Source organism: Paenibacillus sp. HW567 (assembly GCF_000374185.1).
In the GTDB taxonomy this organism is placed as follows: Bacteria; Bacillota; Bacilli; order Paenibacillales; family Paenibacillaceae; genus Paenibacillus_AQ.
The window spans coordinates 4,333,702-4,449,044 of sequence record NZ_KB910518.1 but is presented as its reverse complement, the minus strand read 5'-3'; the positions used below and the strand labels follow the sequence as shown (position 1 = coordinate 4,449,044).

Here is a 115,343-nt window from a genome sequence, read left to right as displayed (position 1 = left end):
CCCGTTTATTTGAAATTTACAATGTCGGCCTATACTATACAGTACCAGAGCATATCAACATCAAGACAAGGGAGGACTGGCATGGGGATTCATCAATATTTCCGTTCTCTGAACGGGCTGGAGCGCATTATCCGTTGTCCGGGCAAATTCAAATTCGAGGAGCACAGCGTAGCGGCCCATTCCTGGAAAGTCGTGCAATATGCGAAGACTCTGGCGGACATTGAGGAGAAAAACGGCGCGGTGATCGACTGGAAGAAGCTCTATGAGATTACGAGCAGCCACGATTACGGTGAGATTTTTATCGGCGATATCAAAACTCCGGTCAAGCACTCTTCACTGCAGCTCCGCTCGCTGATCCAGCAGGTGGAAGAGGGAATGATCGACAATTTCATTAAGGAGCATATTCCCGAGGAGTTCAAAAGCATCTTCTACAACCAACTACGGGAGGGTAAGGATGATACCGTTGAAGGGCTGATTCTGGAGGTTGCCGACAAGATGGACCAGGTGTATGAGGCTTTTGCAGAGCTGCAAAGAGGGAATACGGAGAAGGAATTTGTGGTAATGTACCGCAATGCCCTGATCAAGATCAAGAACATTAAGTTAAAATGCGTCGAGTACTTTCTGGCGGAGATTCTGCCGGATATGGTGAATGAAGAAACCCTTTCTCCAATTGATCTCAGACAAATTACGGAAGAGGCGCTTGCTTTGTAGGAGCGGGAACTCTTCTTTTTTTGAAATATAAGCTTTATATGTTTTACGCCATAAATCATCCTTATATTTCTCGCTGAAACGGATACCGTTCTTTTAAGGACGGCGCAGCCGTTTCAACTTGGCATAAAATGCGGCTGAACCGTTAAAAGCGATATGAAGCGGAATGATGAGCATGACCGATTCCGTCGCTTGAGCGATCACCCCGAAGAAAATCCCCCCCAATAATACACGGAGAACCTAGTGTGCCGCGGGTTGATCAGCTTCACAGCAAGCGTATGGTTTCCTGATCGTACTGGCCATATTGTATTTTGTACTCGGCAAGCTGTACATGAGACCTGTGTACCACTTGTATGCCGATTCCTATCAAGCACACCGCAAAGGCAAAGATGAAGTTGAGATTATTGAAGGCTGACAATGTAGAGCGGAAATGCCCGTAAATCAAAGACTCCCAGACCGTCTGCCCGGCGGTTGGGAGTCTTTGTGCGGAGAAATTAAATCAGGTCAGACTTTTGCAGGAAGCGGTGAATCATTGCGGCAACCTCTGCCCGGGTTACGCTGGCTTTCGGTGCCAGAATGTCCTGGCTTCTGCCAGTGACAATCCCTGCCTTCAGAGAACCATTGACACTGGCGGCCGCCCAGGCGGACACCTGATCCGCATCTCTGAACGAGCTCAGCGAAACGTCTGTGCTTTGCGCAATGGCTGGAGTCAAGGCCATCGCCTTAGCGATCATGGTCATGGCCTGTTCCCGTGTAACCTTGTCCAGCGGACGGAAAGAGTGATCCTCGTAGCCCTGAACCAGGTTGTACTTGGCAGCGGTCAGAATCTCATCGTGATACCACGCAGAGGACTGTACATCCGTGAAGGAAGCAGCTCCGTCCTGCAGCTTGAGTCCAAGCGCTCTTACCAGAGTAGCGGCAAATTCGGCGCGTGTCATATCCTGATTAGGATAAAATGCGGTACCGTCAACTCCATTGATAACCATCCGTGAGCCAAGGTCATTGACCACATCCTGCGACCAGTGGTTTGCTACATCTGCGAAGGATACCGGATGGTAGACCACAGCATAGGTGCTGTTGGTGCGGCTGTTGATCTTCGCGTAAAGCACGCCGTTATTGTTCTCAATCTTCGTCGGAACATGGCGCACAGAACCGTCTGCTTCAATAACAAGCGCAGTGGTAATCTTGCTCGTATCCACGCCGCCTGCAAGCTGGATTGTTCTCTCAACATAGGAATTGAATGAATTCACTTCCACTGTCCGGTCTCCGCTTGTCGCATGGATGGTAAAATCCAGTGGAGCAGCAGCGATTGTAAAATTCCCTGCAGCAGCGGCATTATCAATGATCTTCATCTGATCCGGTGCAGGTGTGGAGATTTGAATCTGCACTTTGACGTTCTGTAGTTCTGCTGTTTGCCATAACTGATTCGCAATGTTGTCCATTTGGATCTGCTGTGCGGGCAAAGTATACGAAGCCTGTGGTGTTTGGATCTTGATTACAGCCTGGTGCTGCTCCAGATTTTTTACTATTCTGCCGTTCAGCTCACCAATGAGGATACCGGCAGTTTGCGTGAATGGAAACGTAATAACTGCTCCCGGACCGGCAGTGTTCAATTGCTCTTCAAGCTTGGCTTCGTTCACTGAGAGTATGGCGGCAGCTTGATTATTAATCTGCTTCAATGTGATTTGCCCGATACTCTGGATCTTTCCGTTAATCAGTACAGAGGCGCCTGGGTCTGCTGCGGCCGCTGTTGGAGCTGGCGCAGTGACTGGAGCTGCCGGTGTTACTGAATTGGAAGGAGCGGAATCAATGCTGCTGCCTACGGCGTTAATGGCTTTAACCGTGAACGTATAGACTGTTCCGTTCTGCAATCCCGTAATGGTGACCGGACTCATGACCGAGCTGGCCTTGAAGCCGCCAGCGGACGAGCTGACCTCAAATCCGGTAATCGGACTTCCGCCGTTGTCTGCAGGCGAGGCAAAGGTAATGGTGGCTTGTCCGTTTCCGGCGACTGCGCTAACTTCTGACGGCGCGCCCGGAACGGTGGCCGGTGTGGCGCTTGCCTGATTGGAGGCCAAGCTGTCTCCGGCTGAATTGACGGCCTTGACTACATAATAATAAGTGGTTCCGTTCGTGAGTCCGGTTGCATTATAGGTATATACGGAAGCTTGAACCGTATTCAGTTCTGTACCATACGTGTCGGAACTGACACTTTGGTATACCTTATATCCGGTTGAGCCTTCCACCGGACTCCAGGTCAATTGCACCTTGGCGTTGCCAGGCACGGCAGATTCAAGTACTGGTGCTCCAAGGACCTTTGGAGGTGTAGTATCGACGACTGTAATCACCAATGTCTGCACTGCACCCGCATTGAAAGTAAAGGTTAATTGCGTAGTGCCAACTGCCTGCTTCGCCAGATAGGCTTTGGAGATCGTGACCGTATCTCCATCGACGGTATAATCTGTGCCCGGCAGCAGCGGCTCATCGGCATTATGAATACTGGTCAAAGTGTTATCGTTAAGCGTCAATGTGGTGATGATATCGGCCTCGGCATCACCGCGTTTGTCAAAGCTTACCGCATCCGGGTTGATCGTGCTGTTCTTCGGGGCGGTAAGTGTATAGGTTTCGCTCATAACCTCGCTGTCTTGCATATTGTTCTTGACGGCAATAGCTTGAAGCGTCATCGCCTGCGTTACAATGATAGGGTTGCTATACACGGTACTGCTGACAGTAGGTATACTGCCATCCGTTGTATAGTAGATAGTTGCACCTGGCGTTGTTGAAGATAAGGAAATCCCGGTTCCGGCAGGAACTGCTCCCGAGGCAGGGGATGCCTCCGGTTTGGCTACCTGTGCTGGTATCGGGTTCGCGGCTGCAGCGGTGGAAACCATAAAAGTTCCGACCATAAACGGACCGCTGCTGAGTCCAGGGGAAGCAGTCACGGTCATGGTGTCTGTATCAATGACACTCATTGAATTGCTTCCATAGTTGATCGTATATACATTTTTACCGTCCGAGGATAATCCAATTACGTAAGGATTTGAGCCGACGGGAACAGTATTGATTACAGTGTGCGTAGCAGTATCAATAACAGATATATTGTTGGAAAAGGTGTTTGCTACATAAACACGGCTTCCGTCCCGGCTGACCTCTGTAGCGCTTGGGTTGTCGCCTACCGGAATCGACGCTTCGACGCTGCGGCTCGCAACATCAATAACTGATACCGAATTGCTGCCCTGATTGGCCGTATAGATTTTGGTACCTGCAGCATTGACGGAGAGCCCATAAGGTCTATTTCCAACGGTTATGTCGCCGACAAGCTCCTCATGGATAAGATCTACAATCTTGACCTGGCTGCCGCCCTGGGCAGTAACAAACAAGGTGTTGCCAATCACCACCATCGCCGTCGGACTTCCGGGAACAGGGATTGTGTTCGTTACCGTTAAGGACCCTGTATCAATGACAGAGATCGACCCGCCGCCTTGGTTGGCAACATAAGCTTTGCTGCCATCCGTATTAAAGGCCACACCGTGTGGGGCTAAGCCAACCGGGAGGGTGCTAATGACAGTATCCGTGGCCGGGTCGATGATCGAGACGCTGTTGCTTCCCCGGTTCGTAACAAAAATCTGCTTGCCCGTTGGATTGAACCCGGCACTATTGGGATTCGTACCCACGTGAATTTTCGCCTTTTCAACCGTGTTTGTGGTTAGGTCGACTACGTCTACTACACCGAAATTGAAGCTCGTGATATATGCTTTGTGAAGCAAATCCGGTTCGGCGGCTGCAGAGGCCGGGGACGTGATACCTGTCAGATTGACAAGCAGTGCAGCGATTAATGGAAGTACATAAAGCTTGGAGGAAATCTTGTTTTTTCTCAGTGTGGTCATCTCCTTGTAGGGTAATCATGAAGTATAAGGCACAAGCTTTAGAGAGATATATCGGAAGGTGGAATATAAAAGATTAGATTCTAAAATTTTATTTTAAAGTTTTCTGAATTCCGGGAAGGCAACGTCTTCAGCTATCTTTACTCGATTCACCTATAAAACACACTTGACTAGTTGGAATAATAGGATTATAGTATGAAAAAAGCTTGAACAGCAGAGAAGCAGGTCTAAAATAATCGTCTATTCAATCTATTACAATTTTAAATTAATAATTGTATACAATTATACAAATATTTTTAGTGGGTACCCCACAAATTGCCGATGAGGAGCAGTATAGGTATGGTGATACGGTCACGGAGATTGTCAAAGGATAATACATATGATGCGTTAAAGCAAAAAATTATTGATAGTGAACTAGCGCCTAATCAGGCGGTAAATGAAGAAAATTTAGCGGCATTGCTCGGGGTCAGCCGCACTCCGCTAAGAGAGGCTATTCAGAGGCTGGAGAATGAGGATTTTCTCGTTCGTCAGCCGAATGGAAGGTTGCGGGTAGCCTCAATAACGACCAAAGAGGTTGAAGAGGTTTTTCTGATTCGCAGCATGCTTGAAGGCTACATTGCGAGAAGTGCAGCTAAGAATGCTACAGAAAAAGATATTCACAAATTAACGACGATGATGGAAAAATTAAAACATTCCTTTCAGCTAGGCGACAAACAGGATTTTGTATCCTATGGTTTTGAGTTCCACGATTATTTATCTGAAATAAGTGAACTCACAACATTTGAGAAGGTTCTGAATCAATTAAGAGATCATTCGCTTCGCTACTGTCGCTATGTCTCGTTGCACGGGAATTGGAACACACAGGCGGATGAAGAACATAACTATATTCTGCAGATGATCGCTGACAAGAATGAAGACGGTGCCGAGAAAGCAATGCGGGATCATATTCTAAGCAGTCTATCTACTGCGCTTGAGCAAATCAAAGAGATTGAAGAACCATGACGAAAGGGGAGCATTTCAGCAATGAATCCACATGAGATTGATCAAGCTTTAGCTAGTCAATTAATAGAGGTTCGAAGAAACCTGCACCGGGAACCAGAGCTGGCATATGAAGAGTTCAGAACAACAGAGAAGCTGCGGGAATGGCTGACAACTGCCAATATACATATTCTGGACCTCCCTTTAGAAACCGGACTTATCGCAGAGATCGGTCAAGGTAACGGGCCTGTTGTGGCCATCCGCTGTGATATTGATGCACTTCCTATCGAAGAACAGACGGCATTGCCTTTTGCATCGGAGATTCCAGGGAAAATGCATGCATGTGGTCATGACTTTCATACCGCTGTCATTTTAGGTGCGGCACTCTTGTTGAAGACTCGTGAAAGTGAATTGCCGGGAAGGGTTAGAGTATTGTTCCAGCCGGCGGAGGAAACAGGACACGGAGCGGAAAGTGTATTGGCATCAGGAGGTCTCAAGGATGTAGCTGCCATATTTGGTTTGCATAATTCACCGGATTTGCCTACGGGAGCTTTTGGAACGAGAACGGGAGCTTTAACGGCAGGTGTAGACCGGTTTGAAATTACTGTAAAAGGTGTTGGCGCTCACGCTGCTACTCCGGAGAAGGGTGTGGATACCATTGTGGCTGCGGCGCAAATGATAACAATGCTGCAAACCATCGTAAGCCGTCAAAATAATGCATTAGAGCCGGTCGTGTTAAGTGTTACCAGAATTAATGGGGGCTTCACATGGAATGTATTGCCGGAAAAGGTTGAATTAGAAGGTACGGTTCGGACCTACAATGAAGAGATTCGCCGCCATATTCCCAACCAAATGACTAGAATCATCGAAGGGATTGCCGCAGGAGCCGGGGCAGAGGCGCAATTGCATTGGTATCCGGGCCCGCCGGCAACTATTAATCACGGAGAATGGACTGACTTTGCCAAAGAGGTCGCCAGCGATGCCGGATATGATGTGCAAGATATCCCGCCGCAAATGGGAGGCGAAGATTTCTCCTACTATCTACAGAAGATACCGGGTGCTTTTGTAAATATCGGATCAGGGCCGGCTTATGCTTTGCATCACCCTCGTTTCGACGTTGATGAGGCTGCCATACTGCCTGCCGCTAAATATTTTGCTTCATTGGCGGAACAAGCACTTGCGAAGCTGCAGGAGGGGAATGAACATGATTGAATTAAAGAATGTACATAAGACATTCACCCGGAAAGAGATGACCATAGAAGCTCTAAAAGGGATCAATTTAAAGGTTGAAAAAGGCGACATATTCGGGGTTATCGGTTATAGCGGTGCGGGGAAAAGCACATTAATCCGTTTAGTCAATTATTTGGAACGACCGACGCAGGGACAGGTTTTAGTAGCCGGGCGTGATTTAGGAACCTACAACGATAAAGAGCTGCGGGCGGCCAAGAAAAGTATAGGCATGATTTTTCAACATTTTAACCTGCTAGAATCTAAAAAAGTATTTGATAATGTTGCGATCCCTCTCGTTCTGCTGAAAAAGAATAAAAATGAAATCCGCAAGCGGGTACAGGAGCTGCTAGAGTTTGTTGGATTAAGTGATAAAGCTGGAAGCTACCCGAATGAATTATCTGGTGGACAGAAGCAGCGGGTCGGGATTGCCAGAGCGCTTGCCTCGAATCCGTCTATCCTTCTGTGTGACGAAGCGACATCCGCCTTAGATCCGCAGACAACACAATCAATTCTACAACTGTTGAAAAGAATCAATGCCGAATACAACATTACTGTGATGATCATTACACATGAAATGTCTGTCATTCAAGAGATTTGCAATAAGGTGGCTGTGATGGAGGAGGGGCGGATCATTGAGCAAGGAAGTGTTCTGGAGGTATTCGGCCATCCCCAGCATGCAACCACGCAAAATTTTGTGAAGACAGTTATTCAAAATAGCATGACCCCCAGCGTTCAAAAATCAATCAAGGATAAACATGGAAATCTGCTCTATAAACTAAATTTTGTTGGAGAAAATGCGTCTGAGCCCATTCTGTATGAGATGATTCGTTCTTGCGATATCAAATTCAATATTTTATTCGCAAATATGACGGAGATTCAAGAAACGACCCTGGGGACAATGATTATTCAAATTCACGGTGATAGGTCACAGGTTGATAAGGCTTTGGATTTGTTAAAAAGACATGAAGTCGGTGTAGAGGAGGTGGAGTCTTATGTTCTCGACATCAATAACAAGTGAGCAATTTCTCAAGGCAATCATAGAAACGATTCAAATGGTAGGAGTATCCCTTTTTGTGGGTTCTCTTATAGGAATCCCCTTGGGCATATTACTTGTAGTCACTCGTCCAGGTGGTGTTTTGGAGAATAAAGCAATTTATACCGTACTAAATCCGGTTATCAACATTATCCGTTCGCTTCCATTTATTATTTTACTGGTTTCTATTATTCCGGTAACAAGGGCAATTGTTCATACTTCAATTGGGACTAATGCAGCAATCGTTCCGCTGATTATCTATATCGCACCCTATATCGCACGTCTGGTAGAGAATTCTCTGCTTGAAGTGAACCCGGGAATTCTTGAAGCCGCTGAGTCGATGGGCGCTACGCCATTCCAGGTCATTTGGCATTTTTTATTGCCGGAAGCGGTCGGATCATTAATCCTGTCGTTGACCACTGCAACGATAGGGCTGATAGGTGCAACTGCAATGGCCGGAGTGGTAGGCGGCGGTGGAGTTGGAGATTTAGCCATAGTATATGGATACCAGCGGTTTGACACCGTAGTAGTCGTAGCCACCGTCATTATTCTTATTATTTTGGTGCAGGGCATTCAATCTTTAGGCAACACACTGGCGAGAAAAATTCGCCGCTACTAGTTATTACAGATACATGGAGGGAGCCGACAGATGAGTGAATGGAGTAAGCAGGACCGGTTCAGAGCCATATTATCCGGAGAACGGGCGGATCGTCCGATTGTCAGCGGATGGCGTCATTTTATTGACAAAGAACAAAATGCAGAAGATTTGGCGGCAACAACGATTTCTTTTACGAAAAAATATGATTGGGATTGGGTCAAAATTAATCCAAGAGCGACCTACTTAGCTGAGGCTTGGGGAAATCAGTATGACTTTAAGGATTATCAGACCGTATTTCCCAGACAGATGACGACGGTTATTCCTACGGCCGATCATCTGTGGGATCTCGAGGTGAAAAAGGCAACCCGGACACCATCCCTGCTGGAGCATTTAGAGGCGGTCAGAAAAATCCGTCAAGGGTTACCTGACACCCCGCTAATCCAAACGGTATTTTCGCCATTAACGGTGCTGCTGTTTATCGTAGGGCGTTCCGCTTATGTAACAAAAACTGTGTTTGGCATTGACCAGCCTGTTACTTTGGAATCATTGTTCAGAGAGCATCGGGCGGCAGCGCATCATGCATTACATGTTATTTCATTAACCTTAGCCGATTATGTGCAAGAGCTGCAGCAAGCGGGTTCCGATGGTTTGTTCTATGCGGTGACCGGTACAGCACATCCGGGATTATTTGATGAGGCGATGTTTGACGAGCTGTCCAGACCCTATGATTCTATTGTCCTGGAGGCCGCAAGCTATGGCAAAAACATCCTTCACACCTGCGGAGCCTGTTCCCAGCCTGAGAAATTCAACGATTATCGCATAGACGGGATTAGCTGGGATACGGTGGCTGAAGGAAATCCGGGACTAGAGGCAAATCTCAAGGCTACCAAGGTAGGCGGGGTTGATCATGAGTTGTTTGCAGTAAATGATATTGAACAAATTCAAAAGCAGGCAAAAGAAGCGTTGGCGTTAATGAAGAACGAGCCGTTTATTCTCTCGCCAAACTGTGCAATTCCGTTAAATGTAACCGATGAGGCGTTAGTGCAACTAAAAAACATAGTATTAGAATAGGAGATGAAGGTAATGAAAAAGTTATTGTTAGTGATGATGATAGGTGTTCTGGCGGTGCTCACGGCTTGCGGCAATAAGGAAGCGGAAAGCTCCGGAGACAAGAAAAAAATCACTGTTGGCTTCGGTGTCGGAACCTACGAGGAGCAATTCCGTCAATCCATTCTACCGATACTGGAGAAAAAAGGCTACACCGTTGAATTTAAAACCTTCTCGCAAAACATGCAGGTTAATCCGGCGATGAAGGAAGGCTCCATTGACGCGAGTATATTCCAAAGCACAGCTTACATGGAGGCAATTAATAAAGAAATCAATGCAGACATGGTTGGAATTGCTTATGTGCCGGGTGCCCCGCAAGGCCTTTATTCCGTAAATCATACTACGCTGGACGATGTCAAAGATGGTACAACCGTAGCTGTTCCCAACGATCCGGTTAACCAGGAGCGCGCACTTCGCATTCTGGAGGAATTGGGCTGGATCAAAATTAAAGAAGGCGCAGGTGTAGCTGACTTCAACATTAACAGCATGGAGCCGGATAAGTATAAAATTGATATTAAAATATTGGACCCGGCACAAATTCTGGTTTCACTTCAGGATGTTGATTATGGTGTAGTCAACGGCAATTACATTGCGAATTCTCCGGACAGAAAGATTACGGATGCACTCAAAATTGAAAATACGCCGATGCAGCACAGAATCATCGTATCGGTTAATAAAAAGGATGAAGATACCCAGTGGGCCAAAGACTTGAAGGCTGCGTATGAATCCAAAGAATTCGAAGAATACATCCTTGGACAAGAGAAATATGACGGCTTCATTCTGCCGGAAGCATGGAAGAATAATTAAGTAGGGAGTGAGCTTAAGTGACCAAGCAAAGGATTCATTTTATTGGCGGAGGACAGATGGCTGAAGCGATCATTCGTGCATCTATTGCTAATAATACTCTGTCTGCAGACCAAATCAGTGTGTCGGATATTAACGAAGCGCGTCTTCAGTTGTTGAATACAAAGTACAGTGTAGATACGGGGAGTTCGCAGGAGGAAGGCCTGTCTACAGCAGAGCTGATTGTAGTTGCAGTTCGTCCACAGGATGATTTGACTGCACTCGGACAAATTGTTAGACAATTCGCTTCACCTGCTGCCGCAGTCGTATCTATTGTGGCGGGTGTAACGATTGTGCAGCTTGGGAATTATTTTGGAGCTGAACGTCCTATTATCCGGGTAATTCCCAATACGTTGACCGATACGGGATATGGATATAGCGGTGTAGCCTTGAATGCATTTGCTGCCCGTGAGCAAGTGGAGAATTTCCTGCTCGGGTTCGGCAAAGTACAATATCTGGATGAGTCTTACATAGATATCTTCACTGGGTTCGGTGTGGCTGGACCTAACTATATCTATTATTTCATTGAATCTTTTGCGGATGCTGGTGTACTCGCCGGACTGCCGCGGGAACAGGCATGGAAGGTAGCGCTGGAGAATGTGATGGGAGCGGTTGTGATGCTGCAGCAAACAGGCCTGCATCCAAGACAATTGCTTGATATTAACAATTCACCGGGTGGTGTCGGCATTCACGGCTTGTATGAACTCAACAACAGTGATTTCGCGGCCGGACTGCAAAGAAGTGTTCTTGCAGCCGTAAAGCGGACTACTGAGCTGGGAGTGAAGAAATAATGGCAACTCTGAAGTGGGATCATTTAGTACATTATGTCAATGATCTGGATCAGCCGGTTGAAATCTTCGGAGAGTTTGGTTTGGTTGCTTTTAGAGGAGGATCTCATAAGGATTGGGGAACCTATAATGCCTTAAGTTACTTTGGGCTAACCTATCTTGAGTTCCTCGGCATTGAGAACCTGGAATTAGCGAGAGCAACTGAGCACAACGTCGTAGTGAGGGATGCAGTGACAGTTCTTCCAGAGCATGAAGTCTTAAGCAGAGTGGTGCTCCGGACGGATGATATTGAAGCAATTGAAGCTTCCTTGAAGGCAGCAGGTTTAGCACTATCTCCTATCATTGATGGCAGGCGCCTGGATAACGAGGGCAGATTAATAGAGTGGCGGATGATGACCATTGACGGCGGCTTTCAAGGACTGGTCTATCCGTTTATCATTCAATGGAACGGGACGGATGCGGAGAGATTGGAACGGTTGACGGCATCAGGAATCATTCAGCCCCATCCTGCGGGAACTGCTGAAATCGTGAGAGCGGTATTCCACGTCTCCGATCCTGCCGCCGCCGCCGGACATTGGGGAGAGCTGTTTGGACTTCCTGTTACAGAGTCAGGGGTCAATATCTTCACTCTTACGATTGGAGATAAGACCTTTGATTTCGTGCAAGGGGACGATAATCAGTTCAAGCAGGTCATTTTTGAGACGGATTCCGTAGCATTAAAGGGAAAGACGATTCATATTGGTGAAGGAGAATATGTTTTCGTATAAGGGAATGATCTTAATAAAACAAAGAGGAACATCCAAACCGCAGCTCATGAACGAACTGTGTTTGAATGTTCCTCTGTTATTTTTAGGCGTGATAGAATTGGAACCACTTGAAGTCAAACTGGCTGCCGGGCAGGAATAAGAAGGTTACCTGCTGCATGCCGCTGATGGGCGCGAGAATAAACTCCCGTTCCGTGTAGCTGTCGGAGCCTGCAAACTCCACTAGCTGCTTGGATTCGCCTTGCGGTCCGCTGAACAAGAGGGTAAGTGTGTTGTTCGCGAGTGGAGAACGTCCGCAGATGACCAGCCGTGAGCTTTCTTGTCCGCCGAAGTCCATCCCTTCAAAAACAAGCGAAACATTGTTGCCGATGCCTTCGATGGCCGTCTCCGCAAGAGAGAACGAATCGCCGTAAATCCGGCTGTTCTCCAGAGCGCCCAGGCGTTCATAAGCTTTGTACTTATAAACAAACTGAAGACCCTTCAAGTGAATCTTCCGCCGCAGGACGAAGGATAAGGAAGTGACTCCTGTCAGGCGTCTCGGCAGCTTGTAGGTTTCTTCCTGATACACATTCCATTGCGACGGTTTCTGGTAGGTGACAATGGATAGCAGCTCAGCGCCCGTGTCTCCGGGAATACCTTCCCATATTTCAATTGGAAACTCTTCATTATCCAGCGAGAAAATAGGCAGAATGATCTCATCCGCTCCATAGTCGCCGAAATCCAGACGTTCAAAGCTGATCAGGCTCTCGCCCTCCCGGGCCGTAGCGACTCCCCGTTCATTGCCGTTCGTCAGGTTCCGGCTGGCGCTGCCATGATAGCCGGCAGAGACGAATTCATAAGGATTCAGACAGGACTGACCGAGACCGCTGAGCCTGAACTCCATCTGGGAATATAGACGAATCCCATCCGCTCCGTTAGCAATACCGCATCGGATATAGACATCTCCATCCCCCAATCCCGTAATCACGGCCTCATGGCCCTTCACCTCAATGGAAGCTGTATTGGCATCAATCCCCGCCGCATTGGTTACCCGCCACTGTACATCCTGATAGGTGGCATTGCCCGGGTGGAGCTTGACGCGGACTGGAAGGGAAGGGTGATCCGGCGTTAGATGATTGCCTTCCGGGCAGATGATTTCCAGCTTGCGTACAGGGATTTCCAGTTCATCCGGGTTAGGCGTAGTTTCTCCATATGCAGGTTTCGCTTCCAGAGGAGAATCGGCATACAGAATCAGCTCATCTTCTGCGGAGCTGCCCGATTGGTGAGGGACGGCCTCCAGAATAAGTTTTCCTTCAGCGAGATCTGGTGAGGAGCAGCGCAGGGTGATCGGGCCAGCCTCATGGGTGCTTGCAATCACAGCCAGCAGCTTGCCGCTGAACAGCCGCCGGCTTGTTCCTTTGTATGGATCGTAATCGGTACTGTCCCCGTTATCGAGGCCAACCAGACGCCCTGGTCCCTCTACCGTCAGATGAACCCGGTTATTGGCGTTCTCGACCCGGTGTCCCTTCTGATCAGCCGTGGTGATGGTTACGAAGATCAAGTCGGAGCCGTCCGCGATAAATTCCTGCTTGTCGGGCGTGAGTACTAGAGATGAAGCATCTCCAAAAGAGGAGATACGGTCCGCCGCAATCACATTACCTTGTTCATCGTAGGCAACGGCACGAAGGCTGCCGTGCGAGTAAGGAATTTGCCATTCTCCAAGCAGTTTCTGGCCGTGGACATGATCAATGTCGAAGCTGCCTTGGGATACCTCATTCAAGAACAATTCAATCCGCGGCGCATTGGAGCAGACACGCACATCAATTAACTGCCCCTCTGAGAAGTCCCAGTAAGGAAAGATGTGAATCATGGGATGAGTCCGGTAATCCGTCCATTCGGCTTGATAAATGTAATAGGAGTCCTTGGGGAACCCTGCCGTATCCAATTGTCCGAAGTAAGAATTTTTGGTGAAATAAGGCGTCGGCTCGCCTATATAATCGAAGCCGGTCCATAGAAACTGTCCAAGGGAAAAGGCCGCATCCCGGTCTGAGATAATGCAGCGCTCTGTGCTTTTTGCTCCCCAGCTTGTGGAGCTGTTACCCAGCGCCGAGCACTGCTCATCATCGTCTGCCAGTACTGACTGGGCCAGCGGGAAATGATAGATGCCTCTGCTCTGCACCGTAGAGCAGGTTTCGCTGCCGTAGATGAACCAGTCGGGATGCTCCTGATGGTGTAGCTCATAGTATTTCTCTGCATAGTTGTAGCCGGCGACCTTAACAATGTCAGCGCATTTCTGCGCATTGTCCCAAGGCATGTAGTTGGAGCCAATCGTCACGAAGGCGTTGCCCCGGGGATCGTGGACCAAGACCTCCTCCTGAAGCTCCCTGGTGACCTCCTGGCCCCTGGCATCTGCGTGAGTATCATAAATTTCATTGCCGATGCTCCACATCAGCAGGCTGGGGTGGTTGCGGTCCCGTCTCACCCAACTGGCAACATCCTGCTTCCACCACTCGGGAAAGAAACGGGCGTAATCATAGGCAGTCTTGTGGCGCTCCCACATATCAAAGGCTTCCGAGACAATCAGCACGCCCATTTCATCCGCCAGCTCCATCAGTTCTACCGCAGGCATGTTATGGGCGGTGCGTATCGCATTTACCCCCATCTCCTGCAGCAGGACGAATTGTCTGCGCAGTGCTGCCTTGTTGACGGCAGCTCCCAGGCAGCCCAAATCATGATGCTGGCAGACTCCGTTCAGCTTGACATGCCGGCCGTTCAGGAAGAAACCCTTCTGACTGTCCAGCTCAAAGGTACGGAACCCGAAGGTCCGCAGCTCCTCGTCAATCACCTCATCCCCGGCCAGAAGCTCGGTCTTCAGCTTGTAGAGATGGGGGTGGCTGATATCCCAGAGCAATGGCCGTTCAACCGCCAGAGAAGTGCAGTCTTGTGCGGTCAAGTCGCTGTCCTTCAGCGGAGTAGCGGATTCCGCATGCGTGATTACCGTTCCGTCAGCATCCAGAATGCTGTGGCGCAGCTTCAGCCTGGAGGCTTCAGTATCTTGTCCGAGCCTCAGCTCCGTCTCTACATTCACCGACCAGGCGTCACCGGCAGTGTTCCGGGGGGCGATGTAAATGCCATCCGGGGCGATATGGGTGAGCGCAGAGGTGATCAGCCATACCGGGCGATAGATTCCTGCCCCCGAATACCAGCGGGAATTGGGCGACTCATGAATAACGCGCACATAGATGATATTGTCACCTGCCGTCAGGTACGGAGTAATGTCAAATTCAAAGGTGGAATATCCATATTTCCAGGTGCCGGCTGCATGTCCGTTAACGTACAGCGTGGAGTTCATATAGACTCCCTCGAAGCGGAGCGACAGGCGGCTTTGAGACGGGATTTCATCTAGCGTGAGGGTTTTACGATACCAGCCTTCACCATTCTGATAGAGATTATGAGTATCGTAAATCAGCCAATCATGGGGCAGGGTAACCGGCATCCAATCGTTACTGGCCGCTGCCTTCGCCAACTCGGTATGAAGCGGCTGCTTGCTGAACTGCCAGTCGCCGTTGAACTTTCTTTTGGTGCTCATGGATAAGCTTCCTTTCTGTTCCGGAGTATAGGCTGAAATGTTCTCAGCGGACGTACTTATTCAGGGTGGACCGTACGGCGTTCGGCCCGGCGAGCATTTCGGCGAACATATCTTCAATCTTGCCGCCCAGTCCAATGACATATAAATCAATGCCGAATATGGCTTCATCACTCAAAATGGATTGCACCGCTGCGGCCTTATTCCTGTCGCTCCCCAAGGAGACTCCCGCAAGGCGGGCTTGCAGCGATTCCAGCAACGGGTCAGGACTGGGGGAGAAGGATCTGCCTTCATCGTCCACCCCGAGCAGGTAACGGCACCAGACGGCGATGGCAAGCGGAATCGCAATGAGCTGCGCCGGATCGAGATCGTCCCGGCGGACATACGATTTGATCGTTTCACCGAAACGGATGCCGACCTTCTGCGAGGTATCCGTGGCGATCCGCTGCGGTGTGTCGGGGATGAACGGGTTGGCGAACCGTTCCTGCAGCACCTCATCCAGAAATTGCTTCGGACTCAGGATGCCGGGATTGACCACAACCGGCAGGCCTTCCGTATAGCCGATAATCTCTACGAATTTGCGCAGCAGCCCGTCCTTCATCTCATCGGCAATCAGAGTGTAGCCGAGCAGACAACCCGAAACTGCCAGCGCCGTATGCAGCGGATTAAGGCAGGTGGTGACCTTCATCGTCTCCACCTTATTGACCGTGTCGCGGTCAGTGAAGATGATGCCAGCCTCCTCAAGCGCCGGGCGGCCGTTCGTGAATTTGTCCTCAATAACCAGATATTCGCTGATTTCCGCATTTACGAATGGAGCGGTATAGGTGTTTTTGGAGGTGACGATAACATCCATCCCGCCAATCCCTTGTTCCAGCAGCGCCGCCTGCACCGTTTCGGACGGGCGCGGTGTAATTTTGTCGATCATGGTCAGCGGGAAGGTGATCTTGCCCTCATTTTCAAGATAGGCTACAAATCCATCTTCGGCTAAGCCTTTTCCAGCCCATTCTCTGGCGATGGTAAGGATGCCGTTCTTCAGCTTGTCGCCATTATGCGAGCAGTTGTCCATGCTGACAAAGGTCATTGGGTATTGGCCTTTCAGGTAACGGCGGTAGGCCAGCGAAGCGACGATGCTCATCGCATGAACAGGCCGCTCCGGTCCGTTCTCAATATCCTTCTCGACGATACCAAGATACTTGCCGTTTGGCCCTGTCAGGGAGTAGCCTTTTTCAGTAATGGTAAAGCTGGCCATCTGCAGGCTGGGATTCTCGAATACTTCAGTCAGACGAGTGTAGTCTGCCTCGCGGTTCTGATCTGCGGTTATTCCCTCTGTAATGCTGCTGATCACTTTCTTGATAAATTCGCCGCGCGCATTCATCAGCACAAGCAGGGTTAAGTTATCGTAAGGCTTGTATGCCTTGTCGATCATCTCGAAATCAAACGTTTCCGCTGCGATAATACCGGTATTCGCTTTGCCGCTGTCGAGCAGCTTCTGGTGGGCGTTCGCTACAAATCCTCTGAAGATATTCCCCGCGCCGAAATGAATCCACTCCGGATTCAGCCGTGTGTTCTCCGCCACCGCCTCAAAATCGAACTTGGGCAGCTCTACGCCCGCAATCTCCCAAGCTGATCTGTCGGCAATACTGCTTCTGCTCAAGTGCAGCATTTTAGTTCACCCCTTTGGCATTCTCCAGGCTGTCCCAGACGCCCAGAAGATACATGATGCCCATCGCTCTGTCGTACAGTCCGTAGCCCGGACGGCAATTCTTCTCTTCACCCCATAAATGTCTTCCGTGATCCGGGCGCACATAGCCGGTAAATCCATTCTCATGGTAGGCCTTGACCACCTCAGGCACATCTACACTTCCATCCCGGCCGCGGTGCGAAACCTCGATGAAATCGCCGTTCTCGAATACTTTTACATTGCGGATGTGGGCAAAATGAATACGGTCATGGAACTCGCGGATCATCGCCGGCAGGTCGTTATCAGGATTAGTGCCGAGCGAACCCGTACAGAAGGTCAGTCCGTTGTAGGGGCTGTCGACCATGTCCAGGAAACGGCGGATCGTATCGCGGCTGCGGATAATACGCGGAAGACCAAAGATCGGCCAGGCCGGATCGTCAGGGTGGATTGCCATTTTGATATCGACTTCTTCACACACCGGAATGATGCGCTCCAGAAAGTATTTCAGGTTCGCGAACAGCTTCTCTTCCGTTACATCGGCGTAGGCTGCGAACAGCTCATCCAGCTTGGCCAGCCGCTCCGGCTCCCAGCCCGGCATCGTGAATTCTCCGGCACCCTTCAGAATCCGGTCGACCATGTCGCGCGGGTTGTTGGTAATGGCAGCCTTTTCATAAAAGAGGGCGTTCGATCCGTCCGGCAGCTCCTTGTACAGCTCTGTGCGGGTCCAGTCGAAGACAGGCATAAAGTTGTAGCAGATGACCTTGACGCCGACTTTGGCCAGCTTGCGGATCGTGTCGATGTAGATGTCGATATACTTATCGCGGGAAGGCAGTCCGATTTTGATATCGTCATGAACGTTAACGCTTTCCACAACAGCGGTGCTGAAGCCCTTGCCCGTAATCTGGTCCGCGACCTTCTGAATCTCTTCCATTTCCCACACTTCGCCCGCCACCTTATGATGCAGCGACCATACGATCCCCATTACGCCCGGAATTTGCCGGATATGGTCAAGGGTAATATTATCGTTTCCTTCGCCATACCATCTCCACGTCATATTCATCGTCTGTTCCTCCTCTGGATAGATCATGTATACAAAATATACATCTCTGGATTACAATAAAGGTAGTGAAGACAGGTTTGTACACCCAAAGGTAATCAATAATTTGAAATCTTGTATACAAGATTAATTTCAGCTTGATCATAAGATACGGGGTTACCTTTGTCAATGCAAATCCGCGTGAAAAAAAGCACAGAAAGTGGGAAGCGTCTATGGCTTTCAAAAAAGAAATTATGAACCAGCTAAAGGATGAAATTCTATCCCTACAGCTCAAGCCGGGGACCATTATCAGCGAAACTGCGCTCTCCGAGCGTTTTCAGTTGTCCCGTACGCCAATTCGCGATATCCTCAAGCAGCTCTCACTGGAGGATTACATTCATATCTATCCCAAAAAAGGGAATGTCGTTTCCTATATTGACCTGGAGTCGGTGGAGCAAATCATATACCTGCGCTATACGCTGGAAAAAGAAATCATGAAGGAGCTGACGCGCGGCATCCCGCTTAAGGACCTCCATGAGCTGAATGAGCTTCTTCTCCGCCAGTTGCACTGCATAGATGAGCCGGAGAACACGGAAAGCTTCCTCAAGCTGGACGATGAATTCCATAAAACCTTGTTCGTTCTCGCGGGCCGGGAATTTCTCTGGGGGCTAATTCAGCAGTTCAACGTGCATTATATCCGCTACCGCAAGCTGCACATGCTCAGACAGGACAAGCTGAAGGAAATCCACCAAGAGCATCAGAGCCTGCTGAATTATATCGTTCAGGGACAAAAAGACAAAATAGAGGAGCTGCTGCACCACCACTTGCGCTCAGATATTAATTTGACTGATTTTCAGGAGCCGTTCGCGCAGTACATCAAACAGTGATATTACGGTATTCGCGCGGAGATTGCCCGTACCAGCGTTTAAACTGGCGGCTGAAATGGGCGATATCCCGGTATCCCAGAATGCTGGAAATATGGCTGATGGACAAGCGTAAATCATCGAGAAGGAGCTTGGCCTCATGAAGCATCTGCTCGGACAGAAAAACCCTGGGCGACATGCCGTACACCTGCCGGAACACTCTGTTGCAGTGGGATACGCTGATTCCCAGATCGGATGCGATATCATCCACACCATCACGTCTGTCGCTCGGGCTGTCCGGTTTGAAGCGCTGGTACACCAGCCCTTGCAGCCGGTTGTGGATCAGGTGCGCCAGTTCTACCTTCTCATAGGTGGACGACGGGAAATTCTCCTCTAGAGAGAAGGCTTCCCAGAGCTGTCCCAACAGATCGAACACTGCGGATTGCAAGCGCATGCGCAGCAGCATGCTCATATCCTCCGTAATCTTGGTAGTGATCTCCACCAGCTTGCCAAGAACAGGCCCGAGTTGCTGAGTGATTGCACTGCCGGACTCAAACAGCACATGATCCAGACGGCTTAACAAGGAGTTCATGATTTTATCGTCAATGTCAAAATGAATGCAGAAGTAGGTAAAAGGCTTGTTGCGGACACTTGTGCTGGAATGAAATTCACCGGGGCGCAGCAGCACCAGGTCTCCGGCCCGCTGCAAATACTGGCGGTGATTCACGGTGATCAGTTGCTCGCCTTCAAGCAGGTAGTTGAATTCGTATTGCGGGTGGGCATGAGTGGGGTAATCCCATTCTCCGCTCACTTTGCGGATATGCATGCCGAACAGATTAAGCGTTGTTTTGATATCGGGGATGATCGTTTCACTGATGCTCTGCGTGGCCGCAGGCGTGATAAAAGAAGAAACCATACTCTGACCTCCCAAGTGTTGTACAGGCTGGAGAAACAGGGATCTCTCTTTCCGTAGGGCGGAGAAGCCGTCTCACCTTGCAGTATATCAGGCTTCAGCCTGATTTGGGTAAATTTCTGCTGGATTTGGAAATGGGCTTCGCTGACTAAGGCATGCTAGGATGGTGTTGAGCTACTGGAATGCAAATCACAATGTGTTTGTGAAAGGAGTTATTATGACAAATAAAAATTTGTTTTATAATGTGCAGCACTCCCCGATAGGCGCTTTTGCCAGCTTCACTTTAGGATTTAAGGGAAAGAATGGCGGTCTGGGGCTGGAGCTGGGTAAACCGGCGGATCAGAATGTATACATTGGGTTTCAGTCCATAAACGGGGACGAATATGAAGCATTGCCGTTTTTCGAAGCGGTGGCGGATGCCAGCAACCGATATGATATCGAGAAGCTGGAGGAGACCGGCAATGAAATGGAGCAGGTGTTCCCGGCCTCGCCGAATGGAACAGACCGCGACAAGCCGAGCGGGTGGTATCAAGCCTCCCCGGTTGTTCTGAAAGCGTTTGATGAAACACAAATTACGAGAACATTAGAAGCGGCGACGGATACCTGGCAAGCGGGAGATTTGACGTTCCGTATTTATTCACCTGTCCGCTCTGTGCCAGATCCGGCGAAGGCAAATGCGGAGGAGCTGAAGTCCGCGATCATTCCCGCTGTTTTTGCCGAACTGACATTGGATAACCGTAAGGGTGTGCGTTCAAGAAAAGGCTTTTTCGGATATGAAGGCGGAGATCCATACAGCTCCATGCGCAGACTTGGCGATACAAGCGAAGGGAGGTTTAACGGTATTGGTCAAGGAAGACTGACCTCTATCGCCTGTAAGAATGAGGAGGTTCAAACGGCCCTCGGGTTCACGATGGAGAAAATCCTTGAAGAGAAGCTGGAGCATAATCTGGCCTTTGGACTAGGCGGAACCGGAGCTATCCTGATGGATGTCCCTCCAGGCGAGCAGCGCACCTACCGTTTTGCGGTCTGCTTCTACCGCGGCGGTCTGGTAACGACGGGAATTGATGCGTCCTACGCATACACCCGATTCTTTAATAATATTGATGCCGTAGCGGACTACGCCTTGACCAATATAGATAAGCTTATCGAGTCCTGCGTATCCGCAAGCCACTGGATTGAATCGGCTAAGCTGTCGGAGGATCAGTCCTTTATGCTCGCCCATGCGATTCACAGCTACTACGGCAGCACGCAGTATCTCGATGCCGATGGGAAGGATCTCTGGATCGTCAACGAGGGTGAATACCGGATGATGAATACCCTGGATTTGACCGTGGATCAGCTATTCTTCGAGCTGGCGATGAACCCGTGGACGGTGCGCAATGAACTGGAATTGTTCGTTAACCGTTACAGCTACGAGGATACGGTTGTTTTCCCTGGGGAAACGGAGGAGCATCCGGGAGGAATCACCTTTACCCATGATGTCGGCGTTGCCAATCACTTCTCGCGTCCGCAATACTCCGCTTACGAGAAGGCCGGACTGGATGACTGCTTCTCCTACATGAGCCATGAGGAATTGGTGAACTGGCTGTGTACCGCATTGGTGTATATTGAACAGACCCAAGACCGCGATTTCGTGGAGCGTATGCTGCCAACCCTTCTGGCTTGTTTTGAAAGTATGCTGAACCGTGATCATCCCGATTCCGGCAAGCGCAATGGTCTTATGGGTCTTGACAGTACACGTACCCAGGGCGGGGCAGAAATTAGTACTTATGACAGTCTGGACGCGTCGCTTGGCCAATCCCGCAACAATATTTATATGGCCGGCAAGTGCTGGGCGGCTTATGTGGCGCTGGAGAAATTCTTCAAGCAGGAAGGGTATGCAGAACAAGCTGCCGCCGCCGGGCTGCAGGCTGAGAAATGCGCCAATTCCATTACAGCTCATATGAACAGTGAGGGCTATATTCCGGCCATTATCAACGAGGGGAATCAATCCTGTATTATTCCGGCTATAGAAGGGCTGATCTTCCCGTTGTTCACAGGCTGTGAAGCTGCGCTGGATGCAGGAGGGCGGTTTGCGAATTATCTCCAGGCACTCCGCACCCATTTGACAACGGCTCTGGTTCCGGGAAAATGCCTGTTCGATGACGGCGGCTGGAAGCTGTCCTCCACCAGCAACAACTCATGGCTGAGCAAAATTTACTTATCGCAATTCATCGCCAGGGAAGTCCTGCAGCTACCTTGGGATGAAGCCGGAGCGGCTGCCGATGCGGCCCATGTAAGCTGGCTGCTGCATCCCGAGCTGTCTTACTGGTGCTGGAGCGATCAAATCCTGTCCGGTCTGATCGGCGGCAGCAAATATTATCCGCGGGGAGTAACTGCAATCTTATGGCTGTACGAAGGGACCGGCAACCGGTCACTGCTGAGATAAGACACCCTCAAGGCTGAGGCATAATCAATTATTGTGAAAGATGGAGGAGATTACAGCATGAAAAGCGGTTATGAGGCATGGCTAAGCTATCCCTTGCAGCCGGCTGCGCAAAGAGCCGGGGACCTGCAATGGTGCAAAACGCTATACGTTGCCGAAGAGAATGACACTATTCAGGCGGCGGCGCAGGAATTCAGACGCGGTGTTGCATCTATGCTGGGCATCGAGGTGGTGGCCGGCAGCGCTGGAGCGGCTGGACCCTGTGTTGCCATAGGGACCTTCCAAGGCGGGAATACGCTTGTTGATCAGGTATTTGATGAACAGACGGTCCGTTCTGTAGGACCGGAAGGTTATGCCATACGCACGAGTGCAGCACATCATTGCATTGCTATAGGGGCGGCTTCTCCCGCAGGGGTGCTGTACGGTGTATTCCATCTGCTTCGTCTGATCGGCACAGCTTCAGGCATCGAAGCGCTTGACGAGGCAGTAAATCCGGTTAACAAGCTCCGCATGATCAACCATTGGGATAACTTTGACGGAAGCGTTGAGCGGGGATACGCGGGCAAATCCTTCTTTTATAACAACAACCGGTTTGTGGACAACCTGGAGCGCATCCGTGATTATGCGGTACTGATGTCTTCGGTCGGCATCAATGCCATTGCGATCAACAACGTAAATGTGCATGAGCAGGAAACATTGTTCATTTCACCAGCCTATCTGCCCTATGTTTCAAGAATCGCCGATATTTTCAGAGTTTACGGTATCCGGCTGTTCCTCAGCATCAACTTTGCCAGCCCGCTTCAGACCGGAGAACTGGATACGGCTGATCCGCTGGCTCCTGAAGTGCGTGAATGGTGGCGCGGCAAAGCCGCTGAAATCTATGAAGCGATTCCCGATTTTGGCGGGTTTGTGGTCAAAGCCGATTCGGAGAACCGTCCGGGGCCGTTCACTTATGGACGCGATCATGCGGATGGCGCCAATATGCTGGCCGAAGCGCTTGAGCAGTTCGACGGACTTGTGATCTGGCGCTGCTTCGTCTACAACTGTAAGCAGGATTGGCGTGACCGCAAGACCGACCGGGCCAGAGCGGCCTACGATCATTTCAAGCCGCTGGACGGCAGATTTAAGGACAATGTGATTCTGCAGATCAAGAACGGCCCGATGGACTTCCAGGTCAGAGAGCCTGTATCGCCGCTCTTCGGGGCGCTTCAGCAGACGAATCATCTGATCGAATTTCAGATTGCCCAGGAATATACCGGACAGCAGCGCCATGTCTGTTACCTTGTGCCGCAGTGGAAGGAGGTTATGGAATTCAATACGTATGCCCAAGGAGAGCATGTCCCCGTTAAGCATGTAGTGGACGGCTCGCTCTGGGGGAACCTGCACAGCGGCATGGCTGCCGTCTCCAATGTCGGGGATGACTTGAACTGGACGGGGCACTTGCTGGCCCAGGCCAATCTCTACGGCTATGGACGGCTGGCCTGGAATCCGGAGCTTTCCTCTGAGGCAATCGCGGAGGAATGGGTCCGCCTTACCTTTGGCGGCGATCCCGCGGTGCTGGACACAGTTACCCGGATATTGCTAGATTCCTGGAGCATCTATGAGTCCTACACAGCGCCGCTGGGTGTAGGCTGGATGGTTAATCCTGATCATCACTACGGGCCGAATGTCGATGGTTACGAGTATTCGCCTTGGGGAACCTACCATTTTGCCGACAACCTGGGAATTGGCGTAGACCGGACTGTACGCACCGGAACGGGCTACAGCGCCCAATATATAGGTAAGAACGTCGAACGTTACGAGTCTCTTGCGGATTGTCCCGATGAGCTTCTGCTGTTCTTCCATCATGTTCCGTATACCCATGTGCTTCATTCCGGGTCAACCGTTATTCAGCACATTTACGATACTCATTTCGAAGGTGCGGAGCGTGCGGCTGAGCTGCTAACCTTGTGGACCCGTCTCAACGGGAAACTGGAAGAAGCTCTTTATACCCAGGTAGAGGAGCGGCTTAAGGAGCAGGCAGAGCATGCCAAGGAATGGAGAGACAAGATCAATACTTATTTCTATCGTAAGAGCGGTATTCAAGATAAACAGGAGCGGACAATTTACTGAAGAGGTGACTAGGCATGAGTCAAGGACAACAAGCTCTCTTGAACGAAGAGAAAATTCCTGCCTTCATGAAAACAGAGAGTATGACTGGATTTAGGAAAATTCGGCTTGAGCGGCTTCGGGTTTTCCAGGGCGGGGTGACGGCAAATGAGTAGCATTATGGGCATATCCTTCGGACAGATTATTGACGGCCTGACCGCCGGAATAGCAGCTCCCGACCATACAGTGGATAGGCTGGAGCCGGGAAAGGCAGACTTCGGGGTCAGCGGCATTGTGACTGCATTTTCCGCTTCACAATATGTGGTAGAGCAAGCGATTGATCTGGGGGCGAACCTGATCATCACGCATGAAGGCATCTACTTCAGCCATCAGGAGCAGTGGCCCTGGAGAGCGAACGATCCTGTATTTATGCAGAAGAACAGCCTGATCACTTCTTCGGGCATCGGCATTTACCGGTTCCATGACTATCTGCACCGCTTCAAGCCGGATGGGGTCATAGAAGGGCTGCTCCGGGAACTGGAATGGCTGGATTATGTTACTGAGCATCAGAGTGAAGGCTCGATCGTGACACTTCCGGTGATGGAGGTCGGAGAAATCGCCAGGTACGTGAAAAGAAAGCTGCAAATCCCTTATGTGCGTGTTGCAGGAGAGCTGCCCATGCCATGTGCTCGGGTGGGCATTCTAGTGGGCTACAGGGGAGGCGGAGGAGTAGCGATTCCGTTCTTCCAGGATGCCAATCTGGATCTCATTATCGCCGGGGAGGGACCGGAGTGGGAAACTCCGGAGTATGTGCGGGATGCGGTGCATCAAGGCCGGAGCAAGGCACTGATTATGCTCGGTCATGCCGAGAGTGAGGCTCCCGGGATGAAGTATTTGGCAGAGCAACTGGCGCTCCAGTATCCGGGTCTGCCCGTGCATTTTGTCGCCGAGCGCCCGGTATTTCAGATCGTGTGAATCACGCTATCAATCATTATTCAACTTTCGGAGAAACGGAAGCCGTCTCGATTGGGACGGCAATGCCGTTTCTTCTTAGCGTTCTATGAACTGGAGGCAACCCATGAAGCAGAAGTTTGTGTTCAGCAAGAGCATCGCGTTTAAATGGATGGTATCATACGCGGTAATTATGCTTATACCTCTAATTGTTAGCGCTATCATTTATCTGCAGACTAAACAAATTGTGGAGTATGAAATTCAGCGGGCCAGCGAAGCCATGCTCAAGCAGGTGAAATATATGGTCGACAGTGAGGTGAACCAGGCGGAGAAGCTGGCCATGCAACTGTCAATCAACAGCGATGTCAACAAATTTCTGAATATGTCGCCGCTGACGGAGAAGAAGGAATCCTTTCAAATCTACAAAATCCGCCAGGAGCTGGGAAAATATAAATCGACCAATGAATTTATCAAGGGAATCTATTTGTACTCCGGGAAGCTTGATATGGTGCTTACGGATGAGACCTACACGAATACAGAAACCTTCTATTCCATCAATCGCGCTATGTTTGCCGGCAGCTATCAGGACTGGCTCAGTATTGTAAAGAAAGCCCCGGCCGGTGTACAAAAGCCCATTTCTGCCATAAGATTTGAACGGTCAGGCGATACGGTTTTGTTAATCAAGTCCCTTGCGGAAATAAGCGAACAAAGTGCTTCAAGCAGCTCCTTGCTCATCCCGCTGAACAGTAATGCGGTACAAAAAATGCTGGATAATGTTGACTGGGTGAACAAGGGTGGAGTGTATATTCTGGATCAGGAGAATCATATTTTGTTTCGGAACAACAAGAATACAAGTGCCCCGGTCTTTTCCGGTACGGCTGGTGAGCCCGGTGAGCTTGGTACTTCCTTTTTAACGATTGACGGAGTAGAAAGTATGGTTTCTTACGTCACCTCGGACACTTCCGACTGGAGATATATCAGCGTGTTTCCTTCAAAAGTATTCTGGGAGAAAGCAAGAGAACTCCGCAATATGAATCTGCTGGGGCTTCTGGTCTGCTTCCTCATTGGCGGAGCCGTCATAATTTACTTTGCGCGCAGAAATTATAATCCGGTGCGTGAGCTGGTGAATGTTTTTTCCGGGAAAAGGGAGCACAGACTGGCCCTGGACGAATTCTCCTTCATCCGAGAAAATGCGCTGGCCGCGCTCAAGGAACGCGATGATATGAACAGCAGGCAGCATAAGCAGCTCCGTGTAATTCAGGCCTACTATTTATCCCGTATGCTCAAAGGGCAAGCGGAGGAAGGAGGCTCCGTTCAAGACGTCTCCAAATTGTATCATCTGAACTGGAAGTCTGACAGCTTTGCGGTACTGCTGTTTTTTATCCAGCCCCGTGAGGAGAACAGCCTTTCGGCCGACCTGTCCAATTTCATCGTATCCAATATTATTATGGACAATATCGGCGAGCTTCATTGTCTAAGCTTCACTGATATGGACGGCATGCTGACGGCAATCATCAATATCCATCCGGAGCGTGTGGAATTCTGGAAGGAGGATCTGGAGGAAGCGCTCGCCAAAACGGTGGAATTCATCGAACAGCGCTACCGGCTGCAGGTGGTCATGGCGGGCAGCGGCTGCCAGCTTGGGCTTGCCGGCATGCATCAGGCGTATTTGCAGGCTCTCGATGCCCAGGAATACAGACTTCTTCTGGAGGAGAATGTATCTATCTGGTATGAGGATATTGAGCCGATTGACGAGGATTATTCTTTTTCCATTAATAATGAGCTTGCGTTCATGAACGTGGTGAAGACCGGAGAGCTTGCGAAAGCGACCGAAATGATGGATGAAATTCTGGAATCGCTGTTCAGCAGCCAGTCTTCCATTGAGCTTCTGAAATATTCGATGATTGACCTGGCAAGCTCCATAATGAAATCAGCACCGGCAGCAACCAGACAAGAGCAGCAAGGGGAGAAGTGGCGTCCTTTGAAGCATCTGCTGGCCTGCACTACCAGAGCGGGGTTCCGCACAGAGCTTATGCTGATTCTGGAAACGGCCTGCAGCCGGATTAATGAGAAGAAATCGCTCTTATCAAGTCCCGGCATTGGAGAACAAGTCTCAGCTTATATAGAGCAGAACTATATGGATCTTAATCTGAGTGTGTCCATGATTGGTGCAGAATTCGGAATTAATGCGCAATATGTGTCCCGGCTGTTCAAAGAACAGAGGGGACAGGGATTGTATGATTTTATCAATCAGACCCGCATTTCCAAAGCCAAAATTCTTCTGGGTCAGGGTGTAAGTATTGAAGAAACCTCCATGAAATCCGGCTTCTCCAGCAGCAATGCGTTCATCCGCGTATTCAAGAAGTATGAGGGGCTGACACCTGGGAAATTCAAGAATATTCAATAACCGATATCAATCTTCAATTTGGGACAAGGAAGACCGGGGAAATTCAGGCCTGGCCTTCTTTTCTTTTATTGACGATGGATTCCTCTTATTGATGATTGTTATAGAGGAGAGAATGAATTACATTGTGAGGGCAAGCCTTAAGCATCATCATAAAAAACAAATTGGAGGTCGTTATTTTGAAAAAGTGGTTGCAGAGAAAAGGAATTCATAAGCCCGCCATTCTTCTACTGGGTCTGACTATGCTCGCTGCCGGCTGCAGCAGCAACTCAAGCAACGGCAATAATGAAAGCGCTTCTAGCACCAACGCCAATACCAGTAACAATACCAATGCGGCCAGCTCGGAATTTACCTATCCTATGCCGGGAAATGTTGAGCTTACGTTCATGAACGAGCAGTTAGGCGGAACCCCGGAGACCTTGCCTATTGATGAAGAATATGCAAAACGGACAGGAATCACGATTAAGCATCTCGGCGGAACCCCGATGACTGACCAGAAATTCAGCCTGCTGCTTGCTTCGGGCGAGCTGCCGGATATCTTTTTGAATACGTGGCTCCAATATCCGGGCGGACCGGACAGAGCGGTAGAGCAGGGATATATTCTGAAGCTCAATGATCTGATTGACAAGTATGCGCCTAACCTGAAGAAGACGCTCCAGGATAATCCCGATATCGACAAAATGATCAAAACAGACGATGGCACGTACTACGCCTTTCCGTTCATCCGTTCTGAAGCAGGCCGTGTATACGGAGGCCCGATCATCCGCAAGGATTGGCTTGATGAACTGAAGCTGAATATGCCTGAGACCATTGATGACTGGCATACGGTGCTGAAGGCTTTTAAAGAAAAGAAAAATGCCAGCTCGCCTGTAACCTTCCGGACGATGTTCCTGGGGGAACGGACCGGCGGATTTGCCGGAGCCTTTGGGGTAATGGGCAATTTCTATGTCAACGACGGCAAGGTAGTATACGGCTACATGGAGCCTAAATATAAAGACTATTTGAAAACGATGAGCCAGTGGTACAAGGAAGGCCTGATTGACAAGGATTTCGCTTCTATTGATTCGGCAACTGTAGATAAGAAAATGTCCTCCGGCGACAGTGGCGCAACGATAGGCTGGCAGTTCTACATTGAGAAGTACAATGCGGCCGCGCAGGAGACTGATCCTAAGGCCAATTTTGTTGCAGCGCCTTATCCGTCTGCGGCTAAAGGAACACTGCCGGAGTTCGGCCAGCTCGACAACGCCTATGCAGGCACCAGCTCTGCAGCGATCTCTGCCACTGCCAAAAATCCTGAAGCTGCGGTGCGCTGGCTGGACTACGCTTATTCCAAGGAAGGCAGCATGCTGAATACCTTTGGGATTGAAGGGATCACCTACAAGCTGGAAAATGACAAGCCGGTGTATACCGACCTCGTTGTCAACAACCCGGAAAAGCTGGGCAGCGACCAAGTCATGATGAAGTACTCTCACGGCACCAACTTCCCGATGATTCAGCAGGATAACAATTTGCCGTCCAAATATCCGCAGACTGCAGAAGCCCTTGGAGTGTGGAAAAAAACAAATCATGAAGCCCATCTGCTTCCGCCGATTACACCAACTGCCGAAGAAGCCGATGAGATGAGCAGCATTATGAATGATATCAATGCGCTGGTGAAGGAAGCAGAGCTGAAGATCATTCTGGGCACCGAATCAGCAGATAACTACGATAAATATGTTCAGCAAATGAAAGACCTGGGGATCGAAAGAGTGCTCGAAATCCAGCAGGCCGCCTACGAGCGTTATCTGAAACGTTAAGCTAGCGGCAGCATGGAGCCGTCCTAGAGAGGAAGAAACGGCGGCTCCTGATTTTTGAACAGGGACAAAAGGAGAGGAGAGACACTCATGCTCAAAACAAAGCTCGGGAAAGATCTGCTCCGCAACAAGTGGCTGTATCTAATGATTCTTCCTGTAATTATCTACTATGTTATGTTTCAATATGTGCCTATGTACGGGGCGATTATTGCCTTCAAGCAGTACATCCCGTCGAAGGGAATACTTGGAAGCGACTGGGTGGGACTCAAGCATTTTGAAGAGTTTTTCTCAAGCATTTATTTTTTTCGGGTGATCAAAAACACAATTCTGCTCAGCTTTTTTAATTTGTTATTCGGATTTCCGGCGCCGATTATATTAGCTCTGCTGTTAAACGAGCTGAAAAGCCCTTTGTTCCGGCGGCTTACCCAAACCATCACGTATATGCCCCATTTCATAACACTCGTTGTAGTGGCTGGGATTATCCGCTACTTTACACTGTCAGACGGTCTCTTTAATGATTTGGTGGCTTTTTTTGGCGGTACGCGCACCTCATTTCTTCAGCAGCCCGAGGCATTCCGGCCCATCTATATTATCAGTGAAATCTGGCAGCAAATTGGTTGGGGAACGATCATTTATCTGGCGGCCATCTCGGGGATTGACCAGCAGCAGTATGAAGCGGCCAAAATTGACGGTGCCAGCAAGCTGCAGCAGATCCGCCATATTACGCTGCCAGGCATATTGCCGACCATTATGATCATGCTGATTCTGGCTCTTGGCAACATCATGAATGTCGGGTTCGAGAAGATTATTCTGCTCTACAGCGCCAGTATTTACGAGACAGCCGATGTAATATCGACCTTCGTCTACCGCAAGGGGATTCTGGAGTTCAACTACGGCTACAGTGCGGCTGTTGGCTTGTTTAATTCAGTCATTAACTTTGGAATATTGCTCCTGGCCAATTATTTCAGTAAGCGGACGAGTAAAAATAGCCTTTGGTAAGGAGTTGAATATAATGATAAAAACCTCACTCAGCGAACGCATCTTTGATATTGTTAACAATCTGATTATGGTAGTGCTAATCATTCTGACGTTGTATCCGATGCTCTATATCTTGTTCTCCTCATTAAGTGAGGGGAACAGGCTGATTGCGCATAACGGCATTCTGTTATGGCCCCAAGGCTTTTCCCTGGAAGGGTACAAAGCGGTCTTGAACAACCCGGTCATATTGAATGGATTCAAGAATACCTTCTTCATTCTGATCGTAGGTCTAACCCTGAATATGACGCTGACTTCACTAGGGGCGTATTTTCTCTCACGGGAAGGCCTGCTGCTGCAGAAGCCGATAATGTTCTTTATCGTCTTTACGATGTTTTTTCAGGGCGGACTGGTTCCCTTCTTCCTGATCGTCAAATCCTATGGGTTGCTGGATTCGTTATGGTCGCTAATTCTGCCAACCGCCGTCAGTACGTTTAACCTGATTATTATGCGTACCTATTTCACGTCCATTCCGAAAGAGCTGGAAGAGTCGGCTTTCCTGGATGGGGCGGGCCACTTTACGATTCTGTTCCGCATATTTATCCCTCTGTCCATGCCGGTCGTAGCGGTCCTGATTCTGTACTATGGCGTAAGCCATTGGAATAGCTGGTTCAATGCGATGATCTTCCTGCGGGATCAGGATCTGTTCCCGATTCAATTAGTCGTCAGAAACATTATTCTGGAGAACGACAATGCGAATATGATTGGAACGACAACCTTGATTCAAAGCCGGGATGTCGCAGAAACCTTGAAGTACGCAGCCATCATTGTAACAACGGCGCCTATTTTATGCTTGTATCCTTTCTTGCAGAAATATTTTGTGAAGGGTGTTATGGTAGGGGCTTTGAAGGGGTAGAGGGCAAAACCCTCATTATGCCGGGTTACGGGGACGCTTATGAATGGACGTCCCGCGTACCTGGCATTTTGTCGTTCTGCGAGTTTACCGCGCCTTATTCTTCCGGTCTGCCCGTATCCTTCAGCCGCTCCTGAAAATACTTCCGGTTGAACAGCATGCTCGGATGATCCGGGCATAACGCAAGTGCGCGTTCGTTGCACTCATGGGCTTTTTGAATCTGTCCCAAACGGTCATAGCAGACACAGAGCTGAAGGTAGGGCAGCCAGGTCCAGCTAGCTTGATCGACTAACGCTCCCGACTTCGGGGGATCTCCCAGGCCCGCCGCAGCCTCGAACCAGTAAATGGCTTGATGGAAACGATCCTCTCCCATAAAAATCGCGCCCAAGTCGCAGCAGACCTCTGCTCTTGGAAGGTCTAATGTCATTGAACGGTATAAGGCCCCCAGGCTTTTGTCCCGCTGTTGCAATTGGGTATAACAGTCCGCGAGATTGCGGCACGCGGCAATCTGATCTTCAATCCAGCCGGCCCGGGTGTCCAGAAATCGTTCATACATAATGACAGCCTCCTCCGGCTTGGCATGGTCCCTTAACTCATTGGCATAGTAGTACAGGTCGCGCGGCGGGAATGCCTCTCCCTGTTTCTCGCGCGACCTGTAGATGCGCAGGTTCCGGTCGGTGTGCGCTTTGTTTTTCGCATGTGTGACGGCAATCTCGCTTTGTTCAATATGGCCGCTGACCTCCAGATATTCATGAACTGCCCCGATCCACCGGTATTGCTGAGTGCGCTTGACGAGACGATTTCGTTTCAGACGGGAGGTTGGGAGCCCCTTTTCATCCAGAACCAGGTTGTAATACATCATTACGCTGTCAACCTCCGGGAGCAGCTTTGCCTTTAATGAAATGAAGGCCAGGCGGTCCTCCTCCCGGAATTTATCGTCCGCGTCCAGCCACAGAATATAATCCTTGGTTGCTTTGCTGAATGCGAAATTCCGCGCAGCGGCAAAATCATCATTCCATTCGTAATCGTAAATAAGGTCTGTAAAAGCCCCTGCTGCTTCCTTAGTCCGGTCCGTGGAACCGGTATCGACAATAATTATCTCGTCGGCGATACCCTGCGCAGAGACCAGGCATTGGGGAAGCGCCTCCTCTTCGTCTCTTACAATCATGCATAAGCTGATCGTGATAGGCTTGGCCCCGCGGCTGCCCTGCACGGATTTCATGAAGGCGGCCGCTCCTTCCAAATCAGTTTCGCGGTAAATATGGTAGGCCGGATATCGGGTATCGACATGAAGCGGGATGCCCAGCGCTGCCGAGCGGATGCTGAAATGCCGGTCTTCTCCCCAGAAGGAGAGATTGGGCAGACGGTGAAAACGGACACCTTGTTCCATGGCATCTCGGCTGATCAGCGTACATGCACCTAGCCCGCCAACCTCATAGACACCCGGTGTACGCATTTGTTCAAGAAAAAGTGAGGTCTTTCGGGTGGCCTCCTCGTCATCATGACCGCGGTCTGTTTTCTGATAAAATAAATACTCGTCCATCATCCATACCTGAGGCAGTGGAGCCGTTCCCGGCTGCCAGCGGGTCCAGAAGATATTGGAGATGATCTCTTTCTTCTCACCCAGCAACCGCTGCAGCGTGTTGGGATGAAGCAGCAGGTCGGAGTCCACCAGAAATAGTGCTTCGTAGCTTTCTTTTAACGCATATTCAATGATGGCGTCCTTCATTCTCCCTACTTTTTCCGTCAGCCCGTGTGTCCAATAATGGGTGTTCTCATCCCGCCGGTAGGCCGATTCAGACGGATTGCGCCACAAGGTGACAGGCTGACTGCGCTGAAAGTCCTCCAGCAGCTTCCGCGGCTCTTCCTCCTCGTTGTCATCAACAAACAGAAAATCAACAAGCAATTGTGTCTTGTCCAGCAGGTTTAGCGACTCCAGAAAATAGCGTAAAATATCGGGCTTTTGATTAATTGGGCTGGCGATCAATATTCTCTTGTTCACGGATGAATAGCCATTCCTTTCCGGGCAGAGTGAGGATTCGACAGGCGTATAGCACTGGTCACAAGCTCTCCTCTCAACACACTATTCAAAAGAAATGGGTGGGGTAACCTTATTATTGTAAAAACATATGGGGGATGGGCCTTTTACTAACCTTCCACCTCGAAACGGCATACAATGATTTAAGAACTATCACTTTATAACAAATGGAGGTAAATGTCTGTGTCCCAACCTAATCTACCCAATATTACACCGTCGATTACAATAAGCCGTGATGATGCCGTCAACCTGATCCTCTCCTCCATCGCCATGGAAGAACTCGGTTTAAGCCATATTTTAAATGCGGAAGGCGAGAAGCTGCAGTATGTGCTTGGAACGATTCCCGGGGTTACAGGGCCGAATCCTACAATTAGTGAATTGCTGGAGGTCAACGAGAGCATCCGCTCCACAATGGACAGCGCCACACGTAATCAAATGTTTCTCCAATCCAAATTGGAGAGTGCTCTGCAGAGTCCTACATTGCTGGGGCCAACCGGCCCGACCGGGCCGACCGGACCTGCGGGGGGGCCTGCCGGCCCGACTGGTGCGACCGGTGCTACAGGTGCGGCCGGAGCTGGCCTCGGCGGGCTGGTAACCTTCAATCCGCTGCTTGCTCCCGGCTATCCGCTCAACCAGGTCGTATATTATAACGGCAGCACCTACATGGTCATATCGACACCTCCCACCGGCACGCCGAATACTTCGCCGTCCTACACGCTGTTGGCGGAAAGAGGAGCCACAGGCACGAGTGGTGCAGCCGGAACCACGGGAGCTACCGGGGTTACCGGTGCAACGGGTGCAACGGGACCTACAGGGGCTACCGGTGTGGGCTTAACGGGAATCGTTACCTACAACGTCGCCGTTGCTCCCACTTACCCTGTTGGTCAAATTGTTTCATACGACGGCAGCACCTATATGGTTAATAACGCGCCACCGGTTGGGCTTCCCGGCGTTTCTGCCGACTATACCCCGATTGCGGTAAGAGGGGCAACCGGGGCAACAGGGGCTACCGGAGCTACAGGAGCCACGGGTACCGTGGGCGGGACTGGTCCAACCGGAGCTACCGGCCTGCAAGGCCCAACAGGAAGTACCGGGGCGACTGGCACAAGTGTAACGGGCAACTTTGCTTTTGCCCAGAATGCTACAGGCACCATTGCTGTGCTGCTTGGAACTGGACTTATAGCAATGCCTGACAACCAAAATATACCGGCAGGCATAACAGTAAACGCAGGCAATGATACTTTTACAATCGCAAACGCGGGGAATTACTATATCAATTATAGAATCAATATGACCGCCTCTCTGCTTACTTCATCCCGCATTCTGCTTAATGGCACAGCGGTTCCGTCCACGGCCACAGCTTCTCTGACTACTACCATTCTCCAAGCGCAGACCATCATCTCCGTAACTGCCGGGGCGACCATTCAGCTTCAGATCAGTTCGACGGTTTCAATCGGCCTGCAGGCACCGGGCGCCAGCCTTAGTATCATTCGGCTAACCTGATCTGATCTCAAAGTGAAAGGCTGTACACTGACTCCCTAAATGAGAGTCTTAATGTACAGCCTTCACTTGATTTCAGTTCTAATGCCGCCCAAACACACCGTTTCGGATGAAAGGGGGAGAAGCTGGGCGCTTCTGTTCGTCAGCGGCTCTTGCGGAGCCGTTAATAAGGCATTCCAACTGAAACAGTGCTTCTCTCACCCTGAATCGCTGATCTTCGTATTGGATCAGGGACGGCATAATGGCGCGTTTCAGCCGGGACGACCATTCCTGCATCAGCCCATCGCTATAGACGGTGTCTTCCTTGCGGCGATGGTGATTTGCCCAAGCTGCTCCGGCAAGAAGCTCAGGCAAGGCACAAATTAAACCAGTGTGCTGAGCTGCCCGCAGCGCCGAACCCCATCCGCTCACTTCCCGAACTTCCCATTCGATAAACTTCACAATGGCATTGATCAGCTTCACTGCCGAATGAGAAAACTGGGGACAACCCGTGCGGTTGAGCGAAGGGGAATCGGGAGCCTGCTTCGACCACTCCATTGTTTCGTTCTCCCATTGCTCCAGCCGTGCCATATCATACATCCTTCTCCGCAGCATCCGGCGGATCACCGCAATGGAATCTATAAAGAAGAGCATTGAATTCAAAAATTCACCGATATCCTCTCTGGCTGGCCGGGTTTCGCCCAAATGAGGATTAAGAATGAAACAGCAGATCTGATCGGCTTTAGCTGCCAATAGAGCGTCAAGTGCCTCCTCTGCCTGAAGCACGGCTTCACTCATGCAGGAGAATGCCTGATCCGCTCTCATTTTCAGCCCTGTCTCAGCATTGGCATTCTTCCGTTCGGCCATGACCTTCCTCCTTCTCATCGGCGTTACTCCTCGCAATCCTCATCACAGTCAGTCCTGGACTGCTCCAGCTTCAGGATATCGCTGAATTTGAATTGCAGCAGAATTTGATTGGCCACGATCCCCCGCAAAATTCGTTCCACACTGTCGTTTATGCGCAGCACTTCCTCCGTAGTAGGGCAGCTCTGGCCGAGTATGAATTGAATTTTCTCTGCTTCGGCATTGAGAATATGAGAAAAGCTGATCTCCTCCATGGCAATAGAAGTCAACAGCAGATGAATAACATCCTGACGCTTCAGAATAATATCCGGTTTGATATCTGGAATACTCGGCATGGACACGTTTGGGATCACCTGATTTCTGAGGGTAGTTTAGCATTCGTCATGTCTTATCTTATGTGCCTGCGCCCAAAGTGTTCACAGCATTATGGCTGCATGCATATTATTAAGCCATATACATTCATTCCTGACTTAGAGGTGCCGTATCATGATGAAAGCTTCGCTGTCCTTGTGTATGATTGTGAAAAATGAAGCCGCCAGCCTCAAGCGTTGTCTTGAAAGCGCCGCCCCTTATGTGGATGAAATGATCATCGTCGATACAGGCTCTACTGACGGGACGCTCGATGTCGCGAGAATGTTTACAACCTCCGTCATATCCTGTCCGTGGAACGGAAGCTTCTCAGAGGCCCGCAATCAAGGGGTAGCCTTGGCTACCGGAGACTGGATTCTGTGGCTGGATGCCGACGAAGTACTGGAGTGTGACCAGGACCCGCGGCTTCTGAAAGAATTAACCGGCGGCCATGAGCTGCTGCTCTCCGTGAGAACCATCCATTATACAGGAAAAGAAGCGAATCCGGCTGAAGCCTATCAGCTTGCCCAGACCCGGCTGTTCCGTAATCATTCAGGGTTCAAATTTATATACAGCATTCATGAGATGCTTAATGCCGAAGAAATTATGGAGAGAAGCGGAAGGCTGATTTTGCCGCCAATTGTGCCGGTAAGTATTCATCATTACGGTTATATGGATAACGCAAGGAAAAATAAGGCGGGGCGCAATCTGCGGATGCTGGAGCAGGCGTATGCTTCAGAGGAGAAGCATCCCTGGTTGGAGTACCATTTGGCGAACGAATATTATTACAATGGAGAATATGACCAGGCTGTTAAGCAGGTGAATCAGTCAATTGTCCGATTTCTGCTGAGGGGACAAATTCCTCCCTCCATGTTATATCAGTTGAAATATGCCTCCGTGCTGGCTCTCGGCAATGAACAGGAGTTCCGTGCGTCGATAGACAAAGCCATCTTACTGTATCCCGATTATGTGGATTTGCATTTTTATAAAGGTGTGATTCTATATCGGAACGGCGACTTCGAAGAGGCGCTTGCCACCTTCAAGCATTGTCTTACGCTAGGCGACGATAACCTCAATCATCTTACCGAGTATGGACTGGGCAGTGTACAGGCTATGCAGTATATCAGGCTGTGCAAGGAGAAGCTGAACGAACTCTAGCCGGTAAGAACTGGGCTGTGGCAAACTTTACTGTGCCCAATTTCCACATTATAGTATAGTGAATTTTATGCAGTCAGCAAATACATAGAGTGATTTTGCGTAAGTCACTGGAAGACATGGGGTGTAATCGCTTGTTAAAAGCTTTGGCGAGTACTCTGACTATACTTATGTTATTAACGGGTTGCTTCAATAATGGAAATCTCCCGGCTGCCGGGAATGAAGCGGCTGCTGTTCTTAACGACACACAGGCCGAACAAGTAGAGCCAACAGAACAGATTAAAAAGATAGAACCAGCAGAAGAGACAGAAGCGCCGGCGGTGCGGCAGGAAATCAACATCAAAAGTGTGCTCTGCGGACGGCCTACCGGTCAATTGACGGTTCATGACCTGAAGCTAAAATATGAGCAGGAATCTACGGAAGTGCTGATGTCGCTGTACAATGTCAAACAGAATGAGAGCTTTACCTTCAGCTTCAAAGCGGATATGTCGGGAATACCCGCAGAAGATATCATCTCAGTACATACCGACCGGAAGGCGCTGACACATAGCCAGATTAAGGCGAATATCTATTTCCAGGATTCCGGAAGCACGGTGGTGGTGGAGCCATTCTTAGAACTCTTAGATCGGGATGGCGTATTTGATTCGATTTGGGGAAACGCATCTGCTTATTACATCCGTGTGAATTATGATTTGGAATCTCAGACTCCGCTAAAGCTGGCTAAGCCGGTCATTACTCCGTTTACAGTGAAATCGCAAGTCCCTGCCCCGGAACTGGATTATGTAATTGATGGATCAGGCAGCCTCAAATTGACCTGGAAACCGGTTAAGGGAGCCGACGGCTATAAAATCTATAGCGTTTATTCTGAGAGCATGCATAGCAAAATTAATGGGGCGGAAGAGGGCTATGAAGATGTTTTTCCTAGCCCGCAAGCTACTGTACAGACTACGGAATATGACCTTACTCATTCAAGTAATCAGAGACTGGATTCTCTCCAGAATCTCCTGAATCCTTTTGGTTATTATGTAACGGCTTATAAAGGAGATCAGGAATCCAATTTCGGCAATATGATCAGTATCGCGGAGCTGGCTGATAGGCTGCCTCTTGCTTTGGCAGATCCATATGGCAGCTACGATAAGCTGTCTGAACTGCCCAAGAAGATGTCCGTTCAATTTCTGGATGAGTCGGTAGCGGACCGGGATGTAATCTATAATATGGACAAGAACAAGATCATTAATGACAGCAAGGTAGAATACCGGATAAAAGGCACGGAGCTTAAGGGAAGCTTTTTGATTTTTGAGGTGACGGAAGCTGAATATAAGGCGTTCGTGACATCTCATTCCAGGAAAGACCCAAATACAGGAATGGCCAAGCCACAGAGCTCCAGGACATGGGTCGCCCCTCCAGAGGTCCCGACCATTATTGGCGGAGGCAAGGCGGGCGGTTCTTCAGGCGCGGGACTTGATCTGGTCAGCCGGCAAAGACTAAATACGAAGCAGCAGGCAGCAGAAGGTGACGAACAGCTTGTTCCTGAGCCGGAGATTCTAAGGAAAATCGGGCTGAATGTGAATTCGGCGGCAGAAGAGTACTTGGCCCGGAATATGGTGGAAGGCAAGAAGGAGTTTTCGCTATTGGCTTTTCCTGAACTGCAAAGCAAGGAGGTTCTGGTGGATTACTTAACCAAAGTGATCTATCAGAATCCGCAGATTCTCGGTGTGGCTACATACTATTACGATTATAATTCAGTCACCCTGCATCTCGAATATAATGATTCCAGCCATGAGCTCAAACGCAAGCAGAAGGAAATTTCGGCTGAAGCACAGCGTATTGTCCAGGCCATCATTCATAACGGAATGAGCGCCGCACAAAAAAACATGGCGATCTATGCATATTTAAAGGATAAGACCCTCTATGATGATGCCGCATCGGCAGCCGCCCAGGACAGCAAAGGGCCGTTCGATGCCGAAATAAATGACGCGTTTACTACCTACGGTATTATGGTCAAGAAAAAGGGAGTATGTATGAGTTACGCATCATCATATAAAATGCTCGCCGATCTGGCCGGACTTGAGACGATTGTGGTAACTGGAACGCTGGAAGGAACACCGCACGCCTGGATTAAGGTCAAAATCGGTTCAGAATGGCTCAATATTGATCCTACCAACGGCTTGACCAACACGGGAATTCCTTATTTGCTTTATAATGCCAATGATGACACTGCGGCCGGGCTGGAATACGTTCAGGATGACATGTTCTGGCTGGATAAAGAGCTGGGCTCATTTGAGGGAGTAACCGAAACCTATGACTATTATGTCAAAAACGGGCTGGAGGTCCATTCTGCCGCAGACTTCACAACCAAGCTGCAAAAGCTGCTGAAGCGGAACGAACCGGTAATTTCAGTTCGGGTCAAACCGGAGATAAACGAAGCGGAACTGAAACAGCTTACCGCACACATTCTGGGGAGCAGCTCAGGCACTGCCAATTATGGCTATGGGTACAATAACTATTTCGTTATCTGGCGCGCTCCTTAGTTGAAGATAAAAGAATGGAGTTCATTATATACGAAAACATACAACATCGTTGCAAACTACAATAGGGTGTCGCCGGGAACGGCGGCATCCTTTGTTTTTTTATACAGTAAAAAGGAATAATTATAGAGAATTCAGAGAATTTCTATATGACACTCAATGTTATATAAGCTATAATGAGGTCTAAAAAAGAAAACGGGGCGTGTTAAGAAAATGAATCAAACTAAAGGTGAAAAAAGCCTGCTCGCGGAGAAGAAGGAGCGTTTTTCCTCCAGCGGCTTTATTTTTGCGGCCATCGGCAGCTCTGTTGGTTTGGGAAATATGTGGAAGTTCCCTTACATTACAGGGGAAAATGGCGGTGCGGCTTTCTTCCTGCTCTTCATCGTCTGTCTGACCCTGATCGGCTTGCCGGTGCTATTGGCCGAGCTGGCGATTGGACGCAGCGGACGCGGAAGCGCGGCGACTTCGTTCATACGTGCCGGAGGTGGAAAAGGCTGGAAGGCAGCGGGAATACTGCAAGTAGTCGCGCCTTTTCTAATCCTCTCCTTTTATGTTATTGTTGCAGGCTGGACGCTAAATTACGCGATGATTGCCTTCAATGGCCAATTGTTCAGTTCAAGTGACTATGCAGGTGAATTTGGCTCCTTTATCTCAGGGGGGATGCCGATTGTCTGGCAGGGCGTAGCTATGCTGATTACGGCGGGCGTAGTCATTCTTGGGGTATCGGGCGGGATTGAGAAATTCAACAAAGTGTTGATACCCGGCCTGGTCGTTCTCCTCATTGTGCTCATGATTCGCGCGGTAACCTTGCCTGGTGCAAACGAAGGTGTCTCCTTCTTCCTCAAACCGGACTTCTCGGTGCTGACGGCGGAATCTGCGCTGGTCGCCTTGGGACATGCCTTTTTCTCGTTGTCGCTCGGGATGGGGATTCTGCTGACTTACGGCTCTTACGTGGATAAAAATCAGTCGCTGGGTACCGCCGCATTAGCGATTGGCGCCGGAGATTTGCTCTATGCGTTTATTGCCGGATTGATTATCTTCCCGACAACGTTCTCGTTTGGCATTGCCCCGGATCAGGGGCCTTCGCTAATTTTTGTCGCTCTGCCTGCGGCTTTCTCGGCTATGCCCTTCGGCGGGTTCTTCGGCGGTCTGTTCTTCATCCTGTTGGCGATTGCTGCCTTGACCTCAGCCGTATCCCTGCTTGAAGTGCCTGTATCCTTCGCGATGGAGCGCTGGAACTGGAGCCGTCAACGTTCGGTCTGGATCTTGTCTCTGGTCTGTTTCCTGCTCGGTGTTCCTTCCGCGATGTCGCTGGGAATGTTCCCTGAGCTTTCGTTTGGCGGCAAAGCCCTATTCGACTGGATGGATTTCATCACCTCCAACATTATGCTGCCGTTTGGCGGTCTGCTGATTACCATTTTCGCCGGATACTTCTGGAAGGGGGCAGCAGAAGCGGCTGGGCTGCAAGCTCGGTGGTTCCGCATCTGGTTGTTCATGCTCCGGTATGTCGCACCGATCCTGGTTTTCTTGGTACTGCTCCATACTTCGGGAATTCTTAAATTCTAGTTCAACAGCCATTCATCTGCAAAATGGACAATCAAGCTCTACAACCCTTGTGGCTGTAGAGTTTTTTTATTTTGAATAAAATATCTTGAATAATCAATATAGTATTTACCTCGCATTTATAGGTCTTGGAACGGCAAGGCAGAAGAAGGGTGACGGGAACTTGGTTAACGTATCAAGTAGAGGCCTGATCCGATCTGGTTACGGCCGCAGGCTTGCATAACGTACAATACGAATTATAACTACAAGCCCCCTTCAGGGGGTGGAAAAGAGACTGCCCTTCCGGCTTCTGATGAGAAGCGTAAGGGCAGTTTCTTTTCCCGGGTTAATCCCGTGCTCAAACCGAGGTCCAGCCTCCGTCCACATACAGTGTCTGGCCTGTTGTGTAGCTGGAAGCGTCCGAGGCAAAATAGATGGCGGCGCCATTCAATTCATCCGGATTGCCGGGCCGGCCGGCGGGACATTGCGCATTGTACAACTTGAGAAAGCTATCCTGATATAGAGCGCCTTCCGTCATTCCCGTGCGGAACAGGCTGGGACCGATAGCGTTAACCGTTATGCCATACGGAGCGAGTGAAGCCCCCATGCCTCTGGTCAAACTCACAACCGCGCCTTTGGAGGCATTGTAGGCATGGAGCGGCTCCGACTTGCTCCCGATCATGCCGCAGATGGAGGCCATATTGATAATTCTGCCGTAGCTTCTGTCTTTCATGTGCTTAATGACATGCTTTGACATGAGAAATATGCTCTTTAGGTTGGTATCAATCACCCGGTCCCATTCTCTTTCCTCCAGCGCCTCCACTGAACCGGCGGAGGCGACTCCTGCATTGTTCACCAGAATATCGACCTTGCCCCAGTGCTGGAGAATGGTTGCGACTGCAACCTCAATCTCTCCCTCACGGGTCACGTCACATTTCAGTGACAGAGCGCGGCGGCCTACGGATTCGATCTCCCTGGCGGGTGTTCTCAGCTCGTCCAATCTTAGATCCAGAAGGGCCAAATCCGCACCTTGCGCGGCGAACGCCTTGGCCAATTCTGCTCCGATTCCCCCAGATGCGCCGGTCACAACTGCCACCTTGCCGCTTAAATCAAACAGATCATTCATTATAGCCCTCCGTCTGCTCCCACCAGTCCCAGCGCAAATAGGAATACGGCAGGAAACTCACAGGATTCACTTTGGACAGTACACTGCCCCGCAGCAGTACGGTATTGCTGACTGTATAGATGCCGCCCAGCAGCTTGACCACCTCCAGTTCCGCCCAGGGGTCGTGCGGGGAGTCCGACAGAGTGATTTCAACCTCGGCAGCCGTCAGCACACTGACATCCATTGAGGTGTTTTGCTGAATCAGGAGCGGTGGCAGATCGAACCCGTTGCCGTCTGCAGATTTGGAATATTTAATATTGAAGACAGGCAGGCCGTTCCCATAATGCTCGTTGAGTATGGCCTGTCCGTCTTCCGCATTCATCCTTCCGCTTAATGTCGCATTGACCCGGAAAAATTCGATGCCCCGGCGGGAGACGCTGCCTTTGACCTGCTGATCCACTTTACTGAGACTGATGTCAGCCATCTTCTTGGGGAAACCGTAAAGCTCGCGGCCAAGCCCCATTGCGATATCATCGTTGATCGGCATAGACAGACAATAGCTTCCAAGCTGTCCGTTATACTCCGCGAGCACGAATATGGCGGCTTCACGGTAAGGGTCACAGAAGCTGGTGCGGGGATAGTCGGCTACGAAGGCTTGGACCAAAGGCTTTGGTCCTGGACCCAGCGGGGAGGGCAGAATCCGCCGGATAATCTCAGGGGAGGTCTCCCAGTAAACGGTAAGTGTCTCGGCATTATAGAACGTCGTAGGTATTGTGGTTCTTTTTACAATTTCGTCTACATCTTTGATAAAGCTGCTCATCTTTAATTCCTCCTCCTAATCACTGTCAGCTTCAATGTAACATAGCCCTATCAATGTTTATATATATGGAAAATATAAAAATAATTGGAATCTATGTGCGTGGCGCACTATAATTAATAAAGGGTGAGAGAGATGAGTATTAGCTTTGAACAACTGGCCGGACATTTTGGCAACAGAGCGGTCCACGTTCACCATAACAGCAAATTAAAGGCGGATTATATTGATGCAAAACTGATTACGAAGAGCCAAACCTGCTTCGCGCCCGAGTTTATCTATGTAGGCAAAAGCTCCATGCTGCCGGGCGATGCGGGGAATATAGAGAATGCCAGCTTCATGCTGATCAATGACGCAGTGCTGCCAGTTCGGGAGTATGCGGCGAGCAGTCCGAATAGGATTGAGTTTCAAGCGGGTGAGGATCTCTTCGAAATCTACAACCAGACCAGGGAGCTGTTCTTAGAGAATTTCGAAACGGAGCAGGCGAAGGCAGAACTGCTTAAAGCGTTTGTCGCCGGAAAAGGGATGGACCATATCGTATCAGTGGCGGCAGAGCTTTTGGGTAATCCAGTGATAATTATTGATTTAAGCTATAAAGTTCTGGCCTATTCGGACAGCGCAGAGATAACCGATCCGATCTGGAGAGATAATCTGCAGAAGGGCTACTGCTCTTATGATTTTATTGCCACTGTCAAAAAGATGAAAAGCGTACAAAACGGTGTAAAGTCTGTGGAGCCATATGAAGTGATCTGTAGTGGCAGTGCTGCCGTGAAGGTGGTGGCGAAGGTTAAAATCGGGAACAAGCTTGTCGGCAATGTTATTCTGCTGGGCTGCAGACGGGTTATCCATCCAAGGGATCATGACCTAGCCGCTTTTGTCAGCGAGATGGTGGCGGCAGAGCTGCAGAAGATCAGCTTTTACCGGAATTCTACTCATGCCGTGTATGAAGAAATGATCTACGATCTGCTGGAGAATGACCCCGGCGGCAAAGAGCTTACTGAGGAGAGACTCCGAAGCTGTAATATCAAGCTGAATGGCAAGCTGTCCGTGCTGGTGCTGGATATAACGCGGTATGATGCTACTGACAAATACAACGGGTATTTACGGGATCGGATCAGCACGTTTTTTAAGGCGGAACGCCTGATTTTTTATAATGAGCACATTGTCATAGTCAGAGACCGGGAGCTTAGGGGAGCAGCGAGAATGGAGTTCAGCTCCGATATGCACGAATTTCTAACCTCCAATCAGATCCGCCTGGGAATCAGCAGTGAATTCACCGATATTGCCGATTGCCGCAAATATTATCTGCAGGCGGTTAAAGCGCTTGAGATTGGTCTAATCACAATGCCCGCCGATCCGGTGGTCTTGTACCCCGATGTGCAGATGTATGACATGCTGTCTTTTTATACACAGAGTGACTACCGGGACGTATGCCATCCGGCGCTGCTTACATTGCGGGAGTATGATATGAAGCACCACACTGACCTTTATCACACGCTTTTTATCTATCTGAAGAACAACCGGCAGTTGCAAAAGACTGCGGCCCGGATGTTCATCCACCGCAACACCCTGCGGTACCGGCTGCAACAGATCAGTGAGTTGACTCATGCCGATTTAGACAATATTGATAACGTTCTCCGATTATATATGTCCTATAAAATGACCGCATACCTTGATAAAGTGAGAGAAGCTGGAGGAGGGACAAACAGATAGATTTCGTTTATTAATATTGACATCTCATCGGGAAGAAGCTTCAGGGTACAGAAGATGTCAGAGCCCGTACCCATTTCTCCCGTACAGGCACTTCTAGGCATTCACCCACATACAATAAAAGGACCATGAACCCGTAGTGCTCCTAACTGACCGGTTTCATTGTACATGTGCGGGAGGTGTCGCCAAGTTGCCAGGAATTATAAGCACAATTGCGCTGCTGATCAAAGAACTGACGCTGCTGGTATCGTACGTAAGGAACAATGCTTTTCCCCAGCCGCTCTCGGAGCAGGAGGAAAGCAAATACTTAGGGATGATGGCCGAGGGGGATGCCAAGGCCCGAAATTTGCTGATCGAACATAATCTGCGGCTTGTTGCGCATATCGTCAAGAAATTCGACAACACCGGCGAAGACATGGAGGACCTCATCTCCATCGGCACGATAGGTCTGATCAAGGCCATCGAGAGCTACCGCCCGAATAAAGGCACGAAGCTCGCAACATTCGCCGCTCGTTGTATAGAAAATGAAATTCTGATGCACCTTCGTTCGCTGAAGAAAACCCGCAAGGACGTATCTCTGCACGATCCTATCGGTACGGACAAGGAAGGAAATGAAATCACCCTCATAGATATCCTCGGCTCCGAAACCGACGATGTGATCAAGGAAGTCGATCTCAAGATCGAGAAGAGCAAGATATATCGTAATCTTGATATATTGGATGACCGGGAGAAAGAGGTGGTCGTCGGCCGCTTCGGCCTGGACACCGGCGGGGAGGAGCGGACGCAGCGGGAGATTGCGAAGGAGCTGGGTATCTCGCGGAGCTATGTGAGCAGGATTGAAAAGAGGGCGCTGATGAAGCTGTATCATGAGTTTTATAAGGCGAAAAGATAAGTTGGAACTTTATGATAATAGCCTGTAGAAATGAGATGTCAAATTCTCAATCTGCAGGCTATTTGTGAAGAGTCGGATCAGACTTAAGCTAATATAAAATGCGCTGTGCTGTGATATACTCGAGCTATAAGAAAAAAATGAGGTGTTAGTATAAATGATGAATCTTACGCAGGACCTTGCTAAATTGATTCGATTAACGGGTGAACGTGCGAAATTGGATGCTAAAGCAAATGGGACATATATTGTATATAAAACAGCCGAAGGGCAAATTGTTAAAGAATATAGCACAGGTAAGATTGAGAAAATGAACGAACAGGAACTTAACCATGAATGAAACAATTGCAACCATGTTTGTGTTCGCTGGTAATAATGGAAGTGGTAAGAGCACAATCCGTAACTTGATTGTTGACCGGCTTGGGGTAAGTGTAAATGTTGATCCTGATGCACTTGCCCGTAAAATTAATAATGAGCATCCTGAAAAAAGTAATATATCTGCTGGGAAAGAAGCCATAAAAATAGCCAGAGAATGTATCCGAAATAAGTGGGATTTCACTGTGGAAACCACTTTAGCGGGTGGTAACGTCATAAGGCAGATGAGAGTTGCAAAAGAACAAGGCTTCGAAATCATTATGTTTTATGTGGGACTAGGGGATGTTCGGCTTAATATTGAACGTGTTGCTTTGCGCGTTAAGAATGGTGGTCATCATATTGAAAGCGAGGATATTATTAGACGAAATGTAACAAGTATGAATAATCTGTTATCTCACTTAGAGCTTTTAGATCAATTAATTGTTATTGATAATAGTAAAGCAGATGGTGAAATTATTCTGGGAGCAGATAAAAGTGGAATAAAATATTATTCAAATGAATTGCCTGAATGGGCACAAGTAATCAATCGGAAATTACAGATTAAATATAAAACGCAAAAGTAAACCAATTCGTATAGGGAACGATCGTAATTGGTTTATTAAGCTTGTCTGCGGATGAGTTGCTAAATACATAGGAAAGAAAAACGTCCCTGGAATTTCGTCACCCGGTATAGTGATCTGTAAATAAAAATACTATAATTCCACTTTATGGTATACTCTTCTTGCAGTGAATGTTCGAAGGAATATCTTGAAGGGAGAACGTAATGACTAAATTAAGAGTGCAGTTAAAAAAAACTGTTGATGAATCGTACGATATAATAATTGGAAGAAAATTGACGGAAACTCTGATTAGGGATATTCACACTAACTTTGCAGATCGCATTTATAAGGTGGCTGTGTTGACGGACTCCAACGTAGAGGCTTTATATGGCAGGGAGTTTTTATGGGCGCTTCAGAACGTTGGTATACATTGTGATTTATTTACTTTTCCGAGCGGTGAAAAAAATAAAAGCAGAGAGATTAAAATTAGGGTTGAGGATGAAATGATTGCTTCAGGTTATGGAAGAGACAGCCTCATTATTGCACTTGGAGGGGGAATGGTGTCGGACTTGTCCGGTTTTATTGCCAGTACCTTTTGTCGTGGAATTCCTTATATCAATTATTCGACAACACTATTATCAGCGGCTGACGCAGCCATTGGCGGTAAAACTGCTGTTAACACCCCAGCCGCCACCAATCTGATCGGTTCATTCTATCAACCCTCAACGGTATATGCAGATTTGGAAACCTGGAATACGTTATCCGTGCGTGAATTCCGAAGCGGGCTTGCCGAGACGATTATCCATGCTTGTCTAGGAGATTTTCAATTTTTTGAGTACTTAGAACTCCATGCCCCAACATTATTCGATTCTAACAGTCTCTGTCTTCAGTGGGATATTTGTGAATATATTGTACGCCAAAATTGTGAAATTAAATACAAAGTAGTCATGAAGGATGAAAAAGAAGATAACTATAGGAAAGTTTTGAACTTAGGGCATACAATAGGACGCGCCTTAGAAGCTTCGGCGGAATATAAATATCTGCACGGGGAAGCTGTTGCCATCGGGCTGGTTGCCGAAGCAAGGCTTGCTAACCATTTGGGCTTTTTAAAGTCTGAAGATGTTGAGCGGATTATCCGGTTACTCGGCAGTGTAGGTCTTCCTACGGAATGTCCCAAGGATATAGACCCGCAATTATTGATTCGAAAAATGTATACCGATAAGAAGACACGTAATGGCAATATAAATTTAGTGTTAATGAACGGAATCGGAGAAATGAGGAAGTCCTCCGGCGGCTCTTACGCATTTCCTGTGGATGAGCAGAAGATTTTATCGGTGTTGTGCAGTTAGCAAATAAAAAGGGAAAGGCTTGAAATTGAATCTCCTTTAGAATAAAATAACCTTAATATCTAAACACTAGCGATTCTGTAAGATTTATCTTGCAGACTGACTGGAAATGGTTATCTGACAACTGGAATATAAGGTTTAATTGGACGGCGACATCACAGCAACCCGAATGAATCTATTGAAGCTTAGGCACTTTAGAGAAATGAGGGGGATATATGGTGGCAAAGATCAAGGTAGTGTATACTTCATAAGTTACACGAAATGGCGAAGCTTTGCCATTTTTTTCGAAATATATAAGACAATGGAATAATAGGGCTTGAGCGGTTATGGAGGGAGTAATGCATATGAAACCAAGTAGCTTCTATCCTTTAACTCATCCGCAACAAAGAATATGGGCCATCGAACAGATCTATCCCCAAACCCCGCTGCATAACATTGGAGGAACCATCCAAATCAAAGGACCTGTTCAGTTTTCGTTATTAGAAAAGGCTATTGCTCTCTTCATCCAAAGTCATGATGCATTAAGGCTGAGAATGGCTGTCCAGAACGGGGAGCCAAGGCAATACATTGATCATGATAATGATTTTCCAGTAGAATTTATAGATTTTTCCACATGCCGTGAGCCGGAACGGGAGTTTGCAGGCTGGGTGGAATCCATAGCGCAAAAGCCATTCGTCCTTGAGAACGAACGGCTTTTTTATTTTGCCATGTTTACAGTTTCTGATCGCCAAAATGGCTATTTGGCCAAGTTCCATCATATCGTGGCGGATGGCTGGTCCATTAATATTATGACCGAGCAGATCAGCGGGATATATACCCGGCTTTTGCATGGAGAGAAGATACAGGTTCAGGCTGCACCCTCCTATCTGGAGTACCGGGACCAGGAGCAAGCCTATCTTGCATCGGAGCGGTTTCAGACAAACCAGTCCTACTGGGTTGAGAAATATCGGGCACTTCCGGATTCATTTCTGAATGCCAGCTCGGATAGCTTGGCCGGAAACAGAAAAACGTACGAATGGGGTCCTGAGCTCTCTGCCCGGATCAAGCATTTGGCCTCAGCGCATAACTGTTCCCTGAATACCTTCTTTGTTACGGCGTATTTGCTGTATGCCCACAAGATTACGGGCCAAGACGATTTGGTCATCGGCACGCCAGTATTGAACAGATCTGGACGGCAGCAAAAAGGTACCTTTGGGATGTATACCAGTACAATGCCGTTTCGCTATGTTATTGACGATTGTAGTTCGGTACTGGATACGATGTGCCAGATCAACAGCGGGTTAAAGGCCTGCTATTTCCATCAAAGATATCCTTATGATCGGCTTATGCAAGAGCTTGAGCTTAAGAAGAAAGGCATGGATCAATTATTTAATGTCTGTGTCAATTATTACAATACCAGGCTGGATACAGAAATCAATGGATATGCGGTTGATAGTATAGAGTTCTACAGCGGGCAGCAGATATATTCCATGCAGCTCGTGCTTAAAGAGTGGACAGCATCCGGCAGCATTACGGCAAGCTTTGACTATAAGCAAAACGACTTCACGCAAGAGCAGATAGATGATATGTACGCCCATCTTACAAGGTTAATCATGACAATGGTGTCCGACCCGGAAGCGAGAATCAGGCAAATCAGCATCCTGTCCACGGAAGAGTGGACGGAACGGGTGGATGCTTTTAATGCGACTCAAGCCTCTTACCCGAATGACCGCACCATCTACCAGTTGTTTGAAGATCAGGTGGAAAAGATGCCTGAAGCAATCGCTGTTACCTACAGGAATGAGCACCTGACGTACAAGCAGCTCAATGAGAAGGCCAACCAGCTCGCAAGATTTCTTATGGAACAAGGGGTTGGTGCAAATACCATTGTCGGGGTGATGACCACTCATTCGCTGGAAACGGTAATTAGTGTTCTTGGTATTGGCAAAGCAGGCGCAGCCTTCCTGCCCATCGACCCCGGTAATCCGGCTGAACGGCTAGGTTATGTTCTGCAAGACGCCCGCGCGGAATTTCTGCTCACCAATCTGCCGGACTTGGATGAATGCGGCTTCGACGGTCAAATCCTCAATATGGGGGAAATTAAATACGATACCTACCAGACCTCCAATGTGAAAATGCTGAGCAAACCGGATGATTTGGTCTACGTGATCTACACATCCGGCTCTACAGGGAAACCCAAAGGCACCATGATTGAGCAGCGGGGATTGGTGAATTATATTTGCTGGGCCAAGAAGGTCTATGTGAAGCAGACTAAGGAAGTGTTTCCGCTCTATTCCTCACTTGCGTTCGATCTGACGATTACTTCTCTCTTCACGCCATTAATCAGCGGTGGGGCCATTCGTGTATACCGCGACGATGAAGATGAATATGTCCTGTACCGGATTCTGAAGGAGAATCAGGCCACCACCGTGAAGCTTACGCCTTCTCACCTATCCTTGTTGCTGGACCGGGGCAGCCTGGATTCCTCCGTCAAACGTTTTATCGTTGGAGGAGAAAATCTAAAAGTCAGTCTGGCGAAAAAAGTGTATGACAGCTTTGGAGGCAAGCTTGAGATTATCAATGAGTACGGGCCAACCGAAGCTGTGGTCGGATGCATGATCCATACTTATGTCCCGGATACAGACACAAGAGCAGCCGTGCCCATTGGAAGACCTGCCGATAATGTGCAAATCTATCTTTTGGATAAAACGCTGGCTCCGGTCCCTGTTCATGCTATAGGTGAAATCTATATTGCTGGCGACGGCGTGGCAAGAGGGTATTTGAACAACCCTGAGCTGACTGCAGAGAAATTTATAGACTGTCCGTTTGCTCCGGGGAAGAGGATGTATAAGACGGGGGATCAAGGGAGGTTCCTGCAGGATGGAACACTGGAATATATCGGCAGGATGGATAAGCAAATCAAGATCAGAGGATATCGCGTAGAGCTGGAGGAGATTGAGAAGCATCTGCTCAATCATACCGGGATAACAGAGGCGGTCGTTCTGAACCGCCAAGATAAAGGGCATAATGCTTTTCTTTGCGCCTATATTGTTTCAAAACGGAAAATTGCAGCCCATGAGCTAAAAGAGTTCCTGATGAAGCAGTTGCCTGACTACCTCATCCCGTTACATTTTATTGAAGTGCAGGAAATTCCCTTAACCGTAAACGGTAAGGTAGACAAAGCGGTATTGGAGGAGATGGCTCTTCCGGCAAGAGGAGACAATGCGTATATCCAACCGAGAACCGAACAAGAAGAGCAGCTCATTCAAGTGGTTGGGGAAGTCCTACGGGTTGAGGATATCGGAGTGAAGCACAACTTTTATCATGTGGGCGGAGATTCCATCCAAGCGATCCAGGTCTCTTCAAAAATGAATCAAAGAGGCTACAAGCTTAAAGTGAAGGACATTCTGTCATTTCCCATCCTGGAGGAGATGGCTATGTTCATAGAAGCGGCGCGATCAGAGGAAATTGAACAGGGAGCCGCTGAAGGCAGCATTTCTCTTACTCCTATCCTGTCCTATTTTTTTTCGCAGCATTTTGCAAAGAGGGATCACTATCATCAAAGTGTGATGGCAGTGCTCAAGAGGGAGATTGGGCTGGACACACTGGAAAAAGCGTTAAGCGCTCTAATCCGGCATCATGACTCCCTGCGAATCAATTGCAAGAGTGACAGCGGTGAGTTGTTCTATAATCAAGAGCATGATCTTACCCGCCTATCTATTGAAGCCCATGATTTCTCAGACCTATCCCGGCCTGAACAAGAGGTCAAGCTGGAGGAAGAGGCCCACAGGCTGGCTGCAAGCTTTGATCTGCAACAAGGCCTTTTGGTAAGAGCGGCTGTATTTGATCTCGGCAATGTCCGGACCATGCTGCTGATCGCCCACCATCTTGTGGTAGACGGTGTATCCTGGAGAATTATTCTGGAAGATATGAATACATTGCTGCAGCAGATCCATCGCGGCCAAAAAGCGGTGCTTCCATTGAAGACAAGCTCCTATCAGAAATGGGCCAAGGCATTGGAGAACAGCCGGCAGACGTTAGGGTTGAAGGAAGAAGTGTACTGGAATTCGATATTGCAGAAGGATTTTACGTTGCCGCCTGACCATGATAAGGGAGCGGATATCCTGACAAGCTGCCATACATTGCTATCCGGTCTGGGGCAGTCTGAGACCGCCGCACTACTGTCTGAAGCCAATATTCCTTACAATACGGAACCGCACGATTTGCTGCTGGCGTCATTGCTGGTGACCCTCAAAGAATGGACGGGCAGCAGAGATATGGTCATTGAGCTGGAGGGGCATGGACGGGAGGATGTAGATGAGCTTGTGGATGTCACAAGGACGGTAGGGTGGTTTACAAGCTTGTATCCATTCGGCATCACCTTGAACGAGGACGCTCTTCCCGGACAGATTAAGCAGGTCAAAGAGGCACAACGAAGAGTGCCCGGTAACGGAATTGGGTTCGGATTGCTGCGCCAACTTGGTCGCATTGCAGATAACCATGTACGCAAATTCATCCGCTTTAATTATCTTGGGGAATTTATCCGGGATCAAGGCGAAGGCTATCTGGTCCTATTGGGAGATCAGATTCAGCACAATGTAAGCGGGGACAACCACATGACCAGTTTGCTGGACATCAACTGTTTTGTGGTCGATGGCCGTTTACAGCTTCGCCTGACATACAGCCGGAATAAATTCCTGGACATGACGATGGAACGGTTTCAATCTCATTGGCTCAGAAATCTGAAGAGGGTGATTGAGCATTGCAGCAGTACTCAAAGAAAAGAATTTACTCCCTCCGACTTTGATACGGTTGATATTTCCCAGGAGGAGTTGGACAGCCTGTTCAGTTGATGATGAAAATTGAGGATGCGAGGTTATGGAATGAAAAAAGGGATTGCGGGATGGCTCGTCTTGTTGGTGTTCACCATGGTACTGCCACTGCATGCATGGGCAGAATCGGCTGCTCCAAGCAGCTTGTCTACTGAGGAAACTGCCGGCATAGAAGCCTGGATCGAAAAGAATATGCAGGAAGGCAAAATACCGGGTGCCTCCGTTGTTATCGTTAAGGGAGATCAAACCGTCTATAACAAAGGTTTTGGGGATTCCGATGTGGCGGCTAAACGCCCTGTGACTCCGGAGACGCTGTTTGAGCTTGGTTCCACCAGTAAGGCGTTTACTGCATTGGCTGTATTATCACTGGAAAAACAAGGCTTGCTGCATATGAAAGACCCTGTACAGAAGTACCTTCCCTGGTTTCAGGTCGTGTATACCGGAGAGAATGGTTCTGGACAACACGACGGTATAGCCGAGATTACCCTGGAACAGCTTCTTCATCATACCAGTGGCCTTCCCTTCGATACGCTTAGCGATATTCCCGTTGGGGAGGATGAACAGGCACTGGAGCGTACGGTCAGGGCCGTGGTTGGGGAGAAGCTGGATTTTTACCCGGGGGACAGGTTTCAGTATGCTTCCATCAATTATGATATCTTGGGGCTTGTGATAGAGCAAGTAACGGGAGAATCCTATGAGACTTACCTGGAAAATAACGTATTGAACCCTTTGGGTCTGAAAAACACCTATCTTTTCCGTCAAGAAGCGGAGCAGCACGAAATGGCGAGGGGGTACAGGATCGGCTTCTTAAAGGCCCGTGAATATCAAGCTCCTGTGTATCGCGGAAATACACCTGCCGGTTATATCATTACGAATGGCAACGATATGGCAGCATGGCTGAAAATCCAGATGGGAGAGCGGGCGGAAGCAGCACTGGATGCCGATTTGATCATCCGCTCCCATCAACCAGACCGGTCCGTCTTCCCCGGTGTTGACGGTTCCTCCTATGCGGCAGGCTGGTTTGTCTATCAGAAAGGGAGCGGAGAGCTTTCCCATGGTGGCAGCAATCCCAATTATTCCTCTTCCGTGGTGTTTCGCCCAGAGGAGAAGATCGGGGTCGCCGTATTGGCGAACATTAACTCCTCCTACACCCAGACGATGGGTCAGGGAATTATGGAAATTCTGCACAACAAAAAGCCGCCTGAACAGGTAGCGGATCAATATCTCAGTGTGGACAAGGTCTCCCTTGTCATTCTCTGTATTGCGGTCCCGTTGATTCTGTTAACGGGCTGGTTTTTTATTTTAACTCTCAAAGAAATCATTACTAAGGAAAGAAGGCTTCGCCGGAAAACCGCCAAAAATATGTGTGGGTTGGCAGTTTTGCTGGGGTTTGTGGGGCTGCTCGGTTATTGCCTTTATGAGATTCCGGTTATTTTATTTAGCGGGCTCTCATGGGAGCTTGTTGAAGTATGGGCCCCGTCAAGCTTTATGATCGCGATCCCAAGTTTATTCATTGGGGTCGTTTTCTTTTCCCTGTATTACTTCACCACCTCGCTGTTCCCCAAGGCGCGGGACCGGACCTTGTTTCCGATCATCTTTCTTAGCACCATAAGCGGCTTTGGAAATGCAATTATCATCTTCATCATTAATGAAGCGCTGAATCATACAAACCGTTTTCAGATGGGATTATTTTCGTTTTTCTTAATGGGTCTTGCTGTGTATGTCTTTGGCCAAAGGCTGGTTAGAACGAAGCTGATTACCCTGACCAATGAAATGGTCTTTCAAAAGAGAACGGATCTGATTGACAAGATTCTGCGGTCTTCTTATCAAAATATCGAAACCATCGAAAAGGAACGGATGTATTCAGTACTAAATAATGATACGGAAACGATCAGCGGCGTTACCAATATTCTCATTTTTGGCGTGACCAGCCTGGTCACTTTACTGTGTTGCTTCGTTTATTTAGGAACAATTAATCTGCTTGGCCTGCTGATCTCAATTGTGGTTATTTTATTCGCTGCCGGACTGTATTTTCTGGCGGGTAGGCATGCCAATCAAGTCTGGGGAGAGACCAGGGATATTCAAAATACCTTTTTCAAGTTCATCAATCACATGGTCAGCGGCTTCAAGGAGCTTAGCCTTCATAAAGGTAAAAAAGAAGAGTTCCAGGAAGAGCTTAAGCAAAGCTGTGATACCTACCGGATCAAACGGATTGAGGGAGACTTAAGCTTCGCCAATGTATTTGTGATGGGAGAACTGCTGTTTACCTTTGTAATCGGAGTTGTGGCTTTTATTTTTCCGCTGCTCTTTAAGGACATTTCCAACAGCTCCCTCAGAGCTTATATCTTTGTCTTTCTGTATATGACAGGGCCGGTCCACGGAGTACTGGATGCCATTCCGAATTTCATTCGGGTCCGAATCAGTTGGAACAGGCTGAACGAACTGTCCAATCAACTGGATACGGTTGAGGAATTGAATGAAGCCCCAATCAATAATGAAGGGTCAGAAGACATCCCCCTCCATTTGGAGGCCAAGCATATTACTTATCATTACGAAACCCAAGAGGGTGAACAGTTTGCAGTGGGACCGCTGAATCTGAGTGTCCATTCCGGGCAGGTTACTTTTGTTACAGGCGGGAACGGGAGCGGGAAGTCAACCTTAGGCAAATTAATAACGGGCTTATATAAGCCGGATCAGGGAGAAATTCTATTGAATGGCCGGCAGGCGGCGCCGGAGGAACTCAGCCAAAGCTTTTCCGCTATATTTAGTGATTTCCACCTGTTTGACCGGCTGTACGGAATGGAAACCGGCGACAAAGATCAGGAGATTCAGGAATACTTACAGAAGCTGGATATTGAACACAAGGTCCAAATCCAGCAGGGGGCCTTCAGCACCGTCAATCTCTCAACCGGACAGCGGAAGCGGTTAGCGCTTTTGATTAGCTGCCTGGAGGATCGTCCGATCTATCTGTTCGATGAATGGGCCGCAGACCAAGACCCGGAATTCCGGGATTATTTCTATCATGTGCTCATTCCGGAGCTGAAGCAAAAAGGAAAATGCATCATTGCGATTACGCATGACGATAGATATTTTCATATGGCTGACCAATTGTTGAAAATGGAAGTGGGACAGCTCGTGGACGAGCCGGTGAAGCAGCATGCGTAACAAGTCATACCAGAAAGGCCTGATGGCCCTACATGAAGGGAGGCATAAGGAGATCGGGGATCGCATCCGTAATGTACACTAGCACTCTACTATTATGAAAAGGTGGCAGCCGCATATGAATACATTCGAAACGATCGGGATCATTGGCGCAGGGGTAATGGGTTCCGATTTGGCCTTGGATTTGGCAAGCCAGGGGTACCGGGTCATCCTGAAGGATATCCATGAAGAGGCGCTGGACACGGCTAAGGCGAAGATCAGGGAGGATTTCAAGCTAGTAAAGCTGATGAAAAAGGAGCTGCGGGTGAAGGAAGTTGAACAAGTGCTTACTAACATCAGGTTCACCACTACATATCAGGATTTCCATGCCGTTCCCTTTGTGATTGAAAATATCACGGAAAACTGGGAAGCCAAGCAACAGGTATATCTTGAACTTCAAGAGCATTGTCAGGAAGATACCATTTATGGTGTGAACACTAGCTGTATTTCCATCACGAAGGTAGGGGCAGTACTCCCGAAGCCGGAGAATGCAATCGGCATGCATTTCATGAATCCGGTTCCGCTCAAGCAGATGGTAGAGATCATTAAGGGCTACTACACATCCCAGGATACGATTCAGAAGATCAAAGACTTTTTGAAAGCGATTGACAAGAAGCCTGTCCTGGTCAATGATTCGCCGGGTTTTGTGACCAACCGCGTCCTTATGCCCATGATTAACGAATGCATCTGGGCCGTGCATGATGGGGTCGCGACACCCCAGGATGTGGATAAAATTTTCCGTTTAGGCTTCAGCCATAAAATGGGCCCGCTCGCTACCGCCGATTTGATTGGGCTTGATACGATCTTGAATTCCATCTTGGTTTTGTATGAGAGCTATAACGATTCGAAATATCGCCCCTGTCCGTTGCTGGTCAAGATGGTGGACGCAGGGCTGCTGGGGAAGAAGAGCGGCAAAGGATTTTTTGATTACACTTCTGTTCTCGCCCATAGCCGTGCGTAAGCTGATATACCAAATCTAACGTGAAGGAACCTGAGGATGGAGATTAAAAGCGGAATTAAATGCGTCGTATGGGATTTGGATAATACCCTCTGGGATGGTGTTCTGTCTGAGGGGGATCAGGTAACGTTAAAACCGCAAATCAAGGAGATTCTGGAGGAACTGGATCACCGGGGAATTCTGCTGTCTATTGCCAGCAAAAATAATATCGACGATGCGATGAATAAGCTGAAAGAGTTTGAAATTGACCACTATTTTCTCTATCCCCAAATCCATTGGGAGCCAAAATCAAAGTCACTGGATGCCATCCGCCAGTCGATCAATATCGGCATGGATACACTGCTGTTTATTGATGACCGGCCTTTTGAGCTGGATGAGGTGAAAAGTGTTCATGCAGCCATCAATTGCGTTCATGCCGATCATTACCAGGAGCTGCTTGGCCATTCTTCGCTGATCCCCGCCTTCATCACAGAGGACTCGGTAAAAAGAAGGCTCATGTATCTAGAGGACATGAAACGTAAACAGGAAGAAGAAGCCTTCTCGGGAACCAGCGAGGAGTTTCTAAAATCGCTAGGCATGAAATTCATCATCAGTGAGGCTGAGGAGGAGGATTTGAAGCGTGCCGAAGAATTAACCGTACGCACCAATCAGTTGAATTCAACGGGGCGGATCTACAGCTACGACGAACTGAATCACTTTCGGGAATCGCCCGGCCATAAGCTGTATGTCTGTGAGCTAACCGATAAATACGGCTCTTACGGTAAAATTGGAATCGCCTTGGCCGAGCTGACAGATACCCATTGGCATATCAAGCTGCTGATTATGTCATGCCGTGTTATTTCGCACGGGGTTGGCACCGTTCTGCTGACGCATATCATGCAGCAAGCCAAACAAGCCAATAAAAGGCTGTTAGCTGACTTCAAGAATACGGAACGCAACAAAATGATGTACGTCTCTTACAGGTTCTCCAACTTCAAAGAAATAGCCAAGGCGGAGGACGGATTTGTTATCCTGGAAAATGATTTGACAACGATTCAGAAATTCCCTCCTTATATCGAGCTTCTCGTCAAGTAATAATGCCCGGAAAAAATAAAAATAAAGGAGTTTTTACAATGAGCGTGCACGAGCAAATCCGCAATTTTATTCAGGATAACCTGGTGGTTTTTGATGATGATGTTGACTTCAGCAATGAAGACAATATTTTTGAGCTTGGTTTCGTAAATTCATTGTTTGCCATGAAATTGGTTACGTACATTGAGAGTGAATTCAATACGACCATTGAGAGTGATGAAATGGATATCGCCAATTTCAATACCATAGATAACATCGTAAGCTTTATCCATTCGAAAACGGTTTCAAATAAGGAAACCCGATGATTTATACGACAAAAAATACCGGGACCGTATTTAATTGGGATGAGTATTTCATGAAGCTGAAGAACGGGGAAGCTCCGGCGTTTGACGTTGAATCATATTTTTACAATGTCAGGGGGTTGCTGAGCGAGAACGCTCATTTGCTGGCACTGGTCTTGGGGAACGTATTGCGCAAGCTGTTAAGGGGCATTCAGATCCAGCCGGAGCCGAGAATCCTGGAGCTGGGAGCGGGTACAGGGTTTCTGACTCGTCTTCTACTGACAATGTACGGAGGAAGCGGAGCTTTGGTGGATAATTGCCGGACCTCATTTGAAGCCTATAACCGGATAAAGGACAAGAGTGAGAACCGCATTACGTATCAGTTGGAAGACTTGTTTGCCTTGAAGGTGGCAGAACCATTTGATCTTGTTTGCAGCTTTGGATTAATCGAACATTTTAAAGAGAAGCAGGAGATTCTGTCCATCCACAAGGAGCATTGCCACCCGGACGGATATCTGATTTTGATTGTACCGATGGACAGCTTTCTGACACGGGTATATTACGAGGTTCACCCCGAAATCAACCTGGGGTATAGGGAATTGTTAACCAAGAAGACCGCATTGGAACAGATTCAGACAAGTGGGCTGCAGCCCATCCGGGCAGAAGTGAGCCAGGGCTATGTTTATGATTTTTTGACGGTTTTGTGCAGGGGATAGCTGGCGGGTCTTTTTCAGAACATACAATCTAATGATGGGATGAATGAAAAATGGCAATGACTAGGGATATTTCACACAGCATTCTGGAAGAAGTGAAGCAGTTTGTCGAGGAAGATATCCGGCCCTTCGCGGCTGACTTTGAAGCACAGCAGGCATTGCCCCGGGAGTTAATCCGGAAGATGGGGCAACAAGGGTATCTGGCCGCGAGCTTCCCTGAGAAGTTCGGGGGGCTTCAGTTGGACCCGCTTGAATATGGCAGTCTGGTTGAAGAGATCGGCAAAGGAGCCTTGTCCGCCGCCATGCTTCTTACGGTAAGCACAGGTTTGGTAGGCGAGACGCTCATCCGTTGGGGAACGAACTACCAACAAGAGAAGTATGTGCTGCCCATTGCCAGAGGTGAAAAGATTGGCGCTTTTGCGTTGACCGAGCCGGGCGTAGGCAGCGGAGCGAAGGATGTTGAGAGCGCTTACGTTAAAGTTGGGGAGAACTACCGGATTACTGGCCGGAAAAAATGGATATCCTTCGGCGAAATCGCTGATTTCTTTATCGTTATTGCTGCCGAGCAATCGAACAAGGCCGTCAGTGCTTTTCTCGTGGACCGCAATCTGGAAGGCGTGAAAATATCAAAAATGAAAGGGCTGCTGTCGTGCGCTGCCTCACAGCTAGCTGACATCGAGCTTACCGAGGTTGAGGTCGGACCGGAAATGATGGTTGGCAAGGAAGGGATGGGTTTTGCGGGCATCGCCAATTTTGCCTTGGACTATGGCCGCTTCAACGTAGCATGGATGGGTGTAGGTTTGGCGCAGGAGGCCTTGGATGTGATGGTTACTTATGCCAGAAAAAGAAGCCAGTCCGGGCAAAAAATCTTTCACCATCAGCTCATCAAGGGCATTATCGGAGATAATGTCACGAATATTATGGCTGCACGCTCGTTGTGCAAGGAGGCCGCTCGGCTGAGAATAGAGAATCACCCGGATGCTGCCATCCAAACGACAGCGGCCAAATATTTCTCGTCCACCGTTGCCAACAAGGCAGCCGCCGATGCGATTCAGGTTCTCGGAGCCAATGGATGCAGCAGACGGTTTCCGGTGGAACGTCTGTTCAGAGAAGCAAAAGTCCTTGAAATCATTGAAGGGACTTCACAGCTTCAGCAGCAGATCATCGCCTTGTATGGCGCAAATAAATATTATCAGCCAAAAAGGATCAAGGGAATATGAATAAATTGGCTGCAAATCAAGTGAGTGACATCCTCTCGCTTAGCTCGATGCAGGAAGGGATGCTTTTTCATTATTTGAAAGAGCCCGGCAGTACCCTGTATTTCGAACAGGTGAGTTTGCACATTGCATCCCGGGTTGATCTCTCCGCTTTTGAAGCGGCATGGCGGCATGTTGTCTCCAGCAATGAGATGCTCCGGGCGGTTTTTCGCTGGGAAGGCGTTAAAGAGCCCGTGCAGATTATTCTCAAAGAGCGGCCCCAATTCCTGCAAATTATTCATGCTTCTTCTCAGAGCACAGATGAACGCAGTGTATTTATTTCACAAGCTTTGGAGGATGACAGGAACAGCGGGTTTGATCTGACGGAAGGGGCTTTTCGTGTCTGTCTGTACGCATTTGCTGAAGCCGACTATCAGTTGATTCTGAGCCATCATCATATTTTGTTCGACGGGTGGAGTACAGGAATTATCCTGAATGACTTCATGGAAGCCTATCAGCTTTACCTGAATCATCAGCAGCCATCCGCTGCACCCAAGAAGAGATATAAGGAATTTATCGGGCGGACCCGAAACAAGGACAAGGCAGAGCAGGAAAAATTCTGGACCGGATATTTGCAGGATGTTAATCCTGTATGGCTGCAGGATATTCTTCCGGCCAGTTCATCCGGGAATCAGGCGAAGGGGAATAAGCAGCTTCGTATGGAGTTGCCCCTTGCTCTCTATGAAGAGATAAAGCAGGAGGGGAAATACTCGGTAAGCTGTTACCTTTACGCAGCATGGGCAATCCTTCAAGCTTTTTATACCGACAGCAGGGACATTGTGTTTGGCACAACCATTTCCGGCCGGGAAGAGGCGAACCATGCATGGGAAGATACGGTCGGCTTATTTATCAACACGTTGCCGCTCAGGCTTAGGATTGAACCGGAAGAAACCTTCAAGGGTCTTCTGGAGAAAGTATTTGCATCTCTGAATGCAAGACAGCAGTATGGCTCCACACCGCTCAGGGATATCAAACGATACAGCGAAATGCATTTTGAGAAAGAATTATTTGATACGATTCTGGTGATCGAGAATTATCCTTTGCAGAATAACCTGAACAGTCGGAATATGATGATTGATTCCTTCTCATATAGAGAGGAAACCAGCTATCCTCTGTCCATTTCTATTACATTGTGGAATTCCATTGAATTCGTTGCGGATTATAACAGCCAAATGTATAGTGAGTCATTTGTGAATGAGGCAGCCTCCCGTTATCAGTTGATCCTGTCTTCCCTCGTTCAACATCCGGCGGCCTTAATTGCTGAAGCCGATTTTTTGTTTCCGGAAGAACAAAGGAGGCTGCTGCAGGAATTTACGAATACGGAAGTTGTGGTTCCAACCGAGAAAACTATTCATCAGCTATTTGAAGAGCAAGCGGACAAGGAGCCTAACCGGATTGGGCTGCGTTATGCAGGTCAGGTCTATACCTACCGGCATATCAATGAACAAGCCAATCAGTTGGCGAATTGTTTAATCGACAGGGGGATTAAACCTAACCAATTGGTTGGCATCTGTATGGATAGACGGCCTGAGCTGCTGATAGCGATGCTTGGAATCTTGAAGTCCGGCGGAGCTTATGTACCAATAGATCCAACTCTGCCGGAGGAACGCATCGCAGCCATGGTACAGGACGGGCAGATCGAAGTAATTGTCACCGTCCAGAAGTACACGGATGCTATGATGGGCATGGATGGAAAGCAAGCGGTCCGCCTGACGCTCTTATGTATGGATCAAGACATGCTGCGGGGACATTACGGTTTGCTGGACATCGGCCGCTACTCCCGTGAAGCCTGCATACATCCTTCAACCCCGGAGGATCTTGCTTATGTGATCTATACGTCGGGATCAACCGGGACGCCCAAGGGCGTTATGGTCAGCCATGGAAACGTAGTGAATTTTATATATGGCATGGACAAAAGCATCGGGTTCCGGCATGACGATAAAATATTGGCGCTCACCACCTATTCCTTTGATATATTCGTCCTGGAATCGTTGCTGCCGCTTTGTTTGGGCATGAAGCTCGTGCTGGCTACCGATGGGGTACAGAAGGACCCCGATGCCATATTGCGGCTTATTGAACAAGAGTCCATTGATATTCTCCAAGCGACGCCATCACGTATGAGAATGCTTGTAAGCTCTTCCTTAGCCGGTTGTCTTCAGCAGCCGACAAAAATTCTGATCGGCGGAGAAGCCTTTCCCGAAGATCTGTACCAATCCTTGCGCGAGATCACGCAGCAGCAAATCTATAATGTGTACGGACCGTCGGAAACGACCGTCTGGTCTACCGTGCAGGAGCTTGAGGATACGCTGTCTATCGGGCAGCCCATTGCCAATACAGGCATTTATATTTTATCCAAAGACAAGCATCTGCGGCCCTTGGGTTATCCGGGAGAACTATGCATTTCCGGGAAAGGTGTGGCTAAAGGGTATCTTAACCAACCCGGGTTAACCGGCGAGAGGTTCATTACGAATCCCTATCAACGGGAGGAAAGGCTCTATTGTACCGGGGATTATGCGTATTGGCTGCCGGATGGAAGACTTCACTTCGTAGGAAGAAACGATGGTCAGGTCAAAGTCAGAGGACATCGCATCGAAATTGAAGGAGTAGAAAGCACAATAAAAAGCTATCCTGCGGTAAAAGATGTGGTGGTCATCGAAGTGAAAGAGGCCGGCGATTCGTCGCTGGCTGCTTATCTGGTGACAGGCGGCGAATTTGTGCGTGAGAATTTCCAAGCGTTTCTCAAGAGCAAGCTCCCGTATTACGCAGTGCCCGCTTATTTGTATCCAATCGACGAAATTCCGTATACGAGCAATCTAAAGGTGGACCGGAAAGCACTTGCCCTCATGAAAACCGGCCGCATGGTTCAGCCGGGAAAGCTGGTAGAGCCGCGCAGTAAGCTGGAAAATGAGGTTGCAGAGATCTGGAAAAAGGTACTGAAGATAGAGAGAGTCGGCATATTCAATCGCTTTTTTGATATAGGCGGCGACTCGGTGAAGGTCATTCATCTATGTAATGAATTAAAAACCCGCTTGAATATGGAGGTTTCGGTTCAAACCATCTTTGACTATCCGACGATCCATGATTTTGTCAGCTACTGCAATGAAGCAACGACAAAAGTGAGCGGAGAAGCCCCGCAGCGGCAGCAACCCGAAGCACCTAAGGTTTTCCAGACCCCAATCCCAGATATTCAAGACACGGATGTGGCTATTATTGGGATGGCCGGCCGCTTCCCCGGGGCCGCCGACAAGGAACAGTTCTGGAACAACCTGGTGAATGGAGAAGAAGCGATCAAATTTTACACCGACGAAGAATTGAAAGCGCTTGGAATTGACAGTGAGCTTCTGAACAATCCCAAGTATGTGAGGGCAAAAGGAAAGCTTGATGACAGCGACTGCTTCGATGCCGATTTCTTTGGGTATACCGTTGCGGAAGCCAAGTGGATGGACCCGCAGATTCGCTTGCTCCATGAGTGTGCCTGGCATGCGCTGGAGGATGCCGGATATGAAACGGAGTCCTACCCTGGAGCAATCGGACTGTACATCGGGTCTTCATATAACATCTATTGGGTACCCGAGAAGTTCAGCCCTTCCCTGTATGCCTCAGATCAATATCAAATCTATAACATGAACAGCAATTCGTTCGCTACGCTGATTGCCTATCGCATGAATCTGCGGGGACCGGCGATCACCGTCCAAACCGCCTGCTCCACCTCGCTTGTGGCTATTGACCGTGCCTGCAAGGACTTGCTCTTTGGCGATTGTGACATTGCGGTTGCGGGAGGCGCTGCCGTTACATTGCTTGACGAAATGGGCTATATCCACCAGGAAGGGATGGTCTTGTCCAAGGATGGACATTGCAGAGCTTTTGAGAAAAAGGCAACAGGCACCGTGACCGGCAACGGAGTAGGGCTGGTCGTCCTGAAGCGGTTGAAGAATGCTCTTGCCGACGGGGATCATATTTATTCCATTATCAAATCCACTGCTGTTAATAATGACGGAAACCGTAAAGCGGGTTACTCCGCTCCAAGCGCTGAAGGACAAGCAGCGGTTATCCAGAAGGCCATTCAGCGTTCCGGTATTGGCTCCGAACAGATTCATTATATTGAGGCGCACGGAACGGGAACTGTACTGGGTGATCCGGTAGAAATTGAAGGGCTAAAACGGGCGTTTAACACAACTAAGAAAAATTATTGCGGACTGGGCTCTGTCAAAACGAATATCGGACATTTGGAAGCTGCCGCTGGAATCGCAGGGCTGATGAAGACGTCCATGTCCCTACAAAAAAGAATGATTCCTGCCTCGCTCAACTGTGATGAGATCAATGCGCATATCGTATTGGAGGACTCCCCGTTTTATGTGAATACCCGGCTGCTTGATTTGCGAAATGAGGACAACTATCCGCTGCGGGCGGGTGTAAGCTCGTTTGGGCAAGGGGGAAGCAATGCGCATGTGATTCTAGAGGAAGCGCCGCAGGTGGACTCGGGTCCTGCCCATAGACGTTACGTCATCATGACCCTATCCGCTAAAACGGGGCCGGCGCTGAACAATTTGAAGGGTAAAGTAAGAGAGTCGTTCAAACGTAATCCCAGTGTGCATTTGGCCGATGCCGCGTATACGTTGAAGGTGGGACGAAAGAGTTTTGAACATCGGTCTGCATTTCTCTGCACCGAAACCAAAGAGGCCATAGATATTCTTACGGCCAAAGAGACAACCAAAAGATGGGATGGCGTTGTTTCAGAGCAAGCCCCATCCGTAGTATTCATGTTCTCGGGCCAAGGCGCAGAATATGTGAATATGGCCCAAGATCTCTATCGGCATGAGCCGGTTTTCCGGGACATACTGAATGAATGCTTGACAATTTTGCAGGAGATTTCCGGACTGTGTTATCGGGATTTTTTATTCCCGGATGACCGGGAGCAGCAAGCTGAAGACTATATCCACAGACAAAGCGTCTCCCAGCCTCTTCATTTGGCTCTGGAATATTCTTTGGCCCGGCTGCTGATGAATTGGCAGGTCGCGCCGCTGAGTATGATCGGGTACAGCATCGGAGAGTATGTGGCTGCGTGTTTGGCAGGTGTATTTTCCCTGCGGGATGCCTTGTTTCTGACCTATCGGCGGGGAGTCCTTATGGAGAAGCTGCCCGAAGGGCTCATGATTACGGTTCCGCTGGAGGAGGAGGCTTTGCTGCAAATGCTTCCATCCACTCTGTCGATTGCCGCTGTTAACGATGAGTCTTGTATTGTTTCTGGCAGCAAGGACAGTATTGCCGACTTTGAAGCTCTGCTCAAGAGCCGAAAAATAATCAGCATGAGATTACCCATTTCACACGCGGGTCATTCCCAAATGCTGGATTCGATGATAAGTGAATTCAGAGAATGTGTTATGCAGGTGACCTGCAATCCGTCGGCTGTTCCTTTTGTATCCAGTGTAACCGGAGATGTAATTATGTCCGAAGAGGCAGCCAGTCCGGAGCATTGGGTGCGTCATTTGCGGGAGCCTGTGCGCTTTGCGGAAGGATTCAAGAAGCTTGCATCGCAAGAAAATACCCTGTTTATCGAGATCGGCCCGGGGCGGAATCTATGCACACTGGTTCAGCGCTTTATGCAGCCTGAACGTAATCAGAAGCTGCTTGATACCATACGGGTAGAGCGTAAAAACATAGCGGATGACGAGTATCTGTTAAGGGCGGTCGCCCAATTATGGGTATACGGAATCCATATGGACTGGAGCCGCTTTTACAGCAATGAGCAACGAAGAAGAGTTCCCCTGCCGGGCTACCCCTTTGAGAAGAAACGCTATTGGCTTCGGGATTTTCGCTATGCTGCGGAAAGTCCGGCCACTGAGGCCGGAGCGGGCGGGATGACATCTGGCCACCAGGAAGCGCCGGTGGAGTTGCAAGCAGGTCCGGTTCAAGCTGAGCCAAGTCCAACAAGCAGTGAGGCCACCAGTCTTATTCAGATCGCAACTGGTATCATCGGGGGCACAACTATTGGCGAAGATGATGATCTGTTCGAGCGGGGATTTGATTCGTTGAAGGTGATCTCTCTGATCTCAAAGATTGCAGACGTCTTCTGCGTTCACCTAACTATGCATGAGGTGTTCCAAAACCCGACAATCAGGGAACTGCTGCCAGTGATTCAGAGACAGGGACCCGGTCAAGCCGTCACCATTCCGAAAGCGGCGGAAGCAGAGCATTACCCGGTTTCCTCGCAGCAGAAAAGGCTGTATGCGCTACAGCAATTCGATGAGGACAGCATTGCCTACAATATCCCCGGAGTGTTTGTCCTGCGCGGCAAGCTGGACCGGGACCGGGTGCAAGCCGCGTGCGGCAGTCTGATCCGGCGCCATGAGGCGCTGCGGACAAGCTTTGAATTAATTGGTCAAGCGTTGGTGCAAAAGGTAGATCCTCACGCAGCGTCGGTCCTCGAATATGCCGATCTGCCGGGGGCCGAAATAGAAGAGACGCTGAAGGGCTTCGTGCAGCCGTTCCGGCTGGAGCAGGCTCCGCTGCTGCGGATACGGCTGGTGCGGGTGGAGAACGAATGCCATGTGCTGCAGATTGATATGCATCATATCATCTCGGACGGGCTGTCCATTGAGCTGCTGGTCAGGGACTTCCTGGCGTATTACGAGGGGCGGACGCTTGCGGAGCCCCGGATTCAGTACAAGGATTACGCCGTATGGCAGCAGAACAGAGATTTGGCCTTCTGGCAAGCGGAGCGGGTCTTTTGGCTGGATCAATACAAAGAGGGGTACGAGCTGCTGGATCTGCCAGCCGACTTCCGGCGTCCGCCGGTCAAGCAGTTTGCCGGGGCGTTTCTTCCGTTTGCCTGGAGCGAAGAAATCAGCGGCTCGCTGCAAGCGTTCTGCCAGACCCATCAGATCACGCCATACATGCTGCTGCTGGGCTGCTTCACCATTCTGCTCTCGAAATACAGCAGTCAACAAGAGATCTGGGTAGGCACACCGGTCGGCGGCCGGGTTGGCGTGGATACGGAAGATACGGTCGGGGTATTTGTCAATACGCTGGCCCTCCGCAGCCGCCCGGATGGAGCGAAGCCTGTGCTTGATTATCTGCAGGAGGTACGGGAGAATTGCCTGCATGCCTTTGACCACCAAGGGTATCCCTTCGAAGAGCTGGTGCAGGACATCGAGAAGGAACGGGATGTCAGCCGCAATCCCCTCTTCGACACCATGTTCACCTGGGAGCAGCGGGACCGGAGCCAACTGCATATCTCCGGTCTCCAGGTGCAGCGCTGGGATTTCCACAGCGGCATCGCCAAGTTCGATCTGATGCTGCAGGCCTGGGAAGAACAAGGGGAAATGGGCTTTGGCATCGAGTACGCCACCGCGCTGTTCAAGGACTCCACGATCCAGCGGATGGGAAGACATTATCAGCAGATCGTCAAGCAGGTTCTCCAGTCTCCCGGCCGGACCATCAGGGAGCTTAGCCTGCTCGGGGCAGAGGAAGCCGCGCAGATCCGGTACGGATTCAATCAGACCGAAGCCGGGTATGACCTTAGCCGGAGCATCATCGGGATGATCGAAGAACAAGCGCGGAAGAGGGGAGATGAAACGGCAGTTGTCTGGGAAGGGGAACGCCTGACCTACCGCGAGCTGAATGAGCGGGCCAATCAGGTTGCCCGCATGTTACAGGACCAGGGCTGCCGGCGGGAGGAGATCATCGGCCTTCTGGCGGAGCGCTCTCCGGCGATGATTATCGGCCTCCTGGGGATTGAGAAAGCGGGCTGTGCCTATCTCCCGCTGGACCCGAACTACCCGGCGGAACGGATCAGGTATTTGATCGAAGACAGCGGTCTGAAGCTCGTCTTGACCCAGACCGGCTTCGTGGACCGGGTGACTGCGCTGGGCGTAACCGCTTTGGATGTAGAAGCGGAGGCGGACTATGCCGGGTATGAGCGGGATAATGCAGCGCTGGACATCCTCCCTCAGCATTTGGCCTATGTGCTCTACACCTCGGGTTCGACAGGCCAACCCAAAGGGGTCATGTTGACCCACGGAGGCATGGCGAACCGTCTGCGCTGGATGGCGGAGGCGTACGGGATGGATGAGCAGGAGGTTGTTCTGCAAAAGACCACGTATACCTTTGACGTCTCGGTCTGGGAGCTGCTGCTCCCGCTGATGATCGGGGGAGTGGTCTGCCTGGCAAAGCCGGGCGGGGAAAAGGACCCGGATTATCTGTATCGGTTAATCAACGAGCAGGGGATAACGACGGTTCATTTCGTGCCTTCGATGCTGTCGGGATTTGTTCATGCGCTGCCGGAGAACGCGTCATTGGGGCCGTTGAAGCGCTGCATTTGCAGCGGGGAGGAGCTGACCCTTGAAGTGAAGGACCGGTTTTTCCGCACCCTTGAGGGAGTTGAGCTGCATAACCTGTATGGTCCCACCGAAGCGTCCATTGATGTCAGTTCCTATGAGGTACACCCGTCGGACCCTTCAATTCCGATCGGAAAGCCGGTGGCGAACACCCGCTTGTACATCGTATCCGAAGAAGGCGGGCTGGTCCCGGTGGGCATCCCGGGAGAACTGTGCATCGGGGGAGTGCAGGTGGCGAAGGGGTATCTCAACCGTCCGGAGCTCACGGCGGAGAGATTCAAGGCGCTGCCTTGGCTGCCGGAAGAACGGCTATATTTCACGGGAGACCTCGCCCGGTGGCGGGAGGATGGGAATATCGAGTATCTGGGAAGAAAGGATACCCAGATCAAGCTGCGGGGCTACCGGATCGAGCTGGGGGAGATCGAATCCGCCATCCAGAAATATGACAGCCGGATTGAAACGGCTGTCGTGGTGAGCCAGGGGAGACAGGCAGAGAACAAGGCGCTCTGCGGCTATTTTACAGCGAGAGAGCGAATCGGGACTGAGGGGCTGAAGGAATATTTGCGCCGGGAGTTGCCGGCGTATATGGTTCCGGTCTTGTATAAGCAGTTGGATGCGCTCCCCTTTACCTCCAGCGGAAAGGTTGATCGAAAAGCCTTGGCCGAAGCGGCTGTAGACCCTAGCAGTATGAAGCCGGTAACAGAGGTTATCTCCAGTAAGGAAGGACAAATGCTGGAGACCATGTTCAGAGAGACACTGGGCTGCGGGAATATATCTCCGTCGGACAGCTTCTTTGAATTGGGCGGCAATTCTCTTGCTGCAATCGTATTGAAAGCCAGAATATCCGAAGCCTTTCATGTTAATGTGACTATCCTTGAAATCTTTGAAAACCCGACAATCAGGGAACTGCTGCCAGTGGTTCAGAGACAGGGACCCGGTCAAGCCGTCACCATTCCGAAAGCGGCGGAAGCAGAGCATTACCCGGTTTCCTCGCAGCAGAAAAGGCTGTATGCGCTACAGCAATTCGATGAGGCCAGCATTGCCTACAATATCCCCGGGGTATTTGTCCTGCGCGGCAAGCTGGACCGGGACCGGGTGCAAGCCGCATGCGACAGTCTGACCCGGCGCCATGAGGCGCTGCGGACAAGCTTTGAATTGATTGGACAAGCATTGGTGCAAAAGGTAAATCCTCATGCGGCGTCGGTCCTCGAATATGCCGATCTGCCGGGGGCTGAAATAGAAGAGACGCTGAAGGGCTTCGTGCAGCCGTTCCGGCTGGAGCAGGCTCCGCTGCTGCGGATACGGCTGGTGCGGGTGGAGGACGAATGCCATGTGCTGCAGATTGATATGCATCATATCATCTCGGACGGGCTGTCCATTGAGCTGCTGGTCAGAGACTTCCTGGCGTATTACGAGGGACGGACGCTTGCGGAGCCCCGGATTCAGTACAAGGATTACGCCGTATGGCAGCAGAACAGAGATTCGGCCTTCTGGCAAGCGGAGCGGGTCTTTTGGCTGGATCAATACAAAGAGGGGTACGAGCTGCTGGACCTGCCAGCCGACTTCCGGCGTCCGCCGGTCAAGCAGTTTGCCGGGTCGCTTCTTCCGTTTGCCTGGAGCGAAGAAATCAGCGGCTCGCTGCAAGCGTTCTGCCAGACCCATCAGATCACGCCATACATGCTGCTGCTGGGCTGCTTCACCATTCTGCTCTCGAAATACAGCAGTCAACAAGAGATCTGGGTAGGCACACCGGTCGGCGGCCGGGTTGGCGTGGATACGGAAGACACAGTCGGGGTATTTGTCAATACGCTGGCCCTCCGCAGCCGCCCGGATGGGGCAAAGTCTGTGCTTGATTATCTGCAGGAGGTACGGGAGAATTGCCTGCATGCCTTTGACCACCAAGGGTATCCCTTCGAAGAGCTGGTGCAGGACATCGAGAAGGAACGGGATGTCAGCCGCAATCCCCTCTTCGACACCATGTTCACCTGGGAGCAGCGGGACCGGAGCCAACTGCATATCTCCGGTCTCCAGGTGCAGCGCTGGGATTTCCACAGCGGCATCGCCAAGTTCGACCTGATGCTGCAGGCCTGGGAAGAACAAGGGGAAATGGGCTTTGGCATCGAGTACGCCACCGCGCTGTTCAAGGACTCCACGATCCAGCGGATGGGAAGACATTATCAGCAGATCGTCAAGCAGGTTCTCCAGTCTCCCGGCCGGACCATCAGGGAGCTTAGCTTGCTCGGGGCAGAGGAAGCGGCGCAGATCCAGTACGGATTCAATCAGACCGAAGCCGGGTATGACCTTAGCCGGAGCATCATCGGGATGATCGAAGAACAAGCGGGGAAGAGGGGAGATGAAACGGCAGTTGTCTGGGAAGGGGAACGCCTGACCTACCGCGAGCTGAATGAGCGGGCCAACCAGGTTGCCCGCATGTTACAGGACCAGGGCTGCCGGCGGGAGGAGATCATCGGCCTCCTGGCGGAGCGCTCTCCGGCGATGATTATCGGCCTCCTGGGAATTGAGAAAGCGGGCTGTGCCTATCTCCCGCTGGACCCGAACTACCCGGCGGAACGGATCAGGTATTTAATCGAAGACAGCGGTCTGAAGCTCGTCTTGACCCAGACCGGCTTCGTGGACCGGGTGACTGCGCTGGGCGTAACCGCTTTGGATGTAGAAGCGGAGGCGGATTATGCCGGGTATGAGCGGGATAATGCTGCGCTGGACATCCTTCCTCAGCATTTGGCCTATGTGCTCTACACCTCGGGTTCGACGGGCCAACCCAAAGGGGTCATGCTGACCCACGGGGGACTGGCGAACCGTCTGCGCTGGATGGCGGAGGCGTACGGGATGGATGAGCAGGAGGTTGTTCTGCAAAAGACCACGTATACCTTTGACGTCTCGGTCTGGGAGCTGCTGCTCCCGCTGATGATCGGGGGAGTGGTCTGTATGGCAAAGCCGGGCGGGGAAAAGGACCCGGATTATCTGTATCGGTTAATCAACGAGCAGGGGATAACGACGGTTCATTTCGTGCCTTCGATGCTGTCGGGATTTGTTCATGCGCTGCCGGAGAACGCGTCATTGGGGCCGTTGAAGCGCTGCATTTGCAGCGGGGAGGAGCTGACCCTTGAAGTGAAGGACCGGTTTTTCCGCACCCTTGAGGGAGTTGAGCTGCATAACCTGTATGGTCCCACCGAAGCGTCCATTGATGTCAGTTCCTATGAGGTACACCCGTCGGACCCTTCAATTCCGATCGGAAAGCCGGTGGCGAACACCCGCTTGTACATCGTATCCGAAGAAGGCGGGCTGGTCCCGGTGGGCATCCCGGGAGAACTGTGCATCGGGGGAGTGCAGGTGGCGAAGGGGTATCTCAACCGTCCGGAGCTCACGGCGGAGAGATTCAAGGCGCTGCCTTGGCTGCCGGAAGAACGGCTATATTTCACGGGAGACCTCGCCCGGTGGCGGGAGGATGGGAATATCGAGTATCTGGGAAGAAAGGATACCCAGATCAAGCTGCGGGGCTACCGGATCGAGCTGGGGGAGATCGAATCCGCCATCCAGAAATATGACAGCCGGATTGAAACGGCTGTCGTGGTGAGCCAGGGGAGACAGGCAGAGAACAAGGCGCTTTGCGGCTATTTTACAGCAAGAGAGCGAATCGGGACTGAGGGGCTGAAGGACTATTTGCGCCGGGAGTTGCCGGCGTATATGGTTCCGGTCTTGTATAAGCAGTTGGATGCGCTCCCCTTTACCTCCAGCGGAAAGGTTGATCGAAAGACACTGTCCCAAATGGAAATACGTGTGGAGAAAGTGCGTTATGTTCACCCAAAAACCGGGTTGGAACAGCAAATGTCACAGCTCTGGAAAGAGGTTTTGCACATCGACAGGGTTGGTCTGCGTGACGACTTCTTCCAGATCGGAGGGGATTCCCTCAGTGTGATTATGCTGCATCAGCAGGTGAAGCAGCATGTAGACGCTGAAATCTCAATCGCCAATTTGTACCGGTACCGCACCATTGAAGCTTTTCTGGAATACCTGAGCCAAAAGAACAAGTTTCCTGCCCAGCACACTGCAAGCAATGCCGGACGAAAAGAGCTGTTGCTGCAAGGCAATGAGAAAAGGGCGCAAAGATTATCAAAACGAAAAGGGATAAACCGAGATGAGTAAACAAACAAACGGACTGGAGATTGCAGTCATTGGCATGTCGGCCAGATTTCCGGGTGCAGCGGACGTTCATACCTTCTGGAGCAATTTGGTGAACGGCAGGGAATCCATTACATTTTTCACTGCGGACGAATTGCTGGAGAGCGGGGTTGAACCGGCAGCGGTGTCCCACCCGGATTATGTCCCCGCCAAAGGTTATCTGGAGAAAAGTCATCAGTTTGACGCTTCCTTTTTCAACTATTCACCGCTGGAAGCCGAAGTGATGGACCCGCAGATTCGCATCTTTCATGAATGTGTCTGGGAAGCGCTGGAGGATGCCGGTTATTGTCCCGGCACGTACCCGGGCTTAATCGGATTATATGCGGGCGCGGCGGGCAGTCTCTATTGGCAGGCGCTCTCCCATGTATCGGATAGTGCCCGGCTGCTCGGTCCATTTACCGCGAACCAGCTCGCGAACAAGGATTATTTATCGACACTGATTTCCCACCGACTTAATCTAAAAGGGCCGAGTCTGACAATCAATACAGCCTGTTCAACCTCTCTCGTCACGATTCACCTTGCGGCTCAGGCGCTGCTGAACGGGGAATGTGATATTGCTCTGGCGGGCGGTGTGAGCATCACCATGCCGTTAAAATCCGGCTATCAGTATCAAGAGGGCATGATCTTGTCGCCAGATGGACACTGCAGGGCGTTCGATGCGGAGGGACAAGGCTCTGTTCCGGGGAATGGGGCCGGGGTGGTAGTCCTGAAGCGCTATGAGGAGGCTGTCCAAGACGGAGATCATATTTATGCCGTAATCAAGGGGTCAGCGATCAATAACGACGGAAACCGCAAAAGCGCCTACACCGCTCCAAGCGTGGAGGGGCAGGTCGAAGTCATACAAACGGCCCAGCAGTTGGCCGAGGTGGCTGCAGCGTCGATTCAATTTGTTGAGACCCACGGAACAGGCACGGTCCTGGGCGACCCGATTGAGCTGGAGGCGTTAAAAGCCGCTTTTGGAAGCAGTGCAGGTGTATGCCGGATCGGCTCGGTGAAGTCGAACATCGGACATCTCGATGCGGCGGCAGGTGTCGCCGGATTTATCAAGGCTGTGCTCAGTCTACAGCACAAAATGCTGCCGCCCACCCTGCACTATACCAAACTAAATCCCAAAATCAGCTTGGCGGATTCTCCCTTCGTGGTGAATGCCGGGCTGTTCGATTTATCGGATGAAGGCGACACGCTCAGAGCCGGGGTCAGCTCCTTTGGAATCGGTGGCACGAATGCACATATCGTTGTGGAAGAAGCTCCCTCACCGTCAAGGTCATCGAATGGAAGAGCTGCACAGCTCATTCTGATTTCTGCAAAAAGCAGAAGCGCCTTGGAACAGCACAGCAGCAATCTGGCGGCTTATCTCCGTGACCATCCTGAGGTGTCCTTGGCGGATTTGGCCTACACCCTGCAGGTCGGGAGAACAGATTTCGAACACCGGCAGTTTGTTGTGGTAAACCATGCGGGAGAGCTTTCGGAACTGCTGCAGCCATTGGGCAAAGAGCAGGGAAAGCCTTCACGGAAAATATTCACGAGTACCGTCGAACAGGAGAACAAGCCGATCGTATTCATGTTTCCGGGCCTGGGCAACCAATACGTGGATATGGGCCTTGGGCTATACCGCACGGAGCCTCTTTTTAAGCAAGAACTCGATAAATGTTTTGACCTGCTGGACCGCCACTTGGATTTCTCCATGAAGGCAATTCTCTTCCCGCAGGAAGCCCGGGAGGCTGCGGTTGAAAAGTTAAACCGGATTGATATCAGTCAAATCGTGGTCTTTATCTTTGAGTATGCCCTTGGCAAGTATCTAATGGAGCTTGGGATCAAGCCGAAATATATGATTGGCTATAGCTTTGGAGAATTCGCCGCCGCTTGTCTGGCCGGCGTTTTTGAGTTGGAAGATGGCCTTCGCGTGATTATTCGGAGAGGACAGATGATTAAGCAGACGGAGGAAGGCGCTATGCTCAGCGTTCCGATGACGGAGGAGGAGCTGCGGCCTCTACTTCCGCCTAACGTCTCCTTAAGTATTGTGAATGGCCCTTCTTGCGTCGTGGGCGGAACCCGAAAGGCAGTTGAACAGCTTGAGGAGCAACTGAAATCATTGCGGCACATCTGCATCCGCCTGGACACAGCTTATGCCCTTCATTCCGCAGTGATGGAGCCGATCAGGGATGCCTTTACGGAAGAAATGAAGCAAATTACTTTAACTCCGCCGCAGATTCCGTTTATTTCGAACATTAGCGGGAACTGGATTACCGATGAGGAAGCAACCGAACCGGGGTATTGGGGCAAGCAATTAACCGATTCGATCCGCTTTGCTGATGGCTTACAGGAAATATTGAAGCAAGAAGCGCTGACCTTCCTCGAAGTAGGTCCGGACCGGAACTTAAGTGCGCTTTTGAGATACTTTGTGCACCGCGATTCGCCGCATACGGTCCTTAATCTCATTCGAAATCCACAGGAGAAGGTGGAGGATCAGAACTACCTGTATACAAGGCTGGGCCAGTTATGGGGGGCGGGACACAGCATTGATTGGATGAAGCTCTATGCATATGAGAAAAGAAACCGGCTTGCCCTGCCGGCCTATCCGTTTGAACGGCAAACCTATGGGCTGGAGGGCAATCCGTTTGATATGCTGGAGGGTCAACAGAAGGGCAAGCATTCGCTCTTGCAAAAACTGCCGCACATGGAAGACTGGTTTTATCTCCCGCTCTGGCAGCAGAAGGAACTGCCACTGGGGGCCAGGCTGCCGGACCGGCAGAGCTGTCTTCTTTTTGCGAACGATGACTTCATCAGCAGAGAACTGCTGCAAACGTTATTGAGCGGTGGGCATCGCGTAATTCCAGTTTACCGCGGCCATGAATTCAGTATGAACGAGGAGTATGAATATACGATTCGCCCGGAATTGCTGACGGACTATCACAAGCTGTTTGCGGACCTGGAAGAAAAAAAGGTGGAGGTTGATAACCTGATTCATCTGTGGAGCCTGAAGAACCGGACTTCCGCGCATTTGGATGCTGCCGGATTTCATGACAGCCAAAAAAACGGGTTTTATAGTGTCACCTATATTGTCCAATGCCTCCATCAATTCAGCAGAAACAAGGTCGTTCGGATGGAGGTGGTAACGGACGGAGTCTTTTCTGTGACGGGGCAGGAAACGCTGCACCCGGAGAACGCCCCTTTGAATGGGCTCGGCTTGGTGATTCCGCAAGAAATGCAGCATATTCGGCACCTGATAGTAGATATTCAGTCTGCTTCTGCAGGAACAGAGGAAGAGGCTAAGCCGCTGGCCCGGATGCTGTTAGAGGAGCTGGGCGGTGAATATCGTGACCGGCAGGTTTCTTATCGGGCGTTCCGAAGATGGGTTCCAATCTATCAACCGGTCAAGCTGAAGCCACAGATCGTCAAGCCCGATCTATTTCGCAGTGGCGGTGTGTACGTTATCACTGGCGGAGCGGGCATGATCGGGTGGATTATCGCTGAGCATCTGGCGATACACTATCGCGCCTCCATTGCTGTTATTCAGCGCTCTTTCCCGGTGAGACAGGATTGGGACAAGTGGCTGACGGATCACCCTGAAGATGATCCCAGAAGCAGAACTATCCATGAAATGATGCAGGCCGAGAAGCTGGGAGCACACATTGCCATCTATCGCGCCGATGTAAGTGACTACTTGCAAATGGCGGACACCATTGAGGCTATCGAATGCGAGCTGGGAGGCATTCACGGTGTAATCCACTGTGCCGCGAACATGGGAGCAGAGTTTTTCAACCCGATTACCCAGTTAAATCAAGCGCTGTGCCAGACCATTTTCCAGCCGAAGGTTGACGGTTTGCTTGTTCTGGATAAGGTGCTGGAGGATAAAGAGCTTGATTTTTGTCTGCTCATGTCCTCAACGGCAGCGGTCCTGGGGGGCTATGGGTTTGCGGCCTACTCGGCGGCAAGTGCATTTATGGATACGTACACGAAGACAAGAAACAAGCATCGGCAGGTCAAATGGCAAACCGTCAATTGGGAAGCATGGAGGCGGGCGACGAAGGCAAAGGCAGGATATACATCCTCGATCGGTGACCTGGTAATGAGTCCGGAGGAGGGAATTGAGGCCCTGAAACGGGTGCTGTCGGCAGAAAGATTCCACCATCTTGTTCACTCTCCCGGCGTTTTGGATAAGAGACTGGCTGAGTGGGTGCACCTCCAGGGAATTTCCGAAGATCAGCCTGCGCCGTCCAGAGTTAGACAAAACAAACGGCAGCGCCCTGCGGCAATGGTTGAATACGAGGAGCCTTCCAACCATCTGGAGAAGCAAATCGCAGAGATTTGGGAGGAGTTCCTGGGAATCAAGGACATCAGCATCCATGATAACTTTTTTGAGCTGGGAGCTACGTCCTTGACACTGATACGGATCAAAGCGATTTTGGAAGACACGCTCAGCCTTCAAATTCCTATCGTTGATTTGTTTGCCAACCCGACCATCGCAGCGCTGGCCCAACGGATTGGGCAGGTTGTGAATGGCGGACAAGACAGACAGGAGGATACAAGGCTAAGCGGACTGGAAAGTGGAAGGTCCGGATTAACAAGACAATGGCAATTCAGAAAAGCTGCAGGGACCGATTCGGGTTCACACGATAAAGCTTGAAGGGAATTTAACGAATGCATCTCTATATTGTTCGCCACGCGGAACCGGATTATGAAAATGATACCCTCACTGCTGCCGGAGAGCTTGAGGCACAAGCGCTTGCGCAATATCTGCAGGCTCAGGGCGTCGATTATATTTATTCATCGCCGATGGGCAGAGCGTTGAAGACGATGAGCTATACCTCTGAGCTGCTGGGAATAGAGCCGCGGATTGAGAATTGGCTGAGAGAGCTGACCGATTTATGGATCGAGAATTCCCCTTGGGGGTATATAGGGGTTTTTGATATTCCGGGTGAAGTAATCAGAAACGGAAACTCATTCCCGACCCATGAAAGCTGGCATCAGCTCAATTATTACCAGGATGTGCAAGCGAAAGAAAGAGTAGAGGAGATCCGCAAAAGCTCTGACCGGTTTTTGCTGCGCCATGGATATGAAAGAATGGATGGACGGTACTCATGCAACAATCCGAGCCAGGATAAAATTGTGGTGTTCTGCCATAGAGCGATTGGTTTAACCTGGCTTGGGCATTTACTGGATATTCCTATTTCATTAATGTGGTCGGGGTTCTGGATGCCGCCCAGTTCAGTCACGACGGTTGTTCTCGAACAGCGCTCGGATCGGTGGGCAACGCCAAGATGTATTGGCTTTGGGGATACTTCCCATATCTTCAAGCATGATTTGACGTTGAAAGCCAAAGACATCCATAATGACTGTTTTGTTAAATAGACAGCTAAATACTAAATTCAAGGTGATTACAATGAACGTACTGGATATCATTCCGATTCACCACGATTGGAGAAATTGCACGGAGGACACAATTGTTTCTGTTGCATCCTGGCTGCAGCGGGATCATGAGCTTATGTATGCGGAATCGTGGGGGTTTTCCTTTGACATCCGGCAATGGAGCAATACGGGGAAGCTATCCTCCTCCTTGAGTGCTGATTTTGGTAACATGTTTCCTTTACTGGCGCAGTACCACGGTATCAATGTTCAGATAGTAGAGAACCTGTGTTTTCAAGATACGGTTGATGTAGTCGCGGGGGAATTGGCAGAATCCAGACCCGTCATCGTTGAGCTGGATACTTATGAATGTCCTTGGGACTCCGGTTTTCACAATTATCATTACCCTCACACCAATTTAATTGTCGGTTATGATGAGGCAACCCGCATGTACAGCTTAATAGATTGTTTTTATCAGAAGCAGGATATCAGGATTTCGAGTAAAGATTGTTTTTCATACGATAGCAGCCGCAACCGTGTAGCTGTATTCAAATGTTCAGCCCAGCCGGAGCCGGTAGCTGATTGGAGAACCATCATTCAGCATGCTGCCAGGAGAATAAGGGGAGGAGAATCAACGTATCATTCGTTCCATCAGATGAGAAGTCTCGCAGCGATTTTGGAGCAGTCTCCCGATTTGAGCGGAGAATTCAAGCATCATAAGCATATTTGGATGGCCCCGTTACTGTCCGTACTAAATGCTATAAGCAATGGCAGAAGACAGTTTGCAGCGGTACTGCAATATGTAAATACCCGGCTACAGGAACTGGATTTCCATGAAACGGTGGATGAACTGCATTATGCCGCGTCACAATGGAGCATTCTGCTCTCTATGGTGACCAAATCCTACTACAGTCCAAGGGATAGAAGTCTCTTGCACAGAGCGGCCGATAAACTTCGGATGATCGCAGACAAGGAAGAACAGATTGCCGGTCAACTTCTCTCTATGTGTGAAGAAAGGGCGACGGGCCGGCAGACCATGTCCAAAAGCATTATTGCGGACCCGGTCAGCGGCCAGGCAGATATGCAATTTGTGGAGCTGTCAGATTATTTCAATAATAAAGGATTTGACCGTTCGCTCTCAGAGGAGAGCAAGGCGGATCTTACGCTGATGGGAGATTATTTGTTAGCCGATGATCCTTCAGTTGAGTGGAAGACGGAACGGATGGAATTTTCCCTCCCGGCATTGAATGGCAGTGATTATGACAATATTTCATGCGCTGCACAGTCTATTAAGCTTCCCGCAGGCCATTATTCTGCCTTGGCGCTTGTGGGATGCTCGGAGTGTGGAAGTTACGGGGATCAGATCGAGCTTGTATATGAGGACCGATCCGTGTCCTTCCTTCCAATTGCATTTACAGATTGCTATATGGAACCCCTTTACGGTGAAACAATCGTTTGGTCAGGCAGAGCGGCATCCCGAAAGAACGGGCACATACAGTTGAATGAATCCCCGGCACATGTATTCACCCGAAATTATACACTGGATACAACCCGGGAAATTGTAGGCATGAGACTGCCTGATTGTCCTAATTTACATATTTTTGCTATGGCCTTATATGCCTGTAGATAAAGTACAGGAGCAGTATAGCAAAGAAAATGACGAAAAAACGAGGGTAATTTATGAAGGAAAACACGAGAACAGGGTTAGAAGTTGCCATTATTGGAATGTCGGGTTCTTTTCCGGGTGCCAAAAACCTTGAGCAATTTTTCCAAAATGTAAAGAATGGTGTTGACAGCATTTCCTTTTTTACAGATGAACAATTGGAGGAGGCCGGAGTTCCCGCAGAGGTATACACCAAAGAGAACTTCGTCAAAGCAAAAGGTTATCTCAATGAGTGTGAGTACTTCGATAATTCCTTCTTTGGGTATACGCCGAATGAAGCGCAATTTATGGACCCGCAAACGAGGCTGCTGCACGAGCATACTTGGATGGCACTGGAGGATGCGGGTTATCCGCCCGGCAGGACACAGGATACTATCGGAGTCTATGCCGGAGGACGGCCCCACTTTCACTGGGAGGCGTTATCTCTATCCATGGGCTCCCGCAACGGGGCTGAGGATTTTGAGATTGCCCATTTGAATGACAAGGATTTAATGAGCACGCGAGTATCCTACAAGCTGAATTTAAAAGGGCCCAGTTATACGCTGTTCACTGCCTGCTCTACCTCGCTCGTTGCGGTTCATGCGGCTTGCCAAGGGGTCATCAGCGGAGAATGTGACATGGCAGTTGCCGGCGGGGTATCTGTTACAAGTCCACTGAAGAACGGATATTTCTATCAGGATGGGATGATCCTGTCGTCGGACGGCCGCTGCCGGGCATTCGATGCCGCATCGGACGGAACCGTGGTTGGCAATGGCATCGGTCTGGTTATATTGAAACGGCTGGAAGATGCCTTGGACGACAAAGACCACATTTATGCGGTTATTAAAGGAACGGCGATTAATAATGACGGCAACCGCAAAGTAGGCTACAGTGCGCCGAGTGTAGATGGACAGGTAGAGGTCATTCGGACCGCCCACCGCGTGGCCGGGGTAGATCCCGGGGAGATTGGCTACATAGAAGCACACGGAACGGGGACGGCTCTCGGTGATCCCATTGAGGTCAAGGCGTTAACCGCAGCCTTTCACACCAATCGCAAGCATTTCTGCGGGATAGGCTCCGTCAAAACCAACATTGGCCATCTCGACAGCGCGGCTGGAATAGCCGGGCTTATAAAGGCGGTGCTGGCCCTGCACAATAAATGCCTGCTGCCAACCTTGCATTTTGCGAATCCCAATCAGCACCTCATGCTGGAAGACAGCCCCTTTTATCTGGTAGACCGGCTGAGAGAATGGGAGAGCGGTTCAGGACTGCGCCGGGCAGGGGTAAGTTCATTTGGTGTCGGCGGAACCAACGCGCATATCGTTTTGGAGGAAGCTCCATCAGTTCGGAGCGCCAAGCAGGAGGAAGAACAGCAGCGGCTGCTGGTTTTTTCAGCCAAAACCAGGGAAGCGCTGGAGGAGTCCATTGAAGCGTTTGTACAAGATGTGCGGAAGAATCCAGGGAAGGATATTGCGGATATTGCGTATACGCTGCAACGGGGCCGCGAGCACTTTTCCTACCGTCAATATGTATCCTGCAAGGGACTGCTTGCCGGTTGTGCGGCATTAAGAATGAAGGCACCGCAAGGCCTCTGGATGGATCCGAAAAAAGAATTGAAGCCTGTATACTTTAGGTTTGGCGGGATAGACCCCAGAGAGGCGGCTCAGCTTTACCGCGTTTGCTTGCGCAATCCGTATTGCCGTGAAGAGATGGAAGAACTCTTGCTTCAGGCGAGCGAGCTGAGAGGCGTTGCGCGTGCCGGGCTTTTATCGGCCGGGAACGATGGGGAAGCGGGACAAACGCCGGTCTTTCTCCTCCAATTGGCCTTGGCCAAATGGCTGCTGCGTGTGGGTGTGAAGCCAACCGCGCTTATGGGAACCGGAATCGGGACGTATGTGGCGGGCTGCCTAGCCGGTGTTTTTACCTTAGGGGAAGCGCTGATGCTCATTGGGAAAAGAGACCGGCTGCTGGAGGAATGGCGGGGGAGCAAAGGGAATTTGTTTTTGCTGGAGGCCCTTCAGTCCGAGTTTTACGAGGCATTTGATTCGGTTGCCTTGTCTGTGCCTTCGATTCCGCTGCTCTCTGCAGATGCCGGAAGTAATACAGTGAATGATGTGACGCTCCCGGATTATTGGGTCAATCCATTGGGTGCAGATGATGACGGTAAGAGCTTGCCCGCAAAGGCGGAAGAAGATGATCAGCGTCTGGTTCTTGACTTCGGTGCAGGCGGTGAACCCTCCGGCCCGTCCGGGCCTATGTGCCTTATAAAAGGAGAGCCGGATCTCCTTGATGCTGTCGGCTGCATATGGGCACACGGCTATCCGCTCAATTGGGATGAGCTTGCTAAGCATCAAAACCCGTCTCGATTGACACTGCCAACCTATCCCTTTACCCGGAAAAGATACTGGGTGGATACGCAGCAGATCAAGCAGTTCCAGCATAGCTGGAAGCGTCAAGATGCCCGAATGGGCAAGAAAAGCAAGGAAGAATGGCTGTATGTTCCCACATGGATACGTTCTGAACACATACCCGGGGCTAGGGAGCAGCAGCAAGGCTTATTCGCAGTTTTTGCCACACCGGAGCCGTTTGTAGCCCAATGCATTGAGCAGCTTGAACAAATGGGGCAGACCGTTGCCCGGGTTGAGGCCGGTGAAACCTTCAAACAAAATAAGCTGTCATTTGAGATCAATCCGGAAAATAAGGACGACTTAACGCAACTGCTGGATACACTTGCTAAGTGGGGGGACGGGCCGGTCAGGATTGTGCATTTTTGGTGTATGCATCCACAGGCTGCCGCCTACGAACAATTACCGGAAGCGGAAGAATGCAACCGCCTTGGGTACTATACCTTATTGAACATTGCCAGAGCGGTTGGCGAGCTTCAGCTCCGGCAGCCAATAACTATTGATATCGTTGCCAACCAGGTGGCTGAAGTAATCGGGAACGAGACGGTCGTCCCTGCAAAGGCCACACTGTTAGGGCCGCTTCGTGTCATCGCCAAAGAGTATGAGAACATTACATGCAGGCTGATTGACACCGATCAATACGACCATCATATCCTTTGCCGCATCCTGTCCGAGCCGGAAGATAACCGCCGTGCCGACTGGATCGCGCTTCGGAATATCTATATATGGGAGCCTACCTTCAAGCAGGTGCGCCTAACAGCTCCGCTGAATACAGTTTCCAAGCGCTTAACGGTTGGAGGGGTATACGTTATCACCGGAGGTCTTGGAGGCATCGGGCTATACGTAGCCAAGTTTTTGGCGGAGCGGTATCAGGCCCGTGTGGTCTTGATCAACCGGTCGCAGTTTCTTCCCGAGGAGGAGTGGGACAGGTGGTATGCAATCCATAACGGGGATGATCCGGTGAGCACAAAAATTGCCGGCTTGCGGGAAATCAAAGCAGCGGCAAGCGGATTGTATTTGGTGCAGGCGGATATTACGGATGCAGCTCAGGTCAGTGCCGTTTTTAGGCAGATCCTTGAGCGCTACGGGGCCATTAACGGGATTATCCATGCTGCCGGTGTTCCGGACGGAGCTGTCATTCAGCGGAGAAGCAAGGAGATGTGCGAAGCGGTTTTTGGAACCAAAATTTATGGAACCCGGGTCTTGCAAAAAGCAATTGAGGAGCTGCCCCGCCCGGTCGATTTTCTGCTGCTTTTCTCTTCTTTAAGCGCGCTGCTCGCTCCACCTGCGCAAGTGGCGTACAGCGCCGCCAATTCTTTTTTGGATGCCTTTGCAAAGGCTAACACGGGAAGGGGGTATTTCACCCAGGCGATCAACTGGGATATGTGGAAAAACACCGGGATGGCCAGCCTGTCGGCACACTCCCGTCCAACCAGCTCTGCCCCGGGAATTGCCTATCAGCCCGAAGAGCATCCGTTGTTTAGATACTCCGTAACAGAAAGTACAGGACGTACTACGTTTCTTTCTTATTTCCATACCGGCAGGGATTGGGTCTTGGACGAACACCGCATTGCGGACCAGGCCGTGCTGCCGGGAACATGTTATCTGGAAATGGCCTGTGCAGCCTATCAATCAGTGGCCTCGAATCCCGGGGCGGCCGTGATGATCCGCGATGTCTTCTTCTTGACCCCGCTGGCAGTAGCGGAGAATACAGATGTTCCGGTCCGAACGGTCATTACCCGGGACATGGAGGGCTATCAGTTTACAATTGAAAGTTACTCCGAGGCTCCCAAGGGCAGGTGGGTGCTTCACGCACGTGGCCGCGTCGGCGCCGATAATCTCAAGCCCCAGGACTATGAAATGGATGTTATCCGCAATGCCTGCGGGGATAGCCGTTATGGCAGAGAGCATTACAACAACCGGCGGGACAGCAAATTCCGGTACGGTCCCCGGTGGGACAGCTACTGCTGGGGAGGATTCTCTCAGCAGGAGGGATTGTCCTGGATTGAACTTCCGCAAGCGTTCGCGGGAGATCTGGCTGCTTATAGGCTTCACCCGGCTATCCTTGATGTGGCGCTGGTGCACATGGGGCTTGCACACACCGGAGCCGGCCAGTATGTTCCGTTCGGCTACAGAAACATTACGGTCCACGGGAAGCTGCCGGGAAAAGTATACAGTTATATCCGTCACCGGACAGAACATTCTTTTGGAAACAAAATTCTGGAGTTTGATCTGACGGTTATGGATGAACACGGCAAAGGGATCATTGAAATCGAGGGCTATCAGGTTACAGCCGTCACGGATGGGCAGATCAGCGGGCGAGGCAGGGCTGCCGATAAAACAACTGCAGTCCGGGAGGCAGCGGCAGCTTTCGACGGCAATTCGGGTTCGCTGACTCCTGAGGAAGGGCTGATGATTCTGGAGGCCGCTTTATCGACAGCCTATCCACAGGTGATGGTATCTGCAGTTGATTTGCTTACCCGGGTAGAAGCCTACAGAAATGAGAAGGTAAATCTGTATGAAGACAGCAGCGGCAGCTCTGCGGGCGACATGGTGCGGGCTTCAGAGGTAAATTTGTCCGTCCAGGAGTTAGAAGATGTAATCAGCAGCATTTGGCAAAGTGTTCTTGGGCATGAGCAAATTTCCAGGGAAGATGATTTTTTTGATTTGGGCGGGGATTCGCTGAAGGTGCTAACGGTCGCAGAGAGGATCTATCAGGCGATCGGCATCAAGATTCCGGTTTCGGTCTTCTTTCATACCACTGTGCTGAATGCGCTTGCACAGCATATCCGGGCGGCCTATCCTACAACTGCCAAAGAATATGCCGCCATTCAAAAAGCAGCGCCTGAGGCTCATTATCCCTTGTCCTCGGCGCAAAAACGGTTGTATTTTCAACAGCAGCTTCAGCCGGACAGCATTGCATACAACATCCTGGAGACTATACGGGTTGAAGGGGAGCTTGATCTGGATAAATTACAAAATGCGTTCGACCAATTAATCCATAGGCATGCGGTGCTGCGGACAAGCTTTGATGTCATTAACGGAGAGATTGTCCAGATCATCCATGACCATGCCGGGCTTCAAGTGGAGCATGTGACTGTAAAGGAGGAGGAGGTCGATCCGGTAATTGAACAGTTTATGCAGCCGTTTGATTTGCGTTCGGCTCCTTTATTGCGTGTAAAGCTGGTTCGCTGCGGTGCACACAAGTATGTGTGGCTGTTTGATATTCACCATATCATTGTCGATAACCTCTCGGTTGAGCTTCTCAAGAGTGAGCTTATCCACATATATAACGGTCAAGCCGAACAGCTAAAGCCGATCGCCTTGGAATATGTTGACTTCGTGGGCTGGCAGAACGAACGGATCAGACGCGGAGAATTCGACAAGCAGACCGAGTATTGGCTTCAGCAATTATCGGGAGAACTGCCGGAATTACAGCTTCCCGCCGATTACCCGCGGCCTGCCATGCTGAGCTGCCAGGGCGATATTTATACTTGTACTTTGGATGAAACCGTGACAGCCCGGCTGAAGCAAGGAATGAAAGACAATACCACCACATTATTCATGAATATGATGGCCCTCTTCAGTGTCCTGCTGCAAAAATACACCGGCCAGGATGAAGTCATGATCGGGGCCAGTCTTGCAGGAAGAAATCATGCGGATCTGGTGGACATGGTCGGCATGTTTGCCAATGTGCTGCCTTTCCGTTCCCGCATCAACCGCAAAGCATCGTTTGAGCAGTTGTTGACAGAGGTCAAAGCACAGAGCTTGCAGATCTTTGAAAATCAGGATGTACAATTTGAGCTGTTGGTCGAAGCACTGGGGTGGAGCCGTCAATTAAGTGAGAATCCCTTATTCAATGTAATGCTGGTGCTGCCCGAGGTTGCGCCCGCCGAGGCGGTTATGGATCGGGTAAGGCTGCAGGTGTATCCGTTCCGCAACCCGTCGTCCAAATTCGACTTGACCTTATGGGTGTACGATTATGGCGACAGGATAGAGCTGCGTATGGAGTATTCGACGGATTTATTTGCCCGCAGGACGATCACAACCATGTGCCGGCACTTGCTGGATATTGCCGGGCAGGTTGCCGGGAACCCGGATATCCTTGTCAAAGAAATTATGCTGGATTCGGGTCTCGTTCAGACGGAAGCGCTGAATTTGCTTGATGACGGGAATGATTTTGCATTTTGAACAGTCAATCAACTGCTAAGGAGTGGGGTATCGTGAAAGGCAATTTCTTCGCAAATGTGCCGTATTTGAATGATGTGTACAAGAAGGAGCATCAATACTGGCTGCACAAGCTGGATGGCCTGCCTGATAAGAGCTGCTTCCCCTGCGAACAGCCTAAAGATCTTCATCGGGAACGCCATATAGAGACAATACCCTTTTCACTGGACCCCGCCCATGCCGGCAAGCTGGTGCACATCAGCAATTACTCCGATGCCCGATTGCATGTGCTGCTGCTCGCGTTCACTTCCGTGTGGCTGTTCAAATATTCGGGACAGACGGATATCGTGCTTGGCACAAGCATCTACAGGCAGCATAGCGATGAGGATTTCATTAATACGGTTCTCCCGGTTCGCGTACAGATTCACAACGACATGCGGATGATTGATTTGATCTCCTTGATGAAGCAGACGGTTTCCGAAGCCGCCCGGCACCAGAACTATCCGTTTGAGCTAATGCTGAAGCAGGCAGGCTTAGAACCCGGTTTTTTGGATGTATCCGTGATAGTGGGCAACATCCAGGACGAGCAGTATCTAACCGGAGCGCTGTCCAATTTCACATTGATCGTCGAAAGGGAGGAGAGCGTGCTCCAGGGGAAGATCAGCTTCAATGCTTCGGTCTACAGTACCGATACGGTTCGCCAATTGCTGGAGCACTTCCATGTGCTGCTGGAGCGGTCGCTTGCAGACTTGCACCGCTCTGTGCAGGAGCTTTCGATTCTGACAGAGAGGGACCGGCGAATTATCGAACGCAGCAATGCGACATCTGCGGGCTTCCCGGAAGAAGCGACGATTCCTTCCCTCTTTGAGGAATGTGCTTTTAAATATCCGCAGCATACGGCAGTCGTAATTGCCAATGAGCGCTTGTCCTACCAAGAGCTGAACCGCAAATCGAATCAAGCGGCCTATCATTTGCGCCGGCTTGGTGTAACGGCCGAATCGGTGGTAGCCTTGATCCTGCCGCCTTCTCTGGAAATGATTATTGGCATTCTGGCGGTCCTTAAGGCGGGAGGCGCGTATTTGCCCATCGACCCGGACCTGCCGGCGCAGAGGATGGACTATATCCTGAAAGACAGCCGGACCAGGCAGATACTAACGGTTCAATCGCTTTCCTTACCGCCAGGGACCGGCGGGGACTGTGAGGTGGTTTTTCTCAATGACCCCGGGCTGGAGCAGTATCCGGGCACCAACTTGGAGCCTGTCATTCATCCTAACGATTTGGCTTATATCATCTATACATCCGGCACTACAGGAAACCCCAAAGGTGTCATGATCGAACACAGAAATGTAGTCCGGTTATTTTTTCACGATAATAACAGGTTTGATTTCACCTGTCAGGATACATGGAGCCTTTTTCATTCGTTTGGTTTTGATTTTTCCGTTTGGGAAATTTTCGGCGCGTTGCTGCATGGCGGCAAGCTGCTGCTGATTCCTGCGCTGCTCAAGACAGATTATCGGTATGTTGTGCAGCAGCTTCGAAATGAGCACGTAACCGTATTCAACCAGACGCCCTCCTCCTTCTACCAATTCATTCAGGAAGAGCTGGCAGATACCGGGGAGAAGCTGCGTTTGCGTTATGTGATTCTTGGCGGAGAGGCTTTGCAGCCGGGGAAGCTGGAGGCTTGGAGAGTGAAATATCCCGGCACCCGGATCATCAACATGTATGGGATTACCGAAACGACGGTGCATACGACGTTTAAAGAAATCGGGGCAGAGCAGATCCAATCAAATCAGAACAACATCGGGGTGCCTTTTTCCACCGTAGAGGTCTATATCTTCAATCAGCAGCATGAGCAAGTCCCTATTGGCACTGTCGGAGAAATATGGGTTGGCGGCGAAGGGGTTGCGCGCGGTTATATCCATCGGGAGGAATGGACCGGAGAAAGATTTCGAACCTGCAGGATTGGGGAGCGCTCGATACGTCTCTACCAGACCGGCGATCTCGGCAGATATCTGCCGGGCGGTGAAATAGAGTATGCAGGGCGCAGCGACAACCAGGTGAAGATAAGAGGGTTCCGCATTGAACTGGACGAAATCTCCGCCCATCTCCTGACGGCAGATTCCATCAAGGAAGCGGTGGTGTCGGCACGGGAGATCGAGCCAAAGAACCACATCCTGGTTGCCTACATTGTAATAAAAGAGGGGCGCGAGGATGCTTTTGATCCCGTGGAAATCAGGCAGTATCTGCAAACGCGTTTAAGCGGTTATATGATCCCTTCCATCCTGCTGCCCATTTCAAAGATCCCGTTGACACTCAATGGAAAAGTGGACTACGGCAAGCTTAATGCCCTCGAGCTTAAGCAGCAGGCCGAAGCGGCGTTGACTCCGCCAAGCACAGCAATGGAGCACATGATTGCGGAGATTTGGAAAAGCGTTCTCAGAATGGATCACATTGGGGTGCATTCGACCATCTTCGATCTGGGAGGAACGTCGTTTGATGCAATCACAATCAGCAAAGCCCTGTCCGAGGCATTGGGGCAAGAGGTGCCGGTTGTCACTTTATTCACCTATCCAACGATAAGTATGCTGGCTAAGATGCTCAAGGCGGACAGTCCTGTGACGGAACTGAATGCCGATTCAAGAGAAGCTTCCATCGAGGAAGGCAAGCGGGCAAGAAGGCAAAAATTACGTCTGTTGAAAAAGTAGGGATGATACCGTGCAAAATTACAATGGTTTGGAAATTGCAGTAATTGGCCTTGCCGGCCGGTTTCCGGGAGCAAGCACGATTTCAGAATACTGGGACAATCTAAAGAACGGCGTTCATTCGGTTCGGACCTTCAGTGAACCGGAATTGATTGCCGCCGGAGTAGATCCGGATGTAGCCGCTAAGGCAGAGTACGTCAAGGCAAAGGGCTATCTGGAAGCAGGCAATTGTTTTGACGCCCGTTTTTTTGACTATACGCCTCTGGAAGCAGAGCTGATGGACCCGCAAATGAAAGTGTTCCATGAGTGTATTTGGGCGGCTCTGGAGGATGCCGGCTATGCGGCGGAGGCGGATCAGCAGCTTGTCGGGCTGTTCGCGGGGGCATCTCCGAATCATATGTGGGAAGGGCTTATGGGGTTGTCCGGCAAAAGCGAGGTTATAGGGCATTGGGCCGCCTCTCAACTGCTGGATAAAGACTATTTAAGCTTGCGGATCGCGCACAAATTAAATCTCAAAGGCCCGGCCCTGTCAATTTATACGGCATGCTCCACCTCTCTCGTCGCTGTGCATATGGCAGCGCAGTCGCTGCTGAACGGCGAGTGCGATGTTGCCTTGGCCGGCGGGGTCACGGTCACCCTGCCTGAGAAAAGCGGTTATGAATATCAGGAGGGAATGATCTTATCCCCGGACGGGAAATGCCGGGCGTTTGACGAAGACGGAAAGGGGATCGTGGGGGGAGATGGGGCGGGCGTAGTGGTCCTGAAGCGTCTGCAGGACGCCCTTGATGACCGTGATCAGATCTATGCGGTGATCAAAGGCTCCGCAGTGAATAATGACGGTCATCACAAAACGGGATTTACAGCCCCCAGCACCCTCGGACAGGCAGAGGTTATTCGGACAGCGCTCAAGCTGGCTGAGGTCCCGCCGGACAGCATTGATTACATCGAATGTCACGGGACAGGGACGCCGCTGGGCGATCCGATTGAACTGGAGGCCCTGGAGCTGGGCTATAACCCGGAGAGAAGGCATACCTGTGCGCTCGGCTCAGTCAAAACCAACATTGGACATCTGGATAGCGCAGCAGGCATCGCGTCCTTTATCAAGACAGTTCTGGCGCTGAAACATAATCTGCTGCCTCCAACGCTGCATTTTCAAACGCCGAATCCGGTGTTGAATGTCATTGAAAAGGGCTTCTATATTAATGACCGGCTGACAGAATGGCCCGTCCAAAACGGGCCTTTGCGGGCCGGGGTCAGCGCGTTCGGCATTGGTGGAACCAACGCCCATATCATTGTCGAGCAAGCACCGCCTCTGCGGGAATCCTCCGCTGGGCGGGAGTGGCAGTTGCTTCCCGTATCAGCGAAAACAACGTCGGCTTTGGCGGGGATCAAAAAGGAGCTGGAGCGGTACTCCAAAGCGGAACAAAGCCGGCTCGAAGATATTGCATATACACTGCAAGTGGGCAGAAAGCATTTTCCCATACGCGAGCTGGTCCTTGTCAACCGGAAGAGCTGCCGGGTCCTTCAATTCACTGAAACGGCAACTAGGGAAGGCACCGCAGGATGGGAGAGCTCTCCGGTGATTTTTGTGATTCCTGACTTTGAGCAGCGGACATGGAGCAAGAGCGAGCTTGATGAGCTTGAGCAATGGTATCAGGAGGAGCCGGGTGCCCGCCGCTGGATGGATCAGGTTCTGGGAATCATTAACCGGCTTATTCCGGGCGAAGCTGCGATAAAGCAGGAGGACCTGTGGAAAGACGAGTACCATGCGGTTCTCGCGTTCGGCAGCTATTATGCGGCAGGGAAATTGTTCATCGAATGGGGATTGCAACCGGAAGCTGTAATCGGGAAGGGGAGCAGTCAATGGCTGGCCGCCTGCCTGGCGGGAGAACTTCCGCTTGAAGAGGCTATGCGTTCCTTTCTGTTGAGTTCGGATGATTGCGGGACGCAGCACCCCAAGACTGAGCGCAGGGCTGCCCGGCGGGAGGAGATTTGGCTGGTGCTAGGTGCAGGGGATGAGGCAGAGCCATTCTTGGACATGCAGACTACTAAGCCGCAAATTATCGCCCTGGACAAGCTGAACAGCTACTCTCTTATGACTGCTGTAGGTTCAATGTGGCTATACGGCAAGGACATCAAGTGGCGGGAATTATATCAATACGAGCAGCGCAACCGACTCTCCTTGCCCGCTTATGCCTTTGACCGTCAGGAGTTCCCGGTAGATACAGCGCTGCTTAACCGGAAGCATCTTCTCAATTCTTCCCGATCCGGGAGCTGCCCCCCGGCAAGAAGTGACGACATCGGCAAATGGTTGTATGTACCTGCCTGGGAAAGCGCCGCTCTTCCTAACTATGAGGGCCGAATGCTCTCCAGCGATGCAGTCTGGCTCCTTTTCAGTGATTCGACCGGCCTGGGAGAAGCGCTCAGCAATCTGCTCAAGCAACAACAGATCCGCTGCGTTATTGTTGAACAAGATGAGCATTACCGGCAAATGACGGCAGATCACTACAGAGTGAATCCACTGCACAGCGAAGAGATGGAACGGCTGTATCGTAGTATGGATACGGTTCCTGATTACATCTGTTATCTCTGGCCGGTCACCTCTATGTTGGAGCCGGAGCTAGCCAATATTGAAATCGGCCAGCAATTGTTTTTGCATCATATTTTGCGTCTGGTCCAATTTGTTGGTTCTGCGGCTGTTACTCAAGAGGTGCTTCTGCAGATTGTTTCGAATGGGCTATATTCAATAACTCAAGAAGAAATGCTGTGCCCGATGAAAGGGCTGCTGCTGGGTGCGGGCAAAATCATTCCTTATGAGTATCCCAATATCAAGGTGTGCCATGTGGATTTCCCGCTGACGGAAGATAATGATTCGCAAAAAAAAGAACAGGCCCGGCATTTGCTCCGGGAATTAAAGTTTGATTTGCCGAACAAGCAGGTCGCATATCGCGGTAAAAGCCGGTGGATTGAAACAATCCATAAGCCGCTTTTGCTGGCCAGCCCGGACAAGATTTCGCTTATCAAGAGCAGTCTTGTCTGTATGATTACCGGGGGGCTGGGAGGAATGGGCTTGGCGCTGGCGGAGTATTTAGCCAAGCAGTATTCAGCCCGCCTGGTTCTGGTGGGCCGTTCTGCTTTTCCGCCGAAAAAGGATTGGGCCCAGTGGGTGAACCGGTCAGATAACGCAGAAGTAACCCGGATTATTCGAACCATTCTAGCGCTGGAAGCGGGGGGAGCGGTGATCGAGGTACACAGTGCCGATATCTCAGATTTCAGCGCCATGCAGCAGGTGATCGCCCAAGCGGAAGCGCGGCTGGGTCCAATCACCGGTGTCCTGCACACGGCTGGCGTTGCCGATTATGCGGGAGTCATCCAGCGAAGAACCCAAGCGATGACCGAAGAGGTGCTGCTGCCCAAGGTTACAGGGACCATCGTTCTGGATACGCTTTTCCGCAGCCGCAAGCTGGACTTTTTTGTTTTATTTTCATCTATCGGCAACTATATCTACGGCCGCAAATTCGGACAAGTGGGATACAATGCCGCAAATGAATTTTTGGATGCCTTTGCACACTACCGCCTACAGCACCGGGAAGGCTTTACAGCCACGATTAACTGGAACGACTGGGCGGAAGCCGGAATGTCCGTAAAAGCGATGGAGAAGAGCCGGGGTCTGCACAAGGAGGTCAACGACCTTCAGTTTGAAGCTGAGGCCATCACGACTGAGCAAGGGGTGAACGTATTCCGGTATATCATGGAGAACCAGATGAACCGGGTAATCGTTTCTGCGCTCGATTTGCCGGCATTGATGGAGGAGAGCAACAACATCAGCGTAGAGGCTATCTTGGAGCAGGAGGCTGCTGCCCATGCAACGGAAGCCGGAACAGTAGCAGCAGGCAGCAGCACGCTTACGGAAGCCGAGCTGCAGCAGCAGATTGCCGGGATCTGGAGTACCGTTTTGGGGATTGCGGCAATCGGCATCGACGAGGATTTCTTCGCCGTGGGCGGGGATTCGCTGAAAGCGATCACCATTATTTCACTGGTCTTCAAAAGACTTGGAGTCAAGCTTCCGCTCCCTGCATTTTTCCACAAGCCAACAATCCGTGAAATCACCCGGGTCCTCCAAGAAGCCAACCAGACGAATTATGCACAGATCAAACGCGCACCCCAAAGAGAGGGCTATCCGTTGACTCCGGGACAGAAAAGACTCTATTTCCTGAGCCAAATGGAGAAGGCAAATAAACAGTACAACAATATCATTGCGCTGCGAGTAAAGGGGCCCTTGAACTACGGGAAATTGGAGGATTGCTTGAATCAGTTGATGCGCAGACATGAGAGCTTGCGAACCTGCTTCCGGAGAATCGACGGGGAATGGGTTCAATGGATTGAGGAGGAGGTTCAGCTAGCCCTTGACACTGTGGCAATCCATGAAACGGTCAATGACAAGCACATCGAGGCATGGATACAGGCTTTTGACTTGGCGGCAGCGCCGTTGTGGAGGGTTGGTGTGTTTAAGGAAAATGAACACCAGCATCTTATTGTGTTCAACATTCATCATATCATCACGGACGGGACCTCCAATGCCATCCTGATCGACGAGTTCACCGCCCTGTATCAAAATGACGGGAGCATCGGCGCCTTGCCGCCATTAACTATACAATACAAGGATTACGCGGAATGGCGGAATGATGGAGCGAATGTCAACAATGAAGCCGCCGAGGGCTATTGGCTGGAAACGTTCTCCGGGGAAATCCCGCTGCTTCATTTACCGGCAGACTTTTCACGTCCGGCATTCAAGACCTACCGGGGGTCCGCGGAGATGTTCAGCATCCCGAAAGAGCAGGTACAGGAAATTAAAGAGCTGGCAGCACAACAGGAAGCGACGCTGTATATGGTGTTGTTTGCGGTTTGGAATATCCTGCTGGCTAAGCTTAGCGACCAGGAGGAAGTCATTGCAGGAATGCCCACCTCGGGAAGAAATCACAGCGATATCGAGCATGTAATCGGCATGTTTGTCAATACTCTTCCGGTTAGAAGCCGGGTTTCCAAAGAGCTGACATTTGCAGAATTTCTGCTGGCCCTGAAAACGAATATTTCCAATGCGCTGGAGCACCAGGATTACCCGTTTGAGGATCTTGTCAGCCGGCTTCAGATTCCCCGTGATTTCGGACGGAATCCCTTGTTTGATGTGATGTTTGCTTTTCAAAATGCCAATGTACAACAGCGGGAAGCCGGTCAGGTCCATCTGAATGAGCTGCAAATAGAGCCTTATCCCTACAAGACAACAACGTCGCGCTTTGATCTGACACTGGACGGCGAGGAGCGGGCAGGCGAGCTTGTTTTCACTTTGGAGTATGCTACGGATTTGTTCAAAAGAGAAACGGTTATGCGCTTTATCCGATATTTCCGTACAATCCTTCAGGAAGTGCTGAAACATCCCTCACAGAGGCTGGGTACCATTCATCTGCTCGATGATCAGGAGGTGGACCGGCTGCTTCACCAGTTCAATCAGACTGCGGGTGAGTATCCGGAGCAACTGACCGTTCATCGGATTTTTGCAGACAGGGTGAAAGAGCATCCGCACAAAGTGGCTGTCACATTCCGCAACCAGAGCATCACGTATGCCGAGCTGGATCTTCGGGCGAAACAAGCGGCATATGCTTTGCAGGCACAAGGAGTCGGCCCCGACCAGATCGTTGCACTCCTTACAACACGTTCGGTTGACATGATCGTAGGAATACTAGCCATATTGCAGGCCGGCGGGGCGTATTTGCCTATTGATCCGGGCCTTCCGGCAAATAGAATTGCTTATATGCTGGATGACTCCCGGGTTCAAGTTATCCTGACCAACACCTCTGTAGAGAACCAGGGAAATCGTGTTGTCATGGACATGCGCAGCTTGGAGAGTGGGCAGGGTGTTCCCCTACCTTTACCGACGGAACACAGCAGCCGCGATCTGGCTTACTGCATGTATACTTCGGGAACTACCGGCTTGCCGAAAGGGATTCTGGTGGAGCACCGCTCCTTAATGAATTTTTTATCAGCGATGCTGGATAGGCTGTCTTTGGGGAAAGATGAGACATTTTTGTGTTTGACAACGGTCTCATTCGATATTTTCTGGGTGGAGAGCATCCTGCCTCTGCTAGCCGGGTACCCGGTGGTCATTGCCGATGAGCTTCAGCAAACAGATGTACACGAATTGCTCACCTTGGTAAGACAGGCGGAGATCAGCGTTATGCAGACCACGCCGTCGCGTCTGAAGCTTCTGCTGTCTGATTCAGAGCCGGCGAAGGCGCTAAGCTCCCTGCGTTACTTGCTTGTCGGAGGGGAGCCTTTGCCACAGGCCTTGGTAGAGCAGGCAAGAAGGATTATGAACAGCAGCCGGATATTTAATCTTTATGGTCCAACGGAAACCACGGTTTGGTCAACGGCACAAGAGGTGACGACAGGTCCCGTAAATATAGGGAAACCGATCAGGAATACACAAATTTATATCCTCAATGACGAGCTTCTGCTGCAGCCCATAGGCGTTCCCGGCCTCTTGTATATCGGCGGTCACGGTGTTGTGCGGGGGTATCAGAACAACCCGGAGCTGACCGACCAGAGGTTCATTGGGAATCCGTACCGTCCGGGTGAACAAATCTATTGTACGGGAGATATAGCCAAGTGGACGGAGGAGGGGGTCATTGAATATTTGGGAAGAGCAGACCTTCAGGTGAAAATCCGCGGCTACCGCATGGAGCTGGCGGAAATCGAGAAGCAGCTCGATACTCATCCGGCAATCGAAAAGTCTGTGGTCTGTGCCCGGCAGGATGCCCAAGAGGAACCAATACTGGTTGCGTATTATACAACAGCCCACACCGTTTCGGGCCGGGAGCTCCGGGAGCATTTGCAGACATTTTTGCCTGTCTACATGATTCCGCAGCATTTTATGCAGATCGACAAAATTCCGCTCATGATTAGCGGCAAGCTCGACGTGAAGGCGCTGCCGCCTGTAACGGGTACGCTGGTTCAACCAAGCGAAGCACGCAAGCCGCAGGGTGAGGTGGAGACGAAACTTCATGAAATTTGGCGGAAAGTAATGCGTATTGAGGATGTGGGTGTGCAGGATGGATTTTTTGAAATGGGCGGAAATTCGATTCAAATCATGCAGCTCGTATATGAGATCAACAAATGGTTCCCGGTGTCCTTTCAGTTTACTCATTTTATTGAACAGCAAACGATAGAGAGGATAGCGGGTTTCATCAAAGAGGCTATAGATGAGGAGCGGGAGCAGGAGTTGCCGTTCATTGCCGCAGATCCTGCCAACCGGCACGAACCGTTTCCATTAACCAATGTGCAAATGGCCTATTACCTGGGCAGAAGCAGCCATTTTGAATTGGGCGGCGTTTCGACCCACTCGTATCTGGAAATTGCCACGGAGCTGGACATTCGCCGGCTGAACCAATGCCTCAATATCCTGATTCGAAGACATCCCGCGCTCCACACTGTGTATTTGCCGGACGCCACACAGCAGATTCTGCCCGAAGTGCCGGAATACCATATTCGTGAATACGATCTGAGCGGATACACTGAAGAAGCCAAAGACGAGAGAATGGATAAAGAAAGAGAGCGAATGTCTCATCATATCTTCAATCCGAAGGTATGGCCGTTGTTTGAAATCGTGGCATTTCACTCTTCCGGGGAGGAGAGCCTGCTGTGCGTCAGCTTTGATCTGCTGATTATGGATGCCTACAGTCTGGAGATCCTGCAGAATGAACTCCTGGCGCTGTATGCTGACCTCTCATTACCGCTGGATGAACTGTCCATTACCTTCCGGGATTACATTGTAGGTTACCAGCAGATGAAAACCACCAAGTGGTATCTGGAAGACAAGGAGTATTGGATGCACAAAGTGGATGAGTTCTCTTTGGCACCCAGCCTCCCTCTGCTGACACAACCGCAGCACGTAAAAAATCCTTATTTCAAGCGGAAGTCGAAGCAATATTCGCACCGGCATTGGCGGCAACTCAAACAAATTTCGCAAAACCATAATTTGACCCCCTCGGCGGTGTTATGCACCGTCTATGCGGAAGTGTTGGCGAATTGGAGCAATCAGCTTGAGTTTGGATTGAATCTGACACTGTTTAACCGGCTGCCCTTGCATTCTGATGTGGACAAGCTGATCGGCGACTTCACCTCTCTCTTGTTGCTGGAGGTGCGCATGAATCCCGGGGATTCCTTCTGGGAGAAAGCGGGCAACGTTCAGCGGGTGCTGATGGAAGCATTGGCCCATCGCCATTTCGACGGTATTGATGTGATGCGGGAAATCAGCAAAAGGAGAGAGCTGGGGAACAAGGCGCTGATGCCGATTGTGTTCACAAGCGCATTGTTTGAAAATGGTGAATACGGCGGGGAAGCAGACGGGGAACAGGGCGATGCCTCTGACGGAAAGCAGAGCACTGGCGGAATCACGCAAACGTCCCAGGTCTATCTCGATAACCAGGTGGCGCTGATTCATGGGAAAATGATCATTAATTGGGACTATATCAGCGAACTGTTTGATCCAGCCCTGATGGATGCCATGTTTGAGCAATATCTTTCAAGAATCGAGGCTATATTGCATTCCCGTGAGGAAATGGACTTTCCGGCTATCCCGGCGTCTGACTATGCCAGCATTCAAGCCTATAATCATACAGAAGCGCCGATTCCCAGCAGGACCTTGCATGGGCTTTTGGAGGAAGCCGCTCACCAAACCCCATATGCGGCAGCCATTGAAGCTGCTGAGGCAAGCATTACTTACAAAGAGCTTGATGAGCGCGCGAACAAGGTCGCCGGTTACCTGCAGAGCCTTGGGGTAAGCCCCGGTGATAGGGTTGGAGTAATTGCCAAGAAGGAAATCACCACCTTTGTCAATCTGTTAGGCATCCTAAAAAGCGGTGCTGCCTACGTGCCGATTGATCCCGAATACCCGCAGGAACGGGTGGATTATATTCGAAACCACAGTCAGTGCAAGCTTGTTCTGGAGGCGCATGATTACGGGCAAAACCATAGAGGGCAGCAGCCGGCGGAGCTACAGCACAGCGCCCATCTGCCGGAAAGCCTGGCTTACGTAATTTATACCTCAGGAAGCACAGGACATCCCAAAGGCGTGATGATTAGCCATAAGGCTGCATGCAATACGGTGCTGGATATCAATCAGAAATTCCAGGTGAATGCTGGGGACCGGATATTGGGCATCTCTTCGCTTTGCTTTGATCTGTCTGTTTATGATATTTTTGGAGCATTTGCTGCGGGGGCAACGCTTGTATTGGTGAAGGATCAGAAGGATATCGGGCAGCTAGCCGCTACCTTGTCAGCCGGTAAGATCACCATCTGGAATTCTGTTCCCGCAATCATGGACCGGGTGGGGGCAGAAATAAGGGCGCAGGGCATGTCTCGGAGCAGCTTTGATTTACGGCTGGTGCTGCTGAGCGGGGACTGGATTCCCCTTCATTTGCCGGAGACCGTCAAGCAGTTGTTCCCTGCAGCCAGGCTGATCAGTTGTGGAGGTGCAACGGAAGCGTCCATATGGTCCATCTATTATCCAATAGATGAGGTAATGCCGCAGTGGACAAGCATTCCCTATGGCCGGCCGTTAGCCAACCAGCAATTGTATGTCCTCAACGGGCAGTTGGACTATTGCCCGCTTGAAGTGCCCGGCGAGTTGTTCATCGGGGGAAGCGGTGTGGCAAACGGCTATCTGAATGATCCGGGGAAGACCAGCCATTCTTTTATCCATCATCCCGAATTGGGGTACATTTACCGGACCGGCGACTACGGAGTATTGCATCGGGAGGGCTGGATGGAGTTCCTGGGCAGGAAGGACCAGCAGGTGAAGGTGGGCGGCTACCGCATCGAGCTGGGCGAAGTGGAGGCGCAATTGCAGCGTTGTGAAGGGGTCCGGCATGCGGTTGTGCTGGCAGCAGATGGAGAAGAAAAGCGTTTGAGCGCCTACCTGATTCCAGACTTTCATTCGGCAGATCAAGCAGCCTTCGTCAATGAAGTCAGAGCACAAATTGCCAAGGTTCTGCCCGAGTATATGATCCCGTATTCTTTTAACGTGCTGGAGCAATTTCCTTTGACTGCGAATGGAAAAATAGATGTACAGGCGCTGCTGAAGCAGCAGCCCCAGGGCAATAAGCAGACATCAGCCTATGCGGCTCCGCGCAATGAAGTTGAAGAGAGGATTGTAAACATCTTTAAGGAGCTTCTGGAAGCGGAGTCTGTCGGTATACTGGACAATTTCTTTGAGATGGGCATCAACTCCGTCCAGATTGCAATGATTAACAATAAGCTGAAGCAGGAATTCCAGAAAGAAATCCCGCTGCTCACCCTGTTCGAATACGCAAATATTCACGCGCTGGCCGAGTATTTAACCGGAAATGATCAGAATGAGCGGGATGAAGCGCCGCAGGAACAAATATTCACACGGAATCAAGGAAGAGAGCGGATGAAGCAACGAAGCGCAAAAAGAAGGGGGTATACGGACAATGAATAAATCTCAGGTACTGCAATTTTACACGGAGTATACTCCGAACACAGACCCGTTCAGCCTGCGCTATCTCTTTGATGAGCTGCCAAGTGATCTGAGCGGGTTATGCCAATTGATTAAATGTCAATTGATTCATCCGGCGACGGTGAAGAAGGTAAGGCATCTGCTTACTTCCTATACCAAAAATGAAGACGAGAAATTCTATACCGTTCAAGACATGCTCGAAGCCTTGGTGGAACGCAATGCCAATGGAATTATCAATGAGCGGCTGCCCCGCGAACGCTTGATTCTCTCCTGCCGTTATCATTCGCTGCTGCTTATCTCCATGCTGCGCTCTCTGGGAGTTCCCGTGCGCTGCAGAGTCGGATTCGCTAGGTATCTCTCCGAGCATCAATTGAAATATATAGATCATTGGATTTGCGAGGTGTGGAACGAAGGCGAATCGCGCTGGATCAGAGTGGACCCCGATATGGAAATTGTCGATCTTCAAGGGGATGATTTCCTGTTGGCCGGAGGTGCCTGGCTGATGGCCAGAGACAAAGAGATCAACCCGCAGCTTTTTGGCGTGAAAAAATCGTGGGGAATGCATTATATTCGCAACAACCTCTGTTATGATCTGCATGCTGTGCTTGGACGGGAGCTGCGATACTGGGATTATCCTCCTATTTGCCAAAAAGGAATAGAGGATATGGATTTCGAGGAGCTGCAATTGCTCGATGAAGTCTCGATGTATCTTCAAGACCCCGATGAGCACTTCGAGCTGCTGCAGGCACTTTTTCTGGAGAATGTACCGCTGCAATTCAACGGGTAGGAGAGCCGAAGGATCAAGAAAGCGAGGGTGTTAACTGATGGACAAATTGAAAAAGTACATCTACGAGCTTGTTGCATCCAAGAAGCTGACTGCCAGGGAAGCGACGGAGTACATCACATACCTGCAAAATGGAAATGAGCCTAAGAGCGAGGAGATTGCGGTTGTCGGAATCTCCGGGAGATTTCCAAAGGCTGATAGGGTAGAGCAGTTCTGGGAGAATCTCTATTCCGGCAGAGATTGTTTAGATACCTTTCCTGAAGAGCGGGTTCGCGATGGACAGGCCCTGGCACCCGGCGGACATGTGACAGGCGGGCGCTTCAAGAAAGGCGGGTATTTGGACGAGATCAGTTTTTTTGATGCAGAGATGTTTCGCATTTCGCCTAAGGAAGCCTTATCAATGGAGCCATACCAACGGATCATGCTTGAAGTTGCTTATGACACATTAGTCAATGCAGGCTATGAGACTCAGGATATTCTTGGCTCCAAAACCGGGGTTTTTATCGGGCGGGACCACGTAACAGGGACGGAGTACCGCAACTATGCCGCACCCGATATCTTTCGTCTAACAGGGGGCTGGCCGGGGATATTGGCAAGCAGAATCTCCTATGTCTATAACCTGAAGGGGCCAAGCGTGGTGTTTGATACCTCTTGCTCCTCCGGGCTGGTTGGACTTCATTTTGCTTGTGATTCTTTACGCAGAAATGAATGTGATATGGCATTTGTAGGCGGCATTAGCGGCCTTTTTTATTTTCCCCCCGTCAAGGAAGACGCATCACTGGATCAAGTTGAGTCCGCTGAGGAAATGATTCGGGCCTTTGACAAAGATGCAGGGGGCACGGTTTGGGGCGAAGGCTGCGGTGGGGTGCTTTTGAAGCCGCTGTCCAAGGCAGTTGCAGATAAGGATGTAATTTATGCGGTCATCAAAGGCAGCGGAATCAACAACGACGGCCTTTCCAAAGGCATCACCGCACCGAATGGAGAAGCACAGGAAGAGCTGTTGAAAAAGGTATGGAAGCAGGCGCAAATCAACCCTGAAACGATACGTTATATCGAGACTCACGGGACGGGAACGGTCTTGGGAGATTCGATCGAATTGAATTCGATAATCAATGCTTTTCAAGTGTTCACCTCCAAGAAGCAGTTCTGCGGTGTGGGTTCGGTAAAAACCAATATCGGCCATTTGGTTGGGGCTTCCGGGATTATTTCCCTGATAAAAGCCGTATTGATGCTGCAGCATGGGGAAATTCCGGCCTCGCTGCATTTTCAGACGCCCAGTCCGTATATCAACCTGGTTAATTCAGCCGTATTCATCAACGATCAGCGGAGCAAGCTGGAGAAGCGGAACCACCCGATTCGGATAGGGATTAACTCGTTCGGATTCAGCGGTACGAATTGCCATGTTTTGCTTGAAGAGCCACCGGTGCCTGTATCCGAACCAAAGGCAGAGAATAACGTATTCCTGCTGACTTTTTCTGCTAGAAGCGGCCGGAAGCTCTTAGAGGTTGTGCAGAGCCTGCAACATTTCCTGCTCACGAACCGCAGGGTGAATCTGGCTGATCTGTGCTGCACAGCAAGCTTATTCCGCAATCATTTTAGAAGCCGGGCGGCTATTACGTTCAGCAGCTATGAAGATTTGCTGGCCAAGCTGAAGATCATTAAGGAGATACAGGATCTATCGCTGTGGAACAATTATCCCGGCATCAGTTGTCAAACCCATGAAGTGGTGCCGGATTCTAAATCGCTGATAGAAGCTTGGGAGATTAGAGAAGGCGAAAAAATCGCACTGGATAAAGTCGCAAACGAAGTGATTAAGGAGCTGCTGCAAAAGAAGGCAGACAATGAAATGCTCTGGGAGCAGGTTGCCCGCCTGTACATCAAGGGCGCCAGCATTGATTGGCGACTGCTCTACCCTAACTGCCGAAAACTGGCTATGCCCGGCAATGTTCTGGAACGGACGAAATACTGGCCGGCGGAAGTCAAGGGGGAAGAGGTATTCCAGGATGAACTGTATTATACGGCTGAATGGGTAGAAGAGAACAGGCAAACTGCAGTCACGCGGGCTGCCCGTGATAACGTCCTGCTGATTGTGCATGAGACAGATACAGCCCTATGGGAGACTCAGCTTCTTGGGACCCTCCGGGGAGAAGGCTGCATCCTTGTAGAAATCGGTAAACCCTATCAAAAAATAAACGCCGCGCATTATTGTGTATCCAATTCGGTTGAAGATTTCACCGCACTCTGCGGGGAGCTGGATATTTGGGCCGTTGAGCAAATTCTGTATGCAGCGCCTTTCCGGGCCGGGCTGCCGGATTCTTTGGAGGATTTCAAGGCTGCCTTCAATCAGACAGTGATGAATCTGCTGTATTTGGTGAAAGCCCTGCAGGCCGCCGGTAGCCTTAATAAGAATCTGGACCTTGCCTTGATTACAAAAAATGCCCATGTTCTGCAGCCAAGGGATACGGTGTCTGACCCATTCGGCCACACGCTCTACGGAATAGGGAAATCCATTCTGCACGAGAATCGTGCCTTCCATGTGCGGCATATTGACATCAGCCATGAGCCTGTAGATATGGATTCACTTCTGGTAGAGCTGGAAGTGCCATCTGCCGACTACTCGGTTGCGCTGCGTCATGGCCGCCGGTACGTTGAAGTCATCAAGAGGGCGGATAGTGCGCAGCAGGCCGGCGAGGCGCCGGGCATAGAAGCAGGAGACACTTTCCTGATTACCGGCGGCTTGGGGCTCCTGGGATTAGAGGTCTGCAAGTATCTGAGCCAGAAGAACAGAGTGAAGCTGATCGTCCTGGGAAGAACGGCTATTCCTGACAGAGAATCCTGGCAATCAATCATTGTAAAAAATGAAGATCAACGGCTGCTGAAAAAAATCAATGGCATTCTGGCAATTGAAGCTCTGGGCTTTACGCTGGATTACCATTGTGTAGATATTTGCGACGAAGCTCAGCTCCGGCGGACCGTCCAACGGGTCAGGGAGCAGCACGGGAGCATCAACGGCGTGTTCCATTGTGCCGGAGTTGGAGTAGGGGACATCGAGAATTTTGGGATGAGTGAGCAGGAATTTGAACAAAGACATGCGGTGAAAACCTATGGAAGCTGGCTGGTATACACGCTTACCCAGCCCATGAATACCGGATTTACCCTCTTGTTTTCTTCGGCTGTCAGCATTACCGGGGGAAGAGGCTCGCTTGCCTACACGGCGGGCAATGCTTTTGTGGATGGCCTGGCAGAAACCCTCAAGCTGCAAGGGCCGAACGTGATGGTCATAAACTGGTCCACCTGGGAAGCGACCGCGTCCAAGCTTTCCCTGCAGGAGGACAAGCATTTTTTTGAGTTCCTGCCCACCCACCAGGCATTGCAAGCGCTGGATCTGGTTATCCGCCACCGGATGTTTCGGACCATCGTCGGCAAGCTCAATGTTCGGAACAAGCTGCTTGAATTGGAGAACGTATGGCCCTTCCGGCTGGCGGATGAGATCAGACAGACTCTGTTCACCAAGCCGCACCGGGAGGAGCAGCCGATCCGGCAGACGCAAGTCACCGTGAAGGAGTCGGAAGGTTATACAGCCACCCACCGGGAATTGGCTCAGGTATGGGCGGATATTCTTGGACTCGCCTCGATCAGCGTGTTCGATTCTTTTCATCAGTTGGGCGGGGACTCCATTCATGCCGCGCATCTGCACAAGCGCTGGAACGAGCGTCATCCCGGCACGCTTGACGTTACGGATATTTACAGATATCCAACCATCCATGAAATGGCCGGTTATCTGGACAGCCAACAGATCAGTCAGCCTGCTGCGCTTAATCTGGATAGTATTCTGGAAGGGTTCAAGGGGAGTAAATATTCCAAAGAAGAGGCAAAAAGGCTGCTGGCAGAATGGACTGAAACTTCATCCGGCGAGCGCCCTCACCCCGCCAAGAGCGATGAGTATGCCATTATTGGATACGCCTGCAAGTTCCCAATGGCAGATGATGCCGAACAATTCTGGCGCAATCTGACTTCAGGAGTCAACGCCATCCGGCCATTTCCCGAGTCAAGAAGACAGGATACCGACAGTTACCTGGCTGCACACCAGATCAGTCCCGGGGACAATGCGTATTGCCAGGGGGGGTATTTGGAGGAGATTGACCGGTTTGATTCCGCCTTTTTCCGCATTTCACCTAAAGAAGGAGCATTGATGGACCCCGAGCAACGGCTGCTGCTGGAGAATGTGTATCAGGCTGCCGAACACAGCGGTCTGGGCGGCCGAATCCTATCGGGTACGCGAACCGGCGTGTATGTCGGAAAGGATACCACCGGACGGAATGAGTATAACAACAGGGTGGATATCCTGGACCCCTTGAAAGTGACTTCAGGCTCGACTGGCATTCTGGCCAGCAGAATCGCTTATTATCTTAACTTGAATGGTCCTTGCCTGGTTGTGGATACAGCATGTTCTTCCAGTCTGACCGCAATATGTCTGGCGACGCAGGCCCTGAAGCAGGGACAGATTGATATCGCGATTGTGGCAGGTGTATCGCTGGCGTATCTTCCTACCCAGCATAACTCTCTCATAGATTCTGTTGATGAAATGATCCGTCCTTTCGATGCCGAGGCTAACGGGACAATGTGGGGCGAGGGCGCAGGGACGATTATCCTGAAGCGGATGAACGAAGCGGTGCAAGACCACCATGTAATTCATGCCGTAATCAAGGGTTCGGAGATGAACAACAACGGAACGTCCAACGGTATAACTGCACCGAATGCCGAAGCGCAGGAGAAAGTACTGGTCGCCGCCTGGAAAGCGGCCAACATTGATCCTGAAACGATCTCTTATATCGAGGCCCACGCAACCGGAACCCCATTGGGGGACCCCATTGAAATCAAAGGGATTACCAATGCCTTCAGGCGGTTCACGAATAAAAAGCAATTCTGTGCCGCAGGCACCGTGAAAGCCAACATCGGTCATTTGGTCGGTGCCTCAGGGATGGCGTCAGTCATCAAAATGATTCTGGCGTTCAAGCATAAGCAATTGCCTCCGGTACTACAGTTCAAGAATCCGAATCCATTTATAGAATTTGCCGATTCTCCTGTCTATGTCAATGACAAGCTTCAGGATTGGAGCGGCTCGTCCACACCTCGCAGATGTGGCATCAGCTCATTTGGATTTAGCGGGACGAACTGCCATATCCTGCTGGAGGAGCCTCCGGCCTTCAGCGATCCGCAGGAGGAGAAGCAGGATTGGTATATTCTGGCGTTGTCAGCGAAGACGGAAGCCGCCTTGAGAGCATTAATCAAGCGTTACATTCTTAAGATCAACGAATCAGTCACGCTGGATTTGCCAAATCTTTGCTTCACCGCCAACACCAGCCGGGGCCATTATGAGCATCGAATCGTGATCCTGTTCCGGACCGGCAACGAGCTGCGCGCCAAGTTCAAATATCTGCAAGAGGCGGGCCTCCCGCAAGCGGCGGATCACGATCAGAGAATCTATTACAAGGCCAGCAGGATTAGATATGACCGGAAGGCTTATGACGAAGAGGGGCTGCTTGAGGAGGATAAGCTCAAATTAAACAGGCTGGCAGAGAGCCTGATTGATGAATGGAGCGTTGAAGAGACGTTGTTCGCTGCGGACAATGTGCACAAAATCGCGCGATTGTACACGGATGGAGCGGATATCAACTGGAATCGTCTATATCAGGGCAAGCCTTACCGGCTGACCGAACTGCCGGCCTATGCCTATGAATCTGTTCGTCATTGGATTGGCGACCACAGCCGGAAGCTGTCGAACACTTCAGGGAAACACTATCAATTGCAATGGCTGCCCGATTATAGAGAAAAAACCGGAGGGACCAAGCCGAACGAAGGTGCTTGGCTGTTCATAGGGGGAACCGGAACCAAGAGCAAGGCTCTGCTTCGCGAATTGCGAAAGCAAGAGATTGAACTCATTGAGGTCACTCCGGGAACCCATTATCACCAAATCGCTGCTAATCGGTACAGCATCAGGTCGGGCGAAGAATACCCTCTTTTGCTGAGAGAGCTTTCCAATAGAGGGGTCCGGAATATTATTCACTGCCTGAGCCTTGCCGACGAAAGCATTGCCGGGATAGAGGACCTCCATGCCGCAGAGAACAGGGGTGTCTATAACCTCTATCATTTGGTAACGGAGCTGCTGAACGGGCAGTATCATCAAGAGCTGAACCTGATCTTCGTTGCCGACCATACGTTTAGGGTGAGCCGGTATGAACCGGTGCTGAACCCGCATCATGCGGTCCTGTTCGGTATGGCTAAAGTGATTCCCCAGGAATACCTGCAATTCAACTGCCGCTGTATTGATATCGACAATGCTACAGATCCAGCAACTGTCTGGGAAGAGATATGGTCCGGCACGGCGGATTTCCAAGTGGCCTACCGGGACAACACCCGCTATATCGAACATTTCGAAGAGCGGCTGCCGGGAGCTGCGGAAGCGGGCGGTGTGTCCTTACAAGAAAATGGCGTCTATGTCGTAACCGGAGGGCTTGGCGGTATCGGACTGGCGGTTGCCCATTATCTATCAGGGAAGCAACGGGTTCATCTCTGTCTGTTGAACAGGGGAACGCTGCCGCCCGGCCCAAGCCAAATCGAAAGGATTCGCCGGATCGAAGCTAACGGGTCTGAGGTGGATTTGTATACCGTAGACATTGCCGATCCTAATGAATTGCAAGGTGTATTGCAGGCCATCCGCACGAAATATGGACGGATTCATGGTCTATTCCATTGCGCGGGCATTGCCGGGGAAGGGCTGCTGATTAACAAAGAGAAGCGGGAGTTAAAGCGGGTGCTTGCTCCAAAAGTAACAGGAACCTGGTTATTGGATCAGTATACGGCTCAGGATAACCTGGACTATTTTGTACTGTTTTCCTCGGTTACGAGCCTGCTGGGAGGGCTGGGCCAGGCGGATTACACGGCTGCCAATGCATACCTGGATGGGTTCAGCGACTACAGGCAAGCGAATAACCGCAGGAGTGTTACCGTCAATTGGCCTGCATGGAAGGAAGTCGGCATGACCCTGAAATATGATATTCAGGAGGGGCGCTCTCCCTTCCTGGGATTGACTGAGGAGCAGGCGATCAGCATCCTGGATGCTGTTTTGCAGATGAAGCTCTCCCGGATTATTGTCGGTGAAATCAATGAGCTCTATTTCCAGGGAGGCGGCCACTCGTTGCCTTTTGCCGTCCCGCCGCAGATGATTGCCAGGGGAACGGGAGACTTCCTTCCTGAAGCCAAAGCAGCTATAAACGTATCACCCATCGGGCCTATTTTAAAAGGCAGAAATAATCACAGCTACAATTCGTATGAAACCTCGCTGGCAGCGATATGGCAAAGGGTGCTGGGAGTAGCTGAGGTCAATGTGTATCTGCCTTTTCAGGAAACAGGCGGAAACTCGATACTGGCTACAAGCCTAGTCAGGGAAATGGATGACGTCTATCCTGGTTGTGTCAACATTGCGACCTTGTTTGCATATCCCTCCATTGCCCAAATGGCGGAATACCTGGAGCAGAAGCATAGCCCCAGCGAATTGCCGCAGGAAGCAGGCCCGAGGGACTTACAGCGAATTGAGCTCAATGATAAGCTGTCCGGGTTTGTCGAGGGGAAGGTGTCGATAGAGAATATATTGCAGTACCTGGATAACAACGAGTTGGGGGATGAGGATGATTAACCGTAAAGAGATCAATGATCACATTTTACAGTTGTTAAAATCAGGATACCTGAATCAGGAAATGGCTGTAGCTATTCTGGAAAAGGTCAACCGCTCCTCAGATGTGAAGCGGCAGGATATTGCTGTGATCGGGATTGCGTGCCGTGTTCCCGGAGCCGATACCCCCCGGCAATTTTGGGGAAATTTGCTGGGGAAGATCAACAGCATCGGAGCGTTTCCGGAGGAACGGTTGCAGGACCTCTCCCCGTTTATCCCGGAACTAGAGGAGCTGCTTGCACAGTCCAATCATCAAGCAGGCTATCTGGAGCAAATCGCCCACTTTGACCATCCGTTTTTTCGGATCAGCGAGAAGGAAGCCATGGCGATGGAGCCTTATCAAAGACTGTTCCTGGAGACGGCATACCATGCGATGGAAGACGCAGGATATGGCGGAGATAAGCTGAAGCATTCGAACACAGGCGTTTTTGTAGGATTGGAAACGGCTTATCAGTCCCACTACCGCGCTTTGCTCGAGCAGGAGGATATCTCTTCGTTGACGGGTTCTTTGGTAGGTCTGTTAGCCAATCGGCTCTCCTACTTTCTGGACCTTCGTGGACCCGCCATTGTTGTAAATACAGCTTGCTCATCCGGCTTGGTGGCATTACACCAAGCCTGCTTGGCCTTAGCGAACAAGGAATGTGAGACGGCACTGGTTGGCGGTGTCAACCTTATGGTTATTCCGCAAGCAGCAGGGAAATTAGCGGATCTGGAGACCTCCCTTGGAAAGGTGAAGGCGTTCGACAAGGATGCCGACGGGACGGTTTGGAGCGAAGGCATCACAGCCCTGCTTGTTAAGCCATTAGAGAAGGCGTTGAAGGATCGGGACCCCGTCTATGCCGTTATTAAGGCAAGCGGAGTCAATGCCGACGGGGCCTCCAATGGCTTAACCGCTCCAAACCCGGAGGCAGAGACAGGGTTATTCATCCGCACCTGGGAGAAGGCGGGGATTAATCCGCTCTCGATTTCTTATGTGGAAGCCCACGGTACAGGTACACTGCTGGGGGACTCCATTGAATTGCAGGCGATAAACGATGCATTTAAAAAATATACGGATGTTCCTCATATTTGTGGCATTGGTTCGGTCAAAACCAATATTGGACATACAGTGGCTGCCTCAGGTTTAGCGTCATTGCTCAAGGTCATATTGTCGTTGCAGCATAAAAAAATCCCTCCATCCTTGAACTATCAGTCCCCCAATCCCTTTATTGACGCCGAGCACTCTGCGATCTATGTGAATACGGAGGTGAAAGACTGGGAACGAAGAGATACGCTGCTGCGGGCCGGCATCAATTCCTTCGGCTTCAGCGGTACGAACTGCCATGTAGTGGTGGAGGAAGCTCCAGAGATGAAGCATCAGGAATCGGAAGGGCCGCCTCCGTTCTATTTCTTAACTATGTCCGCAGGATCAGCACATGGCCTGAGACGATTAATCCAAGCGTATCACGCCTTTTTACAAGCCGATGATTCAGTGGATCTCGAGGATCTTTGCTATACGGCCAATACCGGCAGAGGTCAAGCTGAGAGCAGGGCTGCGTTCGTGTTTGCTACCAGAGACGAGTTCATGAAGCAGTTGGCAAATGCGGATGTATCCCGAACCGGCTTATCGGGCGAAGATGGCATCTATATAAGCGGCAATGTCATGACAGAAGCTGCGTTAGCTGCTGCGGATGCGTTCGAGATTAACCGCCGGAATTTAAAATTAACGTATAAAAGGCTGGCTGAGCGATATATCTGCGGATTATCCGTGGATTGGGCAGCTTTATACCCCCAGAAGCGGCAAAAGCTGAATCTGCCCGGTTATCCCTTTGAGAAGATCAAGCTATGGCCAACCGCAGTTGCCAAATCGGGTTTTGCAGCTCAGAAGCAGCCCGATCTGCAGGATACGTCCAACCCGAACGAAGAAGCGCCGCAGTCCCAGCTCTACCACAATATTCAATGGCTGCCCGTAAACATAGAACCCTCTCAGCCGCTGCATACGAGCGAAGCGGCAATCCTTGTATTCACAGGTCCGGCAGATTGGGGCCAGGCGCTGGCGGATGAAATCTCCCTGCACACCCCGCACGTCATTCATGCCCGGCTTGCGGCAGCGTACTCCAGGGAGAGCCCGACACTATACGGTGTAAATGGAACGGAAGCAGACTTCTGCCGATTGATGAACGATATAGGCTCCGTGAAGATAAGCAAAATTCTTTTTGCAGCCGGATTGGATGACTCTGATATCGGGAGCAACGGGGATATAGAGGAGCAATTAACCCATACATTATATCCGCTGCTGTGTCTGACGAAGGCATGGCTCAAGCAGGAGACGGACCTGACAGAGGTTATTATAGCCGGAAAGAACGGTCAGAAGGTTATGCCTTCAGACCAGAAGATTTATCCATGCTTCGCATCGCTTTACGGGATGGGGAAAGTCATTTCCGAGGAATACGGCGGACTCCGCTGCAGATGCATTGATTGCGGTGAATCAACATCGGTCCGTGAACTCGCCGAAGAGGTATTTAGCGAATCGGAATACTACCAAGTTGCGATTCGGGAAGGAAGAAAGTATTACCCGCAATTAACGCCTGTTGATCTGGACGCTTTCGAACATTCTGCGACAGGCTTTAAGGAGCAGGGCGTATATGTCATAACCGGGGGAACGGGCGGGATCGGCTTGGAGCTGGCGCGGCATATCGCTCTGCACCACCCAGTGAAGCTTGTATTAATCAGCCGTTCCGGGCTTCCTGCGCGCGAAACCTGGGAAGAGCTGATCCAATCGGCTCAGGAGCCGGACGGGAGAGTGGAGCTGATCCGCAGTCTGAAGCATCTGGAGCGCAACGGTTCAGAGCTATACACATACAGTGCGGACGTTGCCAAGCTGGACGAATTATCGCCGGTTATCAGCAGAATCACAAGTCAGCTTGGGAAAATAGACGGAATTATCCACGCGGCGGGCCTTCCGGGCAGCGGTCTGCTGGTTGAGAAGGATCGGGAGCTATTTGCAGCCTCCGTCGCCGCCAAAATCAAAGGAACCCATTATCTGTATCAGTTGACCCGTGAGAACCCGCCCGATTTTTTTCTGTTGTTTTCATCCATCGCTTCTGTAGTGGGGGGCATATATTTAGGAGATTATGTGGCGGGGAACAGCTATTTGGACGCGTTTTCCGGTGTGCCGACCGGGCATACCCGCATAATTTCGATCAACTGGACGACATGGAGGAACACCGGCATGGCGAAGAATACGGGCGGCAGCCTGGAGGTTGCCTTTCGCTCAATTCTGCCCCGCCACGCGCTTCATGCCTTTGACCAAATCCTAAGCACACAAATAAATAACATTGTGGTCGGCAGCATCCAGTTCAATAATGACCTGTTCTGGAACCGTCCTTTGCCGGTTGAACTCGCCCCTGCAATCAGAGCGCAGATCAAGTTTCCGGAAGCTGAAATCAATGTCCGCCTAACCGGAAGGGCAGATCATATCTATACGGAGATTGAGCGGCAAATAGCCCGGATCTGGGGCAACCTGTTCCAGATGCCAAGCATTGATATTCAAGATAATTTCTATGAGCTTGGCGGCACGTCGATCATGGGAATCAAGATGGCGAACCGAATCCATGAGCAGTACCGTGTAGCCATGACTATTCAGGATGTATTCACCCATCTGACGGTATCATCTCTGGGGAATCTGGTAGAGCAGAAGCTGAGCACGAGAACTGAGGCCGGGGCCGTGACTAAGCAGGAGGTGAAGTCCGCCCGGACAAGTATGCCCTTGTCACACGCGCAAAGGCGTATTTGGTTTTTGCAAAAAATGAATCCCGAGCTGGTGGCGTACAACTTACCCTTTATCCGCTTCTTTGACATGGCCATAGACGGGGAACTGCTTGAGCAGGCGGCTGCTTTCCTGGCCGGCAGACATCTCATGATGCGCACAAAATATGTATTGAAGGACGGAAACCCGGTGCAGGAGACGCTGTCAGCGTATGTGCCGGCCGTTCAAATTATTGATGCCGCTGGGCAAAGTGATCCGGAGCAATTTGTGAGAATGAATATACACCAGCAAAAAATGAAACCGTTCAATCTCGAAATGCCGCCTTATAGAATCTATCTGTACACCCTCAGCGATGAGCGGGCTTGCCTCTACATCAATTTCCACCACATCCTCACAGACGGCTGGAGCATAGATATTTACTACAGAGAACTGTTTAGCCTGTATCAATCCTTCCTGCATCAGCAGCCGCCCAGACTGCCGGAGCTGGGATGCGATTACTTTGATTGGATTATAGAACAACAAGCATGGGAGGAGAGCGAAGCGTTCGTGGAGCATGAACAATTCTGGCTGAAGGAGCTTTCCAAGCCCTTGCCGGTGTTGAACTTGCCTTCAGACCACAAGGCTGCTGCTGTTCAGACGTATAGAGGCAGCTTTCACAAATTTACGATTTGCGGCGAACTGTACAGAAAGCTGAAGGCGCACCTTGAAACTCAGCAGATTACAGCCAACAATTTTCTCTTAAGCGCGTATTTTCTGTTATTGCACAATCTGTCGCAGGAGCAGGATATTATTATCGGCTTGCCCACTTCGGGAAGGAATGAACAGAAATGGGAGAGTGTTGCAGGGATATTCATTAATACCCTGTGCATCCGTGTTCAATTTCAAGGAATCAGTACATTCATGGAATTGCAGGATACTGTGAAGCAAAAGGTATGGTCGGCCATTGATAATGCCCAATATCCGTTTGATTTATTGGTGGAAAAAGTAAACCCTGAACGGGATTTGTCCAGAAATCCCATTTACAATGTTCTCTTCCAGTTTTATGATAAACTATATTTGGAAAATGAAGGAATCAGCCCATTCGAATTAAGCTGTCTCGCCCAAGAGACCGAACAGCAAATAGAGATTTCGTTCGAATACAATTCTGATATGTACTCAGAAGGCACCATCTCCTCGTTTGCCGGATATTTCCTGAATATCATCGGACAGGTTGTAGACAAGCCGGAATGTCTTCTCCAAGAGGTTACCTTGTTGAGACGTCAGGAACAAACCGTGTTATTAAGCCGCTTTCAAGGGGAGCAGTTGGAGCTGGAGGACGATCAGACGGTTCACAGACGTTTTGAAGACCAGGTGCAAAAAAATCCGGAAGCCACCGCTTTAGTTTTTGAGGAAAGGCAGATGAGCTTCCGGGAAGTGAACGAGAAGGCCAATCAGCTTGCCTGGATGTTGATTGGCAGCGGGGTTGAGCGAAATACCCCAGTCGGAATATTTGTGGATAGGAGCTGCTGGACTGTCATCGGTATATTAGCGGTTCTGAAGGCGGGCGGAGCCTATGTACCGCTTGATCCGGGTTATCCTGAAGCTAGGATCGCTTATATCCTGGCGCACAGCGGCGCCAAACTGCTGCTGACAGAAAACCGCTATCTTCAGAGTGTGGCTGCATTCGCGCAGGATGGAGGGATTTCGGTCATCAACCTGAGTCCTGTGAAGGAACAGACTACAGTAAGCCAGATGTACTTAACGGATTACAAGGAAGCGCTGTCTTGTGTCAATCCGTGTACTGGAAGCCATGGATCGGATTGGATGTATATCATGTACACCTCGGGTTCTACCGGCAAGCCCAAGGGCGTATTGGTTACCCACTCCAATGTCTTGAACTTCGTGGAATGGAGCATCGGGGAATTGCAGCTTCAGCCCGGGGATGCACTTCTGCTGGTAACCTCAATCAGCTTCGATATTTCGGTGTTCGAGATATTCGCTGCGTTGTTAAGCGGTGCCCGGTTATGCATTGCAGCCAAGGAACATCTGAAGGATACCGAACGCTTGCTGGCTTATATGGAAGCTAACCAAATCACAATCTGGCATTCCGTTCCCAGCCTGATGGTTCAGCTTATGACATATATCAGGCACAATCAGGGCCGGGCCGGGCAATCGCCGGTATTACATCAGCTTAGGCACTTAATGCTGGGCGGGGAAGCATGGAGTACTTCGCTGGCCCAAAGCCTTCGCGTAACCTTTCCGCAAGCGGAGATCCGCAACATGTATGGTCCGACGGAGGCGACGATATGGGTCTCCAGCTATATTCTGGCTCCGGAGACGGATGAGTCGCATCACATCATGCTTATCGGCAGGCCGATTGCCAACAATCAGCTAATCATCCTGGATCAGTATGGCAACGTTTGTCCGCAGGGGGTCGTCGGGGAAATATATATCGCCGGGAACAATGTGGCTCAAGGATATTACAACGATGAAGAAAAGACGAGGATGGCCTTTATCCCACAGAACAATGGGCAAATCTACTACAGGACGGGCGATTTGGGAAGATATTTGCCGGAAGGGAATGTGGAGTTCACCGGCAGAAGAGACCAATTGGTCAAAGTAAGGGGATATCGTATTGAGCTTGGAGAAATTGAGCAGGCATTAAGAGAGCTGACGAGTCTGCAGCAGATGGCTGTAACGACTGTGAAGGATGGGGAAACCAACAAAATTATCTGCCTTTATACCGGCGGCCAACCGATTCCGCAGAACCAGTTAAAGGAGGCTGTAAGACAAAGGCTTCCTGAGTATATGATCCCCGCTCAATTTTTCCATGTGGAGCAATTTCTGCTCACGCCAAACGGAAAAATGGACTGGAGGTCCATGGAGTCGCTTATTGTCAGGGAAACTGCGGGCAGCATGGATGCAGCGGAAATCCGGAATGAGGCGGACAAGAAGCTGTCCGAGATATGGAGAAAACTGCTGGGCATCCCTGTTGCCGGCATTCAGGATAACTTTTTTGATATTGGCGGGAACTCTTTATTAATCGTGCAAATGCAAGGGTTGATCCAGCAAGAATTTTTCCAGGACATCCCGATTATGGATCTGTTCAAATATACGTCGATTGAAAAGCTATCCGATTACCTGCAGGAGCATACCGCCAAAACATCGAGTGTGGAAACAGGCCAAAAAAGAGCGGACATGAGAAAAA

General features: G+C 50.4%; 53 protein-coding genes (1 of these 53 running past the window's edge). 43 read left to right on the top strand and 10 right to left on the bottom strand.

Annotation, left to right across the window (positions count from 1 at the left end):
- Positions 1 to 81 precede the first annotated feature (81 nt).
- Positions 82 to 711, top strand: coding sequence for a YfbR-like 5'-deoxynucleotidase (locus B212_RS0119650; protein ID WP_019912727.1), 630 nt, complete (start codon positions 82 to 84; stop codon positions 709 to 711).
- A 491-nt stretch (positions 712 to 1,202) separates the two neighbouring features.
- Here the strand turns inward: B212_RS0119650 and B212_RS33295 are convergent, their stop codons facing one another.
- The gene (locus tag B212_RS33295; protein ID WP_019912725.1) at positions 1,203 to 4,595 is read right to left on the bottom strand and encodes an S-layer homology domain-containing protein; all 3,393 of its coding nucleotides are present in this window, start codon (positions 4,593 to 4,595) and stop codon (positions 1,203 to 1,205) included.
- A gap of 336 nt (positions 4,596 to 4,931) precedes the next feature.
- Between B212_RS33295 and B212_RS0119635 the strand changes: the two genes are divergently transcribed.
- The 8 genes from B212_RS0119635 to B212_RS0119600 are packed head-to-tail and all read left to right on the top strand — an operon-like array spanning position 4,932 to position 11,936.
- Positions 4,932 to 5,594 carry a GntR family transcriptional regulator gene (locus tag B212_RS0119635; RefSeq protein WP_019912724.1) on the top strand — a complete coding sequence of 221 codons (663 nt, stop codon included), beginning with the start codon at positions 4,932 to 4,934 and terminating at the stop codon, positions 5,592 to 5,594.
- 21 nt (positions 5,595 to 5,615) lie between these two features.
- Positions 5,616 to 6,782, top strand: coding sequence for an amidohydrolase (locus tag B212_RS0119630; RefSeq protein ID WP_019912723.1), 1,167 nt, complete (start codon positions 5,616 to 5,618; stop codon positions 6,780 to 6,782).
- Positions 6,775 to 7,818 (top strand): methionine ABC transporter ATP-binding protein, encoded by a 1,044-nt coding sequence (locus tag B212_RS0119625; RefSeq protein ID WP_019912722.1) that lies wholly within the window; start codon positions 6,775 to 6,777, stop codon positions 7,816 to 7,818. The genes B212_RS0119630 and B212_RS0119625 overlap by 8 nt, the downstream gene beginning before the upstream one ends.
- Positions 7,793 to 8,452: a methionine ABC transporter permease gene (locus B212_RS0119620; RefSeq protein ID WP_019912721.1), complete on the top strand. Its 660-nt coding sequence runs from the start codon at positions 7,793 to 7,795 to the stop codon at positions 8,450 to 8,452. The genes B212_RS0119625 and B212_RS0119620 overlap by 26 nt, the downstream gene beginning before the upstream one ends.
- A gap of 30 nt (positions 8,453 to 8,482) precedes the next feature.
- A complete protein-coding gene (locus B212_RS0119615) occupies positions 8,483 to 9,502 on the top strand; it encodes a uroporphyrinogen decarboxylase family protein (protein ID WP_019912720.1) in 1,020 nt (339 codons plus the stop codon).
- A gap of 12 nt (positions 9,503 to 9,514) precedes the next feature.
- Positions 9,515 to 10,345 (top strand): MetQ/NlpA family ABC transporter substrate-binding protein, encoded by an 831-nt coding sequence (locus B212_RS0119610; RefSeq protein ID WP_019912719.1) that lies wholly within the window; start codon positions 9,515 to 9,517, stop codon positions 10,343 to 10,345.
- Positions 10,346 to 10,362: 17 nt separating this feature from the next.
- Positions 10,363 to 11,172: a pyrroline-5-carboxylate reductase gene (gene proC, locus B212_RS0119605; RefSeq protein WP_019912718.1), complete on the top strand. Its 810-nt coding sequence runs from the start codon at positions 10,363 to 10,365 to the stop codon at positions 11,170 to 11,172.
- Positions 11,172 to 11,936, top strand: coding sequence for a VOC family protein (locus B212_RS0119600; RefSeq protein ID WP_019912716.1), 765 nt, complete (start codon positions 11,172 to 11,174; stop codon positions 11,934 to 11,936). The genes proC and B212_RS0119600 overlap by 1 nt, the downstream gene beginning before the upstream one ends.
- A gap of 82 nt (positions 11,937 to 12,018) precedes the next feature.
- On the opposite strand, the gene B212_RS0119595 is transcribed toward B212_RS0119600, so the two are convergent.
- Genes B212_RS0119595 through uxuA form a run of 3 tightly spaced genes read right to left on the bottom strand, consistent with a single transcriptional unit; the run spans position 12,019 to position 18,239 of the window.
- Positions 12,019 to 15,501 (bottom strand): glycoside hydrolase family 2 TIM barrel-domain containing protein, encoded by a 3,483-nt coding sequence (locus B212_RS0119595; RefSeq protein ID WP_019912715.1) that lies wholly within the window; start codon positions 15,499 to 15,501, stop codon positions 12,019 to 12,021.
- Between the two features lie 43 nt (positions 15,502 to 15,544).
- A complete protein-coding gene (locus B212_RS0119590; RefSeq protein WP_019912714.1) occupies positions 15,545 to 17,161 on the bottom strand; it encodes a mannitol dehydrogenase family protein in 1,617 nt (538 codons plus the stop codon).
- A 1-nt stretch (position 17,162) separates the two neighbouring features.
- On the bottom strand, positions 17,163 to 18,239 hold the full coding sequence (gene uxuA, locus B212_RS0119585; protein ID WP_019912713.1) for a mannonate dehydratase: 1,077 nt from the start codon (positions 18,237 to 18,239) through the stop codon (positions 17,163 to 17,165).
- Between the two features lie 209 nt (positions 18,240 to 18,448).
- On the opposite strand from uxuA, the gene B212_RS0119580 reads away from it, so the two are divergent.
- Entirely contained in the window at positions 18,449 to 19,102 is a 654-nt protein-coding gene (locus B212_RS0119580) for a GntR family transcriptional regulator (RefSeq protein ID WP_019912712.1), read from the top strand.
- Here the strand turns inward: B212_RS0119580 and B212_RS0119575 are convergent.
- Positions 19,092 to 19,994 carry an AraC family transcriptional regulator gene (locus B212_RS0119575; protein WP_019912710.1) on the bottom strand — a complete coding sequence of 301 codons (903 nt, stop codon included), beginning with the start codon at positions 19,992 to 19,994 and terminating at the stop codon, positions 19,092 to 19,094. The two genes, B212_RS0119580 and B212_RS0119575, sit on opposite strands and share 11 nt — an antisense overlap.
- Before the next feature lie 214 nt (positions 19,995 to 20,208).
- Between B212_RS0119575 and B212_RS0119570 the strand changes: the two genes are divergently transcribed.
- The 7 genes from B212_RS0119570 to B212_RS0119535 all read left to right on the top strand — a co-directional run bounded on the left by B212_RS0119570 (position 20,209) and on the right by B212_RS0119535 (position 31,543).
- Complete coding sequence (locus B212_RS0119570; protein ID WP_028530934.1) at positions 20,209 to 22,419, top strand: glycoside hydrolase family 52 protein; 2,211 nt, start codon at positions 20,209 to 20,211, stop codon at positions 22,417 to 22,419.
- 57 nt (positions 22,420 to 22,476) lie between these two features.
- Positions 22,477 to 24,528 carry an alpha-glucuronidase family glycosyl hydrolase gene (locus tag B212_RS0119565; RefSeq protein WP_019912708.1) on the top strand — a complete coding sequence of 684 codons (2,052 nt, stop codon included), beginning with the start codon at positions 22,477 to 22,479 and terminating at the stop codon, positions 24,526 to 24,528.
- 156 nt (positions 24,529 to 24,684) lie between these two features.
- The gene (locus B212_RS0119555; RefSeq protein ID WP_028530933.1) at positions 24,685 to 25,479 is read left to right on the top strand and encodes a Nif3-like dinuclear metal center hexameric protein; all 795 of its coding nucleotides are present in this window, start codon (positions 24,685 to 24,687) and stop codon (positions 25,477 to 25,479) included.
- Between the two features lie 103 nt (positions 25,480 to 25,582).
- A complete protein-coding gene (locus B212_RS0119550; protein ID WP_019912705.1) occupies positions 25,583 to 27,862 on the top strand; it encodes an AraC family transcriptional regulator in 2,280 nt (759 codons plus the stop codon).
- Positions 27,863 to 28,038: 176 nt separating this feature from the next.
- Positions 28,039 to 29,655 carry an extracellular solute-binding protein gene (locus tag B212_RS0119545; protein ID WP_019912704.1) on the top strand — a complete coding sequence of 539 codons (1,617 nt, stop codon included), beginning with the start codon at positions 28,039 to 28,041 and terminating at the stop codon, positions 29,653 to 29,655.
- An 87-nt stretch (positions 29,656 to 29,742) separates the two neighbouring features.
- Positions 29,743 to 30,651: an ABC transporter permease gene (locus B212_RS0119540; RefSeq protein WP_019912703.1), complete on the top strand. Its 909-nt coding sequence runs from the start codon at positions 29,743 to 29,745 to the stop codon at positions 30,649 to 30,651.
- A 13-nt stretch (positions 30,652 to 30,664) separates the two neighbouring features.
- The gene (locus B212_RS0119535; RefSeq protein WP_019912702.1) at positions 30,665 to 31,543 is read left to right on the top strand and encodes a carbohydrate ABC transporter permease; all 879 of its coding nucleotides are present in this window, start codon (positions 30,665 to 30,667) and stop codon (positions 31,541 to 31,543) included.
- 94 nt (positions 31,544 to 31,637) lie between these two features.
- Here the strand turns inward: B212_RS0119535 and B212_RS31960 are convergent, their stop codons facing one another.
- Positions 31,638 to 33,542, bottom strand: coding sequence for a glycosyltransferase (locus B212_RS31960; RefSeq protein ID WP_051128182.1), 1,905 nt, complete (start codon positions 33,540 to 33,542; stop codon positions 31,638 to 31,640).
- A 219-nt stretch (positions 33,543 to 33,761) separates the two neighbouring features.
- Between B212_RS31960 and B212_RS34615 the strand changes: the two genes are divergently transcribed.
- Positions 33,762 to 35,081, top strand: coding sequence for a BclA C-terminal domain-containing protein (locus tag B212_RS34615; RefSeq protein WP_019912700.1), 1,320 nt, complete (start codon positions 33,762 to 33,764; stop codon positions 35,079 to 35,081).
- 78 nt (positions 35,082 to 35,159) lie between these two features.
- On the opposite strand, the gene B212_RS0119515 is transcribed toward B212_RS34615, so the two are convergent.
- Positions 35,160 to 35,924, bottom strand: coding sequence for a hypothetical protein (locus B212_RS0119515; protein ID WP_019912699.1), 765 nt, complete (start codon positions 35,922 to 35,924; stop codon positions 35,160 to 35,162).
- A 23-nt stretch (positions 35,925 to 35,947) separates the two neighbouring features.
- Entirely contained in the window at positions 35,948 to 36,256 is a 309-nt protein-coding gene (locus B212_RS0119510; RefSeq protein ID WP_232231565.1) for a hypothetical protein, read from the bottom strand.
- A 151-nt stretch (positions 36,257 to 36,407) separates the two neighbouring features.
- Here B212_RS0119510 and B212_RS31950 point away from each other — a divergent pair, with 151 nt between their 5' ends.
- From B212_RS31950 to B212_RS0119495, 3 genes are all read left to right on the top strand, one after another.
- Complete coding sequence (locus B212_RS31950) at positions 36,408 to 37,427, top strand: glycosyltransferase family 2 protein (RefSeq protein WP_019912697.1); 1,020 nt, start codon at positions 36,408 to 36,410, stop codon at positions 37,425 to 37,427.
- 131 nt (positions 37,428 to 37,558) lie between these two features.
- Positions 37,559 to 39,955, top strand: coding sequence for a transglutaminase domain-containing protein (locus B212_RS0119500; protein WP_198015875.1), 2,397 nt, complete (start codon positions 37,559 to 37,561; stop codon positions 39,953 to 39,955).
- Positions 39,956 to 40,165: 210 nt separating this feature from the next.
- Positions 40,166 to 41,518, top strand: coding sequence for a sodium-dependent transporter (locus B212_RS0119495; RefSeq protein WP_019912695.1), 1,353 nt, complete (start codon positions 40,166 to 40,168; stop codon positions 41,516 to 41,518).
- A 334-nt stretch (positions 41,519 to 41,852) separates the two neighbouring features.
- On the opposite strand, the gene B212_RS0119490 is transcribed toward B212_RS0119495, so the two are convergent.
- Together B212_RS0119490 and B212_RS31945 are read right to left on the bottom strand one after the other, a co-directional pair.
- Positions 41,853 to 42,620 (bottom strand): SDR family NAD(P)-dependent oxidoreductase, encoded by a 768-nt coding sequence (locus tag B212_RS0119490; protein WP_019912693.1) that lies wholly within the window; start codon positions 42,618 to 42,620, stop codon positions 41,853 to 41,855.
- Positions 42,613 to 43,419 (bottom strand): acetoacetate decarboxylase family protein, encoded by an 807-nt coding sequence (locus B212_RS31945; protein ID WP_019912691.1) that lies wholly within the window; start codon positions 43,417 to 43,419, stop codon positions 42,613 to 42,615. The genes B212_RS0119490 and B212_RS31945 overlap by 8 nt, the downstream gene beginning before the upstream one ends.
- A 132-nt stretch (positions 43,420 to 43,551) precedes the next feature.
- Here B212_RS31945 and B212_RS0119480 point away from each other — a divergent pair, with 132 nt between their 5' ends.
- The 22 genes from B212_RS0119480 to B212_RS0119375 all read left to right on the top strand — a co-directional run.
- On the top strand, positions 43,552 to 45,126 hold the full coding sequence (locus B212_RS0119480; RefSeq protein ID WP_019912690.1) for a PucR family transcriptional regulator: 1,575 nt from the start codon (positions 43,552 to 43,554) through the stop codon (positions 45,124 to 45,126).
- Between the two features lie 187 nt (positions 45,127 to 45,313).
- Positions 45,314 to 46,015, top strand: a complete 702-nt coding sequence (sigK, locus tag B212_RS0119475; protein WP_019912689.1) for an RNA polymerase sporulation sigma factor SigK — start codon at positions 45,314 to 45,316, stop codon at positions 46,013 to 46,015.
- A 154-nt stretch (positions 46,016 to 46,169) separates the two neighbouring features.
- Positions 46,170 to 46,349 (top strand): hypothetical protein, encoded by a 180-nt coding sequence (locus tag B212_RS31940; protein ID WP_019912688.1) that lies wholly within the window; start codon positions 46,170 to 46,172, stop codon positions 46,347 to 46,349.
- Positions 46,342 to 46,947, top strand: coding sequence for a zeta toxin family protein (locus tag B212_RS0119465; protein WP_019912687.1), 606 nt, complete (start codon positions 46,342 to 46,344; stop codon positions 46,945 to 46,947). Before B212_RS31940 ends, B212_RS0119465 begins: the two co-directional genes overlap by 8 nt.
- Positions 46,948 to 47,147: 200 nt before the next feature.
- Positions 47,148 to 48,272 carry a 3-dehydroquinate synthase gene (gene aroB / locus B212_RS0119460; protein ID WP_019912686.1) on the top strand — a complete coding sequence of 375 codons (1,125 nt, stop codon included), beginning with the start codon at positions 47,148 to 47,150 and terminating at the stop codon, positions 48,270 to 48,272.
- 341 nt (positions 48,273 to 48,613) lie between these two features.
- Entirely contained in the window at positions 48,614 to 53,101 is a 4,488-nt protein-coding gene (locus B212_RS0119455) for a non-ribosomal peptide synthetase (protein ID WP_198015874.1), read from the top strand.
- Positions 53,102 to 53,131: 30 nt separating this feature from the next.
- Positions 53,132 to 56,245: a cyclic peptide export ABC transporter gene (locus tag B212_RS0119450; protein WP_019912684.1), complete on the top strand. Its 3,114-nt coding sequence runs from the start codon at positions 53,132 to 53,134 to the stop codon at positions 56,243 to 56,245.
- 115 nt (positions 56,246 to 56,360) lie between these two features.
- Complete coding sequence (locus tag B212_RS0119445) at positions 56,361 to 57,242, top strand: 3-hydroxyacyl-CoA dehydrogenase family protein (protein WP_019912683.1); 882 nt, start codon at positions 56,361 to 56,363, stop codon at positions 57,240 to 57,242.
- 36 nt (positions 57,243 to 57,278) lie between these two features.
- Positions 57,279 to 58,313, top strand: coding sequence for an HAD-IIIC family phosphatase (locus tag B212_RS0119440; protein ID WP_019912682.1), 1,035 nt, complete (start codon positions 57,279 to 57,281; stop codon positions 58,311 to 58,313).
- A gap of 38 nt (positions 58,314 to 58,351) precedes the next feature.
- A complete protein-coding gene (locus B212_RS0119435; protein ID WP_019912679.1) occupies positions 58,352 to 58,615 on the top strand; it encodes an acyl carrier protein in 264 nt (87 codons plus the stop codon).
- Positions 58,612 to 59,307, top strand: coding sequence for an SAM-dependent methyltransferase (locus tag B212_RS0119430; protein WP_019912678.1), 696 nt, complete (start codon positions 58,612 to 58,614; stop codon positions 59,305 to 59,307). Before B212_RS0119435 ends, B212_RS0119430 begins: the two co-directional genes overlap by 4 nt.
- Before the next feature lie 50 nt (positions 59,308 to 59,357).
- Complete coding sequence (locus tag B212_RS0119425) at positions 59,358 to 60,524, top strand: acyl-CoA dehydrogenase family protein (RefSeq protein ID WP_019912677.1); 1,167 nt, start codon at positions 59,358 to 59,360, stop codon at positions 60,522 to 60,524.
- Positions 60,521 to 73,060: a hybrid non-ribosomal peptide synthetase/type I polyketide synthase gene (locus B212_RS31935; RefSeq protein WP_019912676.1), complete on the top strand. Its 12,540-nt coding sequence runs from the start codon at positions 60,521 to 60,523 to the stop codon at positions 73,058 to 73,060. Before B212_RS0119425 ends, B212_RS31935 begins: the two co-directional genes overlap by 4 nt.
- On the top strand, positions 73,053 to 77,723 hold the full coding sequence (locus tag B212_RS31930) for a type I polyketide synthase (RefSeq protein ID WP_019912675.1): 4,671 nt from the start codon (positions 73,053 to 73,055) through the stop codon (positions 77,721 to 77,723). Before B212_RS31935 ends, B212_RS31930 begins: the two co-directional genes overlap by 8 nt.
- 14 nt (positions 77,724 to 77,737) lie before the next feature.
- The gene (locus tag B212_RS0119410; protein WP_019912674.1) at positions 77,738 to 78,448 is read left to right on the top strand and encodes a histidine phosphatase family protein; all 711 of its coding nucleotides are present in this window, start codon (positions 77,738 to 77,740) and stop codon (positions 78,446 to 78,448) included.
- Between the two features lie 31 nt (positions 78,449 to 78,479).
- Positions 78,480 to 80,072, top strand: a complete 1,593-nt coding sequence (locus tag B212_RS0119405; protein ID WP_019912673.1) for a hypothetical protein — start codon at positions 78,480 to 78,482, stop codon at positions 80,070 to 80,072.
- Positions 80,073 to 80,122: 50 nt separating this feature from the next.
- A complete protein-coding gene (locus tag B212_RS0119400) occupies positions 80,123 to 86,680 on the top strand; it encodes an SDR family NAD(P)-dependent oxidoreductase (RefSeq protein WP_019912672.1) in 6,558 nt (2,185 codons plus the stop codon).
- 32 nt (positions 86,681 to 86,712) lie between these two features.
- Entirely contained in the window at positions 86,713 to 89,361 is a 2,649-nt protein-coding gene (locus tag B212_RS31925) for a non-ribosomal peptide synthetase (protein ID WP_019912671.1), read from the top strand.
- Positions 89,362 to 89,371: 10 nt separating this feature from the next.
- Positions 89,372 to 99,874 carry a non-ribosomal peptide synthetase gene (locus tag B212_RS31920; RefSeq protein ID WP_019912669.1) on the top strand — a complete coding sequence of 3,501 codons (10,503 nt, stop codon included), beginning with the start codon at positions 89,372 to 89,374 and terminating at the stop codon, positions 99,872 to 99,874.
- Positions 99,867 to 100,679: a transglutaminase-like domain-containing protein gene (locus tag B212_RS0119385; protein WP_019912667.1), complete on the top strand. Its 813-nt coding sequence runs from the start codon at positions 99,867 to 99,869 to the stop codon at positions 100,677 to 100,679. Before B212_RS31920 ends, B212_RS0119385 begins: the two co-directional genes overlap by 8 nt.
- A 37-nt stretch (positions 100,680 to 100,716) precedes the next feature.
- Positions 100,717 to 108,372 carry an SDR family NAD(P)-dependent oxidoreductase gene (locus tag B212_RS0119380; protein WP_019912666.1) on the top strand — a complete coding sequence of 2,552 codons (7,656 nt, stop codon included), beginning with the start codon at positions 100,717 to 100,719 and terminating at the stop codon, positions 108,370 to 108,372.
- Positions 108,365 to 115,343, top strand: partial view of a non-ribosomal peptide synthetase gene (locus B212_RS0119375; RefSeq protein ID WP_019912665.1) — the 5' portion only. It continues 23 nt past the right edge of the window; 6,979 of the gene's 7,002 nt are visible here — the first part of the coding sequence; its start codon is at positions 108,365 to 108,367; the stop codon falls past the right edge of the window. Before B212_RS0119380 ends, B212_RS0119375 begins: the two co-directional genes overlap by 8 nt.

Excerpts from the sequence above, each read along its gene's own strand:
- B212_RS0119575 (WP_019912710.1), bottom strand. The coding sequence starts at position 19,994 with ATGGTTTCTTCTTTTATCACGCCTGCGGCCACGCAGAGCATCAGTGAA.
- B212_RS0119555 (WP_028530933.1), top strand. The coding sequence starts at position 24,685 with ATGGGCATATCCTTCGGACAGATTATTGACGGCCTGACCGCCGGAATA.
- B212_RS0119620 (WP_019912721.1), top strand. The coding sequence starts at position 7,793 with ATGTTCTCGACATCAATAACAAGTGAGCAATTTCTCAAGGCAATCATA.
- B212_RS0119425 (WP_019912677.1), top strand. The coding sequence starts at position 59,358 with ATGGCAATGACTAGGGATATTTCACACAGCATTCTGGAAGAAGTGAAG.
- B212_RS0119495 (WP_019912695.1), top strand. The coding sequence starts at position 40,166 with ATGAATCAAACTAAAGGTGAAAAAAGCCTGCTCGCGGAGAAGAAGGAG.
- B212_RS0119590 (WP_019912714.1), bottom strand. The coding sequence starts at position 17,161 with ATGCTGCACTTGAGCAGAAGCAGTATTGCCGACAGATCAGCTTGGGAG.
- B212_RS31950 (WP_019912697.1), top strand. The coding sequence starts at position 36,408 with ATGATGAAAGCTTCGCTGTCCTTGTGTATGATTGTGAAAAATGAAGCC.
- B212_RS0119445 (WP_019912683.1), top strand. The coding sequence starts at position 56,361 with ATGAATACATTCGAAACGATCGGGATCATTGGCGCAGGGGTAATGGGT.
- uxuA (WP_019912713.1), bottom strand. The coding sequence starts at position 18,239 with ATGAATATGACGTGGAGATGGTATGGCGAAGGAAACGATAATATTACC.
- B212_RS0119430 (WP_019912678.1), top strand. The coding sequence starts at position 58,612 with ATGATTTATACGACAAAAAATACCGGGACCGTATTTAATTGGGATGAG.
- B212_RS0119450 (WP_019912684.1), top strand. The coding sequence starts at position 53,132 with ATGAAAAAAGGGATTGCGGGATGGCTCGTCTTGTTGGTGTTCACCATG.
- aroB (WP_019912686.1), top strand. The coding sequence starts at position 47,148 with ATGACTAAATTAAGAGTGCAGTTAAAAAAAACTGTTGATGAATCGTAC.
- B212_RS0119650 (WP_019912727.1), top strand. The coding sequence starts at position 82 with ATGGGGATTCATCAATATTTCCGTTCTCTGAACGGGCTGGAGCGCATT.
- B212_RS0119490 (WP_019912693.1), bottom strand. The coding sequence starts at position 42,620 with ATGAATGATCTGTTTGATTTAAGCGGCAAGGTGGCAGTTGTGACCGGC.
- B212_RS0119440 (WP_019912682.1), top strand. The coding sequence starts at position 57,279 with ATGGAGATTAAAAGCGGAATTAAATGCGTCGTATGGGATTTGGATAAT.
- B212_RS0119380 (WP_019912666.1), top strand. The coding sequence starts at position 100,717 with ATGGACAAATTGAAAAAGTACATCTACGAGCTTGTTGCATCCAAGAAG.
- B212_RS0119580 (WP_019912712.1), top strand. The coding sequence starts at position 18,449 with ATGGCTTTCAAAAAAGAAATTATGAACCAGCTAAAGGATGAAATTCTA.
- B212_RS33295 (WP_019912725.1), bottom strand. The coding sequence starts at position 4,595 with ATGACCACACTGAGAAAAAACAAGATTTCCTCCAAGCTTTATGTACTT.
- B212_RS0119515 (WP_019912699.1), bottom strand. The coding sequence starts at position 35,924 with ATGGCCGAACGGAAGAATGCCAATGCTGAGACAGGGCTGAAAATGAGA.
- B212_RS0119540 (WP_019912703.1), top strand. The coding sequence starts at position 29,743 with ATGCTCAAAACAAAGCTCGGGAAAGATCTGCTCCGCAACAAGTGGCTG.
- B212_RS0119435 (WP_019912679.1), top strand. The coding sequence starts at position 58,352 with ATGAGCGTGCACGAGCAAATCCGCAATTTTATTCAGGATAACCTGGTG.
- B212_RS0119455 (WP_198015874.1), top strand. The coding sequence starts at position 48,614 with ATGAAACCAAGTAGCTTCTATCCTTTAACTCATCCGCAACAAAGAATA.
- B212_RS31940 (WP_019912688.1), top strand. The coding sequence starts at position 46,170 with ATGATGAATCTTACGCAGGACCTTGCTAAATTGATTCGATTAACGGGT.
- B212_RS0119615 (WP_019912720.1), top strand. The coding sequence starts at position 8,483 with ATGAGTGAATGGAGTAAGCAGGACCGGTTCAGAGCCATATTATCCGGA.
- B212_RS0119400 (WP_019912672.1), top strand. The coding sequence starts at position 80,123 with ATGAAGGAAAACACGAGAACAGGGTTAGAAGTTGCCATTATTGGAATG.
- B212_RS0119565 (WP_019912708.1), top strand. The coding sequence starts at position 22,477 with ATGAAAAGCGGTTATGAGGCATGGCTAAGCTATCCCTTGCAGCCGGCT.
- B212_RS0119600 (WP_019912716.1), top strand. The coding sequence starts at position 11,172 with ATGGCAACTCTGAAGTGGGATCATTTAGTACATTATGTCAATGATCTG.
- B212_RS0119570 (WP_028530934.1), top strand. The coding sequence starts at position 20,209 with ATGACAAATAAAAATTTGTTTTATAATGTGCAGCACTCCCCGATAGGC.
- B212_RS0119480 (WP_019912690.1), top strand. The coding sequence starts at position 43,552 with ATGAGTATTAGCTTTGAACAACTGGCCGGACATTTTGGCAACAGAGCG.
- B212_RS31935 (WP_019912676.1), top strand. The coding sequence starts at position 60,521 with ATGAATAAATTGGCTGCAAATCAAGTGAGTGACATCCTCTCGCTTAGC.
- B212_RS0119595 (WP_019912715.1), bottom strand. The coding sequence starts at position 15,501 with ATGAGCACCAAAAGAAAGTTCAACGGCGACTGGCAGTTCAGCAAGCAG.
- B212_RS0119385 (WP_019912667.1), top strand. The coding sequence starts at position 99,867 with ATGAATAAATCTCAGGTACTGCAATTTTACACGGAGTATACTCCGAAC.
- B212_RS31930 (WP_019912675.1), top strand. The coding sequence starts at position 73,053 with ATGAGTAAACAAACAAACGGACTGGAGATTGCAGTCATTGGCATGTCG.
- B212_RS31945 (WP_019912691.1), bottom strand. The coding sequence starts at position 43,419 with ATGAGCAGCTTTATCAAAGATGTAGACGAAATTGTAAAAAGAACCACA.
- B212_RS0119610 (WP_019912719.1), top strand. The coding sequence starts at position 9,515 with ATGAAAAAGTTATTGTTAGTGATGATGATAGGTGTTCTGGCGGTGCTC.
- B212_RS0119510 (WP_232231565.1), bottom strand. The coding sequence starts at position 36,256 with ATGCCGAGTATTCCAGATATCAAACCGGATATTATTCTGAAGCGTCAG.
- B212_RS0119410 (WP_019912674.1), top strand. The coding sequence starts at position 77,738 with ATGCATCTCTATATTGTTCGCCACGCGGAACCGGATTATGAAAATGAT.
- B212_RS0119535 (WP_019912702.1), top strand. The coding sequence starts at position 30,665 with ATGATAAAAACCTCACTCAGCGAACGCATCTTTGATATTGTTAACAAT.
- B212_RS0119625 (WP_019912722.1), top strand. The coding sequence starts at position 6,775 with ATGATTGAATTAAAGAATGTACATAAGACATTCACCCGGAAAGAGATG.
- B212_RS0119465 (WP_019912687.1), top strand. The coding sequence starts at position 46,342 with ATGAATGAAACAATTGCAACCATGTTTGTGTTCGCTGGTAATAATGGA.
- B212_RS0119635 (WP_019912724.1), top strand. The coding sequence starts at position 4,932 with ATGGTGATACGGTCACGGAGATTGTCAAAGGATAATACATATGATGCG.
- B212_RS0119630 (WP_019912723.1), top strand. The coding sequence starts at position 5,616 with ATGAATCCACATGAGATTGATCAAGCTTTAGCTAGTCAATTAATAGAG.
- B212_RS0119550 (WP_019912705.1), top strand. The coding sequence starts at position 25,583 with ATGAAGCAGAAGTTTGTGTTCAGCAAGAGCATCGCGTTTAAATGGATG.
- B212_RS0119405 (WP_019912673.1), top strand. The coding sequence starts at position 78,480 with ATGAACGTACTGGATATCATTCCGATTCACCACGATTGGAGAAATTGC.